We start from the raw sequence: 115,343 nt of genomic DNA, 5'->3' as shown, positions 1-115,343 counted from the left end.
GGGATAAGAACCATATTCCGAAGTTAAGCTCGATTTAATCGGCAATACAAAATAACCAACCGCATACATTAGCCCCAGCACCACACTCATCGTTAAAATAATGGACAGCAATTGCTTTAGCAGCTGCTGCCATTTTAATTGTTTGCTATGGATAAAATACTGAATATGCGCAGCTACAAAAAAAGGGGCGCACAAAACAAATAAATAAAAATGAATCAACACAGTCAAAACCAATAATGCTGCCCATTTAAAATAAGGAAAGTGGCTTCCTTTTAAACCACCATCTAATAACAAATACATTGCATATAAAAAAGTCCAATGTGCGGTAAGCGATTCATGACCATGCCCGCCAATACCACGGATCGTCATAACGGTAGAAGAAACCAACAGCAAAGCAATTATTAAACTAACAAAGGTGCTACTCATTAATTTTTTTAAAATCAATACCAGCACGCCGCCTGTCAGCATATAGTTAATCATAACAGCCAAGCCCAAAAATTGAACAGGAGCACTCAATGGTGGCAATAAAAATTTTAAAACAATAGATAATAAGGGAATAGAATCAGTAAAAACAATTGACCCGCCAATTTCACTACCAAAATGAGGATTTAGCCCTAAAGGCCAGCGCCAGATATCATTTTTAAAAAAGGCCCAGCCAATAAAATGCTGATAAGAATCCCCCCCTTTTAAGATCCACTGCACATTATGTGGGTCGATTATTTTTAAGCCATAAAAATAAAGGGCAATGAGCAATCCCAATAGGCAGCCCAAGATAAAATCCGTTTTTTTGACCATATGCCCATCCATGTCTAAAACGTCATTACATACAAACAAATTAAGCAAAAGATATTTTAACGAAAGAAATTGACAGCACAAGCATCATCGATAATTTGTGGAGCTTTATCTACAAACCCAAACAAACCAGTAACAATCAGCCAGACTTCACCCCGTATGCATGATAAAAGCGATCCATGTGCATCTATTTCAGCCTATGCCTATCGAGCCAAAACTCGGCGGCTTACATCCTAATCCTATCAACTTAAGCGAAATGTTTTTCGTAGGGCAGGTGAAACTCGCCGAGCTTTGCTGAAACACTGAAAACGGCGGGTTGCACCCCATATGCGCTAACCACAGTCAAAAAGATCTTTTTAGTGCCTTCGGCACGTTGATTTTGGGGCGGTTAGCCACCGCAGGGGCCTTCCTTTCTTGAACGGCCAAGAAACGAAGCCAAAGAAGGCCGCCCCACGAAACACGAAATCCCCTGCGCTGCGGACAATCGAGTCGGCGGCAGGCGGGATTGGCTCGCTGCCTCGCTCCCTTGCCGAAACCCCGCCCCGCTTGTTCCTCGCTCCGGCGTGTTTCAAGGGGACTTTAAGCCCCATGCAAAGAGCGTGGTTGTTATGCTTTTTCGCTGTTTGCTAATGAAAAACAATTTGGTTAGCGCCTATCGAGTTGCACTCGCCCTACGATGATTCAATGTTTGTCATTGCGTGGCAACGACATGATATTTAGCTAAGTTGATAGGATTGGGTTACATCCTCCCTTCGACCACACCTGCGGCCTTTGCCTTAGTAGATCTTACATCCGCCATTCATCAATCCGACAAACGTAGGCAAAAACTTCATATAGGCATTTCATATAGGAGAAATCTTTCCTAGAGTGATGATTATGCCCATCACATACTCCATCCCTCTTTTAACAACGGATCTGCAGCAGCAAAGGCTACAGGCGCTACAGGCTGAGTTTTGTAATGGTTGTAATTTAGTAGCCCCCATTGCGCAGGAGCACCGCTGCTGGCACCGCGTTACCTTACATCATTTAGCTTACCGAGCATTGCGTGAGCAGCTGCCTAATTTAGGCGCGCAAATGGCGTGTAATGCCATTTATGCCGTTTGCCGAGCTTATCGCACTTTGTATGAGCACCCTCTCAGCAAATGGAAGAATCTACCCGCAGAATCGCCCTTGCCTAAATTGTTTTTCTTGCCCTCTGCCCCCGTTTATTTCGACCGCCATACCTTAAGTATTAAAGACAATATTTTGTCGATGTTTACGCTAGAGGGGCGATTGCGCTTTCAATTGCAACTCCCCCCAGAGGTGATTGGCAGTTTTAGCTCGCAACGTTTAAGAGAAATTATCCTTATCAATAGCCATTCCCATTATTTGCTTAATTTTATTTTTTTAAATTTAGATGAAGTAGCGCAATCCAACGCTCAGGACGAATGGCCAGAGTATTTACTGACCCTAGAATCCCCCCAAACTAATACAGAAAATATGTAACCTTTTTTAAAAGGAAATAACATGAAAAAGCAAATGCAGCCCCGCTCTGAACTGGCGATTGTATTACATAGCTTACGCCAGCATTTTTGGGTAGCAGGGTTATTTAGTTTCTTTATTAATTTGCTGATGCTGGTTCCTTCCATTTATATGCTGCAAGTTTACGACCGAGTATTAGCCAGCAGAAATGAAACCACTTTAGTGATGATTACGGTCATTACGCTGGGCTTGTATGCCTTAATGTCTTTATTAGAAATGGTGCGCTCAAGGCTATTGGTGCGGATCAGTAGCAAATTAGATTCACAACTCAATGCGCGAGTATTTACCGCTGCTTTTGAGCGTAATTTAAGAGCAGGTAATAGTGATGCGGGGCTAGCATTGGCTGATTTAAATAATATTCGCCAATTTTTAACCGGCCAAGGTTTATTTGCATTTTTTGATGCGCCTTGGGCTCCTATTTATTTAGCCGTATTATTTATGCTCGGCTCTTTATTGGGCTGGCTAGCCGTAGTGGGTGCGGTGCTTTTGACAGGGCTTGCCTATATCACCGAATTAGTCAGCAAAAAACCCATAGCCGAAGCAGGCACCCACTCCAATTTAGCCACTCGCTTTGCTAATAATAATTTACGCAACGCCGAAGTCATTGAAGCGATGGGCATGCTCGATGGATTAATGCAGCGCTGGTATAAACACCACGGTAAATTCCTCGCCTTGCAAGGTGAAGCCAGCGATAAAGCCGGTGGTATTTCAGCGATTACCAAATTCACCCGTATTAGTTTGCAATCTTTGATTTTAGGCGCGGGGGCCTTGCTGGTGATTGAAGGCTCTACCACGCCTGGCGCGATGATAGCCGGCTCTATTTTAATGGGCCGCGCCTTAGCGCCAATTGAATTAGCGATTGGTACTTGGAAACAATTTATTAGCGTGCGCTCGGCTTACTCGCGCTTGCAAGAGCTGATCGCCACCTTCCCTGCTCGCCCTGTAGGCATGAGCCTGCCCCGCCCTAGCGGCCAGCTTTTAGTTGATAACGTATCGGCCATGATCCCCGGCACGCAAAATATGGTAATCAATGGTATGAATTTTGGCATGGCTGCTGGGCAGATTTTAGGCATAGTCGGACCAAGCGCCAGCGGTAAATCATCCTTAGCCCGCTTAATTGTTGGGATTTGGCCAACTGTTATGGGCAAAGTGCGACTAGATGGCGTGGATGTTTACACTTGGAATAAAGCCGAACTTGGCCCGCATATGGGCTATCTGCCACAAGATGTTGAGTTGTTTTCCGGCACCATCGCCGAAAACATCGCCCGCTTTGGCGAAATAGACAGCGAAAAGGTCGTCGCTGCAGCGCAAATGGCCGATGTACACGAAATGATTTTGCGCCTGCCCAAAGGCTACGACACCGCGATTGGTGAAGGCGGCTCAGGATTATCTGGCGGCCAACGCCAGCGCATCGGCCTAGCCCGCGCCCTCTACGGCAACCCTAGCCTGATTGTGCTGGACGAACCCAACGCCAATCTGGACGAGCTGGGCGAGCGCGCCTTGGTGCAAGGCATCATCAAGGCCAAAGAAGCCGGTGCCACCATCGTACTGATTACCCACCGCACCCATGTGCTGGCCGTGGTCGATTTATTACTAGTGATGAATGAGGGCACCTTGCGCTATTACGGCCCACGCGATCAAGTTTTAGCTGCGCTCAACCCGCCACCAGCCGTTGCTCCGGCAATGGCAGAGCAACAATCTTAAAGGATGGCGAGTTAATCATCGTAGGGAGGGTGCAACCCGCCAGATTTATGTCTCAAAAGTTTATAAACGGCGGGTAAGCACCCGACCTGCAAAAACGACCAGTCAACAGTCTTAGCGCGGGTGCAACCCGCCAAAAACCCACATCAATGAGGGCTGCAACATGTTAAAGCTTGCCAAACAAATATCTCCCGAGCCGGTATTAGATGTCGATAACTCGCTCACCGACACACGCTCCGTTACTCGGCTAGGTCTGTTTATTCTTTTATTTGGCCTCGGAGGTTTTCTCCTCTGGGCCGCTCTTGCCCCGCTAGACGAAGGCGTGCCCACCAATGGTGTGGTTAGCGTAGAGAGTAAACGCAAAGCCATTCAGCATTTACAGGGTGGCATGATTAACAAAATACTGGTTAAAGAAGGCGCAGAAGTAGCCGCCAATCAACCCTTGATCTTGCTCGATCAAACGCAAATTAATGCGGTTTTATCCACCGTACAAAATAATTACTGGCAAACACAGGCGCTGGCTGACCGGCTCAATGCCGAGCTAAATCACCAGTCAAAAATCAGCTTTAACACAAAAATGCTCCAAGAAAGCAATCCCCAAGCCAAAGCGATTATGGAAACGCAAAGCCAATTATTGACCACCCGCCGCACCGCACTGATGAACGAAGGCAATATTCTGCAACAAACCATTGCCGGTATTAACGAGCAAATCAACGGCCTACGTGCACTAGAAGCTGGGCGTAAGCAGCAGATTAAATTGCTAGAAAAAGACATCGCAGGCCTACGTGATTTAGTCGCCGATGGCTTCGCACCACGCACCCGCCTATTTGAAATGGAGCGCTTATTTGCCCAAGTTTCTGGGGAATATGGCGAAGGGCTTAGCCGTATCGAACAAGCCAGTCGGCAAAAAGGCGAGCTTAGCCTGCGGATTTTGCAACGCACGCAAGAATTCAATAAAGAAGTAGAAACCCAATACAGCCAAATTCAAGGTGATTTAAACCGCTGGCGCAATGAAATTAAAGCGCGCGAAGAAGACCTATCACGCACTGTATTACGCTCCCCAGCCTCTGGGCATGTGGTTGGGCTGAATGTACACACCGTGGGCGGCATCATCCGCCCGGGTGAAACGCTGATGGAAATCGTGCCAGAAAACGACGAGCTGGTGGTCGAAATCCAGCTCCCCCCCCATTTAATCGACAAAGTACATCCCGGCCTGCTGGCAGATATTCGCTTCTCCTCGCTTGGAAATAAAGGCACGCCGCCCATTTTAGAAGGCGAGCTAAGCAGTATTTCTGCCGACCGAATTGTGGACCCACGCGGCAATGCTTATTTCAGCGCCAAAGTCGTCGTTACCAAAAATGGCCTAGCCGAGCTAAGCCGTAAAAAACTCGCCATCCTGCCCGGCATGTCGACTGAAGTGGTGATCAAAACCGGCGAGCGCAGCCTACTCGACTATATCGTTCGCCCTCTACTCAACCGCCTTGCCTTTGCGTTTACAGAGAAATAAGGAGATGACGATGCAAGTAAAACTGGCCCTTATCCCCCTCCTGCTCCTCAGTGCGGCCCAAGGCGCAGACTTAGCCAATCTCTACCCAAAGGCAGTACAAAACGACAGCCGTTTTGCAATTGCCAAGGCGCAGAATTTAGCCTCACAAGAAATTGTCCCCATCGCCAGAGCGGCGTTGCTGCCCAATCTATCGCTATCCGCGCAGGGCAGCCGTGAATGGGTGAATACTGAATTTGATGTGGGGGAAGGCGCAAAAGAGCAAACCATTAGCAAAGATTATTTATTTAATGGCCAAACTTACGCAGCCACCCTCACCCAGCCCCTATTTAGAATGGCCGCTTGGGATAATCTATCGCAAGCCGAGTTTCAGCAAAAAGAAGCGAATCACGCGCTTGATCGCAGCCAACAAGAGCTGATCTTACGGCTGGCTCAGCAATACCTTGATGTGCAGCTGGCTTTTGACAAACTACAACTCTTGGGCGAGCAAAAAAAGGCCTATCAAGAGCAAAAAACCCAAGCCAGTAAATGGTTTGCAGCCGGCTATGGCACCATCACCGATATCAACGAAGCACAGAACCGCCTTGATTTTGTTGATGCCGATATCCTTTCTGCCGAAGCCGCGCACAGCAGCAAGCTACATGAACTCAGCGTCACCGTCGGCGAGCCAATGAGCAAGCTAGCCCACCGCAAACCCACCGATATGCAGGCCGATTTACACCTACGCTACCCCCTAGCCGAGTGGCTGAGTCAGGCAAAACAAAACAACCCCATCCTATTCGAGCGCCAAGCCTCCGTTGACGCCGCCCAATTAGAAATCAGCAAAAATATCGACCAACACCTGCCCACCGTCGATCTGCGCCTGCGCAGCAGCTATGAAGACAGCCCCAGCTACAGCACCGTCGATAACTTAATCAAATCCAACTCCATTATGGTTTACGCCAGCATCCCAATTTTTTCTGGCGGCGAAATCAATGCCCGCAGCAAACGCGCCGTTGCTCTACACACCGCCGCTAGCGAAGATCAGCGCAATACATTGCAGCAAGTTGAGCTAGGCCTGCGCCAACAATATTTGGATTTAAGCTCCAGCTCAGCGCAAATCAAAGCCCTGCAAGAAGCCGTGCGCTCCGGCGATGTACTGATCCAATCCACCCGCAAAGGCATTCAATCTGGAGTGCGCAGCAATGTGGATTTGCTCAACGCCCAAAGCCGATTTTTTGAAGCCCAACAAAAACACACCGCAGCCCAATACACCTACCTAAGCGGCTATATCCGCCTAAAGTTTTATGCCGGCACCTTACAAGAAAACGATTTGCAGGCGGTGGATCAGGTGTTGCGTTGAGTACCAGCCCTCTCCTCAAAAAGGAGCAAAAAGAACGCCCCTCCCTATAAAAGAGGAAGCTTAGGGAAAACAAATGATTGAACAAGCCCAAGCACTAGCACTAGCAAGCAGCGGTCAATTTACCGAGCTAATTACACTGTGCCACACCCTGATTGCCGCACCCGATGCACCAATTAATCAACTATTAGACGTAGGCGTGTTGCTCTATAACTCAGGCTTTTTATCGGCCGCAGAAAACTGCTTTGAACGAGCCAAGGCCCAAGATCCAGCCGATCTTCGAGCCGAAGTTAATTTAGCCAATCTGGCGCGAGATAGAGGCCAGCACACTAAATCACGCCATATGTACGCAGGCTTACTCTTACGCCTGCCTAATCATCCCGCCATACGCCGCAATCTTTTAATCGGCTTGGAATACGATCCACAGGTTTCGGCGGCAGAACGCCTAGCCAAGGCCAAAGATTGGGGAAAATGGGCCATCGCAGGAAACGAGCGCCCTAGGCCGCCCTGCCCAGACCTAAAAAATCGCCAACTGAGAGTAGGCTATATTTCTGCCGATTTTTGCCAGCATACCGTCGGCATTCTGGTGCATAAAGTTTTAGCTGCTCATCAAAAAACCCAGCCCTTTGCCTATAGTGCTGGCCCTATTCATGATGAAATCACCGATGTAATACGCCAAACCTGCCAATTTAGAAACATTGCCAAGCTAAGCGATCTTGAGCTAGCTCGTTTAATTCAAGAAGATCAAATTGATGTACTGGTCGATTTATCTGGCCATACAGCAGGCTCGCGCCTCAAGGTTTTTGCCCTACGCCCCGCCCCAGTACAAATTAGCTGGCTGGGCTATTTTGCCAGCACTGGTCTGCCCTATATCGACGCCGTCTATTTAGATAGCGATCATGCACCACTAGGCACTGACGCCCTATTCACCGAAAAAATCATCCATTTAGCCAAGGGCCGTTTTTGCTATAGCCCCATGCCCTTTGCCCCAGCAAACGTAGCCCCACCGCCTTGCTTTGAAAATGGCTATATCAGCTTTGGCAGCTTTAATAACACCGCCAAATACAATGCCGAAGTTTTCGATTGTTGGGCCAAAATTTTACTTGCTGTGCCGCACAGCCACCTTATTTTGAAATGGCGTAATTACAACGATGAAGCATTGCAAGCCGCAACACGACAAGCCTTTGCCGATCTCGGAGTCAACCCCGATCGAATTCACTTACGCGGCCCCAGCTTTCATAGCGACTTACTCAAGCAATACGCCGATATCGATATTGCCCTCGATCCCTTCCCCTTTTCTGGCGGGCTCACCAGTTGCGAAGCACTTTGGATGGGTGTGCCGCTGATTACCCTCGCACAAGATCGCGTCGTCAGCAGGCAGGGCTTAGCCATTGCAAATACGATAGGCCACCCAGAATGGGTAGCACTAAACAGCGATCAATATATCCAAATCGCCATCACGCTCGCCAATAATCCCGAACAACTTGGCCAATTGCGCCAAAGCCTACGCCAACAGATGCGGCCCCTCACCGATGTTGCGGGCTTTACCCAAGCGCTAGAACAACAGTTGATTCTTAGCTATCAGCAGGCCAGTAATATGGATAAAACAGTTTTGCATGTTGGCGCAGGTTATAGGCAGAGCGGGGCAACGCTGCCACCGGCCCTGCAATCATGGCAGGAGCTACGCCTCGATATCGACCCAGCTACCAAGCCAGATATTATCGGCTCCATGCTGGATATGAGCGGCGTCCCCACCGCCAGTGTCGACGCCATTTACTCCGCCCACAATATCGAACACGTTTACGCCCACGAAGTCCCACTTGTGCTGGCCGAATTTCTGCGGGTACTCAAAAACGACGGCTTTTTACTGATTACCTGCCCAGATCTACAAAGCGTATGCGCCCTTGTTGCCAACGATCAGCTTGGCGAAGCCGCTTATCAATCACCCGCAGGCCCCATCAGCCCTCTCGATATTTTATACGGCTATCGCCCAGCCCTAGCAGCTGGGCAAATCTATATGGCGCACAAAACGGGCTTTACCGAAAAAACGCTAGTTGCCGCCTTACAGGCGAATGGTTTTAGCAGCATCGCCAGTAAACGCCGCAAAGCAGGCTTTGATCTATGGGCCATCGCCTGCAAAACCCCTATCGACGAAAGCACCTTACGAGAACTCGCCAACAAAACACTCCCTTAAGGATGTGACTCGAAATAACTTCCCGAAATAAACCCGTCATTCCCGAATGATTTTATCGAGAATCCAGCCGCGTAGCTGGATTCCCGCCAAAGGCTCGCGGGAATGACGACTGTTTAAAAATCGGGAAGTTAATGTGAGCAGTATCCTAAGCAGCCCCTCACCCTTAGGAGCAAAGGCCGCAACCATTTTTTCACCCCTCAAAAAAGGCAGCAAATATGAGCGACTGGACAGCAGGATATATTGCAGATATTGCCTACACCTACGGCTATTACACCGAGCTTAATCCGCTACGGCTAAAGTTGGCGTTTTTAAATGCGGGCTTAGCCTGCCCAGAAATAGCTAATGCGTGTGAATTAGGATTTGGCCAAGGAATGAGCGCCAATTTGCATGCCGCCGCCAGTATCACGCAATGGCACGGCACCGATTTCAACCCATCGCAAGCAGGCTTTGCCCAGGAATTAGCCAGCATATCAGGCGCAGGGGCAAGATTATTTGATGAGGCCTTTGCCGACTTTGCCGCCCGCAGTGATTTACCCGAATTTGATTATATTGGCCTGCATGGCATTTGGAGCTGGATATCGGATGAAAACCGTAGAGTGATTGTGGAATTTATTCGCCGCAAATTAAAAGTAGGTGGGGTTTTATATATTAGCTATAACACTCAGCCCGGCTGGGCCAGCTTTGCGCCAATAAGGCATTTAATGACCGAGCACGCCGAGATTATTGGCGCAGAAGGCAATGGTATTGTCAGCCGAATTAATGGCGCACTCGATTTCACCGAAAAACTACTTGCCACCCAGCCGATGTATGCGCGGGCTAATCCGCAAATAGCGGATCGAATACAAAAAGCAAAAGAGCAAAATCGCCATTATCTAGCGCATGAATACTTTAATCGCGATTGGCTGCCCATGCACTTTGCCAGCATGGCCGAATGGCTAAAGCCTGCCAAGCTTAGCTATGCCTGCTCTGCGCATTATATGGATCATATTGATGTCATTAATTTAACAGCTGAGCAGCAACAATTTCTGGCAGAAATTCCCGATACGCAGTTTCGCGAAACCACGCGTGATTTTATGGTGAATCAGCAATTTCGCCGTGATTACTGGGTACGTGGCCCGCGCACACTCAGCCCCCTTGCCCAAGCTGAGCAGCTACGCCAACTGCGCGTGCTACTGATTCAGCCCCGCAGCGATGTATCGCTCAAAGTAAACGGCAACCTTGGCGAAGCCACCTTACAAGATAGCACTTACACGCCCATTTTAGATGCCATGAGCGATCACCAAATCATCAGCCTAGGCAAGCTAGAACAAGCCACCAACCTGCCCTTTGCACAAATTTTTCAAGCCATTATTGTGCTCACCGGCGCAGGCAGCGTTGCACTGGCACAAGAAGACACGCACATCGCCAAAGCCAAAAAAAGCTGTGAAAAGATCAATCACTACCTATGCCAGCAATCGCGTGGCAGCAGCGATATCAACTACCTAGCCAGCCCCGTATCCGGCGGCGGTATTGTAGTTGGCCGCTTTCAACAACTCTTTTTATTAGCCCGCAGCCAAGGCAAAAAACACCCCGCAGAAATGGCGCAATTCGCATGGCAAATCCTCGCCACGCAAAATCAAAAGCTGGTTAAGGAAGGTATCACCATAGAAAGTAGCGAGGACAATATCGCCGAATTAACGCAACAAGCGCAGCTATTTTGCGATAAGCAAATCGGCATATTAAAAGCATTGGGGATTGTTTAAAAAACAGGGTTTGCGTTGGGCGGGTGCAAGCCAATCCTATCAACTTAGGATGTGGCTCAAAATAAATTCCGAAAAGGCACACTCATTTTGATTGTCATTCCCGAGTGTTTCTGTCGGGAATCCATTGGCTCTGCTGGATCCCCGACAGAAACACTCGGGGATGACGAACATATCAACTTGGAAAATAAATGTGAACCAAGTCCTTAAGCGAAACGTTTTTCCTAACAGCCTGTCAGATTTAGACGGTCGAAGCGAAAAATCGCATGGTCGAGACCAGATTTGGCCGGATTTGCAGCGCCAATAATATGGAGGCTTATTTTAAAACCCGCTGTGCAAGCGCATAAAAGCGCTTTCTTTCCTCAATGCCATTGTAACCACCATTAATGGTCAAGCTAATAAACTCCACGGGCGACACGTCTAATACCTTGCCGCGATATTTTTTCTTTAATATATCTATATCGGCATGATTAGCTACATCGTTTAAATTTTTATTGGCCCAATATTCGCAAGCGCTCCAAACCGCGTATTCGGCTTGCTCCAAATATTCTGGGTGATTGATAAATAAATCTCGGTGGCCTTTTTTAATGCCCAATTGCAAATAATTAGCTCGCCCCGTAGTTTGGAATATCCCCCGCCCTTTAAAACGTATCCCATCCCCCGCCTTGCGATTGCCTAAATCCGCCCTGCCCTCATACGCCGCGCCCGTGGCATATTCTTTAAATGTTTTAAAGTAATCACTTTCATGGCAAGCCTGCGCTAAAAAATGCGCGTATTCCTGTGGGCTATCAATTTCATATTGTGGGCAAAGTTTATTGATCCACAGTACCAAATCAGGCATCAGCTTAGATTCCTTACCCGCAATGGCTGCTAAATGCTGAGTGCTAATCACGATAGCCATCTTCCCTCTCCTAGAAATAGAGAGTTTCTTTATAAGCCACGTTACGCCCTAAAAATAAAAACCCCGCATCCATAACAGATGCGGGGTTGGGGGTAATACAAGAGGCTCACAAACAGACGTTTAAAGCATCGATTAAATCGAGCCTGCCCCTTTGGGCCGGTACTTTTAGGTCAAACGACTAAATCACCCAAACAGTAGAAGCAGCAGACGCTGTAGTTGATAGAGCCGTTACACCGGTTACCCCAACCAAGTTAACTACGATATCAGTACCTGCTAAATATCCAGCAACTGCGTCGCCATTTTCAACTAAATAGGTATTTCCACCATGCTCAAATGCAGTGGTGCGATATTGCGTTGCACCACCATAAGCAGCTTCGGTAGCAATCGCAATTTTAGTTGCCAAAGTCGCTGCTGCTGCCCCCGTACCCGTAAAGGTAAAGATACCTGTTGCAGATAATGCGGCAGTGACCGTTGCATCAGCAGCAGAAGCTGCTGCGGCAACTGCCGCCCCAATGGAGGCCGTATTAATCACATCAACTTTATCACCAACCAATACGGTGGCCGAATTAGTAAAGCCAGTGATGCTTAAGTTAGGTAGCGCTAAAGTACCACCAGTTGCACCTGCAGCAGCATTGGCAACTGCAATGACATCAGCTTTCGCAGTAGATGCCGCTAAATTAACGGAGAATACTTGGCTCCCACCAGTGATCGTGTTGATTCCTGAACCACCAGTTAAAGAGAAACCATTCGTAATTGCTCCCGTAGCATCCAAAGTCAAATTACCCGTTGCGGTGCTGGCATTAATGTTGTAATTAGTTTGTAAAGCAACGGCACCTAATGTAGTTACCACCACGTTACCTGCCCCAGAAATATTGAGGTTAGTTAACGCGAGAGCATTAGCTAAGGTTGTGATTGTTGTATTATCAGTCGCCACTAAATTCAAGACTTCTACACCAGCGATAACTGGAGCTGTCAATGTAATAGTATTCACTGCCGCCAGCTCATCACTCACCGTCAACTTCAGCGTATCAATTTGACCAGGAGTCAGTGCATTTTTTACGGTAAGGGTATCAGTACTACTCGCCAATACAGTCACATTGCCCGCAGTCGCAGCATTAATATTGGTGACGGTTGAACTACCTGTTAGACGTAATCCGGTCAGCGTATTAGCAGCCGCTAGATTATCCAGATCTAATGTAGAACCACCCGTACCAATAGAAACAACCTCAAACCCTGTGTACTTAGCCCCCAAAGCGACAGATGCGATATGACCATCAGCAGCTAAAGTCAATCGGTCCCCCGTACCTGCCCCTGCAGCGACAGAGCCTGTAGTTAAAACAGCACCCGTTGTAATGAAATCATCACCCGCCCCACCTGTAACTACAATCGCTACATTAGTGCTTAATACAGCCCCAACACCGCCAGCCGTTAAACCTGATGCATTAATAGTAGCTACCGTCGCATTTTCGATCGTACCTAATGTAACGGCAGCAGAAGCAAGAGCCGTTGCTGTTCCTGCATTATTAACCGCAGCCCCTGCAACAGTAATCGTCGAAGCTGTGCCGGTAAAGCCAGTGATATTGCCTGTGGTTAAAGCGGTTGTTGCATTAACAGTAAGAGCAGTATTTGCTGTACCAGATAAGGCAATTGCACCCACTGTATTAGCAGCACCAGTAGAGTTAATCGTATTGGATGTAATACCAGCCCCTGTTTCAGCTAATGCTCCAGCCGTTGTTCCACCTGAAATATTGATGACGCCCGCAGCGACAGTTGCACCATAAGTAAAATTTAAAGCTCCGTTTGTCACTGCGCCATTACCCGCAACACCAACTGCTTGCCCCGCAGTAAGCCCAGTTAAGGTCACCGCATCAGTCGAACGATCAGAAACAAAAGAAGTGGCACCCGCGAAGTTCCCCCAACGATTGCTTGAGCATTGCCCGACACACTACGGAAATTAATCACTTCAACGGCTGAAGTTGATGCACCAGATACTCCATTGGCAGCTAAAACATCAATCGTTAAATTAAGTGTATCTGTGCCCGCTCCACCATTAATTGTATCCGCAGCATTAAATGTAGGATTCGTCGTTGCAGCTGTGGCAAGGAAAGTATCAGCACCAGCAGTGCCGGTAATCGAATCAGTTGCAGTTGTAAGAGTAAATGTTGATCCCGTTGTAACAGTAGGAACGACTAAAGCCCTCGCCTGTGTAATAACCTCCGTAGTCGAAGCCGCCTGATTTGCCGTCGTTACCGTCGCCAAGAAAGTACGGGCAGCCACCGCAGAAGCATCACCCACATACTTCAAAATACCAGTGTTATCAGATACGGCAGTTGTGTAAGCAGCAGCCACAGCCAACTTAGAGTTTAAGGTGCTTAAATCCGTACCCACTGCGCCATTTAAAACGGCCACGGCCATCGTGCCCGTGGTTAGGCGGCCAGCATTGATTTCATTGATATAAAATTGCAAACCCACGGTTTCTGCCGCGCGGCCAAACGATGCCAAGTAAACAGCGTTGATTTGTGCGGCTAAGGCTTGCGAGCCATACAATGTTACCGATTCTGCGGAGGTAGCGAATGCGCTGGCAATAGCCGATGCACCGCCTTCTTTATCAAATTTTTCCGCCCAAAATTGCTGCCCAGCGTAGTCGGCTGGACGTTGATAGTAAGCGACATAGAGTTTTTGCACGAATGCTAATGCTGCTGCAGTTGCCATTTTACGTACTCCAAAAAGTTTATGTAAGCTATTGTCCAGCTTCTCGCCAGGGCTTTTACATAATGGATCGGCCTCTCGACAAATGCATTGTTCTCCTCCCCTAAATTTAAAAATGTGATAGCAATCACAAAATGAAACTTAGCCTTGCTGCAAAGGGCAAACGGTGGTTGTCATTATTTTATAAAATCTTAACTCTTTGTTTTTATTAATTATTAACAAATAAGAATTTAATGATATTAATAAAACAACTTGATTTAAGACCAAAAATAGCAACACCCGAGCCAATTACACCTAGTTTAATAAGGTGTAAGCAGACTTGACCAAACCTTACATATATGATTTTTAATAGAAATAGTGAAATCAATGGCGCATCGTCGTACGCCAAGACTTGTCTTCAAGCGCTCTTGCCGTTTCATCTACCCTTGATTACAGCTTTGCCCAGCTTGTCAAATCACAAAGCCACATAGGACTTAAGCTACTTGGCGTTTTACAATAAGCAAATTACTTATCAATTTAGCCGCTTGCTTTTGCAAAGCTTTCACTCGATCCCTATTGGAGCCATACCATGCATGCTGCAGATCTATTACAGTCGCTCACCCTTAGCCAAAAAGTGGCGCAAATGTTTATGGTGGGTTTTGATGGCTTTGTACCTAATACGCATATTGAAACAATGCTTAAACAACAGCAGATTGGCGGCGTTATTTTATTTAGGCGCAATGTGGCAAATACAGAGCAAGTAGCCGCTTTAAATTTACAGTTGCAGCAAATCAATGCCCGCTTTAGCCCCGTGCCACTATTAATAGGTATTGATCAAGAAGGCGGGATGGTGATGCGAATTGAAGATGGCGTCACACCACTGCCATCAGCAATGGCTTTTAAAAATACCGCTAGCGTGGCCGATTGTGCGGCACTCACCCAAATTGGCAATGCGGAGCTTAAATCGCTAGGCATTAATATTAATTTTGCGCCGGTATTGGATATTAATAACAATCGGCAAAACCCTGTGATTGGCGTGCGTGCCTATGGCGAAACCGCCAACGAAGTTTGCCAGTTTGCCCTAGCCGCATTAAGCGGTATGCAAGCAGCAGGTATGGCGGCCACCGGCAAGCATTTTCCTGGGCATGGCGATACCGCGATGGACTCACACGTGGGCATGCCGGTGGTGGCACACGATAGGCCACGTTTAGATGCGGTAGAGCTAGCGCCATTTTGTGCGGCATTTAATGCGGGGCTAGATGCCTTGATGACGGCTCATGTGGCTTTTCCTGCCATTGAGCCAGATTTATCTATCCCTGCCACACTTTCCCACGCGGTGCTCAATGGCTTATTAAGAAAAGAACTAGGCTTTAAAGGCGTAGTAATTACCGATTGCTTAGAAATGGATGCCATTGCCAAAGGCGTGGGTACGGTGGCAGCAGCGGTGCAAGCCGTTAGGGCAGGCGCAGATATTGTGCTGATTTCGCACACGCCAAGCACACAAACCGCCGCCTTAGCCGCCGTGCAAGCTGCAGTTGAAGCGGGCGAAATTGATATTGCCCAGATCGATGCATCGGTACTGCGTATTTTGGCTTTAAAACAGCAATATCAGATGCAAAACTGGGCAAGTTTAGTGCCCTCTTTACAAGCGGCCAGCAGCATGGCGCTATCGCAACGCGTACACCAAGCCGCCATTACTGGCAGCACTCAACCATTAGATAAAAATAAGCCGGTGCATTTAATCAGCGCTGAAGTGCGTGCGCATACAGAAATAGATGAAGTGGCTCTAGGCAAAACGCCAGAAGCGCGCAACTCGCTAGCACAGCCTTTAACCGAGCTAGGTTTTACGGTTAGCGAGCAGTGGATTGCGCTAAGACCCGACTCAGCAGAGCTTGATACAGCCCTCACGCAAGCGGCCCTTGCACCGCAAATTATTTTTGTTTCATATAACGCAACGCTTAACCCAGAGCAGCAAGCCTTGATTGCCGCTTTGCCACAAGAAAAGCTCTGGCTGATCGCAGGGCGGTTACCTTATGACTTAGATTTAGTCCCCAAGCGGCAGGCCGATTAAGCTGCTGCGCCAACCGCCCTGCTGCTTTGCAGGCCATTGCGGAAAAATTAGCCGGAAAATAAGCCCGTACATCAGCATTCATTCTATAAAGGCCCAGCATTTTAATAAAAATGCTGGGCCTTACAAATTTAGCATAAGAGTACTTCTTGAGGGCGTGATGCGCCCAAGATATAGCAACTAGGGTCTGTAATAACACTGCTGAACTTATTGTGGGGCAATGCCTTGTTGCTATGCCACTGCGCAACTTCAATTAATCCATAAATTATCAAATAATTTAAGTGTGAAACAACTCACGCTACAACATTTTTGGCTGATACCAATAATTCTTGCCATAAAAAGTAAAAACCCTTTCATTTCACATAATTACCCCCAAGAAACCTACCTTTAGAGCTACATCACACTCAACATCCACACAAAAAATCCACGTACTAATTGATTGTATGTACATCGATGATGTTGTACTAGGTAATGCCTCTTTTTTCCTTATATCTCGCTAATACCAGATAAAAAACACACAAGTAATCACACATTGAAATGACATCGCATTCTAGGTACAAAGACAAACAAATAAAGATACATAGGAGGCTTTTATTTACTTAGCCAATAAAAAAACTCTTCTAGTATTTAATCATTAAATGACCATTTCAAAAAATACTTAATTTTAAATTGGAGAAAAAATGAACATGCTAAAAAAAACAGTCGCTATTGCTCTATTTTCAATATTAAGTAGTGCTTCATATGCAAAAAATGCTTATGTTGATCAATTTATTAGCTTTACTAATGGTGCAGGTGTAGATAAAAGCGCCAGCGCTCAAGGCGGCTTTAATAGCGCTTATCCGGTATCTGTAAACCCAACTATCGCCACTGGTGCCCCCGTAACTGGTGAATGGGTTTCTTTGCCTCAAGACTATATGGCCACCTACGGATTTAATGGACAGCAAGCCACTGGCACTATCAGTATTTTCAGTATTGCCAATGGCGCAAATGAAGTAGCCAGTGTATTTGGCCGCTTAAATAGCGCCTCAGCGTGGAGCCTAATCGGCACAGTAACGGAAGGCGGCGGCTTAGGGCTAGGGCCACAGGCATCGTTTCTAACTTTAACCAGTGCAATTAGCCAAATTATGGTTAAAAGCCATGGCAGTGCAGGTGCATCACCAGGATTTGACTTAATGGGCATTCAAGGCACAGGAATGGTTGCAGTACCCGTGCCTGGGCCAGAAACCTATGCCTTAATGGGTTTAGGCTTAATTGCGGTGTTTGCCCACCGCCGTAAAGCCGCAAATGCATAATTTGCATTCTAAGCCAGAAAAAAACTCTATATCCAGAGTGCTCTAGTATCAATAGAAAAAGGCCATTAAATGGCCTTTTTTATTTTTAAAACGCAAAGCTCACATACCAAGATAGCGATCTGACTGATGATTAATAGCAATCGCTAAGTTCAAGGCAAATGCGCCAAGTACAGAAATAAACAGCTGCTTATGATCAACCACGCCAAAGCCTACGCATAAGATAAAATATAAATCGGTAACTTAATCAAAAATTGCACCGTGCCATATGGCCAACGCGCAATATAGTGAAGCAAAAATGCTAACTGTAGCCTCACCGGTAAGTAACCTTTGAAAGCCTTCAAGAATGGTGTGAGAGTGCTGTGGCTAAGACATTCGAAACCGATAGAAAGAAAAGCAGGCGCGCAGCATAGCCATGGATGTTATGGGGGTAAACGGAAGTAAGTCGCAGAGAACTTTCGCCGTTAATCAGTCATGCCAGACTAATGCTGAAGTTATCCATGATGACTACCGATAAACTGGCATATCTGTAATGCAGAACTTTGATAGGGAGTTTTATCGTGATTAACTCTGTTTCGCAAACAAATGCCGCAAGCAATGCTACCGTTGTAAAAGACAGTAACGACACCAAAGATGTAGAAAAAAAGCCAGCCCCTACCGAAGCCAGCATTCGCGCTCAAACCAATCAGCAAATTTTGCAAGCGTCTTTACAGGTATCGATCAGCAGCGGTGATAAGCCAATGCAACTGCTCTTTCGAAATGCCATTGATAAAATTAATGATGCACTAAAACCTGAGTTTGGCGATGACGCAATTAAAAATGCAATGAGCCAAGATAATTCCCCGAAGGCACTGCAGGGCGAATTGTTGCGCTTTCCACCGGGTTTTATGAAGCATTTGCCAAGCAAAGACCTGGGCAAGACCCCGATAAAATAGCCGCAGAATTTACCAAGGTGATTCGTGGCGGCGTAGAAGAAGGCTTTAAACAGGCCAAAGATATTCTTAAAAGCTTACAAGTGCTCGATGGAACCATTGCCAGTAATGTGGACAAAACCTATGAGTTAGTACAAAAAGGGTTGGATGATTTCTTAGCAAGTAAAACCAAAAAACCAGAGCAAGCCACTTAGAACCGCATTTAGGGCACGGCTTACCGTGCCCTTACCAATTGATTAGCCCAATCGCTTCAAGACTTCAGCCCTACCAAGCAATGCCAATACGGCATCTACCGAAGGGGTATGCGTAGTACCGCATACTTTGGCGCGTAGAGGCATACCTACTTGGCCCATTTTTACACCCTGCGATTTGCAAAACTCTTTTATAAAGGTAGAAATGCTGGCGGTATCCCACACTTCCAAGCTAGCAATTTCAGCAGCAAATGCGGCAAGACGTGCCAAATCATCTGCGCCTAAATGCTTAGCAACAATCTCATCCGAAGGGGTGAGTGGCTGATAAAAGTACGTGGCTTCTGTGGCCAGCTCTACAATAGTTTGTACTCGCTCTTTAAGCAGCGCCACTACATCTGCCAAGGCGGGCCCAGAGGTCAGATCGATCCCTTTTTCATCCAAGAACGGCTTAGCCAGATCTGCAAGGCGAGCGGTATCGGCGGCCTTAATATGCTGGGCATTCAGCCACAGCAGTTTTTCTTTATCAAAGCGGCTTGGGCTAGCCGATACATCTTTTAGATCAAACCATTCTACAAACTGCGCCATAGTAAACAACTCATCGTCACCGTGGCCCCAGCCTAAACGCGCTAAATAATTAAGCAGTGCTTCGGGTAAATAACCCGCGCTAGCGTAATCGACCACGCTCACCGCATCGCGGCGCTTAGATAGTTTCTGGCCCTGATCGTTATGAATCATTGGCAGGTGGGCAAACTGCGGCAGCGGCGCGCCTAGTGCGTTAAAAATATGAATCTGACGCGGCGTGTTGTTGACATGATCGTCACCGCGAATCACTTGGGTAATGCCCATATCCCAATCATCCACCACCACGCAAAAATTATACGTTGGGGTGCCATCTGGGCGAGCGATAATTAAATCGTCTAGCTCAATATTGCCGATCTCAATCCGGCCCTTCACTAAATCATCCCAAGCCACTACGCCATCTAGCGGCGTTTTAAAACGTAAAACGGGCTGCACACCCGCTGGTGGTGTTGGCAATGTTTTGCCTACTTCTGGTCTCCAACGGCGGTCGTACTTGGCTTTTAAACCCAATGCTTCTTGATCGGCACGCATAGCATCGAGCTCTTCTTTAGACATATAGCAATGATAAGCATGGCCACTGGCTAAGAGCTGCTGCACCGCTTCTTTGTAGCGATCCATACGCTGCATTTGGTAAAATGGGCCTTCATCGTAATCAATGCCTACCCAGTGCATGCCATCCAAAATCGCTTTCACGGATTCTGGCGTAGAGCGTTCTAAATCGGTGTCTTCAATCCGCAGCACAAAAGCGCCACCGTTTTTGCGTGCGTGCGCCCAAGAAAACAGCGCGGTGCGCACACCACCAATATGTAACAAGCCCGTAGGACTAGGGGCAAAACGAGTACGTACAGTCATGACAGCTACCAAGAGAATAGAGCGAGGAAGGGGATATTGTAGCCGCTAGGCGCAAAGCCGCCTACCGAGCACATCAGGCTGGCCACACAAAAGCCGAAAAAATCACGTATAAGCTGTGATTTTTGGCAAAAAAGCACTCCAGCAAGCGCCCTTCAGCAAAGTATGCAAAAGGCGCTCACTCCTTACAGATTTATACTGCTATTTATTTAGCCTGCTGCAAGCGATATTCAACCAACTCAGCAATGCTGAGCACCTGCAGGCCGTTCTCAGCAGCGTAGCGGGTAATATCGTCCCCACGCGCCATCGTGCCATCTGGGTTCATTAGCTCGCACAATACGGCGGCGGCTTGCAAACCCGCTAATACAGCGAGATCAACCGACCCTTCGGTATGGCCACGGCGCGCCAATACCCCCCCCGCAGTGGCGCGTAGCGGGAAAACATGGCCAGGGCTAGCGAGATCTTCAGGCTGAGCGCCTTGGGCAATCGCAGCCTTAATGGTCGTCACCCGATCTGCGGCCGACACACCTGTGCTCACCCCATGCCGCGCCTCTATCGATACCGTAAACGCCGTGCTAAAGCGGCTTTGGTTATCTGCCACCATAGGCGGCAATTGCAAATGCTGCAGGGTTTCATCCGGCAGGCACAGGCACACAATGCCGCTGCCATCACGGATCATTTGCGCCATAGAGCGGTCGGTGATTTTTTCGGCCGCGACGATTAAATCGGCTTCGTTTTCACGGTCGAAATCATCCATCAATAAAACCGGCCGCCCTTGGCGCATATCAGCCAAGGCCTGTTTAAAGCGAATTGGAAAAGTACTTTGAATAGGATTTGAAACAGCTTCGATCAACATAAAGAAACGCTCTCGCAATAAAAGGGGCGAAAAACGGTTCAGGGAGTGGGATAGCCGCAAGCTATCCGCCATAAGCCTATGTATGGCAGCTAGATTACCGCTCATCTTCTTTCATCCGGACTATCACCGTCGGCTCTGGAATTAAACCAGATCTGCTGACCCTTCCCAATACAAGGAGGCGCTCGCGGGCTTGTGTATTTTTTTTGAGAAAACAACACACTTACCGCCGGTGGGGAGTTGCACCCCGCCCTGAAGACGTACGACTTTGGATGATTAATCCAAACGCTATTGTCGATCCTTGCAGTGCAGCATGTCCAGCCAAAACGGGAAAACACTTACAAAATAACTAGGTATTGTTGAAAGCTCGTTATAGATTTGCTGTTATCTAGCTAATATTAGTCAGCACATAAAACAGCCATCCACAAGCCGTTGAAAGCCCAAAAAGTGTGGGAGCGCAGCTTGCTGCACCCTATATATACGTTAGCCCATCATTAATAATGTAAGGCGAGAGAAAAATCCTATTAAGAACGAGCGCTAACGCCCCGGCGGCGGCGTAATTTGCTTAGTTTTGTAATCACAAACATCATTTACTACGCAGCTCCAGCATTCGGGCTTACGGGCTTTACACACGTAGCGGCCATGCAGAATCAACCAGTGATGGGCGTTAAGTTTAAATTCGGCGGGGGTGTTTTTTAACAGCTTTTCTTCAACAACTTTAACATCCTTGCCAGGGGCTAAACCCGTGCGATTAGATACGCGGAAGATATGCGTATCCACCGCAATGGTTGGGATACCAAACGCCGTATTCATCACCACATTGGCGGTTTTTCTACCCACACCGGGCAGGGCTTCCAGCGACGCTCTATCCCTTGGCACTTCGCTGCCGTGCAGCTCGATGAGCATACGGCAGGTTTCCAGCAAATGCTTAGCTTTGCTGTGATAAAGGCCAATGGTCGCAATATAGGATTCCAGCCCTTCCACACCTAAAGCCAAGATGGTTTCTGGCGTATTGGCAGCCGGGAATAAGCGCTTAGTCGCCTTATTCACCCCCACATCGGTCGCTTGGGCTGAGAGCAATACCGCCGTCAGCAGCTCAAAGGGGCTGCTGTAGTTAAGCTCAGTGGTTGGGTTAGGATCAAGATCTGCAAGACGCTGGTAAAAGATCCGCCGAGTTTCTTTATTCATTTTTTAATCCAGAAGCTCATTTCTGGCTCAAAACAGCTCCCCGGCATATCAAGCGCTTTGTCTTGCATATACGCTTGGGCATCCATAATTGCTTGGTTGTAAATGCTAGGCGCAATTTCTTGCATAATGAAATCTAACAACATGCCGGCCTGTAAATTACCAATAGGTTCGTCCATATTTTTATCAAAATAATGCTTAATTGACTTTATCAATAAGGCTTCGGCCTCTTTGCTTATTTTTAATGCCATTAGAACTGATCCATATAAATTGTTAAAACGCTTAGAGTAGATTAGACAGCCTGCGTGCTAGGTTTACCAAACTCAGAGATGCTGTCACCGCAGGGCCTCCCTGCTCACTATTCATCTTTATCACGGGATATCGTATCCCACTCATCCCATGGCTCGCGCATGAGCTGAATGTAGTAATAGATGCCAACCGCCAGCAGAGTAACCCCCAAAACCAGCACGGCTAGCTTGCCCCAAAACCCAAAGCTCAGCAGCCACCAAATCACGGCCGCCAGTACAAAATAAGCCAGTAGCTCAATGGCTCGCCACAGCATGGGCCAGTCGTCCTGCTTTTGCCTCAAGGCGTTTATCCAAGGCTGTTTTCACCGCAATCAGCAGACCTAGGCCAATAAATGCACCAGGCGGCAAGATGGCGAGTAGAAACTGATAATGCATGTCGGCGGGAATAATATGGATCGTCCAAGCTTGCGCCTTAGGGCCAAACACCAGATCAATACCAGAGAGCAAAGTGCCCTTGCCCACCAGCTCACGCATTCCCCCAAGCACCGCCAACACCAACGTCAGGCCAATGCCCATAAAGAAGCCATCTAGCGCCGAATCCCAAACGCTATTCTTGCTGGCAAACGCCTCCGCCCGCGCCAACACGATGCAGTTAGTGGTAATCAGCGGGATAAAAATCCCCAGCACCACATATAAGCCATGCGCGTAGGCGTTAAACAATAAATCCACTACGGTAACCAAGGCCGCAATAATCAGAATAAAAATCGGGCTGCGTAATTCATTAGGCACAAACTGGCGAATCGCTGCAATGGCCGCGCCCGACACCAGCATCACTAGGCTAGTCGCCAGCCCCAGCGACACACCATTCACAATATTGCTCGACACCACCAACACGGGGCACATGCCCAAAATCTGCACCAGCCCAGCATTTTGCTTCCAGATGCTGTTGCTAATAATTTGATTGCTCACTTTACGCTCCAATTACTTACATGTACCACACGTGATCAACTCTCTCTTTACGCGTGGGCACAAGTGCCCACGCTATAAAAACAGCTGTGGCTGCTTCGCTACGTATTCCAACACCCGCTTTACCGCCGCTGTAACCGCACGAGGGCTGATGGTGGCACCTGCCATATAATCAAAACCACCGCCGTCTTTTTTTACTTTCCAAAAATCTGCGTTTTGCGGGGTGAGTTCGCGGCCTTTGAATTGCTCTATCCATGAGGATTTAGCCACATCGATATAATCCCCCAACCCCGGTGTTTCTTTATGCGCCACCACCCGCACCCCCAGCACCTGCCCATCTTTTGCTACGCCAACCAGCAGTTTAATTTTGCCAGCATAGCCATCAGGGGCTGTGGCTTCAAATACAGCAGCCTCTGTTTTGCCGGCCTTTTTAGCCAGATAAACATAGCTATCGCCATCATTACCCATGGCTTTGCCATCCTCCGCAGATAACAGTTTTGCACCTTTCAGCAGATTATTATCAAAACTTTTGGCAGGTAAAACTTGGGCGATCAGCGCCGCTTTAGCTTTTTCTTCATTAAACAGTACTTTCTTGCGAGTGAGCTGGTACGTGCCCGCCATCAACGCCGTAAACACCACCGCAAACAAAAATAAAGTCCCCGCGCCACGCACCCCATTGGCAAACATGGTTTTCATTTATTTCTCCCTAATAGCTACAAACACAACCTCAATCTTAAAACACGGAGAAAAACCTCATAAATAACGTTTTCTCCGTGAAACTCGGCTTTATCTGTGTCCTCCGTGTTTCAAGGTGTCGGTTTATTTATCTTATGTTTTCGCTTTACGCCCAAAAACCGGCGGTTGGGTGTATTGATCGATAAAGGGGGTGGCGATATTCATGATCAGCACGGCAAAGGCCACGCCATCAGGATAAGCCCCAAACATTCGGATCATATAAGTCAGTAGCCCCGCTAAAGCGGCAAAGATCAGCCTGCCGCGTGGCGTGGTCGGTGCAGTTACGGGGTCTGAAACTATAAAAAATGCCCCCAAAATGGCCGCGCCGCTAAAGAGGTGAAACCAGGGCGGGCTATAATTAGCTGGATCTATGCCGTAAAACACACTAGCAGTCAGCATAAAAGCACCCAAGAATCCCACTGGAATCTGCCAAGGAATGAGCTTTGCTCGCAGTAAATATAAGCCCCCCAGTAAGAACCCCGCCGCTGCCCATTCACTGCCCACGCCAGCCAGATTGCCAAATAGCGGTGCGCCCATTACATCTGCCAAATCCTGATGCGCTTTTAAACCCGTTTTAATGGTATCTAGCGGCGTAGCCGAGGCCATGGCATCAAAAGCCGCTGGCACTGCTCCGCTAAAAATCGTGATCACTTGAGTGATACTATCCAAATGCGGCATATCCAGCGCTAAAGGCGCAGCCCAGCGCGACATTTGCGCTGGGAAAGACACAATCATCACCGCAAAGCCCACCATGGCTGGATTAAATGGATTCTGCCCCAGCCCGCCATATAAATGCTTGGCTAAGCAAATAGCAATCAAGCTAGCCAACACCACCACCCACCACGGAGCCAGCGGCGGCATAGACAAGGCCAGCAGCAATGCGGTTACCGCAGCCGAGCCATCTAAAATAAACGGTTTGATCGGGTAGTTGCGTAGCTTTAAGCAAGCCGCCTCCGCCAGCAGCGCCGTTAGCAGTGCCAGCGCAATCTGCACCAACACCCCCACGCCAAACGCCCAAGTCAGCGCAATAATCCCCGGCAACAAAGCCGCCGCCACTTTGAGCATGACGACTTGCAAAGGCGTCGGTTTAATAAAAAAGGGCGATGTGTTCATTTAATTCCAAAAAGGTAGAAACTCAGGTACGCAAAAAAAACCTAAAATTTGTAGCCACACACAGAGAAAACATAAGAAGAAAATGAGAACAAATGTTCTTCTCCGTAAAACTCCGTGTTTCAAGGCGTGGGTTTTAATCTGTATCACATCGCCTAATAAGGCAAATCATCCGCATCGATACCGATAAAATCGGGCTCTGGGTCTTGGCTAAACTGCACGGCCTGTATCGCTGTTTGGCCTTGCATCAAGGCTTTAGCCACCCGGTGCATGCCGTCCATTACCCTGCCGTTTTGCGACAAAATAATGGGGAAGCGCAGATCTGTTTCATTAATTAATTTGGCGTGTTCGCTAATGGCGCGGCAAGTTGGCACGGCTCCACCCTCGTCAAACCAGTAACTCTGATCTAACTCAGCAATCTGCTCCAGTGGCAGGCTGATTACGGCAAACTGTGCGCTCAGCTTAATCAAGCGGTGCACATCCCAAGCCTTTAAACCCTGCTCTGATGCGCGTAAATGATATTGCTTTCGCATCGACTCAAGATCATTCATCTTTCGCCGCCTTAGCGGCTTTTGCCGCCATCGCTGCATCAATACGCGCTTGGCGCTCTGCGGCCAGTGCCGCTTTTTCCTCTGGGCTCATGGCGGCAAGACGGGCTTTTTCTGCATCTCTTTTGGCCATAGCAGCCCGAATTTTGGCTGCTTTTTCTTCATCAAGTGAAGATGCTGACTCTTCAAGAGGTGCTACGCTTTCTGCTTTTCTTAGTGCCGCAGCGGCTTTAGCCTCGGCGATTTCTGCCTGCTTGGCGGCCTCCCAATCACTGCGCTCTTCTGGGCTCATCGCGGCAATGCGAGCTCTTTCTTCACGGCGCTTATCAAGGATTTCTTTGGTGCGATCGCTCTTATCTAAGCTGCTCACAGGGATATTTTGTGCAGGAGCCACTACTGATTCTTCGCTGTGCACCATCGGCACAGCGGCCTCCGCTGCCACTTTTTTCGCTGCAGCTCTCGCCATTGCCGCCGCAATTTTGGCTTTTTTCTCGGCAGCTAATTGCGTGGCTTGATCGGCGTCGGTAGCAACAACGCCCACATCACTCGCTGGTGATTCGCTAGCGCTCGCCGTTCTAGCCATCGCTGCTTTAATCTTGGCAGCGCGGATGGCGTCTTCCGGATCATCAGACACCTCGGCTTGCGCCAGCTTTTGGGCTGCTTTAGCGGCAAGGCGCTCGGCTTTTTCCTGCTTTTCACGCTCAGCGCGAAATTCTCTAAACTCAAAGCGCTCACGCGCTAAATCGGCGGCATGTTTGGTTTTTTCAGCGGCCCAGATTTCAGACTTTGCAAAGCGGTAGTAATCCACCAAGCGGATATTGCTAGGGCAAACATAGGCGCAAGCGCCGCATTCGATGCAATCAAACAGATTGCGCTCCTGCGCTTTACCAAAGTTTTTGCTTTTGGCAAACCAGAATAAATCCATAGGCTGCAGTTCGGCAGGGCATGCTTCCGCGCATTTGCTGCAACGGATACAGGGCATTTCACGCGGTTTTTCAGGGAAATCTACCGGCGATTTGGCAATCACACAATTGCCCGCCTTGCTCAGCCCCACTTCTAAAGATGGCAGCTCAAAACCCATCATCGGGCCGCCATAAATATAGCCGCTGCTGCCTTTATCCCCCGCTTCTTTTAATAGATGTTTAAGCGGCGTACCAATCAACGCCTCTACATTACCTGGCCGCTCTACATTGCCAGTAATAGTGACCACGCGCCGAATCACCGGCTCACCATGCGCCAGCGCGCAATAAATACTGTGAATGGTGGCCACATTAAAGCACTGCACACCCAGATCCGTGGAACGCACCCCGCCTGGCACTTCGATATCGCACAGTAGCTTGATTAACTGTTTAGCGCCGCCCGAAGGGTAAAGCGTAGGCACCAACACCACCTCAATCGCAGCCACCGCGTGGCTTTGGTTAGCGGTAATGGCTAAGCGCAGTGCCTCTGCGGCCTCTGGCTTATTGTCTTCAATGCCAATTTTGATCTGTTTGGCGTTTAACAGCTGCTGCACCATCAAGATGCCGGCGATAATCTCGCTGGCGCGCTCTCTCATCATGCGATCGTCGCAGGTAATATAGGGCTCGCACTCCGCGCCATTAATCACCAGCGTATCAATCGCTTGAGTATTGAGCTTAAGGTGCGACGGAAACACCGCGCCGCCCAGCCCTACCACGCCCATATCGCGCAGATAATCGCGCACTGCCTTGGGCCCAGCGCTTCTCCAATCAAATGGCGTTTTGGCAATCCACTCATCCTTGCCATCGGTTTTCAGCGTAATGCACAAATCGGCAAGGCCTGAAGGATGTGGCACTTGGTGCTCGCCTATAGCGATAATCTCGCCCGAAGTAGGTGCATGAATGGCGGCCGAAACCATGCCATCAGCACTAGCCAGTTGCTGGCCTTTTAATACCCGCTCGCCCACCACCACAAGCGGTTTTGCAGGGTTACCAATGCTTTGCTGCAAGGGCAAAATTAAAAATGGCGGCAGCGCAGCAGCGCGGATTGACGTGCGGTTGGACTCGGTTTTATGCTCGGGCGGATGAACACCGCCATGAAAAGTCACAACCTTCATCACAGGGTTGGTTTGAGTCATGATTTAACTTTGATGGGGATAACAGGATAGCGCCAACGCCAGTTATTGACCGTGGTTCCCACGGGAACAATATCAATACAATCCACAGGGCAAGGGGCGACGCAAAGCTCGCACCCAGTGCACTCCGCAGCAATCACAGTATGCAAATGTTTGGCAGCACCAACAATGGCATCCACTGGGCAAGCTTGAATGCAGAGCGTACAGCCTATACAGACCGCCTCATCAATCAAGGCAACGGATCGTGGCTTTTCAACGCCATTCTCAGCATTCAGCGGTTTAAATTCTTTGCCCAGCAGCTCCGCCAGCTTGCGGATACCATCCTCGCCACCTGGCGGGCAACAATTGATATCAGCCTCTTCATTAGCAATCGCCGTGGCATAAGGCTTACAGCCAGGAAAACCACACTGACCACACTGGGTTTGCGGCAGGATTGCGTCGATTTTATCCACCAAGGGATCTTCATCAACCTTGAACTTGATCGCTGCAAAGCCCAGCACTGCACCTAATATCAGCGCCAAAATAGCCATTAAAACGATGGCCAGTAAAAAAGACATAGCTTTCCTATAAATAATTGCAGATCACAACTTACAAACCCAAATCTTGAACCACGTAGGACACCGAGAACACGGAGGGGCACGGAGAAAACCTAGGAATTAATGGAGTAATAATAAAATAAGGATCTCCCGAAGAGGGCGTAGATTGAAAATCAAATCCATTTCTACGTAATGCCTTCATCAGCTATTGATATCGCGTTGGTTTTCTCCGGGTAACTCTGTGTCCCTTGTGGTTAAAAATTAGGGTTTTATCGCACCAAGCCCGCAAAACCCATAAATGCCAAGCTCATCAACCCCGCTGTAATAAACGCAACCGGCGTGCCTTTAAAAAACGCGGGGATATCCGCCCCTTCCAGCCTTTCGCGCATCGCGGCAAATAGGATAAGCACTAGGCTAAAGCCCACGGCAGAGCCAAAGCCAAAGAGTAGGGATTCTACAAAGTTGTACTTTTGCGCCGAGCTAATCAGCGGCACGCCCAATACGGCGCAGTTGGTGGTAATCAGCGGCAGGTAAATCCCCAGCGCCTGATACAGCACTGGGCTGGCTTTATGGATAAACATTTCAGTGAATTGCACGATAGCGGCAATCACCACAATAAAGGCCAGCGTGCGCAGGTATTCCAACTGCCAGAAGATCAGGATCTGATCGATCATCCACGATGTGCCCGAGGCAAGTGTCAGCACAAAGGCCGTGGCAAGCCCCATCCCAATCGACGCCTCCAGCTTTTTGGATACGCCCATAAACGGACACAGCCCCAAAATGCGCACCAGTACCGCATTATTAACCAGCACCGCGCCCAGAAGCAGCAGTAAATAGTGTTGCAAATCCATTGTTTATCCAAATAGCAACGCGTGCTCACGCAAATTAAATTTACAAGCAAACTCAGCTGAGTTAGTACATGAGCCAAGTCTTTAACCACAGAGAGCACAAAGCAAAGGGCAAATAGATCTCAGGCCCTTTGTTGTTTTCGCTGTGATCTCAGTGCTCTCTGCGATTCAGGATTTAATTTAGCCCGCCATTGCAGCAGTTACATCGCAGCAATCGCCTCAGCGCAATCGCTGACTAACTGAGGGCCTTCATAGATTAGGCCGCTGTATACCTGCACCAAGCTTGCTCCAGCGCGGATTTTTTCTACGGCGTGTTCACCCTTAAAAATACCGCCCACGCCAATAATCGGCAAAGCGCCATCTAGCGCTTCAGCTAAATCACGAATCACCTTAGTTGATTTAGCCCGCACCGGCGCACCGGATAAGCCACCGGCCTCTTGCCCATGCTTTAAATGCTCAACCCCCACGCGCGATAAAGTGGTATTGCTGGCAATCACCCCATCAATCCCACTCGCCACTAGGCGCTCGGCGATGTCTTGTACTTGGTTGCTGTCTAAATCCGGTGCTATTTTGAGGGCAAGTGGCACGTATCGGCCATGACGATCCGCAAGCTCGGTCTGCTTTTGCTTTAATGCCTTTAATAAACGGCCTAATTCATCCGCCCCCTGCAACTGGCGCAGGTTTTTAGTGTTGGGGCTAGAAATATTTACCGCTATGTAGCTGGCGTGTTGGTAGGCTTTATCTAAGCAGATCAAATAATCATCAACGGCGTTTTCAATCGGCGTATCAGCATTTTTACCGATATTGATCCCTAAAATGCCTTGGTAATTACTGTTTTTAACATTTTCAATCAGCTTATCCACACCGTCATTATTAAAACCCATACGGTTGATAATGCCTTCAGCTTCGACAAGACGAAACAGCCGTGGCTTAGGATTGCCAGACTGTGGGCGCGGCGTAATCGTGCCAATCTCTAAAAAGCCAAAACCCAGCTCTGCCATTGCATCGATATGATCGCCATTTTTATCAAGCCCAGCGGCAAGCCCTACTGGATTAGGAAAATCCAAGCCCATTACAGAGACAGGGCAATCTACAACGGTAGGCGTAAACGAGCGCAAAAATCCTAAGCTATGCAAAGCATGCAAGCCATTAAACGCGGCGGCATGGGCTTTTTCGGCATCAAGTAAAAAAAGAAAAGGTTTAGCAAGCTGATAAGACATGAAGGGGGACGTCCAGCAAAGAGTGGGCTGGGTGAACCCCAGCCAAGAATTAACTTAACCCTTGCGATTTACGCAAGCATCAAACGTGTTTTGCATCAAAGTTGCCACAGTCATCAAACCCACACCACCCGGCACCGGAGTAATCCACGCGGCTTTTTCTTTGGCCAGATCAAATTCAACATCACCACAAAGCTTGCCGTTTTCTAAACGATTGATACCTACGTCAATCACAATCGCGCCCGCCTTAATCCAATCCCCTTTTACAAAATTAGGGATGCCTACGCCAGCTACTACAATATCTGCACCGCGTACTTTGCTTTCTAAATTTTGAGTTTTACTATGGCAGATCGTAACAGTAGCGCGTGCCAGTAATAGCTCTAAAGCCTGCGGGCGACCGACGATATTAGATGCGCCTACGATAACCGCATCTTTACCCACAATATCAATGCCGGTGCGCTCTAACAAAGTCATCACACCGCGAGGGGTACACGGGCGCAGCAAAGGCATTTTTAAAGCGAGACGGCCAATATTGTAGGGATGAAAACCATCCACATCTTTTACTGGGTCGATCAGCTCGATCACTTTCTCTGCATTGATATGTTTTGGCAAAGGCAGTTGCACCAAGATACCGTCGATCTCGTCATCCTGATTAAACTTAGTCACCAAGGCCAGTAAATCAGCCTCTGATGTATCCGCTGGCAAATCAATATCAACAGAGCGAATACCCGCATTGGCGCACTGACGCTTTTTATTACCGACGTAGACTTGGGAAGCAGGGTCTGCCCCAACCAAAATCACGGCAAGTGCAGGAGCACGCAAGCCACTTGCCACACGGGCATCTACTTTGGCACGTACATCACTAACAATTTCGGCCGAAATAACTTTTCCGTCGAGAATTTGGGCTGTCATGGGTAAAACTCCTGCTGTTTCTATCGCAAAAAAACGCATTTTCTCATGCAAAAGCCGCTAACCCAAACATTTCCTACATATTTTTCAAAGTAAGCCACCTTGAGCTAAACAAGAAACTTCAAAAAATCCACCCTATATTTCAAATATTTTTCAAAACAAAAATCATCTTAAAAAACAATACATAGCATAAGAATTAAGTCAGTTTCCAGGGGATTTATGCTATCGCCCCCAGAAAAAAGATCATTAAGGTGCTTGACGCAATAAAATCGACACAGTATATTGCGTCCTCTGTTCGGGGCGTAGCGCAGCCCGGTAGCGCATCTGCTTTGGGAGCAGAGGGTCGTGAGTTCGAATCCCACCGCCCCGACCAGAACTTATTCTTATACGATAAGTTGTTTTAAAGTAAGAACTTATTTACCCAGATAAGAAAATTTATAGTACGGTTGTACAGTGTGCCCGTAGCTCAACTGGATAGAGCAACGGCCTTCTAAGCCGTAGGTTACAGGTTCGATTCCTGTCGGGTGCGCCAAGTGTGTGATCGACTATTAAAACGGACCAAAATTTTAGTTTTAGACTTATGGCATTTTAAGTCTTAAACGCACCGCTCAGCGGTGGCTGTAGCTCAGTTGGTAGAGTCCAGGATTGTGATTCCTGTTGTCGTGGGTTCGAGCCCCATCAGCCACCCCAGTAAGAAAACAAAAAGCCCATCCGCAAGGTTGGGCTTTTTGCTGTTCAACGTTTATCTAACTCTCTATTTTTTCAGCTACAAAAAAACAGGCACTCTCTAGTCGCCTTTTTTTTGCATTAGGGTACGGCTCACATTAACTTCAAGACTTTTAAACCGTCATCATTCCCGAGCACCATTGGCGGGAATCCAGCTACGCGGCTGGGTTCCCGATAAAATCATTCGAGAATGACGGGCTTAATTTCGGGAAGTTATTTTGAACCACATCGATAGAATTGCTCAAGCAAGCCGCCACAATTTACCCAGCCATATGCTCATAAACAAAGCTATACGCCCTTGCGGCCTTTTCTTGGCGTAAATCTAGGTTATAGGGCTGCGGTAATGTTCTAAAAATATCTCTAATCGTTTTTTGCACTGCGGCGCGGGCTTGTTGTTTTAAACGCCAATCCAGAATCAGCTTTTCCGCTTTCAACTTTGCCAATAGCTCTTTCGCTAAACGACGCACTTCTTGCTCTTGAGCGGGCGTTAGTGGCGGGTCGGGCTGGGTCAGAATATCAAATACCGCCAATTCTTCTTCGCTCAGCCCCAGTGATACGCCACGTAGCTCTTCTGCACTCAGCTCCTTAGTAAATTGCTTGAGTTCGGCAACAAAAGCTTCAACATTCATACAGCCTGCATTGTAGGCATCAATTAACTTTTGAAAACGCGCTAGCATCCCCTCGCGACTTGGGTTTTTGCTCGCCAACTCATTAAGCTTTTTCTCAACAGCACCTTTTAACTGCTCTGCAGCAATGTGTTTACGCTTGCCCATTTGTAATTGAGCATCCAGCGCTTCAAAATCGATTTCAGATAAATCAATTAAAGCCTTAGGCATACCGCTGGCTGGGATATGGTAGCCCTCAGTAGCAATAGAATCATCGAGCAAAGCCTCGATATCATTCATGACATCGCTAATATCTACAGGAGGCATTAGAGCCTTCACCTGCCTTGCTAAAAAAGCCAAAGCCACTGTTTTAGGCGCGTAATCTGCGGCATGGGTATCCGGCAAAATTGCTTTGTAGTGTTTGGCTACAAAACCCGCCAACGCCATAAACTGAGCCTTGATTTCTTCACTACTTACAATGGCATCAACTGCATCCATCATCAGGCCGACACGGTAAAAACCTTCGGCAGCAATAATTTCAGCAATACTGATACGCTGCACCTGGCACCACATCTCAGCATCGGCAATGGCCTGTTCCAGCAACAAGATAAGCTGTTGTTTGGCCTCCAGCGGCATTTCACCCAAATGCTCGCCCTGCCCGCCCTCTCCACCCCTGCCTGAATGAGCATAAACAGACAGCGCGTCTTGCAGATGACGGAAAATCCCAATGTAATCAACAATCATACCGCTGGTTTTGCCACTCGCAACACGATTGGCGCGGGCAATGGCTTGCATGAGCGTATGCGCCTTCATCGGCTTATCAAGATACAAAGTCGAGCACGTTGGCACATCAAAGCCCGTAATCCACATCGCGCAAACAAATACCAGTTTCAGTTTGGTCGTCGGGCTTTTGAATTCTTCTTCCAAATCACCCTGCATCATGCGGCTGCGATGCGGCTCAATATCCAAGCCTTTCGCTTTCAGGTCGGCCACTTCATTTTGGCCTTGCGACACCACCACGGCCATATCGGTAGCTAGCATCAGCTCGATACGCGCTTGCAAAGCCAAGGCATGCTCGCCCGTGCTCAACTTCAGCTCGGCATGTAGACGTGCCAGCGTCGCTTGCCAATGCGCTTGTACCTTGTCATACATTTTGATGGCAGTGGCTTTATCAATGCACACCATCATCGCCTTGCCGCGATAGCCCCGGCCAGTAAAGTGTTCGACGATATCAGCAGCAATGGTTTCCAGCCGGTCGTTCCGGGTAATCAAATGATATTGGCGACCAAATTCACGCTCTAGTTTTTTCTCTTGTTCCCCGTCCAGCTCAGCGTTTTCCAGAATCGCTGCCAAATCGGCATCCAAATCTTCATTCGTTAATTGCAAAGCGGGAATGCGATTTTCGTAATACAGCGGCACAGTTGCGCCGTCTTCAATCGCTTGGGCAAAGTTATAAACCGAAACATAATCACCAAATACTGCACGGGTTTTTTCATCCTCGCCTGCAATCAAAGGTGTTCCGGTAAATCCAATAAAAGCGGCATTGGGCAGTGCCTTACGCATATTCATTGCAAACGTACCGTATTCACTACGATGCGCTTCATCCGTAATAACAATAATGTCAGAGCGATTCGATAGGGTCGGGTATTCCTCGCCCTGCTCATTACGGAATTTTTGAATCAGCGTAAATACATAACGCTGATTTCCAGCCAGCAACTCTTTTAAATGCACAGCGCTATTTGCCTGAACTTCAGCACCATTTATGCTGCCGGTATTGGCAAAGGTTTTATAAATTTGCGTATCAAGTTCTTCGCGGTCGGTGACAATCACAAAGGTCCACGCACCTGGACGTTTGCGCAAAATTTTCTGCGTAAAAAACACCATTGATAAACTCTTACCGCTGCCTTGGGTATGCCAAAACACCCCCAACTTGCCTTGGTTTTCGTTCAGCTTGCCCACTTCCTCAACGGCTTTGTTCACACCAAGGAATTGATGGTTTTTGGCGACCTTCTTCACCAGCCCACCACGAACCAGCTCAAACAGCGTGTAGTTTTCAATCAGGTCAAGTAATCGCTCGGGCAGCAGCATCCCGCGCAGTGCAGTTTCTAGCGATACCTTGGCGGGCTCTTCTTCGGTCGAAATTCGCTTCCATTCGGCAAAGTGCTCCCACATCGACGTAAGTGTGCCGACCTTGGTTTCGCGGCCATTGGATAACAAGATAAACGCATTGAAGTGAAACAGTTGTGGGATGCTTTGCCCACGGTAATCACGCAGGTTTTCATCAAAGGCCGCTTTTAGATGAACACTAGGCGCTTTAAATTCCAGAAAGACCAAGGGTAAGCCATTGATAAACCCCACCCCATCACAGCGACGCTGGTACATATCACCAGACACCCTAAACTGCGTCGCCAGAAAATAATCGTTATTAGCAGCATTTGCCCAGTCCACCAGCTTTACCGTTTCAATACTCGGTAAACCATCTGCACCAGCAAAGCTTACTTTTACGCCGTCACGCAACAGACGATAAATAGCTTGGTTGGCAACCACCACCGATTCACGCGAACGGTCGATATTTAAGGCATCAAATGCCAGCTCATAAGCCAATGCAGGCAAGCCCGGATTAAGCCACTCTAACGCTGCCCGCAAGCGCTTGGGCAAAATCACCTGGCATTCGTTTTCTCGCCCTTCAGTTCCCGCCTTACCCAACTTTTCTTTAAATAAATCGGCATGCTGCCAGCCCAAAGACTTAAGCAACTCAATAGCAGGAGCCTCAACCAATTTCAGCTCACCATAGCCAGCAGACACTTCACGCGCAGAATGTGGGATTGGTTTTTCGATGTTATAGGGCAAAGGATTTATCCTATTTATCCAACGACAAACAGTAGCCTTATCAAAGACCTACCATTCAATATACCCAGAAAATAGGATAAAAAAGTAAGCTAAATAAAACCAAATTTTGCTGTATTATCTTATTTTTAATCTGAACATTGTCGAAAGACTACCCAAGTCGCATCAATCTTACAAGCTAGCAATCAATGCGCCCTTGGCTCCTTGCTTTTGACGCATGGAAACAGCGCGAAAAATACCACGCCCTGCCTTCGATAGAGTGTGTTTCAAGAGCGTCATTGCCACACTCAAAGTTTATCGCCCAGCTCCCGCTCAATCTGCTCGATACTCGGTAAATTGGTTTGCAATTGTGCAGGCAGACTTTCAATCAGTTGATATTCAGCGACGCCGATGGGCTTATTACTATCCCGCAAAGCATACTCGGCCACGACTTTGTTTTTGCTTTTGCACAGCAATAAACCGATGGTGGGCGCGTCGTGCTCGGATTTCATCTGCATATCCACCGCCGTCATATAAAACCCAAGCTGGCCCGTATGCTCTGGCTTGAAAGCACCCGCTTTAAGTTCAATGACGATATAGCAGCGTAATTTCAGATGGTAAAACAGCAAGTCGATGAAAAAATCATCGCCGCCCACTTCCAAATGCACTTGCCGCCCGACAAAGGCAAAGCCCGCGCCCAGCTCCAGTAAAAAATTAGACACATGCTGTATCAGCGCCGCTTCGATTTCGCGCTCATCGGCCTGCTTGCCCACGCTTAAAAAATCAAAAATATACGGGTCTTTAAGCGACTGTTGCGCCAAATCGGAGTGTGGCGCAGGCAAGCGTTCAGCAAAATTAGTGACCGCCTGACCTTCCCGCTCCAAACGTCGGGTTTCAATATGCATCGTCAACACGGCGCGCGACCAGCCGTGCTCAATGGCGCGTTCCGCATAAGTCATCCGCCACTGCGGGTCTTTCAGCTTGCTGAGCAAGACCAAATTATGCCCCCACGGCAATTGTCCAACAGCCTGCTGGACAATTGCCGCTTGCGGCCACGCCTCGGCGAATGAGCGCATATACATTAAGTTAGCGCGGGAAAAGCCCTTCAGCTCAGGAAACGCCGCGCGCAAATCATGCGCCAGCCGCTCAATCACTTTTGCGCCCCAACCCTGCTCGGCCTGCCGCGCCAAAATATCGCGGCCAATTTGCCAATACAACAGCACCAGCTCACGATTCACCGCCAGCGCAGCCCGCTGCTGTGCAGTATGAATGCGCGACTTCAGCTCAAGCAGCCAAGCCGCATAGTCGCTAGGTGTATCGCTCAAAGAAATAGGTTTATCAATGTCCATGTGGCAATACCCTTAAATATATAATTTCGACAACGCGGCTATCATGCAAAGGGTATTTGTCAGCAGACATTGATTATCAATATCCAGCACCATATACCCATCAAACCGCATCCGGCAGCACCAGCGTCGAAACATCCAACTCACCCGAAATCAAACGCGGCAAGAGTAGGTCGCGGGTTTGGCGGAGGTTTGCATTTTTTGTTTCTAAATTAAGGACCAAATCCATAAGCGGTGAGACATTAGCTTCAAATGCATGGATGACTTGAGCTGGCGCAATTGCAAGTCGCGTCGTCTTAAACACGCCCTTAGTAATTTCCTTAAAGGTCGAGCCAGTAGCTATTGACGCAAAATAATCCGCATTCTGTGTCAGCCAATGATAAAGCGACCACAAAGGAAATTTTTCATTTGGAATGCAGGTGATAAAACCTTGGTTAGTACATGCCTCGGTTGTATTTACTGCAATAACACCAAGTGTAGCTCTACTTGTCATCATCACTGAGCGAACAGGGAAAAGACGCGCCGAGCTTTTTTTCAATCCCAGTGCATTAATTTTGCTACCAGAGCACGCCATAAACTTTGAACCTGAACGGGTAAGGTCGGTTGGCGAATACCAATTAATATCACCGTTTTCCCAATAGCTAGACTCTGCTTTCGATGGTGTACCACCGCCTAATATCTCAAACGTGTTTTCAACAGTTTGAATAGCCCACCCTTCCGGCACCAAGCCTAGCTCGGTTTCGACTTTTTGGTCTTGCTCGTGGCCGGGGTAGCGGAAGTGGACGAACCATTCTTCATAAATCCGCCGCGCCATTTCCTCCAACACCGCAATCCGCCGCGTGTTGTTCTCAATCAGGTCGTCGTAGGCGGAGAGAATGGCGGCGATACGATTCTGTATTGCTCTAGGCGGTAATGAAATCTCCATTTCTTTTGCAGCACCAACGTTAAAATGTTGCTGTGCAACACCTACGAGGTTTCCAGCAACGGATGCTTTACCCCACGAGGAGTTAAAGACTGCGGCAAGAAAATAGGGATTCAAATTCGATGACGGCGTAATTACAACTAAATCTGCGCAATTGACTTCGCCCATACCTTCGGGAATGACGCAAGCAGTCCCTGGATAACCAGTTCGCACGATGGCAACATCACCAGCACGAAGTACGGACTTGCGTAGAGACTCATGAAATTCTTTTGATACATACTTAACATCTTGCATATGCAACCGAAAAGGCAAGATGTTTTGCGACCGTAAAAATGGGACTCCGCTCTCGATATAACAATTTGCCATTGAACCCACATGACCGACAGTAATCCGCGAACAAACATCCTTTAAGCGGACCTTAGTCCAATCGTGAATCATGCCAGAGACTCCAAAATTAAAGACATTCGTATCGAAATTTCCATCTCTAACTCGTGGCTTTCTGCATTCAAAACCTCAAGCTCTTCACTTAATGCCTCAAGCCGCTCAGCGAAGACCACCTCATCAAGACTAGTATTTTCCACGCCAACATAGCGCCCTGGATTCAAACTCCAGCCTTGCGCTTCGATGTCGGCCAACGTCGCCACTTTGCATAGCCCTGCCGCGTCGGCATAGACGCCAGCGGGGAAATGCTGCGCGATAAGTTCAGCGCTGTCATGGTGGTTTTCAACTGCTTCGCCGCGATACAGGCGGGCGATATTGGCGAGGAATTCAGTTTGCGTTGGTGTGAAGTCGCGCACGGAACGGCTGACTTGGCGGTAGAGGTGGCGTGCGTCGATGAACAGTACTTTATCTTTGCGCTCACTGCTGCGCTTGGCCTTATCAAAGAACCACAAAGTACACGGCAGCGTAACGGTGTAAAAGAAGTTCGAGCCGACGCTAACCACCGCATCCACTGCACCGCTTTGCAGCATTTGCTTGCGGATTTCCAGCTCGCTGCCGCGTGCGTCCCCGGCGGAATTCGCCATCACAAAACCTGCGCGGCCCGTGTCGTTCAGCGTGCTGTAGAAGTATTGAATCCACAGGTAATTGGCGTTGTCGGTACTCGGCAAGCCAAACGGCAAGCGCGGGTCGCCCTTGATACGGTCTTTATCCACGCCACTGACGTTAAACGGCGGATTGGCCATGACAAAATCGAACTTACCTAAGGACTCATGCGGGTCTTCAAAAAAGCTATTGGCCACGCGAATATCGCCGGACAAACCATGCACGGCCAGATTCATTTTGCCGAGTTTAACGGTATCGGCGGATTTCTCCGTGCCAAATACCGTGAGTTCGTCGGCGGCGCGTTTATTGTGTTGATTCACAAATTCCGCGCTTTGCACAAACATACCGCCCGAGCCGCAAGCGGGGTCGTAAATGCGACCGTGGTAGGGCTGAAGGATTTCGACAATCAATTTAACGATGCTGGTCGGGGTGTAAAACACGCCGCCCTTTTGGCCTTCTTTCATCGCAAAATTGCCGAGGAAGTACTCATAAACGCGGCCAAAGGCATCGCCTTCAATTTTAATCGGTGCCAGCAAGCGTAATAGCTCTTGAATCACGCCATTATCAAGGCGGGTATAGCTGCGCGGCAGCACGCCGCGTAAATCTTCGTTCTCCAGCTCTACCGCTGCCATGGCATTGTTGACCGCCAAGCCTAAATTTTCTGACTCAGCAAGGCTCACCAAATGGCTAAACCGCGCATGCGGCATTAAATACAGTACGCCCTCGCTTTGGTAATCGGTTTTGTCTAACTCATCCTCTGCTAAGCCAGCACTGGCAAAGCGTGCTTGGGCTGCGGCAAATTTGGTTTCGGCATAGCGTAAAAACAGCAGGCCCAATACAGGAGTAGAAAATTCAGAAGGCTTGAGGTCGGTCATGGCCCAAAGCTGGTCAGCGGCAGACCAAAGCCGTGTTTCAAGGTCTTGAAGCGAGGTATTCACGAGAGATATTGCCTGAGTTGCAGATTTAGCTGGGCAGTGTGCCTCCTTCCCCCTAGCAAGGCAACTTGCACGATCAACAAAAGCGAAGACATTCGTCATTCCGCGCAGGTCGAAATCTAGCAGCCTGTCGGGCTTAGCATCAGTCAGCTGCAAAATCACCTGATCGGGCTATATTTCACCATATTTTTGACCAACAACTCGTTATTGGCGCTGCAAACTCGGCAAAATCTGGTCTCGACCATACGATTTTTCGCTTCGAGCGTCTAAGTCCGACAGGCTGCTAGCGATTCTGGATCCCCGATAGAAGCATTCGGGGATGACGGTGGAAGCATTCGCGGATGACGGTAGACTTGCTTGTTTGCACAGCAGCCCAATTAGCGTTGGCAATGCGCATGCACTTGCCATACGATGCTGCCATTCTCGTATCCAGAGCACGACTCGTGAAGCTTGGCCTTATCTCTCTATTTATTTCTGCATCACTCTGGGCCGCACCGCCTAAGCCGCCTTTTTATCAACTCAATGCCAGCCAGTTGGCGGTGGTGGTGAATCGTAATGATCCGCTCTCTGCTGAAATTGCTCGTTATTACGCAGAAAAACATGGTTTAAAGCCTGAGCAGATTTTTCAAATTAGCCTGCCCACAGACCGTAGTTGGATTAGCGAAGGTGAGTTGGCAAAGGCCAAAGCGGAGCTGGATACGGCACTACCCGCTCATATTCAGGCGCTGGCACTGGCATGGGCCAAGCCCTATCGGGTGAATTGCCTGAGTATCACTTATGCCTTTACGCTGGGCTATAAAGAGGGCATTTGTCAGAGCACAGGTAAGCCGACTCCTGCCTCGCCATACTTTAACCATGCCAGCACCCAGCCCTTCAGCGATTTAGACTTGCGCCCCAGCATGATGCTGGCAGCCAATAATCTGGCGGAAGCTAAAAAATTAATTGATCGCGGCGTAGAAGCTTGGGGCAGTTTCCCAGCAGGCACCGCTTATTATTTAACCACCAGCGACAAAACACGCAGCGTGCGAGCGCCGCTCTTCCCTCCAACGCAAACCGTAGCCCGCCCGCCAATTAAGATTGAAAGCTTAAATAGCGATGCCATCAGCCATAAAAAAGACGTGCTGATTTATCAAACGGGGCTCACTAAGGTTGATAAATTAGAAACACTGCGCTTTGTGCCTGGTGCACTGGCCGATCATTTAACTTCTTTTGGTGGCATGCTTACCGATAGCAGCCAAATGAGCAGCTTAAAATGGCTAGAAGCCGGTGCGACTGCCAGCTATGGCACGGTGAGCGAGCCTTATTCTTACCCGCAAAAATTTCCCAATCCAGTTGTTCTGCTCTATCACTACTTGGCAGGGGCGACTGCGGTAGAGGCTTATTGGAAGAGTGTGGAGTGGCCAGCGCAGGGGGTATTTATTGGCGACCCACTAGCGGCCCCGTTTCGCAGCCTTAGCCCAAGGAAACAATAATAACGGGCACTTATGCCGACGAGTTTTCAATGGGTATATGGCGCGCGCGGGCACAAAAACGTGCCCACCCTCATGTTTAAGACCTTATAATCAGCCAGCGATTATTTGAGGCGATATAAGATATGCATACCTTTTACTGGCACGATTACGAAACATTTGGCATTAACCCGCGCCGTGATCGGCCCAGCCAATTTGCCGGTATCCGTACCGATGCCGAGCTAAACGAGATCGGTGCGCCGCTGATGCAATATTGCAAGCCCGCTCCCGACTATCTGCCCGATCCTGAATCCTGCCTACTCACGGGGATTACCCCACAGCACTGCTTAGAAAACGGCGTGGATGAGTTTGAATTTGCCGCACGTATTGAGGCCGAGCTTGCCGCCCCAAGTACCGTAGGCCTAGGCTATAACAGCATCCGTTTTGACGATGAAGTCACCCGCTTTATGTTCTGGCGTAATCTGATTGAGCCTTACTCACGCGAATGGCAAAACGATTGCTCGCGCTGGGATTTGCTCGATGTAGTGCGCACTTGCTATGCCCTGCGCCCCGAAGGAGTGAACTGGCCAACCCATGAAGATGGCCGCCCTTCTTTCAAACTAGAACACTTAACCAAAGCTAATGGCATTAGCCATGAAGCCGCACACGATGCCTTATCCGATGTGCGGGCCACCATTGCGCTGGCAAGGTTGATTAAGCAAAGCCAGCCTAAACTCTTCGATTTTTGCTTCTCGCTGCGCAAAAAAGACAAAGTAATGGAGCAAATTGGCCTACCGAACGCTCGGCCATTTTTACATATCAGCGGCATGTTTCCAGCCGATCGCGGCTGCATTGCCATCGTCTGGCCGCTGGCCATGCACCCTAGCAATAAAAATGAAGTCATCGTCTGGGATTTAGCCTTCGATCCAACCGAGCTATTTACCCTAGACGCCGACACCATACGCCAGCGCATGTTCAGCAAAAGCGCGGATCTGCCTGAAGGCGTCACCCGCCTGCCAGTAAAAAGTATTCATATTAATAAATCACCCATCGTGATTGGCAATCTAAAAACGTTAAGCAGCGATCGAGCCACACACTGGAATATCGATGTAGAACAAGCGCTGGCACATGCAAAAATAGCTGAAACTGCACCTGATATGGCCGCCATCTGGCAACAAGTCTTTAGCAGCGAACACGTCAAAAGCGATGTGGATGAAGACTTATACGGTGGCTTTGTTGGCAATAACGATAAGCGCTTGTTGGCCAAGCTACGCCATTTCAGTGGCGAAGAGCTAGCCCGTGAACCGGTGAGCTTTGAAGATAGCCGCCTCGAAGAAGTCTTGTTCCGCTACCGCGCCAGAAACTTCCCCCAGAGCCTCTCCCCCGCAGAGCTACGCCGCTGGGAGCAGCACCGTGCAGCAAAGCTCTTTGATGGCGCTGGCAGCGCACGCACGCTAGAAGCATTTGGCGACAAAATTGATGAGCTTTCAGATCATATCGACGACAGCCAAGCAGAGTTACTGGCTACGCTGTTTGATTACGCCGAAAGCATTATGCCGGATGAGGGCTAGCCTTCTCTCCCTTCCCCTCTCCCGCAAACGGCGAGGGGAAAAGATCCAAGCCTTTTCCCTTCTCTGCCCAAGAAAATGACTCCAATCTCCCGCCGTCGCTTCCTTGCCCTTGCCGCCAGCAGCGCCCTTGTGGCCTGTGGCCGTGTGCCGGATTTTTCTCGCTTTACACGCTGGGGCTTGCCCATTCAGGTGTATATGCCGGGGATGGCAGAGGGGCATCGTTTGCGCCAGCCAGACTTTCCTGCCCCTAGTGCAGAAATCAGCACTCACGTATTGATTTTGGGCAGCGGCGTAGCAGGGTTGGGAGCTGCGTGGCAACTGGCTAAAAGTAGCACAGAGTTTCTGCTCATTGAAGGGCCAGAGTTTGGTGGTAATGCTGCAGAAGGCCAACTTGGTGGGCAGCCCTATCCACGCGGTGCGCACTATTTACCGCTGCCATCCAAAGAATCTAGCCATGTGCGCGAGCTACTTGCCGAAATGGGCGTGATTGAGCATGGCGCTCTGAGCGATAGCCCGCATTTTAATGAAGCCGTACTGGTGCACTCCCCCGAAGACAGGTTGTATATCAACGGCCAATGGCAAGACGGCGTGGTACCGCAGCATGGCATTTCCAGCGCTGAAGCCCAGCAAACCGAACGCTTTTTTGCCCTTACTGAGCAACTAAAAACCAGCCTAGGTTCAGATGGAAAACGCCTATTTGCCGTACCCTTGGTTTTATCCAGCCTAGACAAAAAATGGCGGGCACTAGATAGCCAAAGCTTTGCAGACTGGCTGGCCGCCGAGCAATACACCGCCCCCAGCCTGCTATGGTATCTGAACTACTGCTGCCGCGACGATTACGGCAGCGATTTAGCCCACACCTCGGCATGGGCGGGGCTGCATTACTTTGCCAGCCGCAACGGCCACGCCGCCAATGCCAGCAATGGTGCCGTACTAACTTGGCCCAATGGCCTATATCCACTGATTAAATATATGGCGGAAAAAATCCCCGCTGGCCAACGTCAATCAGGCATGGCTTACCACGTAAGCGAAACCAAAGATGGCGTAGAAGCGCTTATCTTTAATACTAAAACTGGGCAAACACAGCGCATCAAGGCCAAAAAGGTCATTATGGCGATGCCACTGCACGTCACGCAAAAACTGCTGCCCTTAGCCCCGTATGGCTTTTTGCCTGAGCATATGCCAGAGCACGCGCCTTGGTTAATTAGCAACTTTTTACTCGATGGCTTTCCGGCAGAATCTAGCACCGAAGCGCTGGCATGGGATAATGTGCTGTATCAAGGCAAGGGGCTGGGTTATGTCGTGGCTAGCCATCAGCTGATCCGCGCGGCAAAACCTGCCCAAACGGTATTTACAGCCTACCACGCTCTATCAGACCTTACACCCAAGGCAGCAAGACAATGGCTACAACACGCCAGCAGCGATGAGCTTTACGAATTAGCCGCCAGTGATTTACGCCATGTTTACGGCTGGCGCTGGCGGCAATCTATCAAGAGTGTAGAGATCACCCTGCGTGGCCACGCTATGGCAACGCCCTCGCCGGGTTTTTTAAGTAATCAGGGGCTAGCAGCCTTACGTGTACAAAACGGCAAGGTTTTATTTGCTCATTCAGACCTGTCAGGCTTATCAATCTTCGAAGAAGCTTTATGGTGGGGCTGCCGAGCTGCTAAGCTAGCGCAAGGAGATTCAATATCATGATGAACGGTTTATTCCTTATTCTTATTCTTATTTTAATTAGTGCCTTTTTTTCTGTTTCAGAAATTGCTCTGGCTGCATCGCGTAAACACAAGTTGCAGCAAATGAGCGAAGAAGGCGATAAGCGCGCCGATCTAGTGCTCGCCTTGCAAGAGCGCCCAGGGGATTTCTTTACCGTGATACAAGTTGGTGTGAATGCCGTAGCTATTTTGGGCGGTATTTTTGGCGAGCCCACGTTTACTCCGGTTTTTAAAGCACTCCTCATTCAGCTGGGGGTATCCATCGAGCTTTCCCATACCTTAGGCTTTTTAATGTCTTTTACGCTGGTTACCAGCTTATTTATTCAATTCGCCGATTTAATCCCTAAAAGAATTGGTATGGCCGTACCAGAAGCCACTGCAGTAAAAGTGGTTGCACCTATTTTATTTTGTATCTTTTTATTACGTCCGCTGGTATTTATTTTTGATGGTATTGCCAACATCATTTTTAATGTCTTTCAGTTGCCCGCTGTGCGCCGCGATGAAATCACCACCGATGATATTGTGGCAATGGCGGATGCTGGCGCAATGGCCGGCACGGTAAGGCGTAAAGAACATAATCTAATTGAAAATGTATTTGAATTAGAAACCCGCACCGTCACCTCGGTGATGACTGCACGTGAAAGCGTGATTTTCTTTTCACTAACGGATACGGAAGAAAATATCCGCGCCAGAATGCTGGCCGATCCCCATTCTAAATTTTTACTTTGTGAAAATAGCATCGATAGCGTATTTGCCTATATTGATGCCAAAGATATATTGCAATTAGTGCTTAAAGGCGGCGAAATCAATCTACTGGAAGGCTTAAAGCAATGTGGCAATCGCAAATTGCTGACGATTCCTGATACGCTTTCCTTATCTGAAGTCCTAGAGCAATTTAAAGAAGCGCGTGAAGACTTTGCCGTTATTTTGAATGAATATGCATTGGTGGTTGGAATTATCACACTCAATGATGTCACCATTCAATTAATGGGCAGCATGGTAGATCCTGGTGCCGATCAAATTGTTCGTCGGGACGAAAGCTCATGGTTAGTCGATGGCGTAACACCGATTGAAGACGTAAAAAAAGCTTTAGATATTGATGAATTAAAAGACGAGGAAAACTACGAAACCATCGCGGGCTTTATGATGTATATGCTCAAACGCATTCCTAAAAAAGCCGAGCTGTTGATTTTTGGCGATTACAAATTTGAAGTGGTCGATATTGATAATTTCCGTATTGACCAGCTGCTAGTCACGCGAATTACCCCACAAAAGAAATCCGAAGAAGAGTAAAAAGCATGAGGAAAACGTAGTGTAATTTTGAGCACCAAAAAGCCCAACAATCCTATAAGGGATGTTGGGCTTTTTTTTACTCCACACCATATACTTGTAGGGGCGCTGCTTGCTGCGCCCCTACCTAACAGCGATATCTCTTAACGCTTAGACGTTTTACGAATCTCTTTTTCGTCCTGCCACTCATCCACACCTTCTTCGATATTTTTCAGAATAAGGGTGAATTTATAAAATACGTCTTTGGTATTAGAATTCTTTTTCACAATTGAAGTAATTTCACCTGTTAGCAAATACTTAGCGCCCTTCATTTGGCCAAGCTTAGCTTTATTTTTATAGAGCCCTGTTTCGTTTTGTTTCTTTAATTCTTCAACCTGTGCATCCATCGTGCTGCTATCGGTTACAAACTTAACACCAGATTTCATCAGCTGCGTTTTCATGCTATTGGTAATATTGCGGGTATCAATATATTCAGACGTTTTATTTTTAACTTCAGATACCACAATAAATGGGCGGCTAGCCATTGATGGATGTTGCATTAAAGAGCGTGCCATCGTTTCGGCAATCATTTGTAAATCGGTAGAACCAAATTCATTACTTACCGTTTCTACGGCCTTGCTATCGCCATACACCACATCGCCACCACCAACCGTAGGCGTTGAATTGGAGGCGCAGCCCCCTATCAGTAAGATAGCTGCAAGCACAGCACTGATTTTGGCACATTGTTTCGTCGTTTTCATTGCATTATTCCTTTGTGATGTGGGGCTCATTTAGCCGCTGGAGCGCCGGTGTTTTCAGGGCTATTTACTTCCATTCTAAAATCAACCGCCTCTGTAACGGGGGCAATTGAATGAATAGTTTGCTTTTGCAAGCCAATAAATTTCATCGGCTTCCAGCCCTCTTCTGCGCCTACGGTAAAGCCTGCGTTATCTAGCCAGCGAAAGCGATAATAAAGCTGCTGATCACCCTTATCTTGGTTCTGTATTTCTAACTGCACCGCCAATAAGCCATTGCGTTGCAACATTTGTCCACCATTGAGCTTTAGATACTTCATTTCGCCCAACTGCTCCACTTTATCCGCAATGGAAAGAGGAGCGGCCTGTACTAGCGTAGAGCATCCCAATACAGCGGCCAATAACACGCCACGGGCAAGATACTTTTTCATAATGATTCCTTTATTAAACGGATTTAACGGATATCTAGCAGCAAATACAACGCCCACAAACCTCACCAAGATCACGCACAAATACCAATAAACGTATGGCCTTTTATTTGTGTATTTTGTATTGTTAGTGGGCTAAATCGTGTTATCCCCTACCTATTGGCCGATTGCCCAAAATAAACCTGATTACCCATCACCCGAATCGGCACGATTTGATACGCCCCCGCTACTTTTAATTCAAAAGCCTCTTGTCCCTGAGCAGTGGGCACTAATAGTTTGTGCATTCCAGCCGGTAAAGACACCCGCACGATGGCAATTTGTGCGGGTAAGGTGCTCCAAGTGCGCTCGTCAGCCTGTTCTGTTACCACGGTAACCAAGCCAAGGATCAAACCCGCAATAGCGCTCGCATTATTATCCCGATCACTGAATTGTTTTTGAGCCGCAGCTCGGCTCACCGCGCGCACCGTGGTGCGCAAAATAATGCCAGGCATTTCATCGCGTAAAGCGCGGCGGCTCATTGCATCCACGCTGGTAATCGTGCTCACCCCCAAGCTACGGCCATCGAGTTTTAATTGCGCCGGAGCAAAACCGTTATCCGCCCGAATCACCGGAAACGACACCGCCGTAAAGCCCGTGCGATAAATCGGCAGTGGTACAGTGATCGATTTGCGGGCGGGCGCTAAGCCAGAGCTCAGCACCAACAGCACATCGGTCATGCCACGCTTAGACGCTTTGCTATCCAGCTGCAGCAGGCCTTCTTCTAAGACCTTACTATTAGGGCGCAACTCTATCGCTTTACGATAGCCAGGCGCGGCTAGGCTTTTTTCACCTAAAGCCTCATAAACAAAGGCGGCTAAATAATGGCTAAAGGCATTTTGATAACTATTTTTTAAAGCCAAAACTTCTGGATCATCTAGCGTTTCTACGGGGTAACCTTTTAAATCTTTAAAGGTGGTTTTTACCCCCTTACCCCTCGCTTCTTCTTCATCTTTTTCATAAATACGCGCGCGATACTCCGCAATAATCGCTTCACGTTCATGGGTTTTTTTGATCTCTACTCGGGCATTATTCCAGTCACCTGCCGCCGCATGGTTAACAGCTAAAAGGGTGGATAGCAGCACTTTTTCATAATCGTAGCCATCGTAACGACGGGTTTTATCGTTAATTAAAAAACTGCCTACGTCTCCTAGTAATTTATCTGGGGAGTACTTAACGAGCTCTTCCCAATCATGAATTTTTGCATCGGCCTTTAACCACGCGTTTGTGCTGGCAGGCAGATCATTTTTAAGCTGTAACAGCTGGCCTTTTTCTAAGTAGTACAGCAGATCTTTATCGCTATTATTGGCTTCCAATACCGCCAGAGCGTTATCTGGCTTGCCCGCCTTGGCAAGATCAATCACCCCTTGCGATTCAGCCTGGTAACTGCGCATGGATCCGCAGCCGCTTAAAAGCAAAGCAGTGATAACGCAAATGGCTTTTACACATTTCATTCGGGCAACGGCCTCGGTTACATAATGCTGATTGAATATAGTGAATGAATTTATCACATTGAAAACTTAACTTTGTAACCGATGTTAGCCATATGTTCAGCAAAACAAATGCACAATTAATCACATTCAATTTAAACCAGCTCATATTAAAGCACAGGCTTAGGGTCTGTTGACGTTTCATTCGCCATTGCGCTGAGCCGAAAAACGGCCAGTCACAAGGTATGTGACGAAGGTAATAACGGGTTATTGTCGAGGAGCATCACGCAGGGAATGGCCATTTTCCGGCTCAGCCCTTCGGGTTTAGCCCCAAACAATCTGACTAATGCCTCACCGCAATTACTGTTGCATGTAAGCCAAACCTAGTTCGCAATCAGACAAAAATAAGACTCTTCAGACTATACTGAAAGCGTATTCGAGGAGCGCTGCAACTCTAAGCCCTGTTCCGCTAAGAGCTAGGCTCGAATTCGACCCTAGGCTAACTGCGTTCTCCTGATAAACCGCGCCGAGCACTGCATGCGCACAGGTGGTGCCATGCTCGGCTACAGATAGGAATAACACTGTGGCTCATCTTGATTTAGCAAAAGCTGATTTTAAAGTCGCCGATCTGTCCTTAGCCGATTGGGGGCGTAAAGAGATCCGTATTGCAGAAACTGAAATGCCAGGCCTGATGTCGGTACGTACCGAATATGCAGCCGCGCAGCCGCTCAAAGGAGCGCGTATTGCGGGCTCCATCCATATGACTATCCAAACTGCCGTACTGATCGAAGCCCTACAAGCGCTCGGGGCAGAGGTGCGTTGGGTATCGTGCAATATTTTCTCTACCCAAGATCACGCCGCCGCAGCGATTGCCGCCGCAGGCACAGCGGTGTTTGCCCATAAGGGCGAAACGCTCGAAGAATACTGGGATTTCACCCATCGTATTTTTGATTTCTCCAACCATCAATACGCCAATATGATTTTGGATGATGGTGGCGATGCCACTACCTTGCTACACCTTGGTGCGCTGGCTGAAACCGATTTAGCGGTGATTTCTGCCCCTGCCAACGAGGAAGAAATTGTCCTATTTGCCTCGATTAAAGCAAAACTCGCCAAAGACCCAACGTGGTATTCCACTCGCCTAAAACATATCAAAGGTGTAACCGAAGAAACCACCACCGGCGTGCATCGCTTATACAAGATGCACAGCGAAGGCCGCTTATCCTTCCCCGCCATTAATGTAAACGACGCGGTAACCAAATCTAAATTCGATAACCTTTACGGCTGCCGTGAATCCTTAGTGGATGGGATTAAACGCGCCACCGATGTGATGATCGCCGGTAAGGCCGCCGTGGTGTTGGGCTACGGCGATGTCGGCAAGGGCTGCGCCCAAAGCTTACGTGGACTAGGTGCCGTGGTTTACGTCACCGAGATCGACCCGATTTGCGCGCTGCAAGCGGCCATGGAAGGCTACCGCGTGGTGACCATGGATAGCATCTGCAATCAGGCGGATATCTTTGTGACCACCACCGGCAATGTCGGCGTAATTACCCATGAGCATATGCTCAAGATGCGCAATAACGCTATCGTCTGCAATATCGGCCACTTCGATAGCGAGATTCAGGTAGCGTCCTTAAGGCAGTACGAATGGGAAAACGTGAAGCCGCAAGTCGATCATATTATTTTCCCAGATGGCAAACGCATTATCTTGTTAGCCGAAGGCCGCTTGGTGAATTTAGGCTGCGCCACCGGCCACCCAAGCTTTGTGATGTCCAACTCATTCACCAATCAAGTGCTAGCGCAAATCGAGCTATTTACCAAAACTGAGCAATACCCGATTGGCGTCTACGTGCTGCCTAAGCACCTCGATGAAATGGTTGCCCGTCTACACCTTAGTAAAATTGGCGCGGCTTTAACTGTGCTTACCGATGAGCAATCGGCCTATATTGATGTACCTAAGCAAGGGCCTTATAAGCCAGCGCATTATCGGTATTAATTAAGTCTTTAGATAAAAATGGGGAGACTTGTCTCCCCATTTTTAACTATCAACAGCATCTATTATTCTTTACCTTCATGTGTTTCAATCCCTTTTTATATGTTCCATCTTTTTTCATAGCCAATAAAACCACATCAAATCTATCCCGCAAAATAACCCGTTTTTTCTTTTTAGAAAAAGCCATAAAGCGAGGAATAGCTTGTATTGCTAGTTCACGCTCTCTGACTTTATCCATAACACCTTTGCGCTTTAAAATATCCAGTACGCCGTATTAATTGTTTACCAAGACATCAAAACGCCCTGCTAATCGTTTTTATATTTTTTGCTGCTACTTAGACGCTGGCCTTGCCTCGCTTATCGCCTTGATTACCGGCGTTAGCTTTAGGCTGTTAGCAATACGATTGCGCTGGCAGCTACCGGTTTTGCGCGGCGATCATATTCGTGGCTTTGATTAGCCGCACAAAATCTACTCCCTTTAGCTAAGATAAATGCACGCATTTGCTCTAGGGTCTGTTGACGTTTCATTCGCCATTGCGCTGAGCCAGAAAACGGCTAGCAGCCTATCGGACTTAAGCGATCGTAGCGAGGGAAAGACCGGTTTGAGACAGATTTCGCGGGTTTTTGAGGCGAATAGCTGGCTATTCAACGAGAAAATGCGTGAAATCTGGCCGAATCCGGCTTTTCCGTAGTAGATCAGTCTTAAGTCCGACAGGCTGCTAAGCACAGGCATGTGACGAAGGCAATAACGGGTTATTGTCGAGGAACATCACGCAGTGAATGGCCATTTTCCGGCTCAGCCCTTCGGGTTTAGCCCCTTTTTGGGGCTGCACGCAGCCGTGAATAAAACGTCAACAGACCCTAGGTGGAGTACATCATGCCAAAATGGTTGGCTTTACTGAGTTGCCTAAGCGGGCTGGCGCTCGCCCAGCCGGTTAAACTGGTGACGGGGCCCGATTACCCGCCCTTTACTGACGCATCAAGCCCAGATGGTGGGCTGGCCGTTAGCCTCGTTAAACAGGTCATGAATCAGGCAAAACTCCCTTATCAATTAGACTGGCGGCCTTGGGCTAATGGCTATCAATCAACCCTAAAAGGGGAGTATTTAGCCACTTTTCCCTATATCAGCAGCCCTGAACGGCTGAAATTATTCGAGTTTTCAGATCCTCTGTTTACCCTTGAAATAAAAGTGTTTGCCCTGCCTGGCAGCCAGCTGGACGGAACCCAACTCAGTAGCTTACAAGGTAAACGCTACTGCCACCCTTTGGGCTGGGCCTATTTAAAAGAGATCGAGTTAATGGTTAATAAGGGATTATTTCAGATGATCCGCCCCTACGATATGAGCTCTTGCATCCGGCTTATCTCAGAAGACAAAGCCGATTTTATTCTTACCGATCAAATACAAGGCAGTAAAGCCATTTCCCAGGTTCCTGGGCTAAAAAAAACGCCTGTAGCCTGTGGCGGCATTATGGAAAAAGTAACCTTAAAGCTAATGGTAAAAAAAAATCAGCCACAATCAAAAGTATTTTTGCTGCAATTTAATGAAGCGCTAACGGCGTTACGAAAAGCGCCGAGTCAAAACGAGTAAATAAGGATATTTTAGAAGCGCAATCAGCCTATTTGCTCTCAATAATCCCGCTCCATCTTCGGCCGCACCATGGCTACCCGCAAAGCTACGTGGGTAGATTTAATAAATCATGCCGCCACGGCTGATTTAGCTTGCTCCACCCTCACGCGCCCGTTCCCTAGGGGCTAGATACACCGCCTCCCTGCCTAAGCATCCTGACAATGCAATGACAATGATTTACATAAAAATAGATTTACTTCTATTAGGCAGCTGGCAAAATCTGCTTTTCTTATGCGCTGCCTGCTGATGAAAATACCGATTCGCCTTTTTAGCTTTTTACTCGCCCTGCTGCTGCATCTAGGCTTATTTACGCTTTATTATCCCGCTCCGCGCTTCAGCCCGGTTGATACTCCCAGTGTGGAGGTCACGCTATTAAAAATTCTCACTCGCCCCATTGCACCCACAGCAGCACCAGAACCACCTGCGCTGAAAACCTCAAGCCCCAAACCCGTTGCTTCAAGCCACAGCACAATAACGCAGCAATCAAGCCTAAACACATCCACTAATACGCCCCTGCCCCAACCTAATTCAGCCACAGAAACCATCATTGGCAATCTAGACAGCGCCTTAAGTAGCCCCGCCAGTGCCGTAGCCGCACTGCCCAAAGGTTTTTTTAATAGCAAAAAAACCATACCAAACCTTGCCCCGCCACCAGAAGAGCATCGCACCGTACTGGCAAAAGAGCTGGATAAAGCAGTGCGCGGCGATTGCAAAAACGCATACAGCCAAATGGGATTATTGGCGATTCCCATGTTATTGCACGATACGGTTAGGGATACAGGCTGCCAGTGGTAGCCATGCTTTTTATGCTCACGCGCAGAGCCGCCACGCGTGGGCACAAAAACGTGTCCACCCTACATTTTTTGCGCTTTCGCTACGAAAATAGGCAAGGCCAGTGATATCAACGCCGCTATAGCCACAAAGACTGCCGATATCCACAAGCAAGCGGCAAGGCCTGCGATTTGGTAGATCCAGCCTGATAAAACCGTGCCTATCAACCGCCCTACCGCATTGGCCATATAGTAAAAGCCAACATCCAGCGATGCGCCGTCTTCCTTGGCGTAGCTAACGATTAAATAGCTGTGCAATGATGAATTAATCGCAAACAGCACGCCAAACACCGCCAGCCCCAACAGCAATACAGCTTGCACCGATAAGCTCAAGCTGATCACGGCGGGAATGATGGCCAGCGCCAGGGCCCAGTACAGTGCCGATCTACCGTCGGGATGCTTACCAGTCACAAGGGGAGCGAAGGATTGCACGATGCCGTATGCAATGACCCAAGCAGCAAAAAACGCCCCGATACGCCAATCGCTCCAACCCAGTTGAGTAGCCATATACACCGGCAGAGCCACCACAAACCAGACATCGCGAGCACCAAACAAAAACAACCGCGCCAGCGATAGCACCTTCACCGGCCTACTTTTAGAAAAAACATCCGCAAATTTAGGCTTGTTTTTTGCCTTACCTAGATCTTCTTTTAAAGAGAACATGCTAGCCAGCCAAACCAAGCACAATACTGAGGCCAGCAGCCAGATCGCCCCAGTAAACCCCAATGCAGATAGCAAAGCGCCACCCAAAAAGAATCCTACGCCTTTTAAAGCATTTTTAGAGCCAGTTAACAGCGCCACCCACTGATAGAGCCGCCCTTCCGCGCCTTTAGGCAACAGTGCTTTAATACTGCTTTTAGCACTCATTTTATTTAAATCTTTGGCGATACCTGATAGCGCTTGCGCCGCCATCACCCAAGCCACCGTCAACATGCCTACTGGGACGGTAAGCGCAAGTAAAGCCAGTACTTGCAACGCTAGGCCAATATTCATGGTTTTATTCAGACCAACCCGCGCGCCCACCCAACCGCCAACCAAATTAGTGATCACACCAAAAATCTCATAAAACAAAAACAGCATAGCAAGACTCAGCGGCGAAAACCCCAACTGATGGAAATGCAGCACCACCAACATCCTGAGCGCCCCGTCCGCTAGGGTAAACGCCCAGTAATTACCGGTAATGATGAGATATTGGCGGATTTGTGGGGAGAGCATCGTGTTCCGTATAAATAATTGATCTTACAAAATATAAACCCAAATCTGGCCCTACAGAGAACACAAAGGGCACAGAGTTTCACAGATAAATACAGATGTTGAACTCAGCCGTTCACTTGGTTTTCAGCCATTTTCAAACCAAATAATCTAAGTTTTATCGCGACTCATGGCTTAGGGTTTTAAAGCCCATTCAAGCACGCCGAAGCGAGAAAGTGAGATCCATGCAGTGGTTCCCCTTCAAAAATAAACATACCAAAAGCAGAACATCATAGCGGGTTACACCCAGCACCAACCGCTTAGCCCCCCCCCCTCTATAAGCCCCACTTTTTTCACCAGCTCTGCGGTGCGGTTTACATAGCCCCATTCATTGTCATACCAAGCGTAGAGCTTAAGCTGCGTGCCGTTAATCACCATAGTAGAGAGCGCATCGATAATGGATGAGCGAGCGTCTCCTCGGTAATCTACCGATACCAGTGGGCGCTCTTCATAGCCCAGAATATCTTTCAGATAAGTTTGGGACGCTACTTTCAGCAGGCTATTCACCTCTTCAGCTGTCGTTGCGCGTTCCAGCTCAAAAACACAATCAGTGAGCGATGCATTGGTCAATGGCACGCGTACTGCGTGGCCATTAAGGCGGCCTTTCAGCTCAGGGAAAATCTCGGTAATAGCGGCCGCCGAGCCTGTTGAAGTCGGAATCAGGCTGGTGCCGCAAGAGCGAGCGCGGCGCAGGTCTTTATGTGGTGCATCGATAATAGTCTGGGTATTGGTTAAATCATGGATTGTTGTCATGCTGCCGTGGCGAATACCCAGCTGCTCATGAATCACTTTCACCACTGGGGCAAGGCAATTGGTGGTGCAGCTGGCAGCGGTCACAATGCGGTGAATGCTCGGATCGTATAAATGATCATTAACCCCCATTACTATATTCAACACCCCAGCTTCTTTGATTGGCGCAGTCACCACGACGCGTTTTACACCTTGGTCTAAATAGGCTTGCAGCAGAGCGGTACTCCGCATTTTGCCCGAGGCCTCTATCACCACATCGCAGCCCGACCAGTCGGTATCTGCAATGGCGCTGTTGCGGATGGTTTTAATCTGCTGCCCACCAATCACAATATCATCACCATCGCTTATAGCTTCATGAGCAAAACGCCCATGTACAGAATCAAAGTTGAGCAAATGCGCCAGCGTGGCAGCGTCACCAGCCGGATCGTTAATCTGCACAAACTCAAGCTCTGGCCAGCCCCAAGCTGCACGTAAGGTCAAACGCCCCATTCGGCCAAAACCATTAATGCCTACTTTAATCGCCATTATTTTGCCCTTAAGAAGTTCAACGTCATACTAAACACATCAATGCAATATTTCAAATATTATTGTATAGTTGAAATATGGAAAAAATAATCGCAACTACCATTTTTGAATCGCTCTCTTCCGGTGTACGGCTAGACGCGTATCGCCTGCTGGTTAAGCAGGGCGATAAGGGCATGGTGGCAGGGGATATCGCGGCGGCTTTGGGGCTGCCCGCTACTAATACGTCTTTTCACCTAAAAGCACTGGCGCAAGCCAAGCTGATTACAGTGGAGCAGGAAGGGCGCTATATGCGCTATCGAGCAAACCTGCCCCTGATGCAGGAGCTAATCTCGTTTCTAAGCGCAGAATGCTGCGAAGGCCATCCAGAGCAGTGCTTTGATCCGTCTGTCTCTTGCTCAATCCAGAAGGATGTATCGTGTTAGAAAACACCAGTAAAACAACTGAGATGAGCGTTTTTGAGCGCTATCTTACGATCTGGGTCTTTTTGTGCATTATTGCGGGAATTGCTTTGGGGCAATTTTTACCCAGCATTTTTCAGGCCATTGGCGCAATGGAGCTCTCTAACGTCAACCTACCTGTAGGCATGCTGATCTGGATTATGATTATCCCGATGCTGATTAAGGTCGATTTTTCGGCACTGAGCGAGGTGCGTAAACACGTCAAAGGAATTGGAGTCACGCTGTTTGTAAACTGGCTGGTAAAGCCTTTTTCGATGGCGTTTTTAGCGTGGTTGTTTATCCGTGTGCTGTTTGCCCCTTACCTGCCCGCTGAGCAAATCGATAGCTATATCGCCGGATTAATCTTGCTGGCCGCCGCGCCATGCACAGCCATGGTATTTGTCTGGAGCAAACTAACGCATGGCGACCCGCTGTTTACGCTAAGCCAAGTCGCCTTAAACGACAGCATTATGGTAGTGGCATTTGCGCCACTAGTCGCGTTTTTGCTAGGTATATCGGCAATTATTGTGCCTTGGGCCACGCTCATTACCTCGGTGGTTTTGTATATCGTCGCGCCTGTTATGATCGCCCAGCTATTGCGCAAATCTTTACTGGCACAAGGCCCCGCCGCCTTTGATACAGCCATGACTAAAATTGGCCCTTGGTCGATTAGCGCGCTATTAGCCACGCTGGTTTTACTGTTTGCTTTTCAGGGCAAAGCCATTATTGAGCAGCCACTGGTCATCGCCTTATTAGCCGTGCCGATCCTGATTCAAGTACTGTTTAATTCAGGGCTGGCCTACTGGCTAAATCGAGCGCTAGGCGAAAAACACAATATCGCCTGCCCATCGGCACTCATCGGCGCATCTAACTTTTTTGAGCTGGCAGTGGCGGCAGCAATTAGTTTATTTGGCTTTCATTCTGGCGCAGCATTAGCCACCGTGGTGGGAGTATTGATTGAAGTGCCGGTCATGCTCTTGGTGGTCAAAGTAGTGAACCGCAGTAAGCCTTGGTATGAAAAAAACTTAATCTGAATCAGTCGCAAGAGAAACGTGTCAGCCGCCTCACTCGCCTCGAGCTCACGCTTAGAAATTATTCTCGTAAGAATGAGAAATACGTTGCAACTCACCATAAAAAATAAACTTAGGTGTATTTCGCTCTTGTACGGCAATACGCAATGGCGCTTCAGCAAACGTATGCCCGCTAAATAATCCGCATAGCCAGATTAGTTTTAATTTGAACATACCTCACTCCGCCTGATGCGCAGCCCAAATTGTTTATCTATAAAGCTAATTTGCTCAATACGGGAAACTTAAACCACAGACGACGAGCTGCGCTCATGTTTATTGATTTTTTGCCATGCTGGGGAAAGCGCGGCGATCAGAGAAATTAATGCCGCATCGGCCTCAGCCTCACCGCACATAAAGATATCCACTGCGGCATAGCCATGCTCGGGCCAAGTATGAATCGATAAATGTGACTCCATCAACAGTAATACGCCGGTTACTCCTAACTCAAGGCCAAAATGGTGAAAGTGTCCAGCCAGCACGGTGGCATTACCCGCCTCTGCGCCGCTTCTTAATATCTGCTCAATTTTGACTGGATCTGCCAGTAGAACCGGCTCGATCCCGGATAAATCAGCAAGAATATGACGTCCTAAACTCATAAAAACCTCAAAAAACCCATACTTCTAAACAAGACAAAGTGCGATTTAAAATACCTATTCGGCATGTATTTAATATGTAAAAAGATAATTTTTATACGCTAGTCCCTTATATTGTGACCACAGCGGGTGTTTTTGGGACGCTCATTTATGTCCGCCGCCGCCGCCGCCCCAATTACTACTCCCACTGCTACCGCTAGTCCAGCCCCTCGATGAAGAGCCACTGCCACTGCTACCAGAGGTGACATTTATGAGCGTACAAATGCCGATAATCACGAGGCAATATGCTTTATAAAAGCTAGGTTTCAATTCACAACTCCAAATATTTAAAAATATAGAGGCACGGCCTAGGGTCTGTTGACGTTTCATTCACGGCTGCGTTTGGCTCATTTTTGGGGCTGAACAAGGAGAAAATGGCCATTCACTGAGTTATGCTCCTCGACAATAACCCGTTATTGCCTTCGTCACATGCCTTGTGCCTGGCCGTTTTCCGGCTCAGCACAATGGCGAATGAAACGTCAACTGACCCTAGCGAGCAGGTAACCAAACCAAAACCAAGGCAAAAAACAATAACCAAATTCCACCAAAACCATTAAATATCAGCAGAGGTAAATTAATCACCATTAACAGCGCAGTAAACATAATGGCTAAACTTTTAATTGAGCTGGGGCTGGCATCTCCGCTGGCAAAAGACGCGATAGGCTTAGCAAACCATTGCCCTACTAGCTCGCTACTGATTCGCTTGGCCCTAGACCACGTGACTTCACTAGGGCTACGCTCTTTAGATAAGCGCACGCCATTTAGATCGTAATCAGTGAACGCGGTTTTATCCCCCACATGCACCCGCCAGTTAAAAGCGCCAGCAGCATAAGTGACGTGGGCGTTGTAATCGAATAACTTGCGATACTTTTTGCCATTGAGCATGGCCTGCGCGGCATTGTGCATCTCTGGCCATTGGTTTAACACCTCAATCTGATCCCAGCCTTGCTGGCTTTCTACCAACCACATAAAGCCAAGGCTGGCGTGATAGAGCAGGTATTCGGTCCAGTCGCCATCTACCTCGCCCTCTTCACTGCAGCGCATCAGACCGATCAACAGCCATTTTTTATTCTCAATGGTAGCGGTGTCGCCCAGCTGCAAAGTGCTATGAAACGCCTCTAGCTGCCTCGCCTTTCCGATAGCAATCGCTTTATCACCGGCGCAATCCACTTCCATATGGCAGGCGGGGCAAACCAGCTGCATCGCCATCCCTGCAATATATTTCAACGGGCTAGCGCAGCTTGGGCAATCAAGTACATTGTTTTTGCCAGCCAGCCGCCCCGCGCTTTCTGTAATTTGATCGTCACTGCGCAATAGCTGACACTTTAAATCAGCAAGATTGACGGCCTCGCCCACAAATAGCTCAGGTGCGCCCTGCGAGTAATCAAGTGTAATAAAACGCGCAGCATGCCGAGCATCCACCACCTTGGCCACATAGCCCTTGCCAACGGTAAATGGCAGCTCCCCCGCACCAGACACGCACTGCGCCGTGCGTACATCAGAAAAAGCATAGCTACGCTTATCATATAAATACGCCATGTCTGGCTGGATATTGGCAAAGGCTGGCGCATCCACCGCCGCGCCTAAGCTCTTGGTCAGCATATATTGGCCAGAAGCGTCAGCCAGCCAAGCCGCACTGCCGTCATCAAAGAACAGATACCACTCGTTCCAAAAGCCTGCGTCGTAACGCAGCTGAATCCGCCCCACTACATTAAAGCCTTGGCCCTGATATTGCCCGCTGGTGCCAATCTGAATCCGCGAATAGTCTTCCAAAGCGCTCGACATTTTGCCGATGTCTTTGATCTCATCCGCGTTTCTAAGCAAAGTGCTCTGGCAATACTCGCATACCGCCATCACCGATGCGGCAGAACGAAATGAAACGGGCGCCCCACAACTTGGGCAGGCAGCTGTGTACATAAATGGAACCTGATGATTAAAAAAATTTCAACAAACTTAAAACTAAAATCCTGCACCACCGAGAACACTGAGTTTCACAAAGAAAAACTAAACCCTGTGTATGTCCTCAGTGTTCTACCCGCACTCTGGGGCTACGGTTTTTTTAACCCACCAGTTTTTTAATCACTTCAGCCTTAGCTGTGTCGTAATCCGCCTGAGATATTAATCCTTGATCAAGCAAGCCTTTCAACGATGCCAGCTTGGCCTGAGGATTATCTGCAGCAGAGGCTGCAATAGGTGCCACGGCAGGAGCAACTACGGGTGCGGCGGCTGGATTAATACTGCTTTTCATCGCATCTGCCATCACCTGCCCAACACCAACGCCCGCAGCAAGGCCCGCACCGATTCCTGCTAGCCCGCCCTCGTTTTGCGCCGCCAGCGGAATGCTTTGCGCCACCTGATACTGGGTGTATTTACCCAGATCGCCCATCATGCCCATCGAGATACGGGTATCGATGGCTTTTTGCAGCTCTTCGGGTAGGGAGATGTTTTCAACGGCAAAATTATCTAACTCAAGACCGTATTTACCAAACACAGGGATTAAGGCTTCTTTGATTTTCTCGCCCATCAAGCCCTGATTGCCCGCCATATCTAAAAATGGCACACCAGAGCCGCCAATTGCGCTGCTCATGGTGGAGACCACAAGATTGCGCAGTTGTAGCTCTACTTCATCACGGGTGTATTGCTCACGCGTGCCGCTGATTTCCTTAAAAAACAGTACAGGATCGACCAATTTGTAAGAAAACACGCCAAAAGCACGCAAGCGCACCATGCCAAAATCGTTATCCCGAATGGTAATGGGCTGAGGCGTGCCCCATTTACGGCCTAGCTGAGTGCGAGTGCTAAAGAAATACACGTCTGATTTAAACGGCGAATCAAACAGCTTGTCCCAGTTTTTTAAGTTGGTCAGCAGAGGCATATTCTGTGTAACCAGCTTATGCAAGCCTGGCGCAAATTGATCTGCAATTTGGCCTTCGTTAACAAACAAAGCCAGCTGCGAATCGCGCACAGTAAGGCTGCCGCCATTTTGAATTTCAAAATCTTGCATCGGAAAGCGCCAAGCCAGCACACCGTCTTGATCTTCATTCCACTGCAAAACATCGATAAACTGCTTCTTAATAAAAGAACCGAGACCCATGATGCGCTCCTAGGATTAGCACATTAAACAAATAAGTAATTTTATAACGATTGCAAAACTTTGAACCACAGCGTTTCACAGAGCAATCATGCAAAATATTTTGTGAAAAATGTAAAGCTTCATCTAATGATGAAATACCCAAGCCCTTACCTTATAAGCAATGCTTTAAATCGTGGAGTATCCCCGATTTAAAACTGCCATTCTCTGTGGTTTAACAATGAGCATGGCAGATCAGGACAAACAACCCGCATTAATCAAACCAATGGCCAACGATAAAGCGCCCATTAAGGCCCCCATTGCGACATTGTTTTCAATTAAATTCTGATTCATATTCGGTAATAGTTTAGATAAAAATAGATGCGCAATAATTTGCACTACCATCGCGCAAAAGGCCCAGAAAATAAACATATCAAAGCTAGCGTTGTGCATCACGCTGGCGGCCAGCGTTAGCGAAAACCCTAGCAGCGCGCCGCCCAAAGATAAAGCGGCGGATAAGCATCCCTGGCGAATCAATGCAAATTCGTCATAAGGTGTAACCTTGGTATACACCAGTACAAATAGCGTCAATAGCCCAAGGCCACTGAGCATATAGATCAGATAATGAATTAAGGCCGTCAGCATTTAATCATCCTTTAAAAATAATATCTGTAGGGGCACTGATGCCTCGCCCTTTACTTAAAACCAGCCTGCCTTTCACATGAAGTACAATATCAGCAAATGTAACACCTACGAAAGGTTAGCCCATTCTAAATGAAACCCATCCCAAGCCAAACATTACAGCAGCGTATTTTAATTTTATCAGTCTTTATCGTCGCCTCATGCGGCCTCGCTTATGAATTAATCGCAGGGGCATTGGCTAGCTATTTGCTGGGCGATTCAATATTACAATTCTCCTCCATCATAGGCTGCTATTTGTTTGCGATGGGGGTGGGATCGCATCTATCTAAGTACGTAAAAGAAGAGGATACCCTCGCCTGCTTTATTGATATTGAGTTATTGGTAGGCTTACTTGGGGGCTATCGGCTACGCTACTGTTTTTAGTATTTGCTTGGATGGGCACGCCGTTTCGCACCGTACTTTATGTGCTGGTATTTTTAATTGGTGTACTGGTAGGGATGGAGATTCCGCTAGTGATGCGGATATTAAATCGGCAAGGGGAGGATAAGCCAGACTTTGCCGAAATCGTTAGTCGAGTACTGACTTTTGATTATCTAGGAGCGCTGGTCGTTTCCTTATTATTCCCCTTAGTGCTTGCACCGAAGCTGGGCATGGCCCGCACCGCCCTGCTATTTGGCTTACTCAATGCCGCGGTGGCCCTTTGGGCAACGCATACTTTTCAGCATGAAATTAAAGCGCACCGTGCCAAGCAAACCCGTGCGGCCATCGTGCTAGTGCTATTGATAGGGGGCTTTTGCTACGCGGATCGCCTGACCCAGTGGTCTGAGCGCGGCCTGTTTGGGGACGAAATTATTCATGCCCAAACCACGCCTTACCAGCGCTTAGTGGTCACCAAATGGAAAGATGATTTACGCCTGCATATCAACGGTAATCTGCAGTTTTCCAGCCGTGACGAGCACCGCTATCACGAGGCCTTGGTTCACCCCACATTAGAGAAACTGCCATGGGCCAAGCGCGTGCTGATTCTGGGGGAGGCGATGGGCTAGCGGCTCGAGAAGTGCTCAAGCACAAGAATATCCAGCAGATTACCTTAGTGGATTTAGACCCCGCAATGACCGATCTATTTAGCCATTCAGAGCCACTAGTCAAACTAAACCAAGGCGCGTTTATCAACCCTAAAGTGCATATTATTAATGCCGATGCGGGCCAATGGCTGGAACAAAATACCGAGCAATTTGATGCCATCATTGTGGATTTTCCCGACCCATCCAATTTTGGGCTTGGCAAACTCTATTCGGTGCCTATCTATCGCCTCATGGCGCGTCATCTCAGCGAAAACGGCCTTTTAGTGGTCCAATCCACCTCGCCCTATTTTGCCCCTCGCTCCTTCTGGTGCATTGATGCCACGCTAAAAGAAGCAGGCTTTCACACCTACCCCTACCACGCCTACGTGCCGTCTTTTGGTGAGTGGGGCTTTATTCTGGCCGACAAAAAAGGCCACTACACCCCGCCCACCCAATACACCGAACCAATGCGCTTTTTGGATGGAGAAGTCACCAGACTGATGTTCACCTTCCCAGCCGATATGAAGCCATGGCCGGTAGAAGCTAATCGTCTCAACAACCAAAAATTGGTACATTACTTTGAGCAGGATTGGCAGCAGGTAATGCGCTAGTCGTTCTAATCCCCCTTTCCAAAGCTTGAACCACAGAGCAATATCCGCATAGCTAGGAACGACTTCGACTTACGGAAAAACAAACTTCAAAAGACAGAAAGTTGAGTGAGGATTATCGCTGCAAAGCTTTAAATTTAAAGCTTTGCAACAGTAAAAAGAGGCTCTATGAAGCTCTTTATTCTCTGTAGAGCAAGGTACCGCCAACTAACGTAAGCCCTTGTCATTAAGTACAGATCAGCACTTCAAAATTTGGGTTTTCAACACTAAATAAAACACGATTTCTATTAAGATCTGATGTTACGCACCCATTATGAAAAATCAATGGGTTAGGATTTTCTCAATCAGCTGCAGAGCGCATTCCACCTAAAGGCCTGCGTAACATCAGTTAAGATACGTCCTAACTTGTTATGGAGAACACTATGTTTGCCCCAGAAATCTACCGCCAGCGTCGTGATACCCTTGCTACTAGCTTGCCGGACAGCCTGATTTTGCTGCTTGGTAACGTCGATTCGCCGATGAATTACACGGATAATATTTTTCCGTTTATCCAAGACAGTAATTTCCGCTATTACTTTGGCCTGAACGAGCCAGGCCTTGCTGGGCTGATTGATACGGCAAATGACAGTGTTACCTTATTTGGCAATGAGGCCGAAGTAGCTGATATCGTTTGGACCGGCCCACAGCCTTCATTAAGCGAGCGCGCAACCGCTGCAGGCATTACACAAAGCCAGCCTTATGCTCAATTAAAACAGCGCCTGGCAACCGCCCAAGCGGCAGGCATTCAAGTGCAATACCTTGCCCCTTATCGCGGAGAAACAATTCTTGAATTAGCAAACTTACTGAGCTGTAGCAGCGCGGCAGTTAAAGCGGCGTTTTCTACCGCTCTCGCCCAACAAGTCATCGCTCAACGCGAAATTAAATCAGCCGATGAAATCAAAGAAATGGAAACCGTGCTGGCCATTACCCGCGATGTACATCACGCGGCGATGCGTGCCTCACAAGCCAATGTGCTTGAGCACCAAGTGGTTGGCTTGATGGAAGGCATTGTACGCAGCCATGATTTGCAGCTTGCCTACCCAAGTATCTTCTCCAGAAATGGCGAAGTGCTGCATAACCATCACCACCATCAAAAACTGCAAAAAGGTGATCTGGTACTGAACGATACCGGCGCAACATCTAGCGGTGGTTACGCCAGCGATATCACCCGCACCATTCCAGTGGGGGCAAATTCAGCCCACGCCAGCGCGAGTTGTACGACACGGTGCTGGCGATGCAAACCAAGGCAATTGCCGCGCTCAAGCCTGGCCTGCCGTATCTCGCCGCACATAAACTTGCCGCAAAAGTTATGGTTGAAAGCATGAGCAAGCTAGGCTTTTTTAATGGCAATGTGGATGACATCGTGGAATCCGGCGCCTACGCCATCGCTTTCCCGCACGGCCTTGGCCACCAGATTGGGCTGGACGTGCACGATATGGAAAGCTTGGGCGAAAACCTAGTTGGCTACGGTGAGGGCGTAGAGCGCAGCAAACTGTTTGGCATGGGCTACTTACGACTTGGCAAACAGCTGAAAGCAGGCATGGTGATTACGGTAGAGCCGGGCATTTACTTTATCCCCGCGCTGATCGCCACCTGGAAAGCCGAAGGCCGCCATAGCGATATGATCAACTATGCTAAATTTGAAGAATACCAAGACTTTGGCGGCATTCGCATCGAAGATAACGTACTGATTACTGAAACCGGCAGCCACATTCTTGGGCCGCACATCGCCCGTACCGCAGCTGAAGTAGAAGCCATTATGGCTGCTTCTTAAAAAGCGACTCTGGGCGGGTTGGCTTACCCGCCCAACAAACTCGTTGTATTCAAACAACAAATCTAGTTTCAGCGCAGACAAACGGCTAAGATCAAGCTCTAACCCATTACCACTCAGACTGCATGAAACTGATCACCTCATATACCAGCCCTTTCGGCCGTAAGGTACGCATCGTTCTAGCTGAAAAATGCATCGAATATCAGATTATTGAAGACAATCCTAGTGCTGCAGGCAGCAATATCCCCGAGCTTAACCCGCTAGGCAAAGTGCCCATCCTGATGGTGGACGACGGTAGAACGCTTTATGATTCACGGGTGATTGTTGATTTCTTAGATCACAGCACCCCTGTTGGCAAGCTCATCCCCAATGAGCAAAGACAAGCCATTAATGTGAAACGCCGCGAAGCATTAGCCGATGGCATTAGTGACGCAGCGGTGTTAATCCGGCAAGAAAGCCTAAGACCAGCACAACAGCAATCACAGGAATGGGTGGCCCATCAGCAAGCCAAAATAGAGCGCGGCCTAGCCTCGATTGCGGCAGAGCTGGATGAGAAAAAATGGTGGGGTAGCGAGCAATTTTCTTTGGCCGATATAGCCTTAGGCTGCACCCTCGCCTATCTAGACTTTCGCCTACCCAAGCAAGGCTGGCACGCGAACTATCCCAACCTCCTCCATTTTTATAATCAAATAGCAGAGCGCCCTTCCTTTATTGAAACAAGCCCACCGCTAATTTAATGTGCAAGCGTTTTTTGCCCACAAAAATTTCTTAAATAGAAAGCTTTTGTAAAAAATACCGTACATCACAACGGGTAAATAGAAAGGAAATCATTGGCTATATTTAAGTTTTCACACAAATAACCTCATATATTCTTTGTAAATTATTTACATAAAATATATGCGTAAGCCACGAGAAGGCTAAGACTAATGAAAACTAAAATATTGATCGTCGATGATGAACAAGAATTCCGCAACCTGATTAAAGATGGCTTAGCGGGTGATGTAGAGATCATGGAGGCGGATAGCGGGATAGATGCCTTAAATATTGTCAGCAATTTTCATCCCAATATTATATTACTGGATATTAATTTACCCGACATCAATGGCTATTCTGTTTGCCTGCTAGCGCGTGAAAAACACCCCGAAGTGCGAGTTGTTTTTATTTCTGGCTCAGATAGCTTAGAAACCCGCCAAAATGCCTATGCCTCAGGAGCGGATGATTTTTTACCTAAGCCATTTCGCATGGCTGAGTTGCGCCGCAAAATTGAATTACTCCAACATATTATAAGCGATTCTGAACGCCTAAAAGGCTCGCTCAAAACCGCGACGGACACCGCGATAAGTGCCATTTCTAACTCAGGAGAAATGAGTACCGTCATTAATTTTATCAAACGTGCAATGAGTAGCCCAGATATTGAATCACTATTAAAAGTACTGATTTCTACCTTTTCTTATGGTTTTGATTTAAATGTCTCTGCACAAGTTCGTACCCAAAATGAACAAAAAACGCTCAATAGCGAAGGCCGCTCTAGCCCATTAGAAGCAGAAATACTCCGCACCTTATCCCACGATAATCCTCGTATCTTTGAATATGGGCACCGGCTTATTATTAATTACCCAAGCATTACCCTACAAATCAAAAACTTACCACAAAACAACCCTGATTTTGCAGCTCGAATCCGCGACCATGCCGCCATTATCACCGAAGCCACAGAAAACCGCATTCATGCCATTACAACCCAACAACGCCTAACCCTACAAAGCAATAATGCAAAAAAAGCAATTAGCGATATGCAAGAACTCGTTAAAGAACTAGAAAGTGATTACAAAATACAGCAATCGAATTCGTGCCTGCTCTTTGCAAGTTTAAAGCAACAAATAGAAAATTCCGTCGCAACACTTGGCTTAAGTCATGAACAAGAATTGCACTTTACTAAGCTCATAGAAGAAGCATCGCAAACCGCCGCTACGCTCTATGACGCAGGTTTTTCACTAAATACAAAATTTAGTGGCATTCGAGCCGACCTAGGCTCACTACTGATAAAAAACACGGAGGAAGAGATATTAATAGCAATTGAAGATAAAACAGACAATATTATTTTTTTCTAAACCATAGACGGATATATTTGAGCCAGCCCCTCATAAAGAGGTAGCCATCATGAAAGATGATTTTTTTTCTGTGAATGCAAGCAAAAGCCGTTGGCAAAAAGAAATACAACTCTGGGCGTGGCTTCCGTTAAAACAGCACCCCAAGGAAGCGCTCATCTTACTAGCAATTGCATTGCCAGTTTTATATATTGCCAGCGCCCCCGATCTAGAAGGGCACTCAAGCGCACTTTCTATCGTTTTACCCTTATTAATTATTTGGGCAGGTTTTCATTTAGGCAGTGTCGCCACAGCAGGGCTTGTGCTAACTTCTGCAATCATGATTTACCTATCTCCCAGCCATCATCCCGATATGATGTATACCTTGCTAGGCTTTGCCTTATTGGGCCAAGTGATTGCCGGATTAATTTACTATAAAAACAAAGCCGAAGCAGAACTTAAAGCCCACTTAAATAAGCTTGTACTGAGCAATCAAGCATTAGACTCCATCTCCCAAGCGGTGCTTATTACATCTGTAGATTATAAAATAATTTATGCAAACAAAGCCTTTGAAGATACCAATGGTATAAAGCAGAATGAAGTTATAGGAAAAAAATGCACGTTTATGCAAGGCCCATTATCTAGTCCAATTATCATTGAAAAGATCCGTACTGCACTTAAAAATGGCCAACCTTTTCATGGCGAAATCATTAATTACCGCAAAGATGGTAGCCATTATTGGAACGAAATATCCATCATACCTATCTTTAATGCACAACAAGAAATCACACACTTTGTAAGTACTCAGCATGATGAATCAGAAAGAAAAATAACTGAGAAAACGATAGAAAAATCAGCAAAAAAAACAGCACAATTATTAGAAGAAATACAAAAGCTAACCAGCAATGTCCCAGGAATGATTTACCAATTTAAATTAGAAAAAACGGGTAAAAGTTATTTCCCCTATTGCAGCGAAGGCATTCGAGACCTCTTTTTAGTTTCACCAGAAGAAATCCTAGAAGATGCGCAAGTATTATTTAATTTAATCCACCCAGAGGATATTAATGAGTTAAACAGCTCCATTTTGGAATCAGCAAAAACGGGAGAGCCTTGGCAGCTGGAATACCGCACGATCTTTCCTGACCAAAGCCTACATTGGATGCTCGGCAATGCACAGCCTGAGGCTCTAGATGACGGTAGTATCTTATGGCATGGATTTATCTCAGACATTTCTGAAATAAAACAAAAAGAATCACAATTAAAAGAACAAGACTCAAAACTAAATTCAATTTTAAAGAGTGCGGCAGATGGCATTATCTTGATTGACTCCAAAGGCACAATGTTTTTGTTCAATGGCGCAGCTGAACATATATTTGGTTATACCGCCGCCGAAGTTATGCATAAAAATATAAGATTATTAATGCAAGAGTCAGAACATAGCCAGCATGATCAATACTTAGACAACTATTTAAACACTGGCGATGCAAAAATAATAGGCATTGGCCGTGAAGTAATGGGGAAAAATAAAAATGGACAACTTATCCCCTTAGATTTGTCTATCTCGGAATGGAAATTAGGCAATGAGCGAATGTTTACCGGCATCGTTCGAGACATTAGCGAAAGAAAAAAAGTACAAGCCCAGCTGATTCAATCGCAAAAAATGGATGCTTTATCCCAGCTATCAGGTGGGCTTGCCCATGATTTTAATAACTTACTCGGCATTATCATTGCTAATCTTGATTTTATTGAGCCTGCCCTACAAGGCAATGCAAAAGCAATGGAGCGCCAGCAAAGTGCAATCAATGCGGCAATGCGTGGCTCTGATATTACTCGGCGGCTATTACAGCTCTCTAGAAAAAGCCCCTTACCTTTAAATGAAATAAAACCAAAATCAGTTGGGGGCTTAATTGAAGAAGTTTTAGGGCTATTAAAACGTACGCTAGGGGCCGATATTAATATTAATACTTTTATTGAACCTAATCTCCCTTTAATCACATTAGATGCTACTGCATTTGAAAATGCACTTATTAATTTAGCCATTAATGCCCGTGATGCTATGCCAGATACGGGTGGCGACATTGTGATTTATCTGCATCATTGGCGACCAGAAATATTCAATCATTGCAAAGATATTAACTTAGATAATCAAGCCTATTTATTACTTGAGTTCAATGACAATGGAAAAGGAATGTCTGCTGATGTTTGCGAGCGAGTTTTTGAGCCTTTTTTTAGTACTAAAACCGAAAATGGCACCGGCTTAGGACTGGCCATGGTTTACGGTTTTGTAAAACAATTACACGGCCATATTCGTGTTTATAGCGAGCAGGGGATTGGCACGATGTTCCATATTTTTTTACCCATTGATGCGGTTCAAAATATCAATATAATTGAACCCGCCTCCAGACATCTGCCAATACAGGGCGGCAAGGAAACGATTTTATTAGTGGATGATGAAGTCGATTTAAGAGAAGTCACTGCTGAGCATTTAACTACTTTTGGCTACAGCGTCATTCAGGCTAAAAATGGTATGGATGCTTTAGATAAACTAGAACATGCGGGCAAAGTGGATTTGCTACTTTCTGATATTGTAATGCCGGGCGGCATGGATGGCGTCACTTTAGCGCAGGATATTGTCGAGTCTTGCCCCCATATAGCGGTGCTACTTACATCAGGTTATCCACACAAAAATAGCTCCAGCGATCGCTCCGAAACACTCTTTGGGGAAATCTTGCATAAGCCCTATCGCCGCGAAGCTTTGATGCTGGCCGTGCGTAAACGGATGGATGAAAAAATTACAGCCTAATGGGCACGGCGTGCCGTGCCCCTGCTATTACTCTGGAATACCTTCCAGCATTTTTTGCAGCTCGCCCGTAGCGAACAGCTCTTTCATAATGTCGGAACCACCTACAAACTCGCCCTTGATATAGAGCTGAGGAATAGTAGGCCAGTTGGCATATTCTTTAATGCCTTGGCGAATATCGGCATCTGCCAGCACATTGACCGCAGCAAACGATACGCCACAGTTTTTAAGCATTTGCACCGCACCAGCAGAGAAACCACACTGTGGGAAAGTGGGCGTGCCTTTCATATATAAAACAACGGCGTTTTCAGTTACTTGCTGGCGAATCAGATCTTGCGTGCTCATAGTGTTTCCTTTGTGATACCTGATAGATTTACTCGGGTATTGTACTTTTATGAAAAAATTGCGGCAAGCTTTGGCTCTTGCCGTCTGTAATGATCGAATTAAAGTTTTCCGCCGCTCACGCGCTCTATCCCAGCTAGATCCCGCCAACTTTGTACGGCTGTAAACCCTGCGGCAGCTAATAATGCTCGGCTAGGTTCGGCTTGATCCCAGCCGTGCTCTAATAATAGCCAGCCATTCTTGTTCAAGTGCTGCCTAGCCCCGGCGATAATCCTGCGGATATGCACCAAGCCATCGCCCTCATCGGATAGCGCGCTACGCGGCTCAAAGCGTAAATCGCCTTGGCTTAGATGCTGATCGTTTTGCTCAATATATGGCGGATTAGAAACAATCATATCAAAGCGCATTGCGCCTATAGCTTGATACCAATCCGATTGGTAAAAACGTACAGCCGCATCCAAGCGGCTAGCATTGGTTTGCGCCACCAGCAATGCGGCTGGGGATAGATCCACCGCACTGACATCCAGATCTGGGCGCTCTAGTTTAATGGTGATCGGTATACAGCCCGAGCCTGTGCCCAAATCCAAAACCACAGCCCCTTCGGCCGCCCGCTCTAAAGCCAGCTCTACCAGCAGCTCCGTATCTGGCCTTGGGATAAGTACGCTTGGGCTCACCACAAAATCACGGCCAAAGAACTCGCGCGTGCCAACGATATACGCCACCGGCTCGCCTTTGCTACGACGAGCCGCCAGTAAATTAAATGCCGCAGCGTGTGCCGCCTCTACTTCATCCTGCCCATGTCCAATCAGCCAAGCGCGGTTTTTACCTGTAGCGTGCTGAAACAAAACCTGAGCATCAAAGCGCTCCAAACCACTTTGAGCCAATAAAACTGAATAATCCATAGAAGGTTCCAAAGGAAAAATCTAAAACGTCTGTAAACACTAAGACAAATGAGAGCACAGAAGCACGCGCTTTAAGCTTTTGCATAAGCCGTTAAACTTCTCATTTTTTTCTCACTTTTACCCTTGTCTGTGTTTTTTGTGGCTACAGTTCTTTTTTAAGATTTTGTTTTTTTAGACGCGTAATAAGCCGCAATTTCGCTGAGTTTAATCCCCTCAAGCAAAGCTTGGTGCTTGCCATAAACCACTCGCTGCGAGCGGTAAATGCCAGTGTGCCCCGAGCACAAATAACTGATTACGCAGGCTAACGCGGCATACACGCCAATTTCTGCACCAAACATTTCTATCGCCATCAAAGTAGATGTAATCGGCGTATTCGCCGCGCCAGCAAATACCGCCACAAAACCTAATCCCGCCAAAAAGGCAAAGGGTAGGTTTAGCCACGGCGCTAAAACATTACCCAAAGTGGCACCAATATAAAACAAGGGCGTCACCTCGCCCCCCTTAAAACCGCTCGCTAAAGACGCAACGGTAAAAGCGAACTTAGCGGCAAAATCATAATGAGCCATCGGGTGTTGAAAGGATTGCACAATCGTTGGCACACCTAAGCCTAAATAACGTTCAGCGCTTAAAGCATAAGCCACTGCGGCAATCAACACCCCACCAATAAAGAGCCGCAGCGGTGGATAATGAATGACTTTTTTAAGCCGCGCCGCCAACCAATGAGTGGTATTGGCAAAGCAGCGGGCCGTTAGGCCAAAAATAGCACCTGCCAGCAACACCGCGGCCAGTCCCCAAAAGCTGATCGCAGGAATACTAGCAATGGCGTAATGCGTATGCTGCACGCCCCATAACAGGCCCACTTGATCGGCAATCACGGCCGCGATGAGGCAAGGCCAAATGGCATCAACGCGCATCCGGCCAATGGCCAGTACTTCTAAGCCAAAAATAGCACCAGCAAGTGGTGTACCGAACACCGAGGCAAAACCTGCCGCAATCCCTGCCATCAGTAATACACGCCGATCACCATTTTTAAGATGAAAAACCCGTGTGAGCTGATCGGCCAAAGCCGCGCCCATCTGCACAGCGGTACCTTCCCGCCCAACAGATGCACCAAATAAATGTGACACCACCGTGCCCCCCAGCACCAGCGGAGCCATGCGTAGTGGAATGATTTTTTGCGGCTCGTTAATCTCGTCGATCAATAAATTATTGCCCGCCTCAACCGACGTACCAAAACGCAGATAAACCCAGCCCACCACAAAGCCCGCTAGCGGCAGGCCTGCAAGCAGCAAAGGATTCGCCAATCGTGTAGCCGTGGCCCATTCAAGAGCAAACAAAAAAAATGCCGAAGCACTACCCGCCAGCATGCCGACGATAGTGGCCAAAAAAAGCCATTTAATCAGCAGCGCAAAAGGAGCAAAAACGGCTAAGCGTTTTAACAAAAGCGTTCCTTAGTCGGAGAAAAGGCGGTAAGCCAGAACACAAAATCAAACCTTAAACCACAGAAAAAACAAAATAATTTACAAAAAATGAATTAAAAAAATTATTGGTTTTACTCTGTACCCTGCCTGGTTGAAAACTTGGGCTTTGAAGAACTGCCCTAGGCTAGCTTACATTAGGAATACGGAAGCCAGCCCGAGGAAAATAAAAAATCCCATCGAGTCGGTGGTAGCGGTCAGTAGCACCGATGAGCCATATGCGGGATCGCGGCCGAGTTTTTGCATAGTGAGTGGCACTAAAATCCCCACTAAGGCGGCAACGAGCAGATTTAGCATCATTGCAGCCATCATCACCACACCTAGCGAAACCTGTCGGTAAAGTATCCATGCAATCACGCCCAAAACGCTGCCCCAAACTAAGCCGTTGAGCAGCGCAATAACCAGCTCTTTACCAATTAAGCGCCCTGAGTTACTTGGGTTAATTTGCCCCAGCGCCAAGCCACGGATAATCAACGTAATGGTTTGCGTACCGGTATTGCCGCCAATCCCCGATACAATCGGCATCAGCGCAGCCAACGCGACTAAATTAGTAATGGTTTCTTCAAACGCACCGATCACTCGGCTGGCAATAAAGGCGGTGCAGATATTCACCGCCAGCCAAGGCCAGCGGTTTTTAGCGGATTTCCACACGCTAGAAAACAGGTCTTCTTCTTTCAAACCCGCCAAAGATAAGACTTCGGCGTCGGATTCTTCACGAATCACGTCCACCATCATATCTACAGTAAGGCGGCCAATCACTTTGTGATTGGAGTCGACCACGGGCGCAGAAACCAAGTCATAGCGCTCAAACGCTTGCGCCGCGTCCCCAGTATCGTCATGACCACGAAAGGTCACCACATCGGTGGCCATCGCTTCATGCACGGTTAAATCAGGATCAGAAACCAGCAGATGATTAATCGCCAGCACGCCTTTTAGCGTTTGCTCGTGATCGACCACAAACAGTTTATCGGTGTGATTGGGCAGCTCGTCAAAGCGGCGCAAATAGCGCAGCACCACTTCTAAGGTGACATCATCTCTGATGGTCACCATTTCAAAATCCATTAAGGAGCCAACTTCGTCCTCTGGATAAGACAACGCCGATTGCAGCTGGGCGCGCTCTTCATCATCCAAGCCACCCAGTAATTCTGAGCGCACTTCGCTGGATAAATCAGGCACCAAGTCGGCCAGCTCATCGGCGTCCAGATGCTCGGCAGCGGCAATAATTTCATAGTTTTCCATATCGGCCAGCAGCGATTCACGCACTGCATCGGATACTTCCAACAAGATTTCACCATCGTGCTCAGACTTCACCAGCTCCCAGACCGTCAGTCGATCAAATAGGGGCAGCGCTTCTAAGATATATGCCACGTCGGCAGGGTGCAAACTAGCCAGCTTCTTTTGTAGCTCGACCAAGTTCTGCTTATGCACCAGCTGCTCAACCAGCTCGTGCTTGGGCATATCCTGCCGATGCACCATATCTTCAACCAGCCGATGCCTATCCAACAGGCGCACGACCTGTTGCAAGCTTTCTTGTAGGCTTTCTTGCTGTTTGCGGGTGACTATCGTCATGCCGAATTCCAAAGATGAGGGTATTTTAAAAGGCGTTCGCGAGTTTATCACGGGGAGGCATGGGGGCTGGGCGGCAAAATTTAAGATTTTTGCCAGTTTGATGGTGGGAAGCTTAGATGGGATGGCTTTATGGCTGCTTGCATAAGCCGGTAAAGCCCAATCGCCACAAAATAAAGCCTTTGCGCTGAGCGCAAATCAAGACAGAGGCTGAATTGGCAGCGGCTAAACCCAGAAAAACGCCGCCACTGCCTAGCAGCCTGTCGGACTTAAGACTGATCTACTACGGAAAAGCCGGATTTGGCCATATTTCACGCATTTTCTCGTTGAATAGCCAGCTATTCGCCTCAAAAACTCGCGAAATCTGTCTCAAACCGGTCTTTCCCTCGCTACGATCGCTTAAGTCCGACAGGCTGCTAGGGTTTTTCATTCACCATTGCGCTGAGCCGAAAAACTGCTGCCAACACAGCAGCGAATGAAACGTCAACAGACCTTAATTAGTCTAAAACGGCGACGGTTTCAGAAGCAAAAGCAATCGCCACACCGCCAGCACCAATGTTCACACCAGCGGTTGTGCTCATCTCACAGAGCAGTAATTGCACATTGTGTTGCTTAGCCGCCTGCTTTAATCGTTGATAGGCTAGCATATCCGTCACCACGGCAGGATCGCCGCCATAGCTTACACACACCGTTGGTGCCACTAAGCCGCGCTGAATATGCTCAATAGCTAATGAAAACAGTTTATCTACACCTGCCGCAAAGCCATTGACGCGGCTAAGTGGCGTGGTTTCGCCCTGAAAGGCGCGAATCACCGGCTTAATATCTAAAGCACTCCCTAGGGCATAGGATAAAAATCCCACGCTTTTATCACCTTTACGCCTAGCTTGATGGCGTAATTGCCCAAGGTTTGCGGGCATTAAAAAACCTTGAGCCGTATTGGCTAAGCGCTCAATATGCTTGGTGATTTCTGAGCAAGTGGCATCCTGGCTAATCAAACGCGCCACTTCAGCCACAACTAAACCTTGGCTAGCAAAAATACTGCCGCTATCAAAAACCCTCAGTACGAAAGGTTTCATCATATTAGCTTGCTCACGAATAGGCCGGTATTCAGTCAAAATGGCCCTCGCCGCTTGCGTGGCATGATTATAAATTTGGCTGCGCGATTTCATAACGGTTAAACAAAAAACCATATCAAATTCTAAAATTAACTTAGATAAAAACAATTCTTTAATTTGCTCGGCGGAATAAGGCTGTGATTCAAAATCTGCTACGCCTTGAGCCGCCTGCCGCCGATAAAAATCACGGGTTGCGGCCGGATCTCGCTGATCAATAAAAGTGCCATCATTGCCTTGAATCGTAATGGGCAAGATAACAATCCGGTGGCGATTTAAAAAATCGCGAGGCAGATCACAACATGAATCCGTCACTAAGCCGATGCGCATCAATGCTTCCTCTGGGTATCAATCATTTACCGTCTAATGCGGTTATTTTTAGTTTTGGGGAATTCGAAACAGATGTTTGATTCCTCAGCTAATATTTTCATAAATTACGAAGAAATGACACAAAAGCCTTATTGCAGCCTACGGGCTGTCTCATTAGCAACAAAATCGACAATTTTAATGCCTATAATTTCAAGTAAATCAGCGAACTGCCGTGCTTGTCAGAAAGAAGCTGGCCCAAACAAGATGCACAATGAAGTCATTACACGGTTTTACAATTCACTTGATCTTTCTATCGCCCCTCGCTATATCCTTGCGGAACTTAACGCGCCGATAAAAAACATGCGTAAACAGCGAATAATCAAATTTACTGCCCGCTAGAGTTGAATCCATGCCACAGCGCCCACATATGCCATGCATAAAACTATTGAAAAAGGCACTAAAATGAGCGTCCCTCATCTTACGACTGCACTGACTGGCCCATTGTTAGATTTGGAACGTAAAATTTTGGCTGCCCAGCCAGAAATCGAACACTGGTTTCGCAACAAATGGCAGGAACACACTCCGCCATTTTATGGCTCTGTCGATTTACGCAATGCGGGTTACAAGCTCGCCCCAGTAGATATGAATTTATTTCCTGGCGGTTTTAATAATCTGAATCCAGAATTCCACCCTCTGGCCGTGCATGCCACGATGATTGCGCTGGAAGGGTATTGTCCTGATGCGCGCCGTGTTTTGCTGATCCCAGAAAACCACACCCGCAATACTTTCTACCTACAAAACGTCGCCGCGCTGGCTAGAATCCTGCGTCAAGCGGGCCTTGTCGTGCGCCTTGGTAGCATGAATCCAGAAATCACTGAAAGCACCACGTTAGATTTACCAGATGGCGGCCACATCACGCTTGAACCGCTAGTGCGCAATGGCAAGCGAGTGGGCATTGCGGGCTTTGATCCTTGTGTTGTGCTGCTCAATAACGATTTATCAGCAGGTATTCCAGCCATCTTGCAAGATATTGAACAGCCCCTGCTACCGCCCCTCAATGCAGGCTGGGCCGTGCGCCGTAAAACGCAGCATTTCACCGCATACGATCACGTAGTAGAGGAGTTTGCTGCGCTGATCGATATCGATCCATGGGTGATTAATCCCTACTTTGAACATGTCGACGGGCTGGATTTTCATTCGCGAGCTGGCGAAGATAAGCTCGCTGCCACCGTTGATGCCATGATCGAAAAAATCCGTATCAAATACGAGCAGCACGGCATTGGTCAAGTGCCATTTGTCATTGTAAAAGCCAATGCCGGCACTTACGGTATGGGCATTATGAGCGTGAAATCTGGCGAAGAATTGCTTGGTTTAAACCGCAAGCAGCGCAATAAAATGAGCGTGATTAAAGAAGGCATGGAAGTACACGATGTCATCGTGCAAGAAGGCGTGCCAACTTTTGAGCAAATCAACGCAGCAGTGGCAGAGCCCGTAGTGTATATGCTCGATCGCTTTGTAATTGGCGGCTTTTACCGTGTACATACAGGACGCGGCATAGACGAAAACCTAAACTCCCCAGGCGCACACTTTGTGCCGCTCGCCTTTGTATCGCCGCTTTCTACCCCAGATTGTGACGGCTCCCCAGATTGCACAGCCAACCGCTTCTACTCCTACGGCGTAGTCGCTAGGCTGGCACTGTTGGCTGGGTCATTAGAGCTGGAATAATTTAAATAGGTGGGGGGTGGGGGGTGGGGAGTAAAACCAATTCCCGACTCCCAACTCCCAACATTAAGGCCGCTATGAAAATCCTTGTTGTACTTGATCCGCTTGCCAGCCTGAAGATTTACAAAGATACCAGTTACGCCATGATGCGTGAGGCGAATGCGCGTGGGCATTTGATTTTTACATGCGGCACTGAAAACCTGCGCATCAAAGCGGGTACTGTGGAGGCTCTGGCGGCCCAGCTGCATTTCACGGCAACGCAAAGTGGCCATGATTGGTATAGCCAAGATGATGTGACGATTACGGCACTACAAGATTTTGACGCTGTCATCATGCGTAAAGATCCGCCATTTGATCAGCAATACTTCTACGCCACCCAGCTATTTACGTTAGCCGAAGCCCAAGGTGCAAAAATATTTAACCGTGGCCAAGCGCTGCGCGACTTTAACGAAAAGCTGGCGATTTTAAAGTTTCCGCAATTTACCGCGCCAACGCTGGTTACCCAATCTGAAAGCGATGTGCGCGAGTTTTTAGCTGAGCATGGCGATATTATTCTTAAGCCTTTGGATGGCATGGGCGGCACAGGGATTTTCCGCCTCACCGCCGCCGATCCAAACGTAGGCTCGATTATCGAAACGCTAACGGCCAATGGCACGCAGACCATTATGGCGCAGCGCTATATTGCAGCGATTAAAGAAGGTGACAAACGCATTCTGCTCATTGATGGCAAGCCGGTGGACTGGTGCCTAGCCCGCATCCCCAAAGCAGGTGAAACACGCGGCAATCTGGCGGTAGGCGGTAGCGGTGTGGCCAGACCATTAACGACAAGGGACAGAGAAATTGCCGAGGCACTGGGGCCGCAACTCGCCGCTCAAGGCTTGCTACTAGTGGGTTTAGATGTGATTGGCGCGAACCTCACCGAGGTGAATGTCACCAGCCCTACTTGCTTTGCTGAGATTACCGCACAATCTGGCATCAACGTTGCGGGATTGTTTATTGATGCTTTAGAAAAACACGCCGCCGCATGATAAAAATTTTACTGCTGGCTGGAGTATTACTCTTAAGCGCCTGCAGCAAGGCGCCACTCTACCAGCAAGAAAGCTATGTCTTTGGCACTCGGGTGCAGATCTCGATTTGGGGCTTACCAGAAGATATAGCGCAAAAACACGCCGCCGCAGTTTTTGCTGATTTAGATCGTATCCACACTCGCATGCACCCATGGCAGCCATCTGAAATCACCCGAATCAACGCCAGCTTTGCTCGCGGTGAACCCGCCCTTATCGATACGGAAACGGCTGCATTACTTAAGCAAGCCAGCCAATATGCAGAGCGATCTGATCAATTATTTAACCCCGCCATGGGGGGATTAATCGCGGCATGGGGCTTTCATAAAGACAGCTATGCTGCGATTTTACCTAGCCAAGCCACCATCGCCCAACTGCTTGCCGGCCAGCCCTCCATGCAAAACCTTAGCTTTGATACAAGCACGGTAAGCAGCAGTAATCCTGCGGTGCAATTGGATACCGGTGGCTTTGCTAAAGGTTGGGCACTAGATAGAGCTGCGGCATACTTGCGTAAGCATCGGGTGAATAATGCGCTGATCAATATCGGCGGCAATGTGTTGGCCTTGGGCAAAAAAGATCAAACCCCCTGGGTGGTTGGCATTCAACACCCCAGAGAGCCACAAGCCATGGCCACCATTGCCCTTAAAAGCGGCGAAGCGATTGGCACCTCAGGTGACTACCAGAGGTTTTTTGAAGTAGGTGGCAAGCGCTACTCACATTTGATCGACCCACGCACGGGCCAGCCCGCCACGACGATGGAAGCGGCCACGGTGATTGCGCCCCCCAGCCTTGAGGCGGGCGCAATTTCAGATATCGCAACTAAACCCATTTTTATTGGCGGCATAGGAAACACCTTACATTATGCCCAGAGGTTTGGATTGCAAGATGTACTGGTCGTGGGGAATGATGGCAGCGTGTATATCACGGAAGAATTACAGCGGCGTATCAGCTGGATAAAGCCGCCCGTGCATATTTACCGTTTGCGTTAGCCCGACTTGGCGTAAGCTTTTAACAGCCATTTGATATACAGTAATATCAAAAAAGGCCTCGTCAACGAAAGCATCATCGCTTTGGCTTTATGAACTCAGCCCAACAAACTTACTAAAAAATATCAGAATAAAGCAACAAAACACGCCACATGGTAACATGAAACTTACGAAAGTCAAGGTAACGAAGGTATGGTCGGTATTATTATTGTTACACATGTGTCTTTGGGCGAAGCCTTAGTCTTGTGCGCGCAGCACATCATGGCGCGGGATCTCCCCAATTTGCTGCAATTATCCGTTAGCAAAGCCGATGATCCAGATGAGGTAGTGCGTCGTGCCTGCCAGATGATTAGCGATTTAGACGATGGCTCAGGCGTATTACTCCTTACAGACATTTATGGCGGAACCCCTTCTAATGTCGCCCAACGCTTAGTTGAGGCTGGCAAGGTAGAGGCTATTGCAGGGGTCAACTTGCCTATGCTCGTAAGAACCCTCAGCTACAGCCATCAAACATTAGACGTTGTAGTGAGCAAGGCCATCACAGGTGGCTTAGAAGGTGTGTTGTACATGCTGCCAACCACAGATCAGGAATAAGCGGTATGCCAATCAATGAAGTAGAAATCATCAACAAACTGGGCTTACACGCCCGTGCCTCTAGTAAACTCACCCAACTAGCCAGCCAATTTCAATGCGAAGTTTGGCTAAGCCGCAATCAAAAACGCGTTAATGCAAAATCAATTATGGGTGTGATGATGTTAGCAGCGGGCAAAGGCAGCAAAATCATGCTAGAAACTGACAATGGCCCTGATGCAGATACGGCCATGACCGCCCTAACCGCCTTAATTGCCGATAAATTTGGTGAAGGCGAGTAAGCCACGTAAGTACTTTGTAAAAATGCAGATGAGTGACGCAAAGCTTGGCCTGCAACTTGTCGCAGCCTCAGTTTTCACAGCTAAAGAGACTCTGTACCCAAAATAGATTGCGATCACCGGCACGGTGGCAAGGAGGCTTATGAGCATTACGCTACAAGGGATTGGCATTGGTGGTGGGATTGCGATCGGGCAAGCTCATCTGATCTCCCACGCCGATATTGAAATTGCCCATTACCAACTATCTGCCGCCGATATCCCCGTCGAACTTGCACGCTTTGATGATGCTATTCGCGTTACCCGCAAATCTTTAGAAATGCTCTGGGGCAGCATCCCGGAAAACGCCCCCGCCGAATTGGGCGCATTTCTATCCTTGCATATCATGCTGCTTAACGATCATATGCTCTCTAAAGAGCCGCGCCATTTGATTGAGCAACATCACTGTAATGCGGAATGGGCGCTCAAGCTGCAACTAGAAGTACTGCTGGCCCAATTCGATGAGATCGAAGACGAATACCTCAGAGAGCGCCGTAGCGATGTAATTCAAGTGGTGGATCGTGTATTTAAAACGCTGGCTGGCCACGAAAACCACTCGCACCCACTGGCCGAAATTGCCCCCAACTGCATTCTAGTGGCGCACGATCTTAGCCCCGCCGATATGGTGCTATTTAAAGACACCAACTACCTCGCTTTTATTACCGATGTGGGTGGTCCCACCTCCCATACGGCCATCTTGGCCCGCAGCTTAGATTTGCCATCGGTACTTGCGCTACGCCATGCCCGAGAGCTGATTCGCGAAGATGAGTTGATTATTGTTGACGGAATTAACGGTATCGTCATCGTTGATCCTGACGAAATCATTCTTAAAGAATACCGCCACCGTCAGCGCGATTGGCTCAAAAAACAAAAAGCACTACAAGATATTCGTACCCGTCAGCCCATCACTAAAGACGGCGAAGAGATCGAGCTATTTGCCAATATTGAAGTTCCAGACGATTGCAAATTATCTATAGAAAACGGCGCGACCGGCGTGGGCCTGTTTCGCTCAGAGTTTTTGTTTTTATCTGAATCTGATTTGCCGACCGAAGAAGAACAATTTATCGCCTATAAGCAAGTTGCCGAAGCAATGAAAGGCCAGCCGGTGATTATCCGCACCGTCGATTTAGGCAAAGATAAAATTCCTAAGTGGCAGCAAGAGCGAGAAACCCCTAACCCAGCGCTAGGGCTGACCGGCATTCGCCTCTGCATGGCCGAACCGCAAATGTTTCGCACCCAGCTGCGCGCCCTATTACGGGCATCGGCCTACGGCAAAATCAAGCTATTACTCCCCATGCTCTCTTATGTGGGGGAAGTGCGGCAAACTCGTAAACATTTAGAGGAGGCGAAATCCCAGCTTAGAGATGATGGCGTAGCTTTTGATGAGAACATCGAGCTAGGCGGCATGATTGAAGTGCCAGCCGCTGCCGTGCAAGTGGCACAGTTTTTAGCTCATCTCGATTTTATCTCGATCGGCACCAACGACTTAATCCAGTACACCCTCGCCGTAGATCGTAACGACGATGCGGTATCGCATCTTTACGACCCACTACACCCAGCGGTGATTCAGCTACTACACCACGTAATTAGCACCGCCACCCGCATGGGCAAGCCGGTATCAATGTGCGGAGAGATGGCGGGCGATCCAGCGCTAACACGGCTATTACTCGGCCTTGGCCTGCGCCGGTTTTCTATGCTGCCGATTCAGCTGCTCAAAGTAAAGCAAGAAATCCTGACCGGCGAGCTGCATAAAATCAAACCCATCGTCGAGCAAATGCTCATCGCCGAAGACGCCCAATGCCTGCGTGGCTTATTGCAAGAATTGCACCAACTGTAAACAGGGCATGGCATCATGCCGTGCCCACTACCGCTTAATTAATACAAACTTGCCTCCCCTTCTGGCCGAGTTTTAAAGCGGCGGTGTAGCCAGTAGTATTGCGACGGGTGCTCACGCACCCGCTCTTCAATAAATGCATTCATGCGCGCAGTATCGGCCATCACATCGTCGCTCGGAAAATTTTCCCACGCTGGGTAATAGCGGCAAACAAAGCCGTTTTTTTCCAGCGTGGTAATCACCGGCACCACGCGAGCTTTGCCCATAGCTGAAAGCCGTGACAAACCCGGCACGGTCGCGGTTTGAATCCCAAAAAACGGTACAAACACAGACTCACGCGGGCCAAGATCCTGATCGGGCAAATAGTAAAAACACACGCCCTGCTTAATCGCCCGCAAAATGCCGCGTATGCCTTCGCTGCGCTTAACTAGTAGCGGCTCATTAAAGCGGCGACGCCCTCGTAAGAGCAACAAATCAAAGGCATTATCATGCGCGGAGGAATACATCGTTGCGCCGCGATGATCCACCATATGCCGAGTGCCCCCAAAATCCAGCCCTAAAAAATGCGGTGCCAGCAAAATGATATTCTGGTCTTCTACCTCAGAGAAATGCTCCAACCCTTCGCGCCGAACCAGTTTTTCAATCTGCGCCTGAGTGCCAAACCATAATTTGCTATAGAGAAAAATACAGGTACAAAACTCACGATAATGCTGCCTAAGTATCGCTTCATGCTGGCCAGTAGCCCACTCGGGAAAGCACAATTTTAAATTGGCCAACCCAATTTTGCGACGACTTTTTACTGCGATATACAGCAAGTATCCCAACACCGCCCCAAAGCCTCGCAACAGCCACTGTGGCAAGCTACTTAAACACCAAAAAATAATAAGTAAAAAATGATAAATCATAGCGACCTGAAAGATAAAAACAACATACCTGAAAATAAATCCAAGAAAAATTAGCAGGGTAAATACAATGTATTTTGTAAGTAGAGCAGCCCTAATACAGTAATAATGGCCCCCTCCCCAACATAAAACCCACCTCTTAAACCACGGAAGAAAAGCAGAACACGGAGGGGCACGGAGCAAAACATACGCAAGGCTTTCTCCGTGAAACTCCGTGTCCTCTGGGACCTCTGTGGTTTAAGGTTTGGGTTTCTCGTGAAGCACGCCCTCCACTTCCCCATCGGGCAATAGCGCGCCTGCTGGGCGCTTATAACGGTTATAGCTCCACAGATACTGGCTGGGAGCACGGCGTATCATTCGTTCTACATTGCGATTCAAAATTGCCGCATCGGCTTGTGCATCCCCACCAAATGCCTCATCCAGTGGCGCAAAATGCATTTTAAAACCCCGCCCCCAAGATAGGCGCTCGGCAAAGCACATCAAGATTACTGGCTGAGTTGATTTACTTAAACGGGGCAGCAGAGTCATTGTGTAAGCTAGCTTACCAAAGAATGGCGACCAAGCCCCCTCACCCGCACCAGGTGCCTGATCTGGAAGTACATAAATTGCTTGCTTATCTTTTAAGGTGCGCAGTAAGATCTTTACACCACTGGCATTAGCGGGGGCAGCACGGCCATTGGCACGGTTTCGGCCAGTGACCATTAAAGGCTCAAGCCATTTAAGTTTGGGTGGACGATACAAAGCCGCCAACACGCAAGGAATCTGTGTGCTTATATACACACCACAGACTTCGATTCCACCAAGGTGCGGGGATACAAACATCATGGGGCGGCCGCTTTGTAAAGCAGCCTCAACATGCTCCCAGCCTTCACGCTCTTTTACCCAATCGGCAACCTGCTTTGGGGTTCTAAGCCAAGCTGGTAAAAGTTCTAAGGCTCCCATGCCATGGGCACTCACACTTAAACGGTGCAATCGCTTATAATCTGCCCCGTTTTGCGCAATACCCGACTGCTGCAAGTTGGCAGCCAAACGCTGTCTGTAGCGTGGCGATAACAGCCAAGCCAGCCAGCCAAGCAAGGCCCCAAGGCCATGAAATAGCCACAGGGGCAAGTAAGCAAAAGGTTTTAGCAGCAGCATCAGGTTTTTACGCAATATTAGGGCCAGCCCCGGATTCTACCGGCAAAATAGGCTGCTAAGCCCCTCTTTGACAGGGAAACAATAATGAAAGAATTCCTCTTTACCTCTGAATCGGTTTCTGAAGGCCATCCAGATAAAGTAGCGGATCAGATCTCTGATTCCATCCTTGACGCCATTCTGACGCAAGATAAGCATGCACGCGTTGCAGCAGAAACACTGGTTAACACCGGCTTGGTGGTTCTCGCTGGTGAAATTACCACTCACGCCAATGTTGATTATATTCAAATTGCCCGCGATACCATCAAGCGTATTGGCTACGACCATAGTGATATTGGCTTTGATTACAAAACTTGCGCGGTACTGGTGGCTTATGACAAGCAAAGCCCAGACATCGCTCAAGGTGTAAACGAAGGCCAAGGCTTAGATTTAGACCAAGGCGCTGGCGATCAAGGCCTGATGTTTGGCTATGCCTGCGATGAAACACCGCAGCTGATGCCTATGCCGATTTACTACTCACACCGCCTGATGCAGCGCCAGTCTGAAGTTCGCAAAGACGGCCGCCTGCCTTGGCTGCGCCCAGATGCTAAATCGCAAGTGACCGTTCGCTACGATAAAGACACCGGCATGGCGATTGGTATCGATACCATCGTACTTTCTACCCAGCACCACCCGGATGTCAGCCACGCTCAGTTGTCTGAAGCGGTGATCGAAGAAATCATCAAGCCAGTGATTCCACCTGAACTGCTACACAACACCAAATACCTGATCAACCCAACTGGCCGTTTTGTGATTGGTGGCCCGATGGGCGATTGTGGTTTAACTGGCCGTAAAATTATTGTCGATACCTACGGTGGTGCAGCGCCACACGGCGGCGGTGCATTCTCGGGTAAAGATCCATCCAAGGTAGACCGCTCAGCCGCTTACGCTGGCCGTTATGTAGCTAAGAACATCGTTGCCGCTGGCATCGCCAAGCAATGCTTGGTGCAAGTGTCCTACGCAATTGGCGTGGCACAACCAGTATCGATCATGGTGGATACATGGGGCACAGGTAAATTGCCTGAGCACGACATTGTTGAACTGATCAAACAGCACTTCGATTTACGCCCGAAAGGCATTATCCAAATGCTCGATCTACTGCGCCCGGTTTACACACGCACTGCGGCGTATGGCCACTTTGGTCGTGAAGAACCAGACTTCTCGTGGGAGCGAACCGATAAGGTTGAGGTCTTGCGGGCAGCTGCTGGGTTGTAAGCGATACATCAAGGCTGGAGTGATTCAGCCATATAAAAACGGGGAAGCCAAAACTTCCCCGTTTTTATATTACGCACTTAATTATTTTTTACTACGACGACGCAAAACCAAACCAATCAGGCCCATCCCCATCAGAGCATAGGTTTCTGGCTCTGGCACAGGGCTAGTTAAATTACCTTTAAATGGCTCATAGCCAAGCTCTAAATTGCTTTCTAAAGAATGAGCAATCACAGAGCCTTCAACGTGAGCAGTGCCGTAAATCGCCGCTTGTGGCGCTAAGATACTGCCCCAAACAAAGGTATTTACCGATAACTTTTTAGCATTAGGCAAATTAAACAAAATATTGCTGCGCATTGCTTCCATCTGGCCCAGTTGCCCGCCGGCTAAAACGATATCACTAAAGGAGCCGGTATAATTAATAATTACGGTAGCGTCTTTTTTTATATTTGTTAGGTTCAAATTTAAAAACTCAGTCGCCTTTAAATTAAACACCTGCTGCAAAGACTTATTATCGCCTTTTAAAGTAAAGCCTCCATTTTCATGAATAACTTGACCATTGGTTTTGCTGTTTGCTAGGCCATTAGATAAAGCGCTTAACTCTTTTTTTGCTTTATCAAAATCAACGACTGATTTAACACTGATATCTGTTTTTAAATCTGCCCAACCTTTATTCTTAACAATCTTACCGCCAACAACACCATAACCCGCATTTAATGCACCCAATTCTTGTTTCACATCTGGGCCATAACTTTTATTGGTGTCGGTCTTCTTTACTGGGCCATTGTAGATATCCAGCTGCTTATCAACCATATTCCCAGCAACAACCAAAGAAGGGCCTTTCGTGCCGTGAGCATTACGGAAACCAATGGTATTTAAAGTAGCGGCAGTTAAATTACCACCAACCGCCAACTTACCCTCAACATCATTACCACCATTTACATTTGAAAAGAAAAAACCACTGTAATCATTAGCAATTCCTAAATTAGAAAGGGCCGCTGAAGCAGGTTGAGTAAATGCTAATATACCCGCAGCAATTAAAGTAAAACGAAAAATCATCATAACTCCTTCTGTTTTTGTATATACAGTATGAATTATGGCGAATCCATGCCAACACTGGCGTTTTAATTGGGTAAGCCCTATGAAATAAAAAACAAACATTTGAAAGAATAAATGCATAAAAATATCTAAGCTCCCCCTCCTCCTACCCACAACCCAAGTAAAAACAAGGCTTTAACCAGGTAAAACAACTTATAAAAAGGTACCTAGCCATAGATAAACAATCATATTATTAACAATATTAATGACAATTGAATAATTTTTTGTTAAAAAAAACCAACAAATAATCTTTTTCTTATTTAGATTGGCTTAGTTTTTTCCACGATTGCATTTGCGCAACAATCACCCCAAGCAGCACCAAGCCTCCGCCTAGAAGATGAAATATTTGAATCGCCTCGCCTAAGGTAAACATTGCAATCAAAGCCGTAAATAAAGGAAGTAGATTCATAAATACGGCCGTTCGATCCGCGCCTAAGTGATGTACGCCATGCATCCAGCAATATGCAGCAACCAAAGAAGATGCAATCCCTGCAAACAAGACCAAGCCCACGCCTTCAGCCGGAATCGCCATGCTTTGCGTACTAAAAGCAACTGGAATCAATATCAGCACCGCTAAGACAATTTGTATATATAAGCTATGCCAGTGTTTGAAAGGCAAAGCCCAGCGGCGCAATAAAATACCATAGAGCGCGTAAGCCACAGTGCCTGCCAGCATCAACGCATCGCCATGATTAATCCCGCTATGCAGCAAACTGGCAGGATGCCCTTTGCCCAGTAAAAACAGCACCCCACAAAGTGAAAGAAATATCCCCAAACTTGCAGCCATACTTGGCTTCGTTTTGGTCATAAATGCATTCAGCAACAAGGATGACAGCGGCACCAAAGAGGTAATCACCCCCATATTAGTGGCCGTTGTGCTATGCGCCGCATAATAGGCTATGCACTGAAACAGCACCATGCCAAGCAGCGCAAGCACTACAAACTTACTCAAATAAGGGCGAATAGCTTGGCGTTGTTGCCAAACGGCCTTTAAACAAAAGGGAGTCAGGATAAGAGCCGCTAAAAACCAGCGATAAAACGAAATCGCCCCCGGCTCAAGCACGCCCGCCGCGGCTTTAGAAACAACGGTATTGGTGGCCCAAATCATCACGGCCAAGAGTGGAAAAAATATATGCATAAAACTGACTTTCAAAAAAAATGAATAGCCACTAGTATAGGCCTGTCTTTTTTTATACTAATACGGCAAAACAGACAATCCATGTCTGTAAGCAGACAAATCCCCTGCCCCAAGGCCATCACGATGTCCTTACCCTATAGCCAAGCCGATTTAAGCTTAAAACAACCTAATCCGCTGTATTTTCGTTATCAGCAAATGCTGGCCAACACACAATGCATAAGCCACCAACACCCTTGGGGCCAAATTTGCTGGATTAGTCTTGGGATTATGGAAATATCGCTTGAGCAGCAAGCGCTGATCTCCCCTGCCAATTTTCTAGTTTGGATTCCTGCTAATACCCCCCACGCAGCATATGTCCGCCAAGCGCTCGATTACACCTCGATCTATGTTTCGGCGGAGCTAGCCCAACGCTTGCCCAATGAAACCTGCCTACTTGCGCAAACCCCGTTGATTAGTGCGCTGATTAACGACTTTTGCCAGCGCCAAGTCAGCCACATGCAAAGCGCTAGCGATCATCATCAGGCGGAGTTACTGATTGCTCGGCTAAGCCAATGCGAGCGCGCAGCCAACTTTCTGCCCTCTAGCCAAGACCGGCTATTGCTTCCTATCTTAAATACATTACAAGCCGAGCCCAATAATGATCGCAGCCTTGCAAGCTGGGCTCAAGAAGTGCACAGCACCGAGCGCACCTTAGCGCGGCGCTTTCAAAAAGAGCTGGGCATGAGCTTTGGTCAATGCCGCAATCGCATTCGCTTATTGCAAGCCCTGGCATGGCTAAAAGAAGATAAATCGATTCAAGATATTGCATGGCGCTTAGGTTATGGCACGCCATCGGCTTTTATTGCCATGTTTAAGCAATTAATTGGTTTTTCTCCCGAGCGATATCGGCGACAAATACACGGGGCAAGCCATCTATAAAATTGGGTTAGATAAATCATATGACCTACTTAATTAAGCCAATTCAATCCTCGTTTGGTTTATGCAATTCACATCACAGTAAATAAGCTGCAATACAATTTGTCATTAATGTAAAAATAGGATAAAAAAGAGGCTAGCTTATTACCTAAAAATAAAAAAAGGAAAGCGCACCAATGACAATGATCCACCTCGCCGCCAGCCTTGCGCTGCTTTGGCTGCATTTGGCTAGCCTAAGCTTAGCCTTGGGCCGCTTCATGCCCTATGCCATCGCTCGTAGTGTGGGTGTGCTGCTCATTACCCTTCTCATGTTTTTTATTGAGCACTTTATTGGTCTTGGTAATCTCAATGGCCTATGGCCCATTACCGCTATCCTTGCTGCCTTTACCCTATATCTATTTAAACAAGAAGCTTGTAGCTGTCGTTTTAAAGCGGCTGAAATCGCCTTCTTGATGGCCCTTGCCTATGGGCTGATTTGGAAATTTATATTCCCTGCAATTTACCCAACATCGGAACGAGTGACTGATCTTTATTTTATGGCCAATTATTATTCAGGCAGCATTTTGCCGCCGCCAGATCATTGGTTTGCAGGTCATCGCTTTGATTTCTATTACGCCTTTCAGCATTATGCCGCCGCACTCATGGGACGGCTTTTTGGCTGGGATATTGGTTTTACCTATAACATCGCCTTTGCCCTATTAATGGCGCTGAGTTTAAGCCTTGCTTGGGAGTTCGCCACACGCTTTGTGGCAGGACGCGCGCATCAACTCCTACTGATTTTAGCTTTAACGCTTGGTGGCACGGGTGTTTCACCGCTATTAAATTTATTTGTTACCCCCGCCAACGATAACCCGATTAGCTGGCAAGCCAACGATCAAATGTGGGCCAGTGCTCGCTTTATTGGCAGTTATGATGCCCGAGTGAATACCGAGCTAGGCCAGCAGTTTTTCCCCTTACTCACTGCAGAAACAAAACCCAACCCTGAGTTTGAAGCGCGCGATTTACCGCTAGAAAACTTTGGCTATCAGTTTTTCCTTGGTGATTACCACCCGCCACTGGGTGGCTTTATGCTGCTATTTTTAGCACTAGCGCTGATTGCGTGGCTAGAGCAAAAACGCTCAGAACAAGAGATCCTGCACCCGCGCCTTGCCCAAGGCCTGCTGGCCCTTACCCTGCCAGTGATGCTGATTACCAATACTTGGATTACTCCGCTGCTTGCTGTGCTGCTTTTTAGCTGGGCGGCTTGGCGGCATTACAGCAAGAATCCCCCCGATTGGCAGGCTATTCTTGCAGGTGGCTTGCTGGGTTTTCTGCTGATTTACCCTTTTTTAGCCGGTTTTGCCAGCCAAGCCATTGGCACGCCGATCCGCTTAGTACACCGTATTGATCGCACCCCTATCGCCCAATTTATCTTACTGCTTTGGCCTTTATTGGCACTCTTTGGTTTAGCTCTCACTGAAAAGCGCCAGCGCCCCCTCGCCTTAGCACTAGTGATGGCCTTTGCCATCATGCTATTACTGGGTGAGTTTATCTTTGTAGATGACCCAAGCGCAGGCAAGTTTGAACGCACCAATACCACGATGAAGTGGTGGGGTTGGATGTGGAGCGGAGGCCTGTTAGCCGCTGGAGCAATGGCACTTGGCTCGGCCCGTCGCGGGGTCAGAAACAGCGCCGCACTGGTGCTGCTTTTAACATGCAGCTATGCCATCAATACCGCGCAATATATTTGGCACACTCCTAAAGGGGATTTAGGCAAACTGGCAGGCACGCATTGGTTTACCAATGATGCGCCGGTTAAAGACATTGTCCAATATTTAAAACATGCGCCGCAAGGCATTGTGTTAGAAAACTGGCTTAACGATGCTTACACTAACCAAACACTTTTCTCCCTTTATTCCCAACAAAGATCTTTGCTTGGCTGGCCTAATCACGTCAGTTTGTGGCATGGTGCTCCTCAGGAAGTGTGGCTGCTCAATCAAGAAATCAAAGACTTTTATCAAGCCAAGCACCCAGCGCCACTGCTTTGGTTGCTACAGCACAAAGTACAATACGTCGTCTGGGGCAGGCCAGAAAGCACCTCGCCGAATTGGCAAGCCATTAATGAATCTATTGCCAGCCAATATTACTGGCAGCCCTTCCTAGACACGCCAGATGAAAAAATGGGGGGTTGGGTAAAGCGGAAATAAGTATTGTGGGGTAGGCACTGCGCCCACGTAATCCCCTCCGCACTGATGCGTGGACACAAAAACGTGCCCACCCTACGTAGGATTATCTAATGCTACTTTCGATTGTCGTGCCTTGTTACAACGAAGAAGCCGTGATTGCCGAAACAATCAAACGGCTGTCTGCCTTTAGCCGTGAGCTCAATGAGCTCGCCGTTGAGTTTATTTTTGTCGATGATGGCAGCCGTGATGCCACGCGCAGCATCTTAAAACAACACGCCAGCCATGATGTACGCATTCGGCTGGTGAGCTTTGCTCGTAATTTTGGTCATCAAATTGCCGTAACTGCAGGTATAGACTGCGCTCGAGGCGATGCGGTGGTACTCATCGACGCCGATTTACAAGACCCGCCCGAAGCCATCCACGGCATGATTGAACAATGGCGTGCTGGCTTTGATGTGGTATACGGCACGCGCACTGATAGGCCTGGTGAATCTACCTTTAAACGCGCCACCGCCAAAGGCTTTTACCGCCTGCTCAATCGCCTATCCGATGTGCCAATTCCGCTCGATACTGGTGATTTTCGCCTAATGAGCCGCCGCGTGGTCGACACGCTAAAAGCCATGCCCGAGCGGGATCGTTTTGTACGCGGTATGGTGAGCTGGGCGGGCTTTAAGCAAGTTGCACTGCCTTACCAACGCGCCAAGCGTTTTGCAGGAGAAAGCAAATACCCACTGTCTAAAATGACCCGTTTTGCCTGCGACGGCATTATGTCTTTCTCTGCCAAACCTTTGCAGCTCGCCATGGCAATGGGCATGGGTACCTCTTTGCTGGCCTTAATCGGCATTTTCTACGCCCTATTTTTACGGATTTTCACCAATATATGGGTAGAGGGCTGGACTGCGCTAATGATAGCGGTGCTATTTTTAGGTGGAGTGCAGCTGATTTGCGTAGGGATTTTAGGAGAGTATATCGGCCGTATTTATACAGAATCCAAACAAAGGCCCTTATATGTGGTGCAAGAGTATTTTGGATTTCAAGAAGAAATCACCTTCTCGCGCAGCCCCGTAGTCGATAGAAAATAAATAACGGATGTTATACACAACCACTGAGTACACAAAAAACACTCAACGCACAAAAAAGAACAAATAGAATGGAGGTGATGCGGTCTTTGTTGGTGCTCTTTACGTTTTTCACAGCCTGTGTATTGATTGATCTTACTGCATAACATCAATAAATAATAAAACCCCAACCTTGAACCACGGAGAAAAACAAAGCAAGGGATCGCCCCTTATAGATTTCTCCATAAAACGCCGTGTTTTCTGTGCACTCCGTAGTTCAACATTTGGGTTTGGCAGGGCGCTTTACCCTTGCCAATCTATGCAAACTTCAGAAGTGATTAAAATGAATAGCACGCTATGAAACGACATCTACACACCATCATTGGCCTGATCATCGCCATTGCCTTAATTGGGCTGATTTTGTCGCAAACCAACGGGATTCAGCTCGCCTCGGCCATCCGTAGCAGTAATCCATTGTGGCTATTGCTAGCGCTAGTGATCTTTTGCACCGGCTTATTTGGCCGCGCCGCACGTTGGAGCAGCATGCTGCGCACCAGCAGCCCAGCCGCCACGCCACGAGCTTGCCTTCAACCTTTTTTAAGCAGCCTAGCGCTGAATAATCTACTACCATTTCGAGCGGGAGATCTTGCCAGATCGTTTGCTTTTAATAAGGAATTAGGTACAGGGCCGGGGCAGGTTTTGGCGTCTTTATTTGTGGAAAGGCTGCTCGATCTAGCCAGCCTACTGCTGTTTCTTGGCTTGGGCCTGTGGGTTTTTGGCATAGAAAATCTGCCTGCCTTTGGCAAACTCGGTGCGGGCAGTGCCGTCTTACTCGCCTCAGTGATTTTTATCTTGCTGGCCTTCCCCCGCTGGCTACAGCTTTTTATCGATGCCTGCCTTCGCCTTATTCATAAATTAGCACCGCACAGCGGCAACCACTTGGCCGACGAAGTAGCGGGGGCCATTAGCTTACTCGCTCATTTAGGCGGGCGACGCATCTTGCCGCTCATTGCCATGAGCCTAATCGTTTGGTCACTAGAAGGGCTCACTTTCTGGTGCGTAGCGCAAAGCGTTCCAGGTTTAATGAATAGCGCAGGCGCTTGGTTTGCCTTACCACTGGCCACCCTCGCTACCCTGATTCCTAGCACGCCTGGCTATGTTGGCACCTTTGATTATTTTGCCGTGTTCGCCATGAAGCTCACCCATAACGAACCTGTGCCCGCCGCCGCCTTTGCCTTTATTGTCCACTTATTGATATGGCTTCCCCCTACCTTAGTTGGCGGGTTGTGGTTACTTGTTTCTCGGAGAAAAGCATGACGACTCAGCACACCCAAGTCGCCATTATTGGTGCAGGTTTTACCGGCCTCGCAGCGGCTTATGAATTAAGCAAAGCGGGCGTGGATGTGATCATCCTAGAGGCTGAAGCGGATATCGGCGGTTTGGCGGCGGCCTTTGATCTTGGTGAAAAATCCGAAAAACTAGACCGCTTTTATCACCACTGGTTTACCAATGATTTAGAAGTGATGCAGCTCATTAAAGAGCTAAATCTTTGCGACAAAGTAAAAATCAACCCTAGCAACACCGGCATGTATTTTGCCAATCAGTTTTTCAAGCTCTCTACGCCTTGGGATTTACTTAGGTTTAAACCGCTAGCCTTCCCAGATCGCATCCGCCTAGGCCTGCTGGCCCTTAAAGCCCGCAAAGTAGAAAACTGGCAAGAGCTAGAAGACAAAACCGCAGCAGAATGGCTAAGAGAATTAGGCGGGGACAATGTTTACCGGATTGTTTGGGAGCCATTACTACGCGGTAAATTTGGCGCAGTGGCGGATCAAATCTCGGCGGTGTGGTTTTGGAATAAGCTCAAACTGCGGGGCAGCAGCCGTGGCAAGGGCGGTGAAGAGCGCCTTGCCTACTTTAAAGGCGGCTTTGTTGCCCTCGTTGAAGCGCTTGCAGCCAAGATAAAGCGCCGTGGTGCAGAAATACAAACCAGCACCCCTGTGCTATCTATCCAGCCCCAAGATGGCCGCTGGCTGATTAAAACCAGCAACGGGGAAATCCTCGCCGATCGAGTTGTCTCCACCCCTGCGCTGCCCTTATTGGCGCAAATGATTGAGTCTTGGGCATCTCCAGAATACTTGGCTCAGCTTAGGCGTATTAATTATCTTGCCAATGTTTGCTTGGTGCTAGAGCTAGATCGCTCGCTATCGGATACCTACTGGTTAAATGTAAACGATCCAAGCTTTCCTTTTGTGGGCGTCATTGAGCACACCAACTTTCAAAGTACTAAGAGCTACGATGGCAAGCACATTGTTTATCTATCCAAATACCTACCGCATACCGACGCGCTTTACCAAATGAGTAACGACGAGTTGCTGGCCTTTGCCCTGCCTCACCTACGCCGTATGTTTCCTAAATTTGAAGAAAGCTGGATCCAAAAGCACCATGTTTGGCATGCCCGCTGGGCCCAGCCCATCGTTGAAAAACACTATAGCCAGCTAATTCCCGCCTGCGAATCACCGCAGCATGGTTTATTTTTAGCCTCAATGGCACAAATCTACCCTGAAGACCGCGGTACCAACTACGCTATCCGCGAGGGGCGCAGAATGGGACGGCATTTAAGCGATTTAATTAACGACTAAGAAAAAAGCCCCTCGCAAGGGGCTTCTAAAATCGCATTAATTGGCAACTCTCAACCAAACAACTTGCCTTTCAGCATATCTAGCCCAGCTGAAAGCAGGTTGCCGCTTCCTTCTGGCACTTCACCATTAGGAGTAAGTTGATTAATAAGCTGTGGCAGGTATTCAGAAATCTTGGCGGCGGCATCACTAGGATCTACACCCAGTTTTTCCGCTACAGAACTAACGGCATCGCTACCTAATACAGCTTGAATTTGCTCGCCACTTACAGGTAGGTTTTCACCATTACCTACCCAAGACTGCACGATATCGGTGAGCCCACCGTTTTGAAATTTTTCAACTAAACCAGAAATACCGCCTTGCTGCTCTAATACGCCAGATAAAGACTGGACCAAACCATCGGGTAATTCTTTTCCGCCCAAAAACTGCCCAGCCAACTGATCGATAAGTCCCATACGGTGTACTCCAAGCTAAGAAGAAGGAAAAGGCATTTTGCCCTAATTACGCGCTACTGACTTAGACTAGACCAAGAAAATCATAGGCCCTAGCAGATCTTATCCACGCTTATCATCAATAATTATTGCAATCCATCGCCGTCCATAGGTTTTATTTCACAAAAATCAAATAGACACGCCACGCCTCGTCAGCTTTTTAACAGTAGCGTTGTCGTGGCATAGCAGAACATGGGACAATTTGCCTATCTGTTTAATTGCACTGGATTTTGCGTCATGGCTCTAATCATTACCGATGAATGTATCAATTGCGACGTTTGCGAACCTGAGTGCCCGAATAGCGCCATCAGCCAAGGCGACGAGATCTATGTGATTGATCCAAACCTCTGCACCGAATGCGTAGGGCACTACGATGAACCGCAATGCCAGCAAGTATGCCCTGTTGACTGTATTCCGCTCGATCCTGAGCACAAGGAAACCAAAGAAGAGCTACATCAAAAGTACCTCATTATCAGCGCATAAAAATCAGTACGTAGCGAGACAAAATGGCCCTAACACCGCACTCCAACCGTGGTGTAACCGCGCTGGAAACCTTTTGTCTCTTTACTCGGGTAGCATACTGCGCTGACATTTAGCCAACGCCCTTTATGCTTGGCTACTGGCTGGTTTTACTCTGCAAAGCGCTTTTCCCTTCGTAACAAATTCAATCCACGAGAATAATAATGAACCATCGCATTCTTTTTGTTGAAGATGATGCAGAACTGGCGGAGCTGGTTGGAAGTTTTTTACGCTCATTTGAATTTACTGTTGAAGTGTTACCAGATGGCAGCAGCCTCATTGAAGCGGTGCGTAATAACCCACCATCCTTGGTCTTGCTCGATATTATGTTGCCAGGCAAAGATGGCCTAACGCTATGCCGTGAAATCCGCGAGTTTTGGACTGGCCCAGTGATTTTACTCACTTCGCTCAATAGCGATATGAATCAGATTCTAGGCTTTGAAATCGGCGCGACTGACTACGTGGTAAAAACCACGCCGCCATCGGTGTTGCTAGCCCGAATACGTGCCCATCTACGTAAAACGGCCAGCGGCACGCCGCTTGTATCCAGCCCAGTGCCAGCGGCAGATCGCTCTACGCTAAATTTTGGCCAGCTTTTAGTCGATTTACGCAACCGCACCGCCAGTTATCGTGGCGAAGCGCTAGGCTTATCCACGGGTGATTTTGATTTGCTATGGGCATTAGCCAGCCACGCCGGCGATATTTTATCGCGCGATCACTTATTAAAAGTATTACGCGGCATTGAATACGACGGCATGGATCGTAGTATTGATGTGGCGATCTCGCGTTTACGTAAAAAGCTGGATGATGATCCGCACGAGCCACGCAAAATCAAAACCATCCGCCACAAAGGTTATTTATTTGCGACAGATATCTGGTGGCAAGAATAAGCACAGCGTTAAGCGCACTCAAAATTGCATTTAACCTATTGCGGCGTTAGGGTCTGTTGACGTTGGATTCACGGCTTCGCGCAATGGCGAATCCAACGTCAACAACACATCATGATCTTCACGGGCCAAAACTAGTTTTGCGTACTATTCTCTCAGCAGCAAATAACCGCCCTCTGCTCCCCCATCCCCGACAAGCGATCCACTATGCGCCAACTCTTTCTACGCTTTTATCTTACCGTGGTGGTCTGTTTTTTGGCGTCATCCTTTGTAATTGATGAGCTCTATCAAAACTTGTTTGAAAACAGCAATCAGCATTATCTATCGGATATTTTTAAAACCACCATTAGCGTGATTGAATCCAGCCTTGGCGATTTACCCCCTTCCATTTGGCACGATGAAGTTAAACGGCTTAAAAACAAACTACCGCTGCCAGTAGAAGTCGAAACCCTCAATACCTATACCCTCAGCAAAAGCAATCAGCTGGCCTTAATCAATGGCGATATTATTTTCTTAGAAAATCAAGACGTTTATCTACACCGCATCCCCCATACCGAGCTGATGGTGGTGCTAGGGCCGGTGCCTTATTTGCAACGGCTGAATAATTTTTCTTGGTCAGATATGGTGGCACTACTATTAATCTGTGCGGCGCTTGGTTTGCCTACTTGGCTATGGATGCGCCCACTTTGGCGAGATTTACAACATATGGCACGGCAAAGCCGCCAACTGGGTGAAGGCGATTTTAGCGTTCGAGTGACTCTGAATGAAAGCTCGACGCTGAATTCGCTTGGCGTCACTTTTAATCGCATGGCTCATGACGTAGAAGAACTGACCGCCAGCCGCAAGGCGCTAATTGACGCGGTATCACACGATCTGCGCACCCCTTTAGCTAGGCTGCGTTATCGTTTAGAAGCCATTAAGAGTGGCGCCTCTACCAGCGAGCAAATCATTGCCATAGAGCGCGATCTAGGCCAAATCGACGAGTTAATCGAAGAATGGCTCACCATGTCAACCTTAGATAAACCGCAACTTAATTTAGAAACCCAGCCGATTGAAATTTTACCGTGGCTACGGCGACAAATCAGCGAGTTTAGTAGCCAAAGCAGCTTCACTCCTGAGCTGATTAATTTACTTCCTGGACAAACACCTTACTTAGAAGCGGATAGTCATTACCTCACCCGCGCCTTAGCAAATTTAATGAGTAACTCTCGGCGTTATGGTGGCTCCCAAATTGCTCTGACCGTGCAATGGGAAAACGGCTGGGCACAATTGCATATTGATGATAATGGCCAAGGGATTCCCGAATTAGAACGCCAACGCCTGCTACAGCCATTTGAGCGCCTAGAAGTCAGCCGTAATCGCCAAACCGGCGGCTTTGGGCTTGGGCTCGCCATTGTTTCAATGATTATGCGTGGGCATGGAGGCTCGGCAGCCATTAGCGATGGCCCATTAGGTGGCGCACGCGTCACCCTCAGCTGGCCAACGCCATTAAAAGATGCAGGGCGCTCCGTGCAATAGCAGCAACGCATCCGATTTAGGCACTTCTTCAGCCTTAACCAGCCTAGCAGCCTGTCGGACTTAAGCGATCGTAGCGAGGGAAAGACCGGTTTGAGACAGATTTCGTGGGGTTTTGAGGCGAATAGCTGGCTATTCAACGAGAAAATACGTGAAATATGGCCAAATCCGGCTTTTCCGTAGTAGATCAGTCTTAAGTCCGACAGGCTGCTAGCGTACATAGCGTTACAGACTGCTACCAAGTGCTTATCGAACTTAAGCAAAGAAGTGTTGATAATCCATTCCATAGCACGACCAACCCAACAATCAATTCAGGATCTAAATCAAATGAACAAACTTCTTGCCGTATTGCTCGCTACAGTTTTTGCTTCCGCTACAACATTCAGCGTTGCTGCTGATGCATCTACTGTTAAGACAGTTAAAGTTGAAAAGCACGCTAAGAAAGCTGCTCCAGCAGCATCTACAGTTCAAAAGGCTCAAGCTAAGAAAGTAACTGCTTCTGCTGCATCTACAGTTCAAAAAGCACAATCTAAGAAAGCCGCTGCTTCTGCTGCTTCTACAGTACAAAAAGCTCAAGCTAAGAAAGTAGCTGCTTCTGCTGCTTCTACAGTACAAAAAGCTCAAGCTAAGAAAGCCGCCGCTTCTGCTGCTTCTACAGTACAAAAAGCGCAAGCTAAGAAAGCAGCCGCTTCTGCTGCTTCTACAGTACAAAAAGCGCAAGCTAAGAAAGCAGCTGCTTCTGCTGCTTCTACAGTACAAAAAGCTCAAGCTAAGAAAGCCGCTGCTTCTGCTGCTTCTGCAGTACAAAAAGCTCAAGCTAAGAAAGCCGCTGCTTCTGCTGCTTCTACAGTACAAAAAGCTCAAGCTAAGAAAGCCGCTGCTTCTGCTGCTTCTACAGTACAAAAAGCTCAAGCTAAGAAAGTAGCTGCTTCTGCTGCTTCTACAGTACAAAAAGCGCAAGCTAAGAAAGTAGCTGCTTCTGCTGCTTCTACAGTACAAAAAGCGCAAGCTAAGAAAGCAGCCGCTTCTGCTGCTGCTTCTGCAGTACAAAAAGTTCAAGCTAAGAAAGTTGCTGCTTCTGCCGCTTCTGCTGCTAAGTAATACCAAATTTTGTATCAAAAACGGGGACCTCGGTCCCCGTTTTTGTTTTTTTAAAAGAATGATTTGCATAAGTGAATGAACTAAATGCCATCAACTTATCCTAATCATTCTTCACCATCCTTTTGTGCCTGCACTAGCAGCCCCAAGCTACAATATTTAGCACGATCAAAACTTATAAATAAAATATGAAATACGCAATCCTTCTTCTTGCCCTCAGCTCTAGTGTCTTTGCCCAAACCAGTAAAGAAAACAAAATTTTGTTTTTTGGCCAAGATGATAGGGTATTTATTGCAGCCCCTTACGCACAGCCATTTTCAGCGATTGGCCAACTAGAAACCATCTCGGCAAGCACCTGCACTGCCACGCTGGTGGCGCCTGATTTAGCGATTACTGCCGCACATTGTTTCTTAATGGATGCAAAAAAGTTGGATGCAGGACGCTGGTTTAAAGCGGGATTTCATAAAGGTGAATATCAGGCGCGCTATCAAGTTGTTGCGCAATATTTTCACCCACGCTTTAAAAAGGGCTTAGTTTATAAAGGGGATGACGTTTATATTCAGGACTCCGCTGCGGCCTACGATATTGCATGGTTGAAGCTAAAATTAGTGGATGGCAAAGCGCCAGAGCCACTGCCGCTATTTAATGGCAAAAAAAATCAATTAAAAGCCCTTATTGCCAGCGCAAAATCGCGAGCCACACAGGCTGGCTTTGCAGAAGACCACGATACCGAGCTAACCGCACATAAAGACTGCAAAATTACCCGCTTACGCCCGAACAATACGATTTATCATCGTTGCGACACGCTGGCTGGTGACTCAGGCTCGCCAATCTGGCTAAATACCAGCAGCGGCCCGCAGATTATTGCGGTGCAAAGTTCTGCTCCAGACTGGTTTAATCGTAAAAAAGCCGACAACGTCGGTGTAACAGTCTTGCAACTACCGCCTAAACCCTGATAATTGCAGCTCAAGAGGCCCAAAGGTAGAAAAATGGATATCAAAGCTTATATGCAGCAAGTGGGCCGCCAAGCCCGCGCAGCCAGCAGACTAATGGCAAAAGCGGACACGCAGACCAAAAATCAGGCATTAAATGCCATTGCCGATGCCCTGCTGCGCGATGCAGATACGCTGCTCGCCGCAAATAAGCGCGATATGGATCAAGCACATGAGCTAGAGCCTGCCATGTTGGATCGCCTACTGATCACATCCCAAACAATTGAAAGCATGGCCGCTGGCCTGCGTCAGATCGCTAGCCTGCCAGACCCTGTAGGTGAAATGGGAGATTTCAAGTTTCGCCCATCTGGCATCCAGCTAGGCAAAATGCGTGTGCCTTTAGGTGTGATTGGTATTATTTACGAAGCCCGCCCTAATGTCACCGCAGATGCCGCTGGCCTTTGTATTAAATCTGGCAACGCCACTATTTTACGCGGTGGCCGCGAAGCATTTTATTGCAACCAAGCCATCGCCCTCTGTGTAAGCGAAGGACTAAAAATAGCCGGCCTACCCGCCACCGCCGTACAAATTATTGAAACACCCGATCGCGCAGCAGTGGGCGAGCTCATCACCATGTGTAAATTTGTAGATGTGATTGTGCCGCGTGGCGGCAAAAGCCTGACCGCCAGAATCGCCGCCGATGCCCGTGTGCCCGTCATCAAGCACTTAGACGGTATTTGCCACGTTTATATCGACGACGAAGCCGATCCGGTGAAAGCGATTGCCATTAGCGATAACGCAAAAACGCATCGTTACGGCACCTGCAATACCATGGAAACACTACTGGTGCACGAAACTGTCGCCGAACTGATTTTGCCACCGCTGGCCGCTATCTACGCCGCCAAAGGCGTGGAGCTGCGCGGCTGCGCCAAAACTCTTGCCGTACTGCCACATACTAATGCCGCCACGGAAGAAGACTGGGCTACAGAATACTTAGCGCCCATTTTAGCAATCAAGATTGTCAGCGATTTAGACGAAGCGATTGAGCATATCAATACTTGGGGCAGCCATCATACCGATGCGATTGTCACCGAAAACTACACAAAATCACGGCAGTTTTTGCGTGAAGTAGACTCATCCAGCGTGATGGTTAATGCCTCTACCCGCTTTGCTGATGGCTTTGAATATGGTTTAGGTGCAGAAATTGGCATCTCAACAGATAAAATCCATGCCCGTGGCCCAGTTGGACTTAATGGTTTAACCAGCGAAAAATGGATTGTATTTGGCAACGGCGAAATCCGTCGCTAATGCACGCATTAGGTATCTATGGTGGCACATTTAACCCTGTGCATTTTGGGCATCTGGCACTGGCCCGCTCACTGCGAGATACCTTTGCCTTAAGCGAAGTACGCCTGATTCCAACGGGTGTACCCCCACACCGACCCGCCCCCCAAGCCACGCCCACCCAGCGTTTGGAATGGCTCAATCTTGCTTTAGCCACTGAGCAAAACCTGATAAGTGACGATAGAGAAGTACGGGGTAAGGGTGTCAGTTATACCTTTGATACACTGACAGAGATACAACAAGAACAACCGCATAGCCTATTAGTCTGGCTGATCGGTGGCGATTCATTAGCCCATCTGCCAAGCTGGTATCGATGGCAAGAGTTGTTAGAAGTGGGGCATTTAGTAGTGGCCAACCGCCCCATGTTTAGTCAATTTCCTGAGCTCATCAGCAGTGAATTGGCCAAACGAAATGTACCAGCATCCCCGGAGAGCTTGGCTCGGGGTAAAATCAGCGTTTTACCACTCCCACTGCTGTCAGTATCTTCCACGCAATTACGTGAAAAACTGGCTCACGGTGAAGATGTAAGCGAACTTAGCCCAATTGCCGCAACTTTGCAGCAGTCGGGCGTCTACTCTAGAAGCACCTAGCACTGCTTTACAGTTTTAAATTTATTACTTTGGAAAAAGACAACAATGGCAATGAACGAATACACAATGCAAATGCGCGCAATTGCGATGACTGCACTAGAAGACATCAAGGGTAAAGATATTGTTGACCTTGACACCACTGAACTCACCGATCTATTTGACTGCATGATTGTGTGTACGGGTGACTCGAACCGCCAAGTTCGAGCCCTGGCTAATAATGTTGCCGTTGATTTGAAAGCAAAAGGCTATGACATCATGAGCACTGAAGGCCATGAATCAGGTGAGTGGGTCTTGGTTGATGCAGGCTCATTGGTGGTACACGTGATGTTACCGCCAGTACGCGATTACTACGATCTAGAACAGCTTTGGGGCGGTCAAAAACCAACATTTAGCCCATTAGGCAAACCTTGGAGTGCGGTGTAATAGCATTTTTCTTGCGGCCAAGATAAAAAAGGGAGGCTCTAACCACAGTTAGAGTCACTCTTACATCAAAGCAAGGACTCGCCTGAATGAGTATCTTAGTGCTCTGGCGTTACTATCGTGTCGCTCTGCGAACATTCGCAATTGGGCTCGTGATTACGGTCGGCTTGCAAATTTGGCTGAGTATTCAGCACAAACATTATGCGCAAACTCAGCTAGATCAACTGGCAATCAGCTACGCCGAACGAATTCAATATCAGCTAGAAGTAGAAAACTATATTCTACGCGGTTTACAAAGCGCCTTTATTGCCAATCCTAAACTCACAAATCAAGCCTTTACACAAATCTTAAAGCAGCAAAATATTCAAGGTCGCTTCCCTAATTTTGTTTCTATTCAGTTTATTCGTGAAGTTAAATCTAGCGATTTAAAAAGTTATACCCGCTCCCGCCAATTAGAAAACCCTAGTTTTTCAGTACAAACCACCAACCCTCGTCCCGCATACCAAATTATTGATTTTCTCTACCCCGATGGCCCAAGTACGCATAATCAAATTGGTTTGGACATCAGTAATCAAACACTCAATCTAATTGCGATTGAGTATTCGCGCGATCAGGGCAGAGCCGTTACATCGATAATCTCCCCCATCGAAGGTACTAAAAAATTCCCACTGGGCTTTATTATTAATTTACCTGTTTATATGCCTAATACTCTACTCAACAATCGAGTAGAGCGGCGGGCAGCATTTATTGGCTCTATTAATGCTTTTTTATCTGTAGAAAACATTATTACCTGGCTAGGCAAAGACCTAAATAAAAGTGTTCGGATACAATTACAAGACACAGGATCAACCTCCGGCCTTATTGACACAAAAAAAATCACCACTCTTTACCCCAAGATAGGCCAATTACAGCCCCAAGCGTTTAATGAGCTCAGTTCTCGCGCAATTATTCAATTCCCTGGTCGCCAATGGCGCATCAGCCTATTTGCCAGCCCAAACGCATTCCCACAACAGAATATATTTAAATATTTAATTTGGCTGATAGGTTTTATTTTATCCCTTTCTTTTACTGTTTTACTACAGCGTCAACGTAATAGTCATGAATCTGCATTAGATTTGGCCGAGCAGATCACCCAAGATTTACTCAAACATGAACAACATTTTCAACAAATGGCGCAATTAGCAGAACAATCTCGTGATCTGATTGTTAGCCGTGATCTGCAAGGCAATGTTATCTATGCAAATCAAGCTGCGAGGATCTATTTTGCCGATTATGCGCCTATTTTATTAGGCCAAAACAAGCCACTTTTACTCTCTGCTGAGCTTGCAATCAATACCATCCCCATTCAGCAAGAGTGCCAGCACCGCAATACGGATGGCGATATGCACTATTTTGAGCTCACCCTGTTTCCTCTTTATAATCGAGAGGGTCAGCACGAAGGCTCGGCAATGTTTGCACATGATATTAGCCAACATAAAGAGCTTATAGTTGAATTACAAAATAGCCGTGAGCGTTTTACTCATTTACTTGAACTAGCTGCTGATTGGCATTGGGAGCAGGACACTCACTTTCGCTTTACACAAATTTCTGCTCATTTTTTTAAAGCCCATCCAATTGATCAATCATTACTGCTTGGCCGCTGTAGCTGGGAGATAGGGGATGATCAATTATCTACAGAAGACTGGCGAGCACATAAAGCACAATTAGATAAACAGCAAAGTTTTAATGACTTTGTTTACAGCATAAAAATCAATCAACACCAAATAATGGTCAGTAACTCGGGACAAGCCTATTTTAATGAAAAAAATGAATTTCTAGGCTATCGTGGCGTGAGTAAAGAGATTCATAACAAAAATTAACATATCGCGTTGCAAGAGAAAATTGCTTCAATATTAAATAGCATGGCTGATGGCGTAATTACATTAACATTAACGGGTGAGATTGAATATATGAATCCAGCTGCGGCTCATATCCTTAATTGCCACCCTAAGACCGTATTAGGCAAGCATATTGATCGTATTTATCGTGTTGTTACTTCAGAAGAACACAGCCCATTAGTATCACTGCCCCATCTTGCACTTAGCGCCACAGAAACACCCCCTCCTCCCAGAGAGGTATTCTTATTTAATGCGCACAGCAAATCTACGCTCATTCAAGAGTCGGCGATGCATTTAAAAAACAGTAAGGCGAACATTAGGGCGACTTTCATCCGCATGCTCGTAACAAGCCACGTCAACAGATGTAACACTCCATTTGGCACAAAAAAATTATTGTTATATAACAAATAGTTAAACAAAAAAACCATGAAGATGGCGTTTAGTGCCATATTTTTAAGAGTGGTATTGTTGATTTAGTCGCGATAAAAGCTTACACAGATCAGCTACTGCGGCCAACCCTGAGGAGAATCACTACATGAATGCATTTGCTCGAAGCGCCATCATGGCCGCATTACTTGCTGCAGGCACCGCACAAGCAGGCATCTTGACGATTGAATCTTGGCGTGTGGATGATAAAGCACTATGGGAAGAGGTCTTGCTGCCCGCCTTCAATAAAAAATTCCCAGCAATTCAAGTGAAGTTTTCCCCAACCACCCCTACCGAATACGACTCCAGCCTAACAACGCGCCTAGCCAATGGCACTGCAGGTGATCTGATTACTTGCCGCCCTTTTGATGTGTCGCTCGCCAATTATAAAAAAGGTAGCTTAGATAAGCTAGACGGCAAGGCTGGCATGGAAAACTTCCCTGCTTCAGCCAAAGTAGCGTGGCAAACCGATAATGCTAAAGACGCATTTTGTATGCCTATGGCTTCAGTGATTCATGGCTTCTTCTACAACAAAAAGATTTTTAAAGAATTAGGCATTAACCCGCCCAAAACTATGGATGAATTCTTAAAGGTGAGCGAAGCCATTAAAAAAAGCGGCAAATACACCCCTATCGCCCTCGGTACAGCGGATCAGTGGGAATCTAATCAAATTGTCTTTACCAGCGTGGGTGCCCCTTACTGGAAAGGCGAAGCAGGCCGCAAAGCACTGATCTCCGGCAAAGCCAAATTTACGGATCCGCAATTTGTAGCCGCTTGGGATGCAATGAGCAAATGGACGCCTTATCTATCTAAAGACGCTTCTGCTCAAACCTATTCAGACAGCCAAAATCTATTTGCCATGGGTAAAGCCGCCATCTACCCAACTGGCTCATGGGATATCGCTTACTTCAATAAAGAAGCCAATTTTGAATTTGGCGCATTCCCACCCCCTGTTGCTAAAGCCGGTGACAAGTGCGAGATCTCTGACCATACCGATATCGGCATGGGCATAAACAGCAAATCCAAGAACAAAGAAGACGCTTACAAATTCTTGTCTTGGTTAGCTTCGCAAGAATTTGCAGACCTTTACACCAATAAGGTCACTGGCTTCTTTAGCCTATCTAACCACCTAATCACGGTTAAAGACCCAGTGGCTAAACAAATGCTGGAATGGCGTAAGAGCTGCGGCTCAACGATTCGCCTGAACGCGCAAGTACTTAACCGTGGTGAGCCTTCAATGGAAAACCAACTGTGGAGTATAAACAGCCAAGTATTGAGCGGCAAACTCGCACCAAAAGAAGCCGCCGCCCAAGTACAAGCGGGCTTTGCTAAATGGTACAAACCACAACAGAAATAATACAGTGGGGGCATGGCATGTTGTGCCAGTATCAAGACTTTGTTTTCCCTCTTCACACTCGACTGTGAATCTTGGTCGGCGGCGGCATCGCTGCCGACATTTTTTTAGATACACGTCATGCAACGTCATTTCCCTTGGCATATCGTGGTGTTCCTTGCCCCCGCCATGCTGATCTATTCCCTATTTCGCGCCATACCCTTACTCGATACCTTACGCCTCGGCTTTTTCAAGACCAGTGAAACCGGCCACCAAACTAGCAGGGAAGATGCAAAAGTAGGCGCAAACCCACAAAAAGGAGGTTCCTACACCATTTACCCTGCGAGTTTGCGATATCCCAATTAATGCTCAATAACGAGCTTTGGTCGAAGCTAGAAAAGACTCTGCTTCAACATGCCATTTACAACAAGCCTGATTCACGAATTACCGTCGAAGGAATGTTCTACCGCATGCGCGTCGGCGGCCGGAAAATGGCTCAATATTTTCAAAGCCTTACTGGTCGATCCTGACTTCGAGTGAGTGTTCATCAACGGGAGTTATACAAAGGCTCATCAGCACAGCGCGGGTGCAGCCAGCGATCATCAGAAACCATCGGCAAAGCCACGCTGTGAATACCAGCAAAATTCACTTAGTGGTGGATGCTTATGGTTTACCAATCGCATTTGAAATAACTGGCGGCGAAACCCACGATTTGTACTGCTGCTCCTCAGTTAATCGCCCAATTGCCTTCAGCCGAAGTGATCATCGCAAACAAGGGGGATGACAGCGAGTCCATCAGGCCGCAGATTGAGACACAGGGTGAGCGGTCAGTGATTACCAGAAAACGTCATTCAATCAAAGGGAGGGCTGATCTGGATCGATGACTGTATTGCTACCGACATTAGGTCGAGAATGCCTTTGCTCGACTGAAACATGATCGAACTGAGGCATTCCGACACGACAAATTAAAACTAAATTACGAAAGTGCTACCACCATGACATGTGCATTTTTATGATTGCCAAAAATGAACTTGATCGAGGCCGCGGTGCTGCAGACATCCAGCCTGAATGTAGAAATCAAGTTGGGTCTTGTAATAAATCCAAAGGCAACAAGCCTTCCGCGACTACTTCATCCAATGCGGCCACCACCTGTGGATCGAACTGAGTGCCAGAACGCTCACGGATATAAGCCATTGTCTCTTCTAAAGGCCAAGGCTCTTTATACGGGCGTTTATGCAATAAGGCATCAAACACATCCACTAAAGCAACAATGCGGGCCGAAAGCGGAATATCGTACTCTTTAGACCCCAAAGGGTAGCCATTACCATCAAAATGCTCATGATGGCCTGCCGCTATTTCTGCACCTAAAGACAAGTACGTTGTTCCTTCTACCAACGCTACCGTTCTAGCTAAAATCTGCGCTCCCATCGGCGCGTGCTGATTCATGATCTCGCGCTCTTCTGGAGTCAGGCGGCCAGGTTTAAATAAGATATGGTCTGGCGTACCCACCTTACCCACATCGTGCAAAATGCTCGCCATTCCCACCATTTCCATAAATGCATTATCCATTTCATCTGGAAAAGCATTCTTAGTTTTTAAACGGCCTGCAATTGCATCAGTTAGCTTTTGCACTCGCAATACATGATCCCCCGTGGTTTGATCCCGAAACTCGCCCAAATCGGCTAAAGCCATTACAGTGGCCTCTTGCGAACGGCGTAATTGCTGATAAAGATAAAGATTATCCATTGCAGCAGAGATGCGTTCACAGAAAATATCTAATAGATTTCTGTCCACCATTTCTAATGGCCAAGGCGGAGAAAAATGCACCACAAAATCATAACTATTGCGGCCAGCAATATATAAAATTTCATAGGGATGATGAGATTGGCTACTTTTTGTTTTTAGTGCGGTATTTAGAGCTAATAATAAATGGCTATCATCAGGTAAAACATCGCCATCTAATAGCAAGCTAAACGGGCCAGTTGCAGCAAGAATCTCTAAACAGTGCAGATCGCTTTTAGACTGAGCACATAACATGCCATCTTCGCCTAAATTTAGAATTGCACCAATTTGCTTTAAAATACCAGAGGCAAATTCTTTTAATGAATGCAATTGATAAAGATTGGTTGCGCCCTCTAATATTTTTGCTAAACCTTGACTACTTTTTTCTAAGGCATGCAGACTTTCAAAGCTGCGCAAAGAAGCAATAACAGTGGTAAATATTTTATTGGCAACAAGCTCTGTTTTAGTTTTGTAATCATTAATATCGTATTCAAGCACCACCTGCTGCTCTGGCGCATGCCCAGGCTGCCCCGTACGCAACACGATACGCACTAATTGATTACCCAGCTCATCTCGAATGCGTTTAACTAAACACAGGCCCGCATCATCGGTTTCCATCACTACATCAAGTATCGCCAAAGCAATATCTGGATTTTCCGCCAACACCTCAAAGCCTTGCTGACCAGAATAGGCATGTAAAATTTCTAACCCACGGCCTTTGTATACAATGTTTTTTAATGCCAAGACAGTGGCCCGATGCACATCTGGCTCATCATCTACAATCAGCAGTCTCCAAGGCTGACGCACGATTAGCCCTGAGGTTAACGAATCATCCTCGTCATCCTCTAGCATCCAATCTTCATTTTGATCTAGTGCCATTAATGTATTCCTAGTCCAAACAAATGCTTCTCAGCGGCACCCCGCAAGTGACATCCTATTTTTCATTTAAGAATAGAAGGCTTAACAAGCATTGCCAAGCCATGATCACGCATATCAAGCCTTGCTGTGAAATAAATCCCCCTATAAATTGCTTTTCTAGCTAAATAATTCCTTGCAGATTAGCTTTCTCATCCAGTAAAAAATAGAATATTTGCCCATCGCACCTTCGGTATTTATTACGCCCATAGGCATTTAGTATTCAAAATAAGCTTTGCTTAAGTAGCTGATCGTCAGCGGCTAATTGCGATTACAATAGAGGCTAAATTCACACCGAGTATCCATTATGGCCGTTCACCACCTACTCTCATCCCGTTTTGCCGCTGCACTGGCCAAAGTTGGCGCACCAGATGCCACTCCAAACATTCAAATGGCATCAAAGCCTGAGTTTGGCGATTATCAAGCTAATGGCATTATGGGGGCGGCCAAAGCACTTAAAATGAATCCACGCCAGCTCGCGGAGCAAGTTGTGGCCTGCGTTGATCTAGCAGGTATCGTGGATAAGCTTGAAATTGCTGGCCCTGGCTTTATTAATATCACTTTAAGTAATCACTACTTAACCAAGACGCTAGCGGAGCAACACGCGGATGCAAAATTAGGCACCGGCGTCGCCCTAGCTGAAACAGTTGTGATCGATTATTCCTCACCGAATCTCGCCAAAGAGATGCATGTGGGCCATTTGCGCTCCAGCATTATTGGCGATTCGCTAACTCGTATTTACGGCTATCTGGGCCATAAAGTAATCCGCCAAAACCATGTAGGCGATTGGGGCACGCAATTTGGCATGCTGACTGCCTATATGCTAGACAACGAAAATCAAAATTCGGAATTAGCGCTGGGCGACTTGGAAGGCTTTTACCGCGCTGCCAAAGTGCGCTTTGATGCAGACCCTGCTTTTGCTGATTTATCCCGCGAATATGTCGTGAAGCTGCAATCGGGCGACGCACAAGTGCGCGCGCTATGGCAACGCTTCCTGAATATTTCAATGAAGCATTGCGAAGATATTTACCAAAAACTAGGCCTCTTGCTGACCCGCGATGATGTAAAAGGCGAATCATCTTATAACGATGATTTACCCGTCGTGATTGATAATCTGCGTGCCCAAGGTTTACTCACCGAGAGCCAGGGCGCGCAAGTGGTGTTCCTTGAAGAGTTTCGCAATAAAGACGGCGATGCAGCCGCCTTTATTGTACAAAAACAAGGTGGTGGTTTTCTTTATTCCACATCCGATTTAGCCACGGCCCGCTATCGCACTGGCGTGCTGGGTGCAAGCCGTATTTTGTATGTAGTCGACGCCCGTCAGGGCCTGCACTTTCAGCAGCTGTTTACCGTGGCCCGCAAAGCAGGCTTTGTGCCAGCCGACACTCACCTAGAACACGTCGCCTTTGGCACCATGATGGGCGACGATGGCAAACCATTCAAAACACGCAGTGGTGAGCTGATTAAGCTAGTGGATTTACTCTCCGAAGCGGAAAGCCGTGCCTTTGATTTGGTCAGCAGCAAAAATCCAACGATGGACGAAGCCACCCGCCACCATATCGCCCACGCGGTAGGCATTGCGGCGGTGAAATACTCGGATCTATCCAAGCACCGCACCAGTGATTATGTGTTCGACTGGAATAGCATGCTTAGCTTTGAAGGCAATACCGCACCGTATCTGCAATACGCCTACACTCGTATCGCCAGCATTTTCCGTCAGGCGGGTGATGTAGACGCCAATGCCAAAATCGAGCTGATCGAGCCAGCCGAGCACGCGCTCGCGCTCACCCTAATACAGTTCCCAGATACGCTACAACAAGCGGCAAACGACACTTGCCCACATATTTTATGTAGCTATCTTTACCAACTGGCCACCCGCTTCTCGCGCTTTTATGACGCCTGCCCAGTGCTTAAAGCCGAAGGTGAGATTCGCAGCAGCCGTTTAGCCCTTTGCCAAGCCGCCGCAAAAACCATGCAAACGGGTTTAGATTTATTGGGAATTGAAGTGCTGCAAGAGATGTAAAATCTCTATTTCTAAGCCCGTAAAATATAAACGCCATTTTAGAATGAAGTGGCGTTTATATTTATTCCAATGCAATATTGCAAGCCTAATTAAGCAATTCATCACAAAAAATATTCCCGCCAATACGCGGAAATATTTACGGCTTAGTGATAAAAGTTGATGCTAGTATTCGCATCCAGTTTGTAATGAAATTCCCATTGCATAAGTAGTTTTACTTACATCATGATTTATCTCTTTTAATATTCCTTTGTAGAAAAATAAATGAAAAAAAATATTCTTGCTTCCTTAGTTTTATCCACTTTGATTGCTTCACCAGTATTTGCTGAAGGCTTTTACATTGGTGCAGACTTAGGTAGCAGTAACATGTCCGCAGATATCAACGATCAAAACTTCAACAAAAACAACGCTGCCTGGGGTATTAACGGTGGTTATAAGTTTTCTCCATATCTGGCGGCTGAATTAGGTTACCGTGATTTTGGTAAAGCTGAAGAAAATTACTTTATTGCTAGTGCATCTATTAAAGCAAAAGCAGTACAAGCATCCGTATTAGCTTCGTATCCATTCAACGATGCATTTAGCGTATTTGGCCGTCTAGGTGTTGCAAGCATTAAAACAACTGCAAAAGCAGAATCTCGCATCTTCGGCTACTCTAAGTCTAAAGAAGAAACTCAAACCAAAGCATTATTTGGTATTGGCGCTCAATACGCATTCAATAAAAACTTTAGCTTGCGTGCAGAATACAATCAATATGCAAAAATTGAAGATTTGAAATTATCAACATTCACTGTTGGTGCAAACTACAGTTTCTAAAAATAGATTAATTTATTTTTAGCAAAAAAAAAGCGCATTCTAATATGGAATGCGCTTTTTTATGCTCAAAAAACAAGCAATCGTTAATTAGCCGCGGCTATTTACGATCAGCAGGTGATAACCGAATTGTGTTTTTACTGGGCCTTGAACTTCGTTCAGCGGCGCAGAGAACACCACTTTATCGAATTCTGGAACCATCATGCCTGGGCCAAACGAGCCCAAATCACCACCTTGTGCAGAAGAAGGGCAGCTAGAGTGCTTCTTAGCCACGGCCGCAAAATCAGCACCTGCCAGAATTTCTTGCTTCAATTCTTCACACTTGGCTTCGCTGCTTACTAAAAGGTGGCTTGCTGTGGCTTGTACCATTTCTAAAACTCCAAAAAGATGATGCCCTTTGGCATCATTAAAAAACGCTGTAATATATAGACTATACCGGCACAGATGATGCCTTTGCAGCAAATTTCAAGTAAAGCCCTCAAAATAACATCCGCACATTCGCCGTAAAAAGACCAACGGCAGCACTTTAGTAAAACCTAAGAGCTTGCCTCATATTAATTACCTGCAACAGAACGTCGTCATTCCCGCGTGCCTTCGGCGGGAATCCAGCTGCGCTGCTGGATCACCGATAAATACACTCGGGGATGACAGTTTTGCGTTAATAAGCCATTTCGGGTAATTTTTACGAGCCACATCCTAAGTACAAACTGACATAGAATAGCCAGCCCTCAAGCATTACAGCCCTCTGCCATGAATAGCCAGAAAATCCGTTTTTTCCGCCAGCGCATCCCTTCTTTTGAATGTATTCCAGGCTGTCATGATTGCTGCGGGCCGGTCACCACCTCTAGCGAAGAAATGTCACGCCTACCACGCAAAACTGCAGCAGAGCACGAAGCGGCAATGGAAAGCCTCAGCTGCCCACATCTGGCGGACAAAGGCTGTACGGTGTATTTGGAGCGCCCGCTGATTTGCAGGCTTTTTGGCACAACGCCCGCCTTACCCTGCCCGCACGGCAAACGCCCCGCAATGATGATTGATGAAAAAATTGAGCAGCAAATTCATCAGTTTTTCAAAGAAACACGTCAAGTTCTGGTTTAGACAAATAGTCGCCGAAGCCAAGCAAAACCACTCTATAAGGGCTATGCTGACATAAAACCTGCACAAGGATTTAGTTAGTGATCAGCAAGCTACGGATAAGAGTCTTACGACTGCTAGGGCTCACTCTTTTGGTGACGGTTAGCTTTGGCTCCTATTTTTCTTATCAGATTCTTTCTGAGAAATTTACTCAATTTGAAAAAAGAAGCATACACCGCGATTTAGACGCAGCTAATTTACTAATTAATGAACAGCTAATTTCGCATAAAAAATTTGCTGGGGATTACTCTATTTGGAATGACTCATATGCCTTTATGAGTAAAGAAAATAAAGAATATATTGCCTCAAATTACACGTACGAAGCAGTTAGCAATATGGGCAATGATTTTATTTTTTTAATCCACCCCAATGGCAAAATTGCATTATCTGTGATCCTTAGTGATTTTCTTGGACTTCCTTCCGGCCAATCCATCATCAACCAAGAGAGTGAGCACACCAGCTCAATTTTAAAAAAATTAAATTTAAAAAAAGAAATGGAGATCATTGAGCCAAGATCATTTATTCTTTTTTTAGACGACCAAGCTTATATCATTGCATTTGCTTCCATTGTAAAAAGCAATGGCAGCGGTCCTCCACTAGGGCTTACCGTAATGGGCAGGCATATTAACTCCAATAGACTTACTCATCTACAAAAACTCAGTCAAGTACCTTTCAAAATCACTCCGCCACAAGGTGTGAGCGAAGTAATTTCATTTAGCAACCAAGACTACAAAGCAATGCGTTTAACGCAAGGGCCTAATGCATACACAATCAATATTAATGGTGCCCGTCCATTATATAAAGAAGGGCAGTTTGCATACATACTACTACTTTGCAATTTAATTGCCGTTTGGGCTATTTCACTTATTTTAGTTATGTTTGGGCTAGGACATTTAATTATCAAACGTATTACTTTTTACAGCCAAAAATTACATAAAATTCGTTTGGGCTCTCAATCCGATGGGCGTTTACAGCATGCAGGGATCGATGAGATAGACTTTCTTGCATTATCAGTCAATGAGTTACTGGACGAAATTGAAAGCCAACATCAAAAATTAATTAGAGATGCCCTCTATGATCCACTTACCTCGCTAGGTAATCGTAGCCGTTTAAACGAGCAATTAAAATTATCTCTTAGTCTACTACGCAGAAAAACCATTAACTCTCTCTGTTTATTATTCATTGATCTAGATGGTTTTAAGATGGTTAATGATATTCATGGTCATCCAGCAGGGGATCAATTACTTATTGTGCTTTCAAAACGAATTTTAGAAACGATCCGTGAAAGCGACTGTGCTGTTCGGCTTGGCGGAGATGAGTTTGCCATTCTGCTCACCAATCCACTAAACATAGACATTGCGGCACAAATTACGGAGCGTATTCGAGCTCAGCTTTCTTTACCCGTTGAATTTGGGCCACAAAAACTACGCGTGTCAGCGAGCATCGGCCTTGTTTATCTTGATAATGACTTCAAGCAAAATTTACTTCCTGAAGATTTAATTAAAAAAGCAGATATTGCAATGTACCAAGCAAAACACGCGGGGCGTGATCGCGTTATTATTTTTGATCAAGCAATGGAATCTTTACTCGACGAATATCAAAAATTAGAAGACGATTTAAGATCTAGCGTGGATGAAGATTTAATTGATATTTCTTTTCAACCCATACTTTCTACGGATGGAACAACGCTAGAATCATTAGAAGTGTTAGGGCGTTGGTTCCATCCCAAACTTGGTTTAATCAGCCCAGAACGCTTTATACCTATTGCAGAAAACGCGAGACTCATACGGCGTTACACTTTAAGTGTATTAAAAAAATCCTGCATGGTGGCAAAAATGGAGTTTGGGGTTTTTCCAGATTTACGACTATCCGTGAATATAAGCGTGCAAGAGATGTTAGAAACTCATTTTTTAGATGATTTGCATGCCATTTTATTAGAAACTGATTTCCCTCCACATTTACTAAATCTGGAAGTAACGGAATCTTTATTAGCTAAAAATGAATCAGAATTAAGCCAAGTGATGCAGGATTGTTGCAAACTAGGAATCAAGTTTCATATTGATGATTTTGGCACAGGCTATTCATCTTTAGCCCGTTTGCACGCGCTCCCAATTGATGCGCTAAAAATAGATAAAGCCTTTGTTAAAAGAATAGACCAAGGAGGAGAAACACTGATTAAAGCCGTGATTGAAATGGCGCACGGCTTAAATATGAAAGTGGTTTGTGAGGGGGTAGAAACCCTAGAACAAGCTCAATGTATTGCGCAACTTGGCGGTGACTATATCCAAGGTTATTTTTATGCAAAGCCCATGGCAACCTCAGAGTTATCTATGTGGCTATTTGCATTTACCCATCAAAAAGTCAGCCCTATTAAGGTCAATACAAAAGGAAACAACGGCAACATTAATACCGAACTGCTCAATTAAATAATTTTAGTGCTAAATACACCTCTACATTATGTACCAAACCATACATTTTTATTTTAAAACGGGGATATCATCAAACACCCTCAACTTGCGCCTAGAGGCCCATGCCTATCATCACCACATCACGTTTAAGCCTTAATAATTATAACAGTAGACGACACGCCCTTTTATTTAAAACTCATTAACACTCCAACTTGGCACCAACTTATTGGTGATCGAGAGATTCGCACACTAGAACAAGCAAAGCATTTTTTACTGGCTGGCCCCATTAAAATGCAGGAGAAATATGGCTATAGCTCTTATATCATCCGTTTAAACGCAACAAGCGAAGCGATTGGCATTTGTGGTTTTTTTAAACGCGATTATTTAGCAGATGCCGATCTCGGCTATGCATTATTGCCGCAATTCACAGGCCTTGGCTATGCAAAAGAGGCCGTAATAGCTTCGCTCAATTATGCGAAGCAAACCCTTGGTCTAACTAAGCTCTTAGCCATTACTAGCAAAAATAATCAGCGCTCAATGAG

The 115,343-nt window shown here is 47.5% G+C and carries 96 protein-coding genes, 3 tRNA genes, 3 pseudogenes and 2 riboswitches (2 of these 104 cut by a window edge); of the genes and pseudogenes, 57 read left to right on the top strand and 45 right to left on the bottom strand.

Going from position 1 to position 115,343, the window contains the following annotated elements; all coding sequences use genetic code 11:
• A protein-coding gene (locus tag C1H71_RS11095; RefSeq protein WP_130106602.1) for a DUF6311 domain-containing protein crosses the window boundary here: on the bottom strand, positions 1–795 show its beginning. Its footprint begins 864 nt before the window's first position; the window shows 795 of its 1,659 coding nt (coding positions 1–795); its start codon is at positions 793–795; its stop codon lies beyond the left edge, outside the window.
• An 873-nt stretch (positions 796–1,668) separates the two neighbouring features.
• On the opposite strand from C1H71_RS11095, the gene C1H71_RS11090 reads away from it, so the two are divergent.
• The 6 genes from C1H71_RS11090 to C1H71_RS11065 all read left to right on the top strand — a co-directional run bounded on the left by C1H71_RS11090 (position 1,669) and on the right by C1H71_RS11065 (position 10,793).
• Positions 1,669–2,277, top strand: coding sequence for a hypothetical protein (locus C1H71_RS11090; RefSeq protein ID WP_130106601.1), 609 nt, complete (start codon positions 1,669–1,671; stop codon positions 2,275–2,277).
• Between the two features lie 21 nt (positions 2,278–2,298).
• Positions 2,299–4,017 (top strand): type I secretion system permease/ATPase, encoded by a 1,719-nt coding sequence (locus C1H71_RS11085; protein ID WP_130106600.1) that lies wholly within the window; start codon positions 2,299–2,301, stop codon positions 4,015–4,017.
• A gap of 160 nt (positions 4,018–4,177) precedes the next feature.
• On the top strand, positions 4,178–5,521 hold the full coding sequence (locus C1H71_RS11080) for an HlyD family type I secretion periplasmic adaptor subunit (RefSeq protein ID WP_130106599.1): 1,344 nt from the start codon (positions 4,178–4,180) through the stop codon (positions 5,519–5,521).
• A 10-nt stretch (positions 5,522–5,531) separates the two neighbouring features.
• Positions 5,532–6,860 carry a TolC family outer membrane protein gene (locus tag C1H71_RS11075; RefSeq protein WP_188053208.1) on the top strand — a complete coding sequence of 443 codons (1,329 nt, stop codon included), beginning with the start codon at positions 5,532–5,534 and terminating at the stop codon, positions 6,858–6,860.
• A gap of 73 nt (positions 6,861–6,933) precedes the next feature.
• Positions 6,934–9,051: an O-linked N-acetylglucosamine transferase family protein gene (locus tag C1H71_RS11070; protein ID WP_130106597.1), complete on the top strand. Its 2,118-nt coding sequence runs from the start codon at positions 6,934–6,936 to the stop codon at positions 9,049–9,051.
• Positions 9,052–9,266: 215 nt separating this feature from the next.
• Positions 9,267–10,793, top strand: a complete 1,527-nt coding sequence (locus C1H71_RS11065; RefSeq protein WP_130106596.1) for a class I SAM-dependent methyltransferase — start codon at positions 9,267–9,269, stop codon at positions 10,791–10,793.
• A 313-nt stretch (positions 10,794–11,106) separates the two neighbouring features.
• On the opposite strand, the gene C1H71_RS11060 is transcribed toward C1H71_RS11065, so the two are convergent.
• The 3 genes from C1H71_RS11060 to C1H71_RS11050 form a co-directional block, all read right to left on the bottom strand.
• Complete coding sequence (locus C1H71_RS11060) at positions 11,107–11,691, bottom strand: glycoside hydrolase family 19 protein (RefSeq protein ID WP_130106595.1); 585 nt, start codon at positions 11,689–11,691, stop codon at positions 11,107–11,109.
• 178 nt (positions 11,692–11,869) lie between these two features.
• Complete coding sequence (locus C1H71_RS11055) at positions 11,870–13,555, bottom strand: beta strand repeat-containing protein (RefSeq protein ID WP_130106594.1); 1,686 nt, start codon at positions 13,553–13,555, stop codon at positions 11,870–11,872.
• On the bottom strand, positions 13,552–14,403 hold the full coding sequence (locus tag C1H71_RS11050) for a DUF4214 domain-containing protein (RefSeq protein WP_130106593.1): 852 nt from the start codon (positions 14,401–14,403) through the stop codon (positions 13,552–13,554). The genes C1H71_RS11055 and C1H71_RS11050 overlap by 4 nt, the downstream gene beginning before the upstream one ends.
• Before the next feature lie 565 nt (positions 14,404–14,968).
• Here C1H71_RS11050 and nagZ point away from each other — a divergent pair.
• The 3 genes and pseudogenes from nagZ to C1H71_RS21035 all read left to right on the top strand — a co-directional run bounded on the left by nagZ (position 14,969) and on the right by C1H71_RS21035 (position 18,862).
• On the top strand, positions 14,969–16,450 hold the full coding sequence (gene nagZ, locus C1H71_RS11045; RefSeq protein ID WP_223145851.1) for a beta-N-acetylhexosaminidase: 1,482 nt from the start codon (positions 14,969–14,971) through the stop codon (positions 16,448–16,450).
• Positions 16,451–17,127: 677 nt separating this feature from the next.
• Entirely contained in the window at positions 17,128–17,739 is a 612-nt protein-coding gene (locus tag C1H71_RS11040) for a PEP-CTERM sorting domain-containing protein (RefSeq protein ID WP_130106592.1), read from the top strand.
• A 737-nt stretch (positions 17,740–18,476) separates the two neighbouring features.
• A pseudogene (locus C1H71_RS21035) lies at positions 18,477–18,862 on the top strand (DUF5610 domain-containing protein).
• A 42-nt stretch (positions 18,863–18,904) separates the two neighbouring features.
• On the opposite strand, the gene gltX reads toward C1H71_RS21035, so the two are convergent.
• The 14 genes from gltX to folD all read right to left on the bottom strand — a co-directional run bounded on the left by gltX (position 18,905) and on the right by folD (position 31,537).
• On the bottom strand, positions 18,905–20,290 hold the full coding sequence (gene gltX / locus C1H71_RS11030; protein WP_130106591.1) for a glutamate--tRNA ligase: 1,386 nt from the start codon (positions 20,288–20,290) through the stop codon (positions 18,905–18,907).
• Between the two features lie 202 nt (positions 20,291–20,492).
• Entirely contained in the window at positions 20,493–21,248 is a 756-nt protein-coding gene (ribB, locus tag C1H71_RS11025) for a 3,4-dihydroxy-2-butanone-4-phosphate synthase (protein ID WP_262488275.1), read from the bottom strand.
• Positions 21,243–21,404, bottom strand: a riboswitch (FMN riboswitch). (Overlaps the previous gene by 6 nt.)
• A gap of 273 nt (positions 21,405–21,677) precedes the next feature.
• Entirely contained in the window at positions 21,678–22,328 is a 651-nt protein-coding gene (nth, locus tag C1H71_RS11020) for an endonuclease III (RefSeq protein ID WP_130106590.1), read from the bottom strand.
• Positions 22,325–22,576, bottom strand: a complete 252-nt coding sequence (locus tag C1H71_RS11015; RefSeq protein WP_130106589.1) for a DUF2164 domain-containing protein — start codon at positions 22,574–22,576, stop codon at positions 22,325–22,327. Before C1H71_RS11015 ends, nth begins: the two co-directional genes overlap by 4 nt.
• Before the next feature lie 107 nt (positions 22,577–22,683).
• Positions 22,684–22,887, bottom strand: coding sequence for a hypothetical protein (locus C1H71_RS11010; protein ID WP_130106588.1), 204 nt, complete (start codon positions 22,885–22,887; stop codon positions 22,684–22,686).
• Positions 22,868–23,542, bottom strand: a complete 675-nt coding sequence (locus C1H71_RS11005) for an electron transport complex subunit E (protein WP_262488274.1) — start codon at positions 23,540–23,542, stop codon at positions 22,868–22,870. Before C1H71_RS11005 ends, C1H71_RS11010 begins: the two co-directional genes overlap by 20 nt.
• Before the next feature lie 72 nt (positions 23,543–23,614).
• On the bottom strand, positions 23,615–24,235 hold the full coding sequence (gene rsxG / locus C1H71_RS11000) for an electron transport complex subunit RsxG (protein ID WP_130106586.1): 621 nt from the start codon (positions 24,233–24,235) through the stop codon (positions 23,615–23,617).
• A 132-nt stretch (positions 24,236–24,367) separates the two neighbouring features.
• Positions 24,368–25,387: an RnfABCDGE type electron transport complex subunit D gene (locus tag C1H71_RS10995; RefSeq protein ID WP_130106585.1), complete on the bottom strand. Its 1,020-nt coding sequence runs from the start codon at positions 25,385–25,387 to the stop codon at positions 24,368–24,370.
• Between the two features lie 152 nt (positions 25,388–25,539).
• Positions 25,540–25,935, bottom strand: a complete 396-nt coding sequence (locus C1H71_RS10990; RefSeq protein ID WP_223145849.1) for a hypothetical protein — start codon at positions 25,933–25,935, stop codon at positions 25,540–25,542.
• Positions 25,928–28,027, bottom strand: coding sequence for an electron transport complex subunit RsxC (gene rsxC / locus C1H71_RS10985; RefSeq protein WP_262488273.1), 2,100 nt, complete (start codon positions 28,025–28,027; stop codon positions 25,928–25,930). The genes C1H71_RS10990 and rsxC overlap by 8 nt, the downstream gene beginning before the upstream one ends.
• Positions 28,024–28,581 carry an electron transport complex subunit RsxB gene (rsxB, locus tag C1H71_RS10980; protein ID WP_130106584.1) on the bottom strand — a complete coding sequence of 186 codons (558 nt, stop codon included), beginning with the start codon at positions 28,579–28,581 and terminating at the stop codon, positions 28,024–28,026. The genes rsxC and rsxB overlap by 4 nt, the downstream gene beginning before the upstream one ends.
• A 248-nt stretch (positions 28,582–28,829) precedes the next feature.
• On the bottom strand, positions 28,830–29,411 hold the full coding sequence (gene rsxA, locus C1H71_RS10975) for an electron transport complex subunit RsxA (RefSeq protein WP_223145848.1): 582 nt from the start codon (positions 29,409–29,411) through the stop codon (positions 28,830–28,832).
• Between the two features lie 197 nt (positions 29,412–29,608).
• On the bottom strand, positions 29,609–30,628 hold the full coding sequence (locus C1H71_RS10970) for a quinone-dependent dihydroorotate dehydrogenase (protein WP_130106583.1): 1,020 nt from the start codon (positions 30,626–30,628) through the stop codon (positions 29,609–29,611).
• Positions 30,629–30,682: 54 nt separating this feature from the next.
• Positions 30,683–31,537, bottom strand: a complete 855-nt coding sequence (gene folD, locus C1H71_RS10965) for a bifunctional methylenetetrahydrofolate dehydrogenase/methenyltetrahydrofolate cyclohydrolase FolD (RefSeq protein WP_130106582.1) — start codon at positions 31,535–31,537, stop codon at positions 30,683–30,685.
• A 293-nt stretch (positions 31,538–31,830) separates the two neighbouring features.
• On the opposite strand from folD, the gene C1H71_RS10960 reads away from it, so the two are divergent.
• From C1H71_RS10960 to C1H71_RS10950, 3 genes are all read left to right on the top strand, one after another.
• Positions 31,831–31,907 (top strand) — tRNA-Pro (locus C1H71_RS10960).
• Positions 31,908–31,989: 82 nt separating this feature from the next.
• Positions 31,990–32,066, top strand: a tRNA-Arg gene (locus C1H71_RS10955).
• 82 nt (positions 32,067–32,148) lie between these two features.
• A tRNA-His gene (locus C1H71_RS10950) sits at positions 32,149–32,224 on the top strand.
• Positions 32,225–32,520: 296 nt separating this feature from the next.
• Here the strand turns inward: C1H71_RS10950 and C1H71_RS10945 are convergent.
• The 4 genes from C1H71_RS10945 to C1H71_RS10930 all read right to left on the bottom strand — a co-directional run bounded on the left by C1H71_RS10945 (position 32,521) and on the right by C1H71_RS10930 (position 39,941).
• Positions 32,521–35,715, bottom strand: coding sequence for a type I restriction endonuclease subunit R (locus C1H71_RS10945; RefSeq protein WP_223145847.1), 3,195 nt, complete (start codon positions 35,713–35,715; stop codon positions 32,521–32,523).
• Positions 35,716–35,999: 284 nt separating this feature from the next.
• The gene (locus C1H71_RS10940; RefSeq protein ID WP_130106581.1) at positions 36,000–37,040 is read right to left on the bottom strand and encodes a PDDEXK nuclease domain-containing protein; all 1,041 of its coding nucleotides are present in this window, start codon (positions 37,038–37,040) and stop codon (positions 36,000–36,002) included.
• 100 nt (positions 37,041–37,140) lie between these two features.
• A complete protein-coding gene (locus tag C1H71_RS10935; RefSeq protein WP_130106580.1) occupies positions 37,141–38,397 on the bottom strand; it encodes a restriction endonuclease subunit S in 1,257 nt (418 codons plus the stop codon).
• Complete coding sequence (locus C1H71_RS10930; protein ID WP_223145846.1) at positions 38,394–39,941, bottom strand: type I restriction-modification system subunit M; 1,548 nt, start codon at positions 39,939–39,941, stop codon at positions 38,394–38,396. Before C1H71_RS10930 ends, C1H71_RS10935 begins: the two co-directional genes overlap by 4 nt.
• A 392-nt stretch (positions 39,942–40,333) precedes the next feature.
• Here C1H71_RS10930 and C1H71_RS10925 point away from each other — a divergent pair, with 392 nt between their 5' ends.
• From C1H71_RS10925 to C1H71_RS10910, 4 genes are all read left to right on the top strand, one after another.
• Positions 40,334–41,410, top strand: coding sequence for a TIGR03790 family protein (locus C1H71_RS10925; RefSeq protein ID WP_188053206.1), 1,077 nt, complete (start codon positions 40,334–40,336; stop codon positions 41,408–41,410).
• A gap of 122 nt (positions 41,411–41,532) precedes the next feature.
• Entirely contained in the window at positions 41,533–42,957 is a 1,425-nt protein-coding gene (gene sbcB / locus C1H71_RS10920) for an exodeoxyribonuclease I (protein WP_130106578.1), read from the top strand.
• 75 nt (positions 42,958–43,032) lie between these two features.
• Positions 43,033–44,655, top strand: coding sequence for an FAD-dependent oxidoreductase (locus tag C1H71_RS10915; RefSeq protein ID WP_223145845.1), 1,623 nt, complete (start codon positions 43,033–43,035; stop codon positions 44,653–44,655).
• The gene (locus C1H71_RS10910) at positions 44,652–45,965 is read left to right on the top strand and encodes a hemolysin family protein (RefSeq protein ID WP_130106577.1); all 1,314 of its coding nucleotides are present in this window, start codon (positions 44,652–44,654) and stop codon (positions 45,963–45,965) included. The genes C1H71_RS10915 and C1H71_RS10910 overlap by 4 nt, the downstream gene beginning before the upstream one ends.
• A gap of 140 nt (positions 45,966–46,105) precedes the next feature.
• On the opposite strand, the gene lpoB is transcribed toward C1H71_RS10910, so the two are convergent.
• The 3 genes from lpoB to C1H71_RS10895 all read right to left on the bottom strand — a co-directional run bounded on the left by lpoB (position 46,106) and on the right by C1H71_RS10895 (position 48,554).
• Positions 46,106–46,702 (bottom strand): penicillin-binding protein activator LpoB, encoded by a 597-nt coding sequence (lpoB, locus tag C1H71_RS10905; protein WP_130106576.1) that lies wholly within the window; start codon positions 46,700–46,702, stop codon positions 46,106–46,108.
• Between the two features lie 26 nt (positions 46,703–46,728).
• On the bottom strand, positions 46,729–47,127 hold the full coding sequence (locus C1H71_RS10900; RefSeq protein ID WP_130106575.1) for a YcfL family protein: 399 nt from the start codon (positions 47,125–47,127) through the stop codon (positions 46,729–46,731).
• 149 nt (positions 47,128–47,276) lie between these two features.
• Complete coding sequence (locus C1H71_RS10895; protein ID WP_223145844.1) at positions 47,277–48,554, bottom strand: COG3014 family protein; 1,278 nt, start codon at positions 48,552–48,554, stop codon at positions 47,277–47,279.
• A 468-nt stretch (positions 48,555–49,022) separates the two neighbouring features.
• A riboswitch (S-adenosyl-L-homocysteine riboswitch) is annotated at positions 49,023–49,108 on the top strand.
• Positions 49,109–49,173: 65 nt separating this feature from the next.
• Between C1H71_RS10895 and ahcY the strand changes: the two genes are divergently transcribed.
• Entirely contained in the window at positions 49,174–50,586 is a 1,413-nt protein-coding gene (gene ahcY, locus C1H71_RS10890) for an adenosylhomocysteinase (protein ID WP_130106573.1), read from the top strand.
• Positions 50,587–50,635: 49 nt separating this feature from the next.
• On the opposite strand, the gene C1H71_RS10885 is transcribed toward ahcY, so the two are convergent.
• The gene (locus tag C1H71_RS10885; RefSeq protein WP_130106572.1) at positions 50,636–50,821 is read right to left on the bottom strand and encodes a hypothetical protein; all 186 of its coding nucleotides are present in this window, start codon (positions 50,819–50,821) and stop codon (positions 50,636–50,638) included.
• Positions 50,822–51,460: 639 nt separating this feature from the next.
• Between C1H71_RS10885 and C1H71_RS10880 the strand changes: the two genes are divergently transcribed.
• Both C1H71_RS10880 and C1H71_RS10875 read left to right on the top strand, forming a co-directional pair.
• Entirely contained in the window at positions 51,461–52,171 is a 711-nt protein-coding gene (locus C1H71_RS10880; protein ID WP_130106571.1) for a substrate-binding periplasmic protein, read from the top strand.
• A gap of 285 nt (positions 52,172–52,456) precedes the next feature.
• Positions 52,457–53,005 (top strand): hypothetical protein, encoded by a 549-nt coding sequence (locus tag C1H71_RS10875; protein WP_130106570.1) that lies wholly within the window; start codon positions 52,457–52,459, stop codon positions 53,003–53,005.
• Between the two features lie 59 nt (positions 53,006–53,064).
• Here C1H71_RS10875 and arsJ read toward each other — a convergent pair whose 3' ends face one another.
• Both arsJ and C1H71_RS10865 read right to left on the bottom strand, forming a co-directional pair.
• Positions 53,065–54,255 carry an organoarsenical effux MFS transporter ArsJ gene (arsJ, locus tag C1H71_RS10870; protein ID WP_130106569.1) on the bottom strand — a complete coding sequence of 397 codons (1,191 nt, stop codon included), beginning with the start codon at positions 54,253–54,255 and terminating at the stop codon, positions 53,065–53,067.
• Between the two features lie 276 nt (positions 54,256–54,531).
• A complete protein-coding gene (locus C1H71_RS10865) occupies positions 54,532–55,566 on the bottom strand; it encodes an ArsJ-associated glyceraldehyde-3-phosphate dehydrogenase (RefSeq protein ID WP_130106568.1) in 1,035 nt (344 codons plus the stop codon).
• A gap of 77 nt (positions 55,567–55,643) precedes the next feature.
• Here C1H71_RS10865 and C1H71_RS10860 point away from each other — a divergent pair, with 77 nt between their 5' ends.
• Positions 55,644–55,988: an ArsR/SmtB family transcription factor gene (locus C1H71_RS10860; protein ID WP_130106567.1), complete on the top strand. Its 345-nt coding sequence runs from the start codon at positions 55,644–55,646 to the stop codon at positions 55,986–55,988.
• Positions 55,982–57,037: an ACR3 family arsenite efflux transporter gene (arsB, locus tag C1H71_RS10855; RefSeq protein ID WP_445351638.1), complete on the top strand. Its 1,056-nt coding sequence runs from the start codon at positions 55,982–55,984 to the stop codon at positions 57,035–57,037. The genes C1H71_RS10860 and arsB overlap by 7 nt, the downstream gene beginning before the upstream one ends.
• Positions 57,038–57,088: 51 nt before the next feature.
• Here arsB and C1H71_RS20665 read toward each other — a convergent pair whose 3' ends face one another.
• From C1H71_RS20665 to C1H71_RS10830, 5 genes are all read right to left on the bottom strand, one after another.
• Positions 57,089–57,247: a hypothetical protein gene (locus C1H71_RS20665; RefSeq protein WP_188053204.1), complete on the bottom strand. Its 159-nt coding sequence runs from the start codon at positions 57,245–57,247 to the stop codon at positions 57,089–57,091.
• A 68-nt stretch (positions 57,248–57,315) separates the two neighbouring features.
• On the bottom strand, positions 57,316–57,669 hold the full coding sequence (speD, locus tag C1H71_RS10850) for an adenosylmethionine decarboxylase (RefSeq protein WP_130106566.1): 354 nt from the start codon (positions 57,667–57,669) through the stop codon (positions 57,316–57,318).
• Positions 57,670–58,194: 525 nt separating this feature from the next.
• Positions 58,195–59,622, bottom strand: coding sequence for a DUF4178 domain-containing protein (locus tag C1H71_RS10840; RefSeq protein WP_130106564.1), 1,428 nt, complete (start codon positions 59,620–59,622; stop codon positions 58,195–58,197).
• A gap of 142 nt (positions 59,623–59,764) precedes the next feature.
• Positions 59,765–60,799, bottom strand: coding sequence for an SPFH domain-containing protein (locus C1H71_RS10835; protein ID WP_130106563.1), 1,035 nt, complete (start codon positions 60,797–60,799; stop codon positions 59,765–59,767).
• A 231-nt stretch (positions 60,800–61,030) separates the two neighbouring features.
• Positions 61,031–61,420 carry a DUF350 domain-containing protein gene (locus C1H71_RS10830; protein ID WP_130106562.1) on the bottom strand — a complete coding sequence of 130 codons (390 nt, stop codon included), beginning with the start codon at positions 61,418–61,420 and terminating at the stop codon, positions 61,031–61,033.
• A gap of 129 nt (positions 61,421–61,549) precedes the next feature.
• On the opposite strand from C1H71_RS10830, the pseudogene C1H71_RS10825 reads away from it, so the two are divergent.
• The 6 genes and pseudogenes from C1H71_RS10825 (at position 61,550) to C1H71_RS10805 (ending at position 69,786) form a co-directional block, all read left to right on the top strand.
• A pseudogene (locus tag C1H71_RS10825) lies at positions 61,550–63,092 on the top strand (polyamine aminopropyltransferase).
• Between the two features lie 419 nt (positions 63,093–63,511).
• On the top strand, positions 63,512–64,453 hold the full coding sequence (locus tag C1H71_RS10820; RefSeq protein WP_262488272.1) for an aminopeptidase P family protein: 942 nt from the start codon (positions 63,512–63,514) through the stop codon (positions 64,451–64,453).
• Entirely contained in the window at positions 64,363–64,902 is a 540-nt protein-coding gene (locus C1H71_RS21445; protein WP_262488271.1) for a M24 family metallopeptidase, read from the top strand. The genes C1H71_RS10820 and C1H71_RS21445 overlap by 91 nt, the downstream gene beginning before the upstream one ends.
• Positions 64,903–65,024: 122 nt before the next feature.
• Positions 65,025–65,636 (top strand): glutathione S-transferase, encoded by a 612-nt coding sequence (locus C1H71_RS10815; protein WP_130106561.1) that lies wholly within the window; start codon positions 65,025–65,027, stop codon positions 65,634–65,636.
• 189 nt (positions 65,637–65,825) lie between these two features.
• On the top strand, positions 65,826–67,007 hold the full coding sequence (locus C1H71_RS10810; RefSeq protein WP_130106560.1) for a response regulator: 1,182 nt from the start codon (positions 65,826–65,828) through the stop codon (positions 67,005–67,007).
• Between the two features lie 388 nt (positions 67,008–67,395).
• Positions 67,396–69,786: a PAS domain S-box protein gene (locus C1H71_RS10805; RefSeq protein WP_262488453.1), complete on the top strand. Its 2,391-nt coding sequence runs from the start codon at positions 67,396–67,398 to the stop codon at positions 69,784–69,786.
• Between the two features lie 27 nt (positions 69,787–69,813).
• On the opposite strand, the gene grxD is transcribed toward C1H71_RS10805, so the two are convergent.
• The 5 genes from grxD to C1H71_RS10780 form a co-directional block, all read right to left on the bottom strand.
• Positions 69,814–70,128, bottom strand: a complete 315-nt coding sequence (gene grxD / locus C1H71_RS10800; RefSeq protein ID WP_130106558.1) for a Grx4 family monothiol glutaredoxin — start codon at positions 70,126–70,128, stop codon at positions 69,814–69,816.
• Between the two features lie 98 nt (positions 70,129–70,226).
• Positions 70,227–71,027, bottom strand: a complete 801-nt coding sequence (prmC, locus tag C1H71_RS10795; RefSeq protein ID WP_130106557.1) for a peptide chain release factor N(5)-glutamine methyltransferase — start codon at positions 71,025–71,027, stop codon at positions 70,227–70,229.
• A 155-nt stretch (positions 71,028–71,182) separates the two neighbouring features.
• Positions 71,183–72,469 carry a voltage-gated chloride channel family protein gene (locus C1H71_RS10790; RefSeq protein WP_262488270.1) on the bottom strand — a complete coding sequence of 429 codons (1,287 nt, stop codon included), beginning with the start codon at positions 72,467–72,469 and terminating at the stop codon, positions 71,183–71,185.
• 168 nt (positions 72,470–72,637) lie between these two features.
• Positions 72,638–74,074 carry a magnesium transporter gene (gene mgtE / locus C1H71_RS10785; RefSeq protein ID WP_130106556.1) on the bottom strand — a complete coding sequence of 479 codons (1,437 nt, stop codon included), beginning with the start codon at positions 74,072–74,074 and terminating at the stop codon, positions 72,638–72,640.
• Positions 74,075–74,568: 494 nt separating this feature from the next.
• A complete protein-coding gene (locus C1H71_RS10780) occupies positions 74,569–75,513 on the bottom strand; it encodes a DegV family protein (protein WP_130106555.1) in 945 nt (314 codons plus the stop codon).
• 441 nt (positions 75,514–75,954) lie between these two features.
• On the opposite strand from C1H71_RS10780, the gene gshA reads away from it, so the two are divergent.
• The 6 genes from gshA (at position 75,955) to ptsP (ending at position 82,006) form a co-directional block, all read left to right on the top strand.
• Positions 75,955–77,217: a glutamate--cysteine ligase gene (gene gshA / locus C1H71_RS10775; RefSeq protein ID WP_130106554.1), complete on the top strand. Its 1,263-nt coding sequence runs from the start codon at positions 75,955–75,957 to the stop codon at positions 77,215–77,217.
• A gap of 74 nt (positions 77,218–77,291) precedes the next feature.
• Positions 77,292–78,242: a glutathione synthase gene (gene gshB / locus C1H71_RS10770; protein WP_130106553.1), complete on the top strand. Its 951-nt coding sequence runs from the start codon at positions 77,292–77,294 to the stop codon at positions 78,240–78,242.
• Positions 78,239–79,267 (top strand): FAD:protein FMN transferase, encoded by a 1,029-nt coding sequence (locus C1H71_RS10765; protein WP_130106552.1) that lies wholly within the window; start codon positions 78,239–78,241, stop codon positions 79,265–79,267. Before gshB ends, C1H71_RS10765 begins: the two co-directional genes overlap by 4 nt.
• Before the next feature lie 189 nt (positions 79,268–79,456).
• Positions 79,457–79,858 (top strand): PTS sugar transporter subunit IIA, encoded by a 402-nt coding sequence (locus C1H71_RS10760; RefSeq protein WP_130106551.1) that lies wholly within the window; start codon positions 79,457–79,459, stop codon positions 79,856–79,858.
• Between the two features lie 5 nt (positions 79,859–79,863).
• On the top strand, positions 79,864–80,136 hold the full coding sequence (locus tag C1H71_RS10755) for an HPr family phosphocarrier protein (RefSeq protein ID WP_130106550.1): 273 nt from the start codon (positions 79,864–79,866) through the stop codon (positions 80,134–80,136).
• Positions 80,137–80,275: 139 nt separating this feature from the next.
• Positions 80,276–82,006, top strand: a complete 1,731-nt coding sequence (gene ptsP, locus C1H71_RS10750) for a phosphoenolpyruvate--protein phosphotransferase (RefSeq protein ID WP_130106549.1) — start codon at positions 80,276–80,278, stop codon at positions 82,004–82,006.
• 38 nt (positions 82,007–82,044) lie between these two features.
• On the opposite strand, the gene C1H71_RS10745 is transcribed toward ptsP, so the two are convergent.
• Together C1H71_RS10745 and C1H71_RS10740 are read right to left on the bottom strand one after the other, a co-directional pair.
• Positions 82,045–82,908: a lysophospholipid acyltransferase family protein gene (locus C1H71_RS10745; RefSeq protein ID WP_130106548.1), complete on the bottom strand. Its 864-nt coding sequence runs from the start codon at positions 82,906–82,908 to the stop codon at positions 82,045–82,047.
• A 234-nt stretch (positions 82,909–83,142) separates the two neighbouring features.
• Positions 83,143–84,057, bottom strand: a complete 915-nt coding sequence (locus C1H71_RS10740; RefSeq protein WP_262488269.1) for a lysophospholipid acyltransferase family protein — start codon at positions 84,055–84,057, stop codon at positions 83,143–83,145.
• Positions 84,058–84,126: 69 nt separating this feature from the next.
• On the opposite strand from C1H71_RS10740, the gene metK reads away from it, so the two are divergent.
• Entirely contained in the window at positions 84,127–85,293 is a 1,167-nt protein-coding gene (metK, locus tag C1H71_RS10735) for a methionine adenosyltransferase (protein ID WP_130106547.1), read from the top strand.
• Positions 85,294–85,374: 81 nt separating this feature from the next.
• On the opposite strand, the gene C1H71_RS10730 is transcribed toward metK, so the two are convergent.
• On the bottom strand, positions 85,375–86,469 hold the full coding sequence (locus C1H71_RS10730; protein WP_130106546.1) for a collagen-binding domain-containing protein: 1,095 nt from the start codon (positions 86,467–86,469) through the stop codon (positions 85,375–85,377).
• Between the two features lie 175 nt (positions 86,470–86,644).
• Positions 86,645–87,526: a DMT family transporter gene (locus C1H71_RS10725; protein WP_130106545.1), complete on the bottom strand. Its 882-nt coding sequence runs from the start codon at positions 87,524–87,526 to the stop codon at positions 86,645–86,647.
• Positions 87,527–87,607: 81 nt separating this feature from the next.
• On the opposite strand from C1H71_RS10725, the gene C1H71_RS10720 reads away from it, so the two are divergent.
• The 5 genes from C1H71_RS10720 to C1H71_RS10700 all read left to right on the top strand — a co-directional run bounded on the left by C1H71_RS10720 (position 87,608) and on the right by C1H71_RS10700 (position 94,303).
• The gene (locus C1H71_RS10720) at positions 87,608–88,444 is read left to right on the top strand and encodes an AraC family transcriptional regulator (protein WP_262488268.1); all 837 of its coding nucleotides are present in this window, start codon (positions 87,608–87,610) and stop codon (positions 88,442–88,444) included.
• A 173-nt stretch (positions 88,445–88,617) separates the two neighbouring features.
• Positions 88,618–90,627: a DUF2298 domain-containing protein gene (locus C1H71_RS10715; protein WP_130106544.1), complete on the top strand. Its 2,010-nt coding sequence runs from the start codon at positions 88,618–88,620 to the stop codon at positions 90,625–90,627.
• Between the two features lie 89 nt (positions 90,628–90,716).
• A complete protein-coding gene (locus C1H71_RS10710; protein WP_130106543.1) occupies positions 90,717–91,688 on the top strand; it encodes a glycosyltransferase family 2 protein in 972 nt (323 codons plus the stop codon).
• 333 nt (positions 91,689–92,021) lie between these two features.
• The gene (locus C1H71_RS10705) at positions 92,022–92,981 is read left to right on the top strand and encodes a lysylphosphatidylglycerol synthase transmembrane domain-containing protein (protein WP_130106542.1); all 960 of its coding nucleotides are present in this window, start codon (positions 92,022–92,024) and stop codon (positions 92,979–92,981) included.
• Positions 92,978–94,303, top strand: a complete 1,326-nt coding sequence (locus C1H71_RS10700; RefSeq protein ID WP_262488267.1) for an NAD(P)/FAD-dependent oxidoreductase — start codon at positions 92,978–92,980, stop codon at positions 94,301–94,303. The genes C1H71_RS10705 and C1H71_RS10700 overlap by 4 nt, the downstream gene beginning before the upstream one ends.
• 50 nt (positions 94,304–94,353) lie before the next feature.
• Here the strand turns inward: C1H71_RS10700 and C1H71_RS10695 are convergent, their stop codons facing one another.
• Complete coding sequence (locus tag C1H71_RS10695; RefSeq protein ID WP_130106540.1) at positions 94,354–94,755, bottom strand: YidB family protein; 402 nt, start codon at positions 94,753–94,755, stop codon at positions 94,354–94,356.
• A gap of 273 nt (positions 94,756–95,028) precedes the next feature.
• On the opposite strand from C1H71_RS10695, the gene C1H71_RS10690 reads away from it, so the two are divergent.
• The 13 genes and pseudogenes from C1H71_RS10690 (at position 95,029) to C1H71_RS10630 (ending at position 106,748) form a co-directional block, all read left to right on the top strand.
• Positions 95,029–95,274, top strand: coding sequence for a YfhL family 4Fe-4S dicluster ferredoxin (locus C1H71_RS10690; protein ID WP_046350522.1), 246 nt, complete (start codon positions 95,029–95,031; stop codon positions 95,272–95,274).
• 200 nt (positions 95,275–95,474) lie between these two features.
• Positions 95,475–96,200 (top strand): two-component system response regulator RstA, encoded by a 726-nt coding sequence (rstA, locus tag C1H71_RS10685; RefSeq protein ID WP_130106539.1) that lies wholly within the window; start codon positions 95,475–95,477, stop codon positions 96,198–96,200.
• Positions 96,201–96,404: 204 nt separating this feature from the next.
• On the top strand, positions 96,405–97,715 hold the full coding sequence (locus C1H71_RS10680) for an ATP-binding protein (protein ID WP_130106538.1): 1,311 nt from the start codon (positions 96,405–96,407) through the stop codon (positions 97,713–97,715).
• 324 nt (positions 97,716–98,039) lie between these two features.
• A complete protein-coding gene (locus C1H71_RS10675; protein WP_130106537.1) occupies positions 98,040–98,813 on the top strand; it encodes a histone in 774 nt (257 codons plus the stop codon).
• 185 nt (positions 98,814–98,998) lie between these two features.
• Complete coding sequence (locus tag C1H71_RS10670) at positions 98,999–99,766, top strand: trypsin-like serine peptidase (protein ID WP_130106536.1); 768 nt, start codon at positions 98,999–99,001, stop codon at positions 99,764–99,766.
• Between the two features lie 33 nt (positions 99,767–99,799).
• On the top strand, positions 99,800–101,050 hold the full coding sequence (locus tag C1H71_RS10665; RefSeq protein ID WP_130106535.1) for a glutamate-5-semialdehyde dehydrogenase: 1,251 nt from the start codon (positions 99,800–99,802) through the stop codon (positions 101,048–101,050).
• Positions 101,050–101,676, top strand: a complete 627-nt coding sequence (gene nadD, locus C1H71_RS10660; protein ID WP_188053200.1) for a nicotinate-nucleotide adenylyltransferase — start codon at positions 101,050–101,052, stop codon at positions 101,674–101,676. The genes C1H71_RS10665 and nadD overlap by 1 nt, the downstream gene beginning before the upstream one ends.
• 51 nt (positions 101,677–101,727) lie before the next feature.
• Positions 101,728–102,099: a ribosome silencing factor gene (rsfS, locus tag C1H71_RS10655; protein WP_374704435.1), complete on the top strand. Its 372-nt coding sequence runs from the start codon at positions 101,728–101,730 to the stop codon at positions 102,097–102,099.
• An 86-nt stretch (positions 102,100–102,185) separates the two neighbouring features.
• Positions 102,186–103,955 carry a CHASE domain-containing protein gene (locus tag C1H71_RS10650; RefSeq protein WP_130106532.1) on the top strand — a complete coding sequence of 590 codons (1,770 nt, stop codon included), beginning with the start codon at positions 102,186–102,188 and terminating at the stop codon, positions 103,953–103,955.
• A gap of 9 nt (positions 103,956–103,964) precedes the next feature.
• Complete coding sequence (locus C1H71_RS10645) at positions 103,965–104,384, top strand: PAS domain-containing protein (protein WP_130106531.1); 420 nt, start codon at positions 103,965–103,967, stop codon at positions 104,382–104,384.
• A 124-nt stretch (positions 104,385–104,508) separates the two neighbouring features.
• Positions 104,509–105,756, top strand: coding sequence for an ABC transporter substrate-binding protein (locus tag C1H71_RS10640; protein WP_130106530.1), 1,248 nt, complete (start codon positions 104,509–104,511; stop codon positions 105,754–105,756).
• Between the two features lie 117 nt (positions 105,757–105,873).
• Positions 105,874–106,098, top strand: coding sequence for a hypothetical protein (locus tag C1H71_RS20660; protein ID WP_188053198.1), 225 nt, complete (start codon positions 105,874–105,876; stop codon positions 106,096–106,098).
• A pseudogene (locus C1H71_RS10630) lies at positions 106,086–106,748 on the top strand (IS5 family transposase). Before C1H71_RS20660 ends, C1H71_RS10630 begins: the two are co-directional and overlap by 13 nt.
• A gap of 61 nt (positions 106,749–106,809) precedes the next feature.
• On the opposite strand, the gene C1H71_RS10625 reads toward C1H71_RS10630, so the two are convergent.
• On the bottom strand, positions 106,810–108,393 hold the full coding sequence (locus tag C1H71_RS10625) for a response regulator (RefSeq protein WP_130106529.1): 1,584 nt from the start codon (positions 108,391–108,393) through the stop codon (positions 106,810–106,812).
• Between the two features lie 343 nt (positions 108,394–108,736).
• On the opposite strand from C1H71_RS10625, the gene argS reads away from it, so the two are divergent.
• Positions 108,737–110,452 (top strand): arginine--tRNA ligase, encoded by a 1,716-nt coding sequence (gene argS / locus C1H71_RS10620; RefSeq protein WP_130106528.1) that lies wholly within the window; start codon positions 108,737–108,739, stop codon positions 110,450–110,452.
• Between the two features lie 261 nt (positions 110,453–110,713).
• Complete coding sequence (locus C1H71_RS10615) at positions 110,714–111,262, top strand: porin (protein WP_130106527.1); 549 nt, start codon at positions 110,714–110,716, stop codon at positions 111,260–111,262.
• Between the two features lie 87 nt (positions 111,263–111,349).
• Here the strand turns inward: C1H71_RS10615 and C1H71_RS10610 are convergent, their stop codons facing one another.
• Positions 111,350–111,628 carry a peptidylprolyl isomerase gene (locus C1H71_RS10610; protein WP_046350621.1) on the bottom strand — a complete coding sequence of 93 codons (279 nt, stop codon included), beginning with the start codon at positions 111,626–111,628 and terminating at the stop codon, positions 111,350–111,352.
• Positions 111,629–112,009: 381 nt separating this feature from the next.
• On the opposite strand from C1H71_RS10610, the gene C1H71_RS10605 reads away from it, so the two are divergent.
• The 3 genes from C1H71_RS10605 to C1H71_RS10595 all read left to right on the top strand — a co-directional run.
• Positions 112,010–112,357 carry a YkgJ family cysteine cluster protein gene (locus C1H71_RS10605; RefSeq protein WP_130106526.1) on the top strand — a complete coding sequence of 116 codons (348 nt, stop codon included), beginning with the start codon at positions 112,010–112,012 and terminating at the stop codon, positions 112,355–112,357.
• A 77-nt stretch (positions 112,358–112,434) separates the two neighbouring features.
• A complete protein-coding gene (locus C1H71_RS10600; RefSeq protein ID WP_130106525.1) occupies positions 112,435–114,819 on the top strand; it encodes a bifunctional diguanylate cyclase/phosphodiesterase in 2,385 nt (794 codons plus the stop codon).
• Between the two features lie 138 nt (positions 114,820–114,957).
• On the top strand, positions 114,958–115,343 hold the 5' portion of the coding sequence (locus C1H71_RS10595) for a GNAT family N-acetyltransferase (RefSeq protein WP_130106524.1). Its footprint extends 82 nt past the window's final position; only the first 386 of its 468 coding nucleotides appear in the window; its start codon is at positions 114,958–114,960; its stop codon lies off the right edge, out of view.

The sequence above is a fragment of the Iodobacter fluviatilis genome, from assembly GCF_004194535.1.
Lineage (GTDB): Bacteria > Pseudomonadota > Gammaproteobacteria > Burkholderiales > Chitinibacteraceae > Iodobacter > Iodobacter fluviatilis_A.
The sequence above is the reverse complement of the archived record's forward strand: the minus strand, read 5'-3'. Positions and strand labels throughout refer to the sequence as shown.

Bases quoted from the DNA above. Each gene is read 5' to 3' on its own strand.
- C1H71_RS11090 (WP_130106601.1), top strand. From the start codon at position 1,669: ATGCCCATCACATACTCCATCCCTCTTTTAACAACGGATCTGCAGCAG.
- C1H71_RS11085 (WP_130106600.1), top strand. From the start codon at position 2,299: ATGAAAAAGCAAATGCAGCCCCGCTCTGAACTGGCGATTGTATTACAT.
- C1H71_RS11080 (WP_130106599.1), top strand. From the start codon at position 4,178: ATGTTAAAGCTTGCCAAACAAATATCTCCCGAGCCGGTATTAGATGTC.
- C1H71_RS11075 (WP_188053208.1), top strand. From the start codon at position 5,532: ATGCAAGTAAAACTGGCCCTTATCCCCCTCCTGCTCCTCAGTGCGGCC.
- C1H71_RS11070 (WP_130106597.1), top strand. From the start codon at position 6,934: ATGATTGAACAAGCCCAAGCACTAGCACTAGCAAGCAGCGGTCAATTT.
- C1H71_RS11065 (WP_130106596.1), top strand. From the start codon at position 9,267: ATGAGCGACTGGACAGCAGGATATATTGCAGATATTGCCTACACCTAC.
- C1H71_RS11060 (WP_130106595.1), bottom strand. From the start codon at position 11,691: ATGGCTATCGTGATTAGCACTCAGCATTTAGCAGCCATTGCGGGTAAG.
- C1H71_RS11050 (WP_130106593.1), bottom strand. From the start codon at position 14,403: ATGGCAACTGCAGCAGCATTAGCATTCGTGCAAAAACTCTATGTCGCT.
- nagZ (WP_223145851.1), top strand. From the start codon at position 14,969: ATGCATGCTGCAGATCTATTACAGTCGCTCACCCTTAGCCAAAAAGTG.
- C1H71_RS11040 (WP_130106592.1), top strand. From the start codon at position 17,128: ATGAACATGCTAAAAAAAACAGTCGCTATTGCTCTATTTTCAATATTA.
- gltX (WP_130106591.1), bottom strand. From the start codon at position 20,290: ATGACTGTACGTACTCGTTTTGCCCCTAGTCCTACGGGCTTGTTACAT.
- ribB (WP_262488275.1), bottom strand. From the start codon at position 21,248: ATGAGCGGTAATCTAGCTGCCATACATAGGCTTATGGCGGATAGCTTG.
- nth (WP_130106590.1), bottom strand. From the start codon at position 22,328: ATGAATAAAGAAACTCGGCGGATCTTTTACCAGCGTCTTGCAGATCTT.
- C1H71_RS11015 (WP_130106589.1), bottom strand. From the start codon at position 22,576: ATGGCATTAAAAATAAGCAAAGAGGCCGAAGCCTTATTGATAAAGTCA.
- C1H71_RS11010 (WP_130106588.1), bottom strand. From the start codon at position 22,887: ATGCTGTGGCGAGCCATTGAGCTACTGGCTTATTTTGTACTGGCGGCC.
- rsxG (WP_130106586.1), bottom strand. From the start codon at position 24,235: ATGAAAACCATGTTTGCCAATGGGGTGCGTGGCGCGGGGACTTTATTT.
- C1H71_RS10995 (WP_130106585.1), bottom strand. From the start codon at position 25,387: ATGAACACATCGCCCTTTTTTATTAAACCGACGCCTTTGCAAGTCGTC.
- C1H71_RS10990 (WP_223145849.1), bottom strand. From the start codon at position 25,935: ATGAATGATCTTGAGTCGATGCGAAAGCAATATCATTTACGCGCATCA.
- rsxC (WP_262488273.1), bottom strand. From the start codon at position 28,027: ATGACTCAAACCAACCCTGTGATGAAGGTTGTGACTTTTCATGGCGGT.
- rsxB (WP_130106584.1), bottom strand. From the start codon at position 28,581: ATGTCTTTTTTACTGGCCATCGTTTTAATGGCTATTTTGGCGCTGATA.
- rsxA (WP_223145848.1), bottom strand. From the start codon at position 29,411: ATGGATTTGCAACACTATTTACTGCTGCTTCTGGGCGCGGTGCTGGTT.
- C1H71_RS10970 (WP_130106583.1), bottom strand. From the start codon at position 30,628: ATGTCTTATCAGCTTGCTAAACCTTTTCTTTTTTTACTTGATGCCGAA.
- folD (WP_130106582.1), bottom strand. From the start codon at position 31,537: ATGACAGCCCAAATTCTCGACGGAAAAGTTATTTCGGCCGAAATTGTT.
- C1H71_RS10940 (WP_130106581.1), bottom strand. From the start codon at position 37,040: ATGGACATTGATAAACCTATTTCTTTGAGCGATACACCTAGCGACTAT.
- C1H71_RS10935 (WP_130106580.1), bottom strand. From the start codon at position 38,397: ATGATTCACGATTGGACTAAGGTCCGCTTAAAGGATGTTTGTTCGCGG.
- C1H71_RS10925 (WP_188053206.1), top strand. From the start codon at position 40,334: ATGCACTTGCCATACGATGCTGCCATTCTCGTATCCAGAGCACGACTC.
- sbcB (WP_130106578.1), top strand. From the start codon at position 41,533: ATGCATACCTTTTACTGGCACGATTACGAAACATTTGGCATTAACCCG.
- C1H71_RS10915 (WP_223145845.1), top strand. From the start codon at position 43,033: ATGACTCCAATCTCCCGCCGTCGCTTCCTTGCCCTTGCCGCCAGCAGC.
- C1H71_RS10910 (WP_130106577.1), top strand. From the start codon at position 44,652: ATGATGAACGGTTTATTCCTTATTCTTATTCTTATTTTAATTAGTGCC.
- lpoB (WP_130106576.1), bottom strand. From the start codon at position 46,702: ATGAAAACGACGAAACAATGTGCCAAAATCAGTGCTGTGCTTGCAGCT.
- C1H71_RS10900 (WP_130106575.1), bottom strand. From the start codon at position 47,127: ATGAAAAAGTATCTTGCCCGTGGCGTGTTATTGGCCGCTGTATTGGGA.
- C1H71_RS10895 (WP_223145844.1), bottom strand. From the start codon at position 48,554: ATGCGCAGTTACCAGGCTGAATCGCAAGGGGTGATTGATCTTGCCAAG.
- C1H71_RS10885 (WP_130106572.1), bottom strand. From the start codon at position 50,821: ATGGATAAAGTCAGAGAGCGTGAACTAGCAATACAAGCTATTCCTCGC.
- C1H71_RS10880 (WP_130106571.1), top strand. From the start codon at position 51,461: ATGCCAAAATGGTTGGCTTTACTGAGTTGCCTAAGCGGGCTGGCGCTC.
- C1H71_RS10875 (WP_130106570.1), top strand. From the start codon at position 52,457: ATGAAAATACCGATTCGCCTTTTTAGCTTTTTACTCGCCCTGCTGCTG.
- arsJ (WP_130106569.1), bottom strand. From the start codon at position 54,255: ATGCTCTCCCCACAAATCCGCCAATATCTCATCATTACCGGTAATTAC.
- C1H71_RS10865 (WP_130106568.1), bottom strand. From the start codon at position 55,566: ATGGCGATTAAAGTAGGCATTAATGGTTTTGGCCGAATGGGGCGTTTG.
- C1H71_RS10860 (WP_130106567.1), top strand. From the start codon at position 55,644: ATGGAAAAAATAATCGCAACTACCATTTTTGAATCGCTCTCTTCCGGT.
- C1H71_RS20665 (WP_188053204.1), bottom strand. From the start codon at position 57,247: ATGTTCAAATTAAAACTAATCTGGCTATGCGGATTATTTAGCGGGCAT.
- speD (WP_130106566.1), bottom strand. From the start codon at position 57,669: ATGAGTTTAGGACGTCATATTCTTGCTGATTTATCCGGGATCGAGCCG.
- C1H71_RS10840 (WP_130106564.1), bottom strand. From the start codon at position 59,622: ATGTACACAGCTGCCTGCCCAAGTTGTGGGGCGCCCGTTTCATTTCGT.
- C1H71_RS10835 (WP_130106563.1), bottom strand. From the start codon at position 60,799: ATGGGTCTCGGTTCTTTTATTAAGAAGCAGTTTATCGATGTTTTGCAG.
- C1H71_RS10830 (WP_130106562.1), bottom strand. From the start codon at position 61,420: ATGCTGACGGCCTTAATTCATTATCTGATCTATATGCTCAGTGGCCTT.
- C1H71_RS10820 (WP_262488272.1), top strand. From the start codon at position 63,512: ATGTTTGCCCCAGAAATCTACCGCCAGCGTCGTGATACCCTTGCTACT.
- C1H71_RS21445 (WP_262488271.1), top strand. From the start codon at position 64,363: ATGCAAACCAAGGCAATTGCCGCGCTCAAGCCTGGCCTGCCGTATCTC.
- C1H71_RS10815 (WP_130106561.1), top strand. From the start codon at position 65,025: ATGAAACTGATCACCTCATATACCAGCCCTTTCGGCCGTAAGGTACGC.
- C1H71_RS10810 (WP_130106560.1), top strand. From the start codon at position 65,826: ATGAAAACTAAAATATTGATCGTCGATGATGAACAAGAATTCCGCAAC.
- grxD (WP_130106558.1), bottom strand. From the start codon at position 70,128: ATGAGCACGCAAGATCTGATTCGCCAGCAAGTAACTGAAAACGCCGTT.
- prmC (WP_130106557.1), bottom strand. From the start codon at position 71,027: ATGGATTATTCAGTTTTATTGGCTCAAAGTGGTTTGGAGCGCTTTGAT.
- mgtE (WP_130106556.1), bottom strand. From the start codon at position 74,074: ATGACGATAGTCACCCGCAAACAGCAAGAAAGCCTACAAGAAAGCTTG.
- C1H71_RS10780 (WP_130106555.1), bottom strand. From the start codon at position 75,513: ATGCGCATCGGCTTAGTGACGGATTCATGTTGTGATCTGCCTCGCGAT.
- gshA (WP_130106554.1), top strand. From the start codon at position 75,955: ATGAGCGTCCCTCATCTTACGACTGCACTGACTGGCCCATTGTTAGAT.
- gshB (WP_130106553.1), top strand. From the start codon at position 77,292: ATGAAAATCCTTGTTGTACTTGATCCGCTTGCCAGCCTGAAGATTTAC.
- C1H71_RS10765 (WP_130106552.1), top strand. From the start codon at position 78,239: ATGATAAAAATTTTACTGCTGGCTGGAGTATTACTCTTAAGCGCCTGC.
- C1H71_RS10760 (WP_130106551.1), top strand. From the start codon at position 79,457: ATGGTCGGTATTATTATTGTTACACATGTGTCTTTGGGCGAAGCCTTA.
- C1H71_RS10755 (WP_130106550.1), top strand. From the start codon at position 79,864: ATGCCAATCAATGAAGTAGAAATCATCAACAAACTGGGCTTACACGCC.
- ptsP (WP_130106549.1), top strand. From the start codon at position 80,276: ATGAGCATTACGCTACAAGGGATTGGCATTGGTGGTGGGATTGCGATC.
- C1H71_RS10745 (WP_130106548.1), bottom strand. From the start codon at position 82,908: ATGATTTATCATTTTTTACTTATTATTTTTTGGTGTTTAAGTAGCTTG.
- metK (WP_130106547.1), top strand. From the start codon at position 84,127: ATGAAAGAATTCCTCTTTACCTCTGAATCGGTTTCTGAAGGCCATCCA.
- C1H71_RS10730 (WP_130106546.1), bottom strand. From the start codon at position 86,469: ATGCATTTATTCTTTCAAATGTTTGTTTTTTATTTCATAGGGCTTACC.
- C1H71_RS10725 (WP_130106545.1), bottom strand. From the start codon at position 87,526: ATGCATATATTTTTTCCACTCTTGGCCGTGATGATTTGGGCCACCAAT.
- C1H71_RS10720 (WP_262488268.1), top strand. From the start codon at position 87,608: ATGTCTGTAAGCAGACAAATCCCCTGCCCCAAGGCCATCACGATGTCC.
- C1H71_RS10715 (WP_130106544.1), top strand. From the start codon at position 88,618: ATGACAATGATCCACCTCGCCGCCAGCCTTGCGCTGCTTTGGCTGCAT.
- C1H71_RS10710 (WP_130106543.1), top strand. From the start codon at position 90,717: ATGCTACTTTCGATTGTCGTGCCTTGTTACAACGAAGAAGCCGTGATT.
- C1H71_RS10705 (WP_130106542.1), top strand. From the start codon at position 92,022: ATGAAACGACATCTACACACCATCATTGGCCTGATCATCGCCATTGCC.
- C1H71_RS10700 (WP_262488267.1), top strand. From the start codon at position 92,978: ATGACGACTCAGCACACCCAAGTCGCCATTATTGGTGCAGGTTTTACC.
- C1H71_RS10695 (WP_130106540.1), bottom strand. From the start codon at position 94,755: ATGGGACTTATCGATCAGTTGGCTGGGCAGTTTTTGGGCGGAAAAGAA.
- C1H71_RS10690 (WP_046350522.1), top strand. From the start codon at position 95,029: ATGGCTCTAATCATTACCGATGAATGTATCAATTGCGACGTTTGCGAA.
- rstA (WP_130106539.1), top strand. From the start codon at position 95,475: ATGAACCATCGCATTCTTTTTGTTGAAGATGATGCAGAACTGGCGGAG.
- C1H71_RS10680 (WP_130106538.1), top strand. From the start codon at position 96,405: ATGCGCCAACTCTTTCTACGCTTTTATCTTACCGTGGTGGTCTGTTTT.
- C1H71_RS10675 (WP_130106537.1), top strand. From the start codon at position 98,040: ATGAACAAACTTCTTGCCGTATTGCTCGCTACAGTTTTTGCTTCCGCT.
- C1H71_RS10670 (WP_130106536.1), top strand. From the start codon at position 98,999: ATGAAATACGCAATCCTTCTTCTTGCCCTCAGCTCTAGTGTCTTTGCC.
- C1H71_RS10665 (WP_130106535.1), top strand. From the start codon at position 99,800: ATGGATATCAAAGCTTATATGCAGCAAGTGGGCCGCCAAGCCCGCGCA.
- nadD (WP_188053200.1), top strand. From the start codon at position 101,050: ATGCACGCATTAGGTATCTATGGTGGCACATTTAACCCTGTGCATTTT.
- rsfS (WP_374704435.1), top strand. From the start codon at position 101,728: ATGAACGAATACACAATGCAAATGCGCGCAATTGCGATGACTGCACTA.
- C1H71_RS10650 (WP_130106532.1), top strand. From the start codon at position 102,186: ATGAGTATCTTAGTGCTCTGGCGTTACTATCGTGTCGCTCTGCGAACA.
- C1H71_RS10640 (WP_130106530.1), top strand. From the start codon at position 104,509: ATGAATGCATTTGCTCGAAGCGCCATCATGGCCGCATTACTTGCTGCA.
- C1H71_RS20660 (WP_188053198.1), top strand. From the start codon at position 105,874: ATGCAACGTCATTTCCCTTGGCATATCGTGGTGTTCCTTGCCCCCGCC.
- C1H71_RS10625 (WP_130106529.1), bottom strand. From the start codon at position 108,393: ATGGCACTAGATCAAAATGAAGATTGGATGCTAGAGGATGACGAGGAT.
- argS (WP_130106528.1), top strand. From the start codon at position 108,737: ATGGCCGTTCACCACCTACTCTCATCCCGTTTTGCCGCTGCACTGGCC.
- C1H71_RS10615 (WP_130106527.1), top strand. From the start codon at position 110,714: ATGAAAAAAAATATTCTTGCTTCCTTAGTTTTATCCACTTTGATTGCT.
- C1H71_RS10610 (WP_046350621.1), bottom strand. From the start codon at position 111,628: ATGGTACAAGCCACAGCAAGCCACCTTTTAGTAAGCAGCGAAGCCAAG.
- C1H71_RS10605 (WP_130106526.1), top strand. From the start codon at position 112,010: ATGAATAGCCAGAAAATCCGTTTTTTCCGCCAGCGCATCCCTTCTTTT.